96 protein-coding genes, 3 tRNA genes and 2 pseudogenes are annotated in these 114769 nt (G+C 69.4%); 74 read left to right on the top strand and 27 right to left on the bottom strand.

The window, feature by feature from the left end; translation table 11 throughout:
• The 16 genes from AAD496_RS13310 to AAD496_RS13235 all read left to right on the top strand — a co-directional run.
• Positions 1-940: rhamnan synthesis F family protein (locus AAD496_RS13310; RefSeq protein ID WP_349829299.1), on the top strand; the 940-nt coding region annotated here is incomplete at its 5' end.
• Positions 937-4317 (top strand): glycosyltransferase, encoded by a 3381-nt coding sequence (locus AAD496_RS13305; RefSeq protein WP_349829298.1) that lies wholly within the window; start codon positions 937-939, stop codon positions 4315-4317. The genes AAD496_RS13310 and AAD496_RS13305, both read left to right, overlap by 4 nt.
• Positions 4314-5321 (top strand): glycosyltransferase family 61 protein, encoded by a 1008-nt coding sequence (locus tag AAD496_RS13300; RefSeq protein ID WP_349829297.1) that lies wholly within the window; start codon positions 4314-4316, stop codon positions 5319-5321. Before AAD496_RS13305 ends, AAD496_RS13300 begins: the two co-directional genes overlap by 4 nt.
• Before the next feature lie 254 nt (positions 5322-5575).
• The gene (locus AAD496_RS13295) at positions 5576-5824 is read left to right on the top strand and encodes a hypothetical protein (RefSeq protein WP_349829296.1); all 249 of its coding nucleotides are present in this window, start codon (positions 5576-5578) and stop codon (positions 5822-5824) included.
• On the top strand, positions 5811-7106 hold the full coding sequence (locus tag AAD496_RS13290) for a glycosyltransferase family 2 protein (RefSeq protein ID WP_349829295.1): 1296 nt from the start codon (positions 5811-5813) through the stop codon (positions 7104-7106). The genes AAD496_RS13295 and AAD496_RS13290 overlap by 14 nt, the downstream gene beginning before the upstream one ends.
• The gene (locus tag AAD496_RS13285; protein WP_349829294.1) at positions 7103-7717 is read left to right on the top strand and encodes a hypothetical protein; all 615 of its coding nucleotides are present in this window, start codon (positions 7103-7105) and stop codon (positions 7715-7717) included. Before AAD496_RS13290 ends, AAD496_RS13285 begins: the two co-directional genes overlap by 4 nt.
• An 8-nt stretch (positions 7718-7725) precedes the next feature.
• Positions 7726-8205 (top strand): hypothetical protein, encoded by a 480-nt coding sequence (locus AAD496_RS13280; RefSeq protein WP_349829293.1) that lies wholly within the window; start codon positions 7726-7728, stop codon positions 8203-8205.
• A gap of 5 nt (positions 8206-8210) precedes the next feature.
• The gene (locus AAD496_RS13275; RefSeq protein WP_349829304.1) at positions 8211-9992 is read left to right on the top strand and encodes a glycosyltransferase family 2 protein; all 1782 of its coding nucleotides are present in this window, start codon (positions 8211-8213) and stop codon (positions 9990-9992) included.
• Complete coding sequence (locus AAD496_RS13270; RefSeq protein ID WP_349829292.1) at positions 9989-10558, top strand: hypothetical protein; 570 nt, start codon at positions 9989-9991, stop codon at positions 10556-10558. The genes AAD496_RS13275 and AAD496_RS13270 overlap by 4 nt, the downstream gene beginning before the upstream one ends.
• Complete coding sequence (locus AAD496_RS13265) at positions 10555-11868, top strand: UDP-glucose dehydrogenase family protein (protein ID WP_349829291.1); 1314 nt, start codon at positions 10555-10557, stop codon at positions 11866-11868. Before AAD496_RS13270 ends, AAD496_RS13265 begins: the two co-directional genes overlap by 4 nt.
• Entirely contained in the window at positions 11868-12497 is a 630-nt protein-coding gene (locus AAD496_RS13260; protein ID WP_349829290.1) for a sulfotransferase family 2 domain-containing protein, read from the top strand. Before AAD496_RS13265 ends, AAD496_RS13260 begins: the two co-directional genes overlap by 1 nt.
• Before the next feature lie 383 nt (positions 12498-12880).
• A complete protein-coding gene (locus AAD496_RS13255; protein ID WP_349829289.1) occupies positions 12881-13876 on the top strand; it encodes a hypothetical protein in 996 nt (331 codons plus the stop codon).
• 164 nt (positions 13877-14040) lie between these two features.
• Positions 14041-14943, top strand: a complete 903-nt coding sequence (locus tag AAD496_RS13250) for a hypothetical protein (RefSeq protein WP_349829288.1) — start codon at positions 14041-14043, stop codon at positions 14941-14943.
• A gap of 81 nt (positions 14944-15024) precedes the next feature.
• On the top strand, positions 15025-16155 hold the full coding sequence (locus AAD496_RS13245; protein WP_349829287.1) for a mannose-1-phosphate guanylyltransferase: 1131 nt from the start codon (positions 15025-15027) through the stop codon (positions 16153-16155).
• A gap of 31 nt (positions 16156-16186) precedes the next feature.
• A complete protein-coding gene (locus AAD496_RS13240) occupies positions 16187-17626 on the top strand; it encodes a phosphomannomutase/phosphoglucomutase (protein ID WP_349829286.1) in 1440 nt (479 codons plus the stop codon).
• 56 nt (positions 17627-17682) lie between these two features.
• A complete protein-coding gene (locus AAD496_RS13235; RefSeq protein ID WP_349829285.1) occupies positions 17683-19446 on the top strand; it encodes a hypothetical protein in 1764 nt (587 codons plus the stop codon).
• 17 nt (positions 19447-19463) lie between these two features.
• Here the strand turns inward: AAD496_RS13235 and AAD496_RS13230 are convergent, their stop codons facing one another.
• On the bottom strand, positions 19464-20963 hold the full coding sequence (locus AAD496_RS13230; RefSeq protein ID WP_349829284.1) for an RAD23 family protein: 1500 nt from the start codon (positions 20961-20963) through the stop codon (positions 19464-19466).
• Positions 20964-21356: 393 nt separating this feature from the next.
• On the opposite strand from AAD496_RS13230, the gene AAD496_RS13225 reads away from it, so the two are divergent.
• The 6 genes from AAD496_RS13225 (at position 21357) to AAD496_RS13200 (ending at position 26596) form a co-directional block, all read left to right on the top strand.
• Positions 21357-21935 (top strand): polymer-forming cytoskeletal protein, encoded by a 579-nt coding sequence (locus AAD496_RS13225; protein ID WP_349829283.1) that lies wholly within the window; start codon positions 21357-21359, stop codon positions 21933-21935.
• Between the two features lie 473 nt (positions 21936-22408).
• Positions 22409-23917, top strand: coding sequence for a hypothetical protein (locus tag AAD496_RS13220; protein ID WP_349829282.1), 1509 nt, complete (start codon positions 22409-22411; stop codon positions 23915-23917).
• Between the two features lie 25 nt (positions 23918-23942).
• Complete coding sequence (locus tag AAD496_RS13215; protein WP_349829281.1) at positions 23943-25184, top strand: hypothetical protein; 1242 nt, start codon at positions 23943-23945, stop codon at positions 25182-25184.
• Positions 25171-25488 carry a hypothetical protein gene (locus AAD496_RS13210; RefSeq protein WP_349829279.1) on the top strand — a complete coding sequence of 106 codons (318 nt, stop codon included), beginning with the start codon at positions 25171-25173 and terminating at the stop codon, positions 25486-25488. Before AAD496_RS13215 ends, AAD496_RS13210 begins: the two co-directional genes overlap by 14 nt.
• On the top strand, positions 25481-25684 hold the full coding sequence (locus tag AAD496_RS13205; RefSeq protein ID WP_349829278.1) for a hypothetical protein: 204 nt from the start codon (positions 25481-25483) through the stop codon (positions 25682-25684). Before AAD496_RS13210 ends, AAD496_RS13205 begins: the two co-directional genes overlap by 8 nt.
• A 456-nt stretch (positions 25685-26140) precedes the next feature.
• Entirely contained in the window at positions 26141-26596 is a 456-nt protein-coding gene (locus tag AAD496_RS13200; protein ID WP_349829276.1) for an RrF2 family transcriptional regulator, read from the top strand.
• A 29-nt stretch (positions 26597-26625) separates the two neighbouring features.
• Here the strand turns inward: AAD496_RS13200 and AAD496_RS13195 are convergent, their stop codons facing one another.
• From AAD496_RS13195 to AAD496_RS13185, 3 genes are all read right to left on the bottom strand, one after another.
• Positions 26626-27717, bottom strand: a complete 1092-nt coding sequence (locus tag AAD496_RS13195) for a Fic family protein (protein WP_349829275.1) — start codon at positions 27715-27717, stop codon at positions 26626-26628.
• 311 nt (positions 27718-28028) lie between these two features.
• Positions 28029-28556 (bottom strand): PIN domain-containing protein, encoded by a 528-nt coding sequence (locus tag AAD496_RS13190; protein WP_349829274.1) that lies wholly within the window; start codon positions 28554-28556, stop codon positions 28029-28031.
• Positions 28557-28569: 13 nt separating this feature from the next.
• Entirely contained in the window at positions 28570-29697 is a 1128-nt protein-coding gene (locus AAD496_RS13185) for a helix-turn-helix domain-containing protein (protein WP_349829273.1), read from the bottom strand.
• Positions 29698-29848: 151 nt separating this feature from the next.
• Between AAD496_RS13185 and AAD496_RS13180 the strand changes: the two genes are divergently transcribed.
• The 7 genes from AAD496_RS13180 (at position 29849) to AAD496_RS13150 (ending at position 36363) form a co-directional block, all read left to right on the top strand.
• Entirely contained in the window at positions 29849-30532 is a 684-nt protein-coding gene (locus AAD496_RS13180) for a GyrI-like domain-containing protein (protein ID WP_349829272.1), read from the top strand.
• A 41-nt stretch (positions 30533-30573) separates the two neighbouring features.
• Positions 30574-30825 (top strand): type II toxin-antitoxin system Phd/YefM family antitoxin, encoded by a 252-nt coding sequence (locus AAD496_RS13175; protein ID WP_349829270.1) that lies wholly within the window; start codon positions 30574-30576, stop codon positions 30823-30825.
• A gap of 108 nt (positions 30826-30933) precedes the next feature.
• Positions 30934-32160, top strand: coding sequence for a glycosyltransferase family 2 protein (locus tag AAD496_RS13170; RefSeq protein ID WP_349829268.1), 1227 nt, complete (start codon positions 30934-30936; stop codon positions 32158-32160).
• Between the two features lies 1 nt (position 32161).
• On the top strand, positions 32162-33178 hold the full coding sequence (gene galE, locus AAD496_RS13165; RefSeq protein ID WP_349829267.1) for a UDP-glucose 4-epimerase GalE: 1017 nt from the start codon (positions 32162-32164) through the stop codon (positions 33176-33178).
• Entirely contained in the window at positions 33175-34374 is a 1200-nt protein-coding gene (locus AAD496_RS13160; RefSeq protein WP_349829266.1) for a PI-PLC domain-containing protein, read from the top strand. The genes galE and AAD496_RS13160 overlap by 4 nt, the downstream gene beginning before the upstream one ends.
• A gap of 66 nt (positions 34375-34440) precedes the next feature.
• Positions 34441-34908: a DUF3151 domain-containing protein gene (locus AAD496_RS13155; protein ID WP_349829264.1), complete on the top strand. Its 468-nt coding sequence runs from the start codon at positions 34441-34443 to the stop codon at positions 34906-34908.
• Between the two features lie 168 nt (positions 34909-35076).
• The gene (locus AAD496_RS13150; RefSeq protein ID WP_349829263.1) at positions 35077-36363 is read left to right on the top strand and encodes an adenylosuccinate synthase; all 1287 of its coding nucleotides are present in this window, start codon (positions 35077-35079) and stop codon (positions 36361-36363) included.
• Positions 36364-36448: 85 nt separating this feature from the next.
• On the opposite strand, the gene AAD496_RS13145 is transcribed toward AAD496_RS13150, so the two are convergent.
• Positions 36449-37861, bottom strand: a complete 1413-nt coding sequence (locus tag AAD496_RS13145; RefSeq protein ID WP_349829261.1) for an O-acetylhomoserine aminocarboxypropyltransferase/cysteine synthase family protein — start codon at positions 37859-37861, stop codon at positions 36449-36451.
• A gap of 136 nt (positions 37862-37997) precedes the next feature.
• On the opposite strand from AAD496_RS13145, the gene AAD496_RS13140 reads away from it, so the two are divergent.
• From AAD496_RS13140 to trhO, 7 genes are all read left to right on the top strand, one after another.
• The gene (locus tag AAD496_RS13140; protein ID WP_349829260.1) at positions 37998-40358 is read left to right on the top strand and encodes a S9 family peptidase; all 2361 of its coding nucleotides are present in this window, start codon (positions 37998-38000) and stop codon (positions 40356-40358) included.
• A gap of 9 nt (positions 40359-40367) precedes the next feature.
• Positions 40368-41048: a suppressor of fused domain protein gene (locus AAD496_RS13135; protein ID WP_349829259.1), complete on the top strand. Its 681-nt coding sequence runs from the start codon at positions 40368-40370 to the stop codon at positions 41046-41048.
• A gap of 432 nt (positions 41049-41480) precedes the next feature.
• Positions 41481-42737 carry a cobalamin-independent methionine synthase II family protein gene (locus AAD496_RS13130; RefSeq protein WP_349829258.1) on the top strand — a complete coding sequence of 419 codons (1257 nt, stop codon included), beginning with the start codon at positions 41481-41483 and terminating at the stop codon, positions 42735-42737.
• Between the two features lie 262 nt (positions 42738-42999).
• Positions 43000-43656: a hypothetical protein gene (locus AAD496_RS13125; RefSeq protein ID WP_349829257.1), complete on the top strand. Its 657-nt coding sequence runs from the start codon at positions 43000-43002 to the stop codon at positions 43654-43656.
• Positions 43657-43905: 249 nt separating this feature from the next.
• Positions 43906-44874 carry a hypothetical protein gene (locus AAD496_RS13120; RefSeq protein WP_349829256.1) on the top strand — a complete coding sequence of 323 codons (969 nt, stop codon included), beginning with the start codon at positions 43906-43908 and terminating at the stop codon, positions 44872-44874.
• Between the two features lie 95 nt (positions 44875-44969).
• A complete protein-coding gene (gene purL, locus AAD496_RS13115) occupies positions 44970-47297 on the top strand; it encodes a phosphoribosylformylglycinamidine synthase subunit PurL (RefSeq protein ID WP_349829255.1) in 2328 nt (775 codons plus the stop codon).
• 244 nt (positions 47298-47541) lie between these two features.
• Positions 47542-48432, top strand: coding sequence for an oxygen-dependent tRNA uridine(34) hydroxylase TrhO (gene trhO / locus AAD496_RS13110; RefSeq protein WP_349829253.1), 891 nt, complete (start codon positions 47542-47544; stop codon positions 48430-48432).
• A gap of 24 nt (positions 48433-48456) precedes the next feature.
• Here the strand turns inward: trhO and AAD496_RS13105 are convergent, their stop codons facing one another.
• Positions 48457-48801 carry a helix-turn-helix domain-containing protein gene (locus AAD496_RS13105; protein WP_349829252.1) on the bottom strand — a complete coding sequence of 115 codons (345 nt, stop codon included), beginning with the start codon at positions 48799-48801 and terminating at the stop codon, positions 48457-48459.
• A gap of 142 nt (positions 48802-48943) precedes the next feature.
• On the opposite strand from AAD496_RS13105, the gene AAD496_RS13100 reads away from it, so the two are divergent.
• The 20 genes from AAD496_RS13100 (at position 48944) to AAD496_RS13005 (ending at position 73811) form a co-directional block, all read left to right on the top strand.
• Entirely contained in the window at positions 48944-49126 is a 183-nt protein-coding gene (locus tag AAD496_RS13100) for a hypothetical protein (protein WP_349829251.1), read from the top strand.
• Between the two features lies 1 nt (position 49127).
• Positions 49128-49844: a hypothetical protein gene (locus tag AAD496_RS13095; protein ID WP_349829250.1), complete on the top strand. Its 717-nt coding sequence runs from the start codon at positions 49128-49130 to the stop codon at positions 49842-49844.
• Between the two features lie 53 nt (positions 49845-49897).
• Positions 49898-52012 (top strand): S9 family peptidase, encoded by a 2115-nt coding sequence (locus AAD496_RS13090; RefSeq protein ID WP_349829248.1) that lies wholly within the window; start codon positions 49898-49900, stop codon positions 52010-52012.
• A 113-nt stretch (positions 52013-52125) separates the two neighbouring features.
• Positions 52126-53373 (top strand): MFS transporter, encoded by a 1248-nt coding sequence (locus tag AAD496_RS13085; RefSeq protein ID WP_349829247.1) that lies wholly within the window; start codon positions 52126-52128, stop codon positions 53371-53373.
• 191 nt (positions 53374-53564) lie between these two features.
• Entirely contained in the window at positions 53565-54407 is an 843-nt protein-coding gene (locus tag AAD496_RS13080) for an SAF domain-containing protein (protein WP_349829246.1), read from the top strand.
• Positions 54404-55705: a CpaE/TadZ family protein gene (locus tag AAD496_RS13075; protein ID WP_349829245.1), complete on the top strand. Its 1302-nt coding sequence runs from the start codon at positions 54404-54406 to the stop codon at positions 55703-55705. The genes AAD496_RS13080 and AAD496_RS13075 overlap by 4 nt, the downstream gene beginning before the upstream one ends.
• Entirely contained in the window at positions 55702-57006 is a 1305-nt protein-coding gene (locus tag AAD496_RS13070) for a TadA family conjugal transfer-associated ATPase (RefSeq protein WP_349829243.1), read from the top strand. The genes AAD496_RS13075 and AAD496_RS13070 overlap by 4 nt, the downstream gene beginning before the upstream one ends.
• 1 nt (position 57007) lies before the next feature.
• On the top strand, positions 57008-58153 hold the full coding sequence (locus AAD496_RS13065; protein WP_349829241.1) for a type II secretion system F family protein: 1146 nt from the start codon (positions 57008-57010) through the stop codon (positions 58151-58153).
• Between the two features lie 4 nt (positions 58154-58157).
• Positions 58158-59090: a type II secretion system F family protein gene (locus tag AAD496_RS13060; protein ID WP_349829240.1), complete on the top strand. Its 933-nt coding sequence runs from the start codon at positions 58158-58160 to the stop codon at positions 59088-59090.
• Positions 59091-59231: 141 nt separating this feature from the next.
• Entirely contained in the window at positions 59232-60239 is a 1008-nt protein-coding gene (locus AAD496_RS13055; RefSeq protein WP_349829238.1) for a glycosyltransferase family 2 protein, read from the top strand.
• 5 nt (positions 60240-60244) lie between these two features.
• Positions 60245-61606 carry a polysialyltransferase family glycosyltransferase gene (locus AAD496_RS13050; protein WP_349829237.1) on the top strand — a complete coding sequence of 454 codons (1362 nt, stop codon included), beginning with the start codon at positions 60245-60247 and terminating at the stop codon, positions 61604-61606.
• A 184-nt stretch (positions 61607-61790) separates the two neighbouring features.
• On the top strand, positions 61791-62027 hold the full coding sequence (locus tag AAD496_RS13045) for a hypothetical protein (RefSeq protein ID WP_349829236.1): 237 nt from the start codon (positions 61791-61793) through the stop codon (positions 62025-62027).
• 21 nt (positions 62028-62048) lie between these two features.
• Positions 62049-62513 (top strand): TadE/TadG family type IV pilus assembly protein, encoded by a 465-nt coding sequence (locus AAD496_RS13040; RefSeq protein WP_349829235.1) that lies wholly within the window; start codon positions 62049-62051, stop codon positions 62511-62513.
• Positions 62514-62554: 41 nt separating this feature from the next.
• Positions 62555-62938 carry a TadE/TadG family type IV pilus assembly protein gene (locus AAD496_RS13035; RefSeq protein WP_349829233.1) on the top strand — a complete coding sequence of 128 codons (384 nt, stop codon included), beginning with the start codon at positions 62555-62557 and terminating at the stop codon, positions 62936-62938.
• The gene (locus tag AAD496_RS13030; RefSeq protein WP_349829232.1) at positions 62935-63462 is read left to right on the top strand and encodes a pilus assembly protein TadG-related protein; all 528 of its coding nucleotides are present in this window, start codon (positions 62935-62937) and stop codon (positions 63460-63462) included. The genes AAD496_RS13035 and AAD496_RS13030 overlap by 4 nt, the downstream gene beginning before the upstream one ends.
• Positions 63463-63745: 283 nt before the next feature.
• Positions 63746-64513, top strand: coding sequence for a hypothetical protein (locus AAD496_RS13025; RefSeq protein WP_349829230.1), 768 nt, complete (start codon positions 63746-63748; stop codon positions 64511-64513).
• Positions 64510-65637 carry a hypothetical protein gene (locus AAD496_RS13020; RefSeq protein ID WP_349829229.1) on the top strand — a complete coding sequence of 376 codons (1128 nt, stop codon included), beginning with the start codon at positions 64510-64512 and terminating at the stop codon, positions 65635-65637. The genes AAD496_RS13025 and AAD496_RS13020 overlap by 4 nt, the downstream gene beginning before the upstream one ends.
• 50 nt (positions 65638-65687) lie before the next feature.
• Entirely contained in the window at positions 65688-68705 is a 3018-nt protein-coding gene (locus AAD496_RS13015; protein ID WP_349829228.1) for a LysM peptidoglycan-binding domain-containing protein, read from the top strand.
• 14 nt (positions 68706-68719) lie between these two features.
• Complete coding sequence (locus AAD496_RS13010) at positions 68720-73333, top strand: FtsK/SpoIIIE domain-containing protein (protein ID WP_349829303.1); 4614 nt, start codon at positions 68720-68722, stop codon at positions 73331-73333.
• A gap of 163 nt (positions 73334-73496) precedes the next feature.
• Positions 73497-73811 (top strand): hypothetical protein, encoded by a 315-nt coding sequence (locus AAD496_RS13005; protein ID WP_349829227.1) that lies wholly within the window; start codon positions 73497-73499, stop codon positions 73809-73811.
• 107 nt (positions 73812-73918) lie between these two features.
• Here the strand turns inward: AAD496_RS13005 and AAD496_RS13000 are convergent, their stop codons facing one another.
• The 5 genes from AAD496_RS13000 to purD all read right to left on the bottom strand — a co-directional run bounded on the left by AAD496_RS13000 (position 73919) and on the right by purD (position 78648).
• Positions 73919-75082, bottom strand: coding sequence for a DUF6882 domain-containing protein (locus tag AAD496_RS13000; protein WP_349829226.1), 1164 nt, complete (start codon positions 75080-75082; stop codon positions 73919-73921).
• Between the two features lie 120 nt (positions 75083-75202).
• The gene (purQ, locus tag AAD496_RS12995; protein WP_349829302.1) at positions 75203-75940 is read right to left on the bottom strand and encodes a phosphoribosylformylglycinamidine synthase subunit PurQ; all 738 of its coding nucleotides are present in this window, start codon (positions 75938-75940) and stop codon (positions 75203-75205) included.
• A gap of 14 nt (positions 75941-75954) precedes the next feature.
• Complete coding sequence (purS, locus tag AAD496_RS12990; RefSeq protein WP_349829225.1) at positions 75955-76245, bottom strand: phosphoribosylformylglycinamidine synthase subunit PurS; 291 nt, start codon at positions 76243-76245, stop codon at positions 75955-75957.
• Between the two features lie 125 nt (positions 76246-76370).
• Positions 76371-77291 (bottom strand): phosphoribosylaminoimidazolesuccinocarboxamide synthase, encoded by a 921-nt coding sequence (locus tag AAD496_RS12985; protein ID WP_349829223.1) that lies wholly within the window; start codon positions 77289-77291, stop codon positions 76371-76373.
• A gap of 1 nt (position 77292) precedes the next feature.
• Positions 77293-78648: a phosphoribosylamine--glycine ligase gene (gene purD / locus AAD496_RS12980; protein ID WP_349829222.1), complete on the bottom strand. Its 1356-nt coding sequence runs from the start codon at positions 78646-78648 to the stop codon at positions 77293-77295.
• Between the two features lie 170 nt (positions 78649-78818).
• Here purD and argG point away from each other — a divergent pair, with 170 nt between their 5' ends.
• From argG to purM, 6 genes are all read left to right on the top strand, one after another.
• Positions 78819-80249, top strand: coding sequence for an argininosuccinate synthase (gene argG, locus AAD496_RS12975; RefSeq protein ID WP_349829221.1), 1431 nt, complete (start codon positions 78819-78821; stop codon positions 80247-80249).
• Between the two features lie 114 nt (positions 80250-80363).
• Positions 80364-81440 (top strand): asparaginase, encoded by a 1077-nt coding sequence (locus AAD496_RS12970; RefSeq protein ID WP_349829219.1) that lies wholly within the window; start codon positions 80364-80366, stop codon positions 81438-81440.
• Between the two features lie 138 nt (positions 81441-81578).
• Positions 81579-81953 (top strand): sterol carrier family protein, encoded by a 375-nt coding sequence (locus AAD496_RS12965; RefSeq protein ID WP_349829218.1) that lies wholly within the window; start codon positions 81579-81581, stop codon positions 81951-81953.
• A gap of 107 nt (positions 81954-82060) precedes the next feature.
• On the top strand, positions 82061-82576 hold the full coding sequence (locus tag AAD496_RS12960) for a hypothetical protein (protein WP_349829217.1): 516 nt from the start codon (positions 82061-82063) through the stop codon (positions 82574-82576).
• Positions 82577-82653: 77 nt separating this feature from the next.
• Positions 82654-84144 (top strand): amidophosphoribosyltransferase, encoded by a 1491-nt coding sequence (purF, locus tag AAD496_RS12955; protein ID WP_349829216.1) that lies wholly within the window; start codon positions 82654-82656, stop codon positions 84142-84144.
• Between the two features lie 3 nt (positions 84145-84147).
• Positions 84148-85281: a phosphoribosylformylglycinamidine cyclo-ligase gene (purM, locus tag AAD496_RS12950; RefSeq protein WP_433913771.1), complete on the top strand. Its 1134-nt coding sequence runs from the start codon at positions 84148-84150 to the stop codon at positions 85279-85281.
• Positions 85282-85546: 265 nt separating this feature from the next.
• Here the strand turns inward: purM and AAD496_RS12945 are convergent, their stop codons facing one another.
• Positions 85547-85771: a DUF3073 domain-containing protein gene (locus AAD496_RS12945; protein ID WP_349829215.1), complete on the bottom strand. Its 225-nt coding sequence runs from the start codon at positions 85769-85771 to the stop codon at positions 85547-85549.
• Between the two features lie 340 nt (positions 85772-86111).
• On the opposite strand from AAD496_RS12945, the gene AAD496_RS12940 reads away from it, so the two are divergent.
• Both AAD496_RS12940 and AAD496_RS12935 read left to right on the top strand, forming a co-directional pair.
• Entirely contained in the window at positions 86112-86930 is an 819-nt protein-coding gene (locus AAD496_RS12940) for a DUF8083 family protein (protein ID WP_349829214.1), read from the top strand.
• Positions 86931-86940: 10 nt separating this feature from the next.
• Positions 86941-87555: a YigZ family protein gene (locus tag AAD496_RS12935; protein WP_349829213.1), complete on the top strand. Its 615-nt coding sequence runs from the start codon at positions 86941-86943 to the stop codon at positions 87553-87555.
• 19 nt (positions 87556-87574) lie between these two features.
• Here AAD496_RS12935 and ybaK read toward each other — a convergent pair whose 3' ends face one another.
• Positions 87575-88078, bottom strand: a complete 504-nt coding sequence (gene ybaK / locus AAD496_RS12930; protein ID WP_349829212.1) for a Cys-tRNA(Pro) deacylase — start codon at positions 88076-88078, stop codon at positions 87575-87577.
• Positions 88079-88402: 324 nt separating this feature from the next.
• On the bottom strand, positions 88403-88753 hold the full coding sequence (locus tag AAD496_RS12925) for a metallopeptidase family protein (protein ID WP_349829211.1): 351 nt from the start codon (positions 88751-88753) through the stop codon (positions 88403-88405).
• A gap of 172 nt (positions 88754-88925) precedes the next feature.
• Here AAD496_RS12925 and AAD496_RS12920 point away from each other — a divergent pair.
• The 3 genes from AAD496_RS12920 to AAD496_RS12910 all read left to right on the top strand — a co-directional run bounded on the left by AAD496_RS12920 (position 88926) and on the right by AAD496_RS12910 (position 89272).
• A tRNA-Glu gene (locus AAD496_RS12920) sits at positions 88926-88998 on the top strand.
• A gap of 48 nt (positions 88999-89046) precedes the next feature.
• Positions 89047-89120, top strand: a tRNA-Asp gene (locus tag AAD496_RS12915).
• Positions 89121-89196: 76 nt separating this feature from the next.
• Positions 89197-89272: transfer RNA gene (locus tag AAD496_RS12910), tRNA-Phe, on the top strand.
• A gap of 283 nt (positions 89273-89555) precedes the next feature.
• Here AAD496_RS12910 and AAD496_RS12905 read toward each other — a convergent pair.
• The gene (locus tag AAD496_RS12905) at positions 89556-90899 is read right to left on the bottom strand and encodes a LamG domain-containing protein (protein WP_349829210.1); all 1344 of its coding nucleotides are present in this window, start codon (positions 90897-90899) and stop codon (positions 89556-89558) included.
• Between the two features lie 200 nt (positions 90900-91099).
• Here AAD496_RS12905 and AAD496_RS12900 point away from each other — a divergent pair, with 200 nt between their 5' ends.
• Complete coding sequence (locus AAD496_RS12900; RefSeq protein WP_349829209.1) at positions 91100-92095, top strand: EamA family transporter; 996 nt, start codon at positions 91100-91102, stop codon at positions 92093-92095.
• A 137-nt stretch (positions 92096-92232) separates the two neighbouring features.
• Positions 92233-93213: an LLM class flavin-dependent oxidoreductase gene (locus AAD496_RS12895; RefSeq protein WP_349829208.1), complete on the top strand. Its 981-nt coding sequence runs from the start codon at positions 92233-92235 to the stop codon at positions 93211-93213.
• Between the two features lie 82 nt (positions 93214-93295).
• Here the strand turns inward: AAD496_RS12895 and AAD496_RS12890 are convergent, their stop codons facing one another.
• Complete coding sequence (locus AAD496_RS12890; RefSeq protein WP_349829207.1) at positions 93296-95398, bottom strand: bifunctional metallophosphatase/5'-nucleotidase; 2103 nt, start codon at positions 95396-95398, stop codon at positions 93296-93298.
• A 139-nt stretch (positions 95399-95537) separates the two neighbouring features.
• Here AAD496_RS12890 and AAD496_RS12885 point away from each other — a divergent pair, with 139 nt between their 5' ends.
• Positions 95538-96896, top strand: coding sequence for an aspartate aminotransferase family protein (locus tag AAD496_RS12885; protein ID WP_349829206.1), 1359 nt, complete (start codon positions 95538-95540; stop codon positions 96894-96896).
• Between the two features lie 103 nt (positions 96897-96999).
• Here AAD496_RS12885 and AAD496_RS12880 read toward each other — a convergent pair whose 3' ends face one another.
• The 6 genes from AAD496_RS12880 to AAD496_RS12855 all read right to left on the bottom strand — a co-directional run bounded on the left by AAD496_RS12880 (position 97000) and on the right by AAD496_RS12855 (position 103838).
• On the bottom strand, positions 97000-98715 hold the full coding sequence (locus AAD496_RS12880) for a thiamine pyrophosphate-dependent enzyme (RefSeq protein ID WP_349829205.1): 1716 nt from the start codon (positions 98713-98715) through the stop codon (positions 97000-97002).
• Positions 98716-98880: 165 nt separating this feature from the next.
• Entirely contained in the window at positions 98881-99657 is a 777-nt protein-coding gene (locus AAD496_RS12875; RefSeq protein ID WP_349829204.1) for an amino acid ABC transporter ATP-binding protein, read from the bottom strand.
• 5 nt (positions 99658-99662) lie between these two features.
• A complete protein-coding gene (locus tag AAD496_RS12870; RefSeq protein ID WP_349829203.1) occupies positions 99663-100457 on the bottom strand; it encodes an amino acid ABC transporter permease in 795 nt (264 codons plus the stop codon).
• 122 nt (positions 100458-100579) lie between these two features.
• Positions 100580-101398: an ABC transporter substrate-binding protein gene (locus tag AAD496_RS12865; protein WP_349829202.1), complete on the bottom strand. Its 819-nt coding sequence runs from the start codon at positions 101396-101398 to the stop codon at positions 100580-100582.
• Positions 101399-101598: 200 nt separating this feature from the next.
• A complete protein-coding gene (locus tag AAD496_RS12860) occupies positions 101599-102393 on the bottom strand; it encodes a transporter substrate-binding domain-containing protein (RefSeq protein ID WP_349829201.1) in 795 nt (264 codons plus the stop codon).
• Between the two features lie 167 nt (positions 102394-102560).
• Positions 102561-103838 (bottom strand): MFS transporter, encoded by a 1278-nt coding sequence (locus tag AAD496_RS12855; RefSeq protein WP_349829200.1) that lies wholly within the window; start codon positions 103836-103838, stop codon positions 102561-102563.
• Positions 103839-104135: 297 nt separating this feature from the next.
• Between AAD496_RS12855 and AAD496_RS12850 the strand changes: the two are divergent.
• A pseudogene (locus tag AAD496_RS12850) lies at positions 104136-104561 on the top strand (hypothetical protein); the annotation flags it as partial.
• Between the two features lie 152 nt (positions 104562-104713).
• On the opposite strand, the gene AAD496_RS12845 reads toward AAD496_RS12850, so the two are convergent.
• The 5 genes and pseudogenes from AAD496_RS12845 to AAD496_RS12825 form a co-directional block, all read right to left on the bottom strand.
• Positions 104714-105409, bottom strand: coding sequence for a GntR family transcriptional regulator (locus AAD496_RS12845; protein ID WP_349829199.1), 696 nt, complete (start codon positions 105407-105409; stop codon positions 104714-104716).
• Positions 105410-105498: 89 nt separating this feature from the next.
• A complete protein-coding gene (locus AAD496_RS12840) occupies positions 105499-107394 on the bottom strand; it encodes an acetyl/propionyl/methylcrotonyl-CoA carboxylase subunit alpha (protein ID WP_349829300.1) in 1896 nt (631 codons plus the stop codon).
• 96 nt (positions 107395-107490) lie between these two features.
• Positions 107491-109305, bottom strand: a pseudogene (locus AAD496_RS12835) (5-oxoprolinase subunit B/C family protein); the annotation flags it as partial.
• The gene (locus tag AAD496_RS12830) at positions 109302-110066 is read right to left on the bottom strand and encodes a LamB/YcsF family protein (RefSeq protein WP_349829198.1); all 765 of its coding nucleotides are present in this window, start codon (positions 110064-110066) and stop codon (positions 109302-109304) included. The gene AAD496_RS12830 and the pseudogene AAD496_RS12835, both read right to left, overlap by 4 nt.
• Positions 110067-110242: 176 nt before the next feature.
• Positions 110243-110788, bottom strand: a complete 546-nt coding sequence (locus tag AAD496_RS12825) for an HAD domain-containing protein (RefSeq protein ID WP_349829197.1) — start codon at positions 110786-110788, stop codon at positions 110243-110245.
• A 407-nt stretch (positions 110789-111195) separates the two neighbouring features.
• Here AAD496_RS12825 and AAD496_RS12820 point away from each other — a divergent pair, with 407 nt between their 5' ends.
• From AAD496_RS12820 to AAD496_RS12810, 3 genes are all read left to right on the top strand, one after another.
• Positions 111196-111585, top strand: a complete 390-nt coding sequence (locus AAD496_RS12820; RefSeq protein WP_349829196.1) for a helix-turn-helix domain-containing protein — start codon at positions 111196-111198, stop codon at positions 111583-111585.
• Positions 111586-111938: 353 nt separating this feature from the next.
• A complete protein-coding gene (locus AAD496_RS12815) occupies positions 111939-113375 on the top strand; it encodes an MFS transporter (protein WP_349829195.1) in 1437 nt (478 codons plus the stop codon).
• 717 nt (positions 113376-114092) lie between these two features.
• Positions 114093-114716 (top strand): hypothetical protein, encoded by a 624-nt coding sequence (locus AAD496_RS12810; protein WP_349829194.1) that lies wholly within the window; start codon positions 114093-114095, stop codon positions 114714-114716.
• Positions 114717-114769: the final 53 nt, after the last annotated feature.

Below are 114769 nucleotides of genomic sequence, written 5' to 3'. Positions count from 1 at the left end.
CTCCGGCCTCGTAGACGAGGACATGGATCTCCTGCCTCACGGCGTCGAGTTCGTGACCCGGCCCAACTTCGGCTACGACTTCTACAGTTACAAGTGGGGACTCGACCTGGTGCCCGACTACCCGGACTACGACCGAGTCGTCGTGTCGAACGACAGCTTCGTGGGCCCCTCGGTCCCGTTGCACCAGATCACGGAAAGCCGGCGTGCCCATGAGGTCGACCTCATGGGGATGACGCACTCGTTCAGTTACGGCGGACATGTGCAGAGCTTCTTCTTCACCGCCAAACAAGAGCTCACACGGTCGCGGGGATTCCGGAACTTCTGGAAGTACATGGAGCCGGTGTCGGATCGTACTCGCGTGATCCACGAGTACGAGATCGGCCTGTCCCGTGCAGTCGAGAACGCAGGGTTCAGTATCGGCGGCTACTTCGTCCCAACGGACACGGAGCTCGCCTTGGCCCGGAGTCGCTTCCGGCACTATGCGGACGTCCGGCCTCACGTGAAGGAACCGGACAAGTACATGTCCGAGGTGCTCGAATGGGACGGCGACCGGACGTTGAACTTCAATCCGGCCTGCGCCTTGGCCGACCGGTTCCTGGTCGACGACAGGCTCCCGCTCCTCAAGTTCGACACACTGCGGTACGACCCGTACGAACTCGGGGCCGAACGACTCCTGTCGACAGCAGAAGCGACGCGGCCCGACCTGTTGGAGGGCGTCCGGGACTTCCTCACCGCGACCAAACCGAAGTACCCGTTCCGGCCGGGGGAGAACAACATCGTGGTGTCCGAACGCTCGCTCCGTGCCTCCGGGCTGGGATACTGCCTGGATCCAGCATTCGCCGGACGTGAAATCGGACTTTCTCCAGAGACCACGCACGTGGCAGAGACACCATCACGACCGGCGACCGCACGACAGAACGCAACAGGAGACACCCAGTGAAGTCGAAGAAAGCCCTGCTGATCACGGGGTGCGCTCTCGTGCTCCTCGTCCTCCTGGTCGTGGCGGCTTTCACCTTCGACTACGACGTGGCCGTCTGGGTGGTCCTCGGGATTCTGCAGTTGGGCGTCATCATCCTCTTGCTGGACACCCGGAGAACTCTGAGTTCCCGCCTGTACGCGGTCTCCCGGAAACTCGAACGGAAGATCGGGGCGAAGGGCTCAACCGGTTCTGCCACTGCAATGGGAACTGGGAAATCTTCCGCCCTCGCCGGCGGTTCCGAGAAGGTTCAGGCAGGATCCGGACGGCAGAGTGCCCCGGCTGTGATGGTCCGGGAAGCCGACGTTCGAGCGATCCTCCGCTCACGCATCCTCGACCTGGAGTGGTACGAGGCGGTGACCGGCCGCGAGTTCCCCGACGCCCGGAGCGCCGTCGAACACTATCTGGCAGAGGGACGCGTGGCCGGTCGGACACTGCATCCCTTGTTCGACCCCGACTGGGTAGCCGTGAACTGGTCGACTGCGAACATCGACCCGCTGCTGAAGTACGTGCGAAACGAGTACTCCACGTGGTCCAAACCCACATCGGCCCTGTTCGACCCCGACCTCGTCGAGCCGGCCCTTCCGGAGAACGAATCGGGTCCGCTCGCGTCCTTCCTTCTCAATCGGGGCAACGACGCGCCGCTGCCCTATGAGTCCGCCACGATGGGGATCGCCGAAGGTCTCACCTACAACCAGGTGCGGCCGGCCTATCTCGAGCTCGCCGTGCGTTGGGCCGAACGCGCTCGCACCCTGGCACCCTCCCGGGGCGAGGAGACTCCGCCGTCAGTGGATCCGGCGCTCGAACAGACCTTGGCAGAGTTCGACACTTCCTCCGAACGGCCGCAGGTGAGTATCGTCCTGCCGACCTGGAACCGAGCCGGAACGCTCCGCGCGGCCATCGACTCCGTTCGCGCACAGTCCTACGAGAACTGGCAACTCGTGGTGGCCGATGACGGATCCATCGACGACACGGAACACATCCTCGCAGCGGAAACCGCGCGCGACGACCGGATCCAGTACCTCAAACTGGACCACCGGGGAGTCAGCGCGGCCCGGAACTCCGCGCTCGACGCGGCGACGGGCGAGTACATCGCTTTTCTCGACTCGGACAAGGTCTGGGACCCGGAGTTCCTCCGGACGATGATCGGTCACCTGACCGTCACCGGTGTCGACGCCGCGTACTCGATGGTCGCCGTCGATTTCGAGGGCTCGACGGTCTACCGGAGCGTGCCGGCCACCCACGAGACCCTTCTCGCCAGCAACTCGATCGACCAGACGGCGATCGTCTCGAAGAAGAGTGTGCTCGACGAGATCGGTGGATTCGACGAACACCTTCGGCGAGCGGTCGACTACGACCTGGTCCTCAACCTGTCCGGACGCACTGAACTCGTCCAGGTTCCCTTCGTCGGCGTCCGGTACTCGGAAGACGATCAGGACCCCAATCGGATCAGTGAATCCCAGTCGGTGGCGTGGAACTACCATGTGCGGGACAAGCACCTGTGGAATGCACACACCCCACGGGAGATCGTTCCCGGGCGTGTCACCGTCATCGTCGACGGTGTCGAATCAGCACGCGAAGCAGGTGACGTCATCCACGATGTCGTCACACATGCCGGTGACGCCGACATCGAGGTGATCCTCGTGGCGGCCTCCGACGACCGGCGAGCCGCACGCTCCTTGGTCCCGGCCACCTTCGGAACTGTGCCGGTCCGGGTCGTCCCGGCTCCGGCCGGAGGTTCCCGGCCCCTGTACCTCAATCAAGCGATCCGTGCCGCCCAGGGTGAATACCTGGTCCTCCAGTCCGCGGGACACCGGTGGGAGACGGGAGACCTGACCGGGCTCATCTCCCGACTGGATGACACCGGAGCCGCCGCAGTCCACCCGCTCGTGCTCGACGGGACCCGTCTCATCCACGACGCCGGGGCAATCTACTCGGACCACACCCCCGACCCGGTTCCCTTCCTCCGGGGACTGCACCCGGATTCGCCCGACTGGACCACCGACCACGGTCCCGTTCCCGGCGCACCCTTCCCTCTCGTCGTACGCACGGAGGAGGTCCTGGCCCTTCGTGGCTTCACCACGAAGCTCAAGGACCTGTGGGCCGACATCGATCTCTCGCAGAAGATCGCTCGATCAACCGCCAAGCCGGTGGTCCTCGATCACTCGGTGCGAGCGACCCTGATGAAGACCGGGTCGTTCTCGCGCAAACCCGAGCGAGAAGCCGATGTCCACATGTACCGCGAGCTGTGGGAGACACCCCCGGCCGGCACCTCGACAGCGTTCGACCTGGCCCGAGTCGACGCTGTGTTCGAAGGGGCGTCGTCCGTCTCCGCACCGGCGGAGCCGTCCCGGTGGACCACCGCGCGATGGACGTTCCGGACCCTGGAATCCGTGCAGGAAAACCTGCCGCAGCTCCGGTGGGCCCTCAAGACCGCGGCCCCGGCGAACGACAACGCCGCGTCGTGGGGAGACTGGCACTTCGGGCAGTCTTTGGCTGCTGCCCTCCGACGTCTGGGGCAACACGCCGTCGTCGAGTACGGGCCGAATGCCGGAAGGGACTCGGCCCACTTGGACGACGTCGTCCTCACACTCCGCGGCCTGGACCGGGTCCCGCTGCCGACGGCGACGACCAATCTCATGTGGGTGATCAGCCACCCGGACGAGGTCAGCGCACGTGAGATGGCCGCGTACGACCAGGTGTACGCCGCCAGTACGTCGTGGCCGGACATCGTTCGGTCGCAGTGGGGCATCGACGTCACTCCCATGCTCCAGTGCACGGACCCCGAGCGGTTCTACATCGACGATCCCGTCGAGGAAGTCCGCCACAAGCTCCTGATGGTCGGCAACTCGCGCAAGCAGTATCGTCCCGCGGCCTGGCACACCGCCAAGGCCGGTCTGCCCGTGACCGTCTACGGGAAGGACTGGGAAGGACTGGTGCCGGACTCCGCGATCGCAGGAGAGTACGTGCCGAACGAAACCCTGCGGCGGTACTACCGGGGCGCCACGTGGGCGCTCAACGACCACTGGGCCGACATGCGGGAGCACGGTTTCATCTCCAACCGGATCTTCGACATCCTGGCGTCCGGTGGACGCCTGCTCACCGATGACGTCACCGGGATCGACGGTCTGTTCCCCGCCGATGTCCTGCCGCACGGTCCAGCCGTGTTCCGGTCTCCGGCGGACCTCCTCCTGCTCGCAGAAGCAGGGCCGGAGCGGTACTACGACGAGGCCACGCTCGGCGCGGTGTCCGCCCACGTGCGTGAGTCCCACAGCTTCGACGCCCGAGCCCGGGTCCTCGTCGAGGACGCGCTGCGTCTGCGAGGGGCCACCGTCGGATGACCGGCGAACCGGAGAAGGACCTCGAAGCGGGCGAGGTCCGGTGGGAGGCCGCCGCGGTACCCGAGCTTTTGGACGTCCCCGCACGGTCGGTGGGCGTCCCACAAGCGGTCCTGTCCGCCACCCACATCTCCGTGCAGGGCAAACGCCACCGGATCCGCGGTGCCGTCTACAACCCGGACGGCGCTCTGCGACCGATTTCCCAACGGCTCGGGGGCAAAGGCGGTGACCTCGTGCTCACCGACGACCCGGGGAAGGTCGACACGGAGAAGGTCACCGCGGAACGGCTCCCGGGAACCTGGTTGTACGGCGGTCACTGGATGCCCCACTTCGGGCATTTCATCACCGAGACGGTCACGAACCTGTGGCCGGAACCGATCCCGGTGGACGGCCTGGTGTTCCACCGGTTCGTGGGACCTCAGCGCGTGTCGGCGTGGCAGCGGGAATTCATCCGGCGTGCCGGCTGGGGCGCGGCGCGGATCGAGATCGTCGACGACTGGCGGACGGTCGACCACCTGATCATCCCGTCGCGACCGGTCGTCCTCAATGCCGTCGTCGGGCCGGAAGCCGTGGACACCTGGAACCGGATGATGCCGGGCCGTCACGTCCACGGTCGCCCGGTCTACCTGTCGCGCTCCCGACTGGAGGAGGACTCCCGACGCACGTCGACCGACCATCTCCTCGACGAGGAGATGGAAGCTCGCGGGTTCGACGTCGTGCACCCGCAAGAACTCGACGTGACCACGCAGATGGCCGTCGCGGCGCAGGCGCCACTCCTGGTCGGCCTGGCAGGCTCCGCACTTCATCTCTCGGCATTCGCACATCCCGGGGCACGCACCATCGAGATCGGTGATCGGCGCTCACCTCGGACGCCGATCCGTATGCAACGCGCCATCGACGCGGCCTTCTCGCGGGAAACCGCCTTCGTGCCGCTGCGTTTGGACCGGGACGACCGGGACGTGTCCTGGACGATGGCCCGGATCGACGAGTTACTGGCGTCGCTATGACACGCCTCGGGTCACTGCTCCGCTCCGTCGGCCGGCGGTTGAGCGGCGGACGGCCAGAGCGTCGTAGGCGGGTGGCACCGGGCGGGGAGTTCGGCAATCTCGGTGGCCGGGCCGTTCGGGTCTACCGACTCGATGTCCCTGGGGGACGACGATTGGTCGGCCTGCGTGTGTCCGGGGCGACGAGGACGAAGGACTTCGCTGTTGTCCCTCCTGCCGGTCGGAGCGATGAGTTCACCGGGATGGAGTGGTCTGCGGTGTTGCAGAACCGGTACGCGTATCTGGGTGGGGACATCGACCGTGTCGTGATCGGAGCGGTGGGCGGCCCGGCGGGTGCGAATGACACGTGGACTGACCGGCAGGTGGTGTTCGGCCTCGTCGCCTGGGCCGAAGGAGCCGCGGCGCGGTTCCCGGATTCCCTGATCGGGGAGGTCGAGCGCGTCGACCACCTGCCCGGTCGGACTCATCGAGTACGCGAACTGGTGGTGGGCGATGTCGCTGGGTGAACCCCGGGTCTCCGTCGTCATCGCCACCCGGAACCGGGCCGATCTCCTGGAGGAGAGTCTGGAATCGGTGGTCCACCAGACGTGGGGCGACCTCGAGATCGTCGTCGTCGACGACGGGTCGACCGACGGGACCGCGCAGCTGGTCCGGAACCACCCCGATCCGCGGGTCCGCTATGTGCGATCGCGGGGGAGAGGGATCTCCGCGGCACGGAACACCGGGTCTGCCGAGGCACGGGGTGAGTGGATCGCCGTGCACGACGATGACGACATCATGCTCCCGGACCGATTGGCCCGCCAGATGGAGAAGGTCGGACCCGGCGTCGACTTCATCCATGCGGCATATGTCGATTTCGACGACAAGACAGGCGAGATGCGCCTGCACCCCGGGCGTGAACTCACGTACGGCACCGCGCTGCCCACGGGTTACGCGCCCGGCCACTCGACCTGGTTGGTGAGGGCCCGACTGATGCGCTCCTTCGGCTATGACGAGGGGTTGGAGAGCGCGGTCGACAACAACCTCGCCCTACGCATGCTGCGGTCCGGTGTGCGCTTCCGTCACAGCGGAAACATCTGCGTGCTCCGCCGGGTGCACGGCGGAGCCATCACGCAGACGGGTTACCGAGGGCAGAAGTACGTGGCGGGGCTCGACCGGGACTTCCTCCGACACGGGTTCACCGATGACCACGTCAGGTCCCTGTGGGAACGGGACCGTGATCTCTGGGGCCTCCGAGCGGAACAGCGGTGGGAGAGTCGGTGCGCGGTGTTCCTTCCGGACCGCCTGATCCATCGGTCCGGTGTGGTCGCCGCGGCGCCGGACGACGAGGGTGTCGTGCTGCTGCAGGACGCACGCAGCATGGACCGGAGCGAGATCCTGAGTGCTGCCGTGGCGAGGGCCGGGCTCGACGGCGTCACGGCGCATCTGCGGTCCGAGTGTGCCCTGGCAGACCACGACCTGCCGGACGGACCGGACGTCGTCGAACTGCTCCGAGACCACTTGATCGACACGATCGAGGCGACCCCGCCCGGAATTGAACTCCCGCCGTTCGCGGTCGTCTGCGTCGGTGCGGGACCGGACGACGGGGATGCGTTCTCCGCATCTTCACGATCGTCATCGGTACTGCACTCCGTGGCGGCGAAGGACCTGGAAGGTCGGTACGCGCAGGGCTGGGTCCGTTCGTGCACGAACCTCGACGATGCGTTGGAATACTCGGTACACCGTCAGCACGAGGGCGTGGTCACCACGCTCCTGTCCGTCGAACCCACAACCGGAGGTGTGTCTTGACACCGCGCTTCATCCTCAGCGACATGCCACCGGGCCGGGCCCGCCTCACCTGGGCGACTGCCGAGGGCACCGGTGACGCACCGGACCTGCTGCTCGACCTGGCGCCGGTGGCTACGGACGAGCAGTCCGTGCAGGGAGCCGTGGAACTGCTGGCCGGCCGGGACCTGGGTCCTGTCGGGATCGAGGGGTACCCGGTCGAGGCGGGGACCGCTGTGGAGGACGAGCTCGGCCGAGCGACGCGACTGGACGTGGAGTTCGGGACGGATCTGGGGGAGAACACACCGGCGCGGGAGTGCACGCGGCTGGTGTTGGTCCGCGACGATCGGTTCGCCGGGGCCCTGAAGGGTGTGAAGGAAGTGGTGTGCTCCTCGAACGCATGGCTCCATGCGGAAGACATGGGCCGAGCCCCCGTGGCCGCTGCAGTCGGCCTGCTCTTCGCACGTGACCTCCGTGCGGCGTCGTTGTCGGTGCCGGACCCGGACTCGGACGAGGACCGTAACCGGATCCGTGCGGTCGTGGCACGCGCAGGACTGGACGTCAGCTTCGTGACAGAACCGGGTAGAACAGAACTGAACTGTGGGGAATCGAGCACTGGGATGTCGGAAAGGTGATGGGTCCGATGACCTGGAGTGGATTCAGTGTGGCGGCGGTTCAGGACTTCACGGTCCCGGGCACGGTCTCGACCGTCCGGATCGGGCTGGTCACCGCTGCCGCTGTGGATGACCGAGAGCTCATCATCATTCTGCGGGAGGGCCCTGAGCACACGAAGGGACCACAGGGCACCGGACCGACGGAGTCCGCGGGCGCCTCGGGAGCGGGGACCGGCCGTCGACCGGACGGATTCGAGTGGTCCGACTACCTGGACGCTCCCTTCGTCTACGTCCACGGACTCGACGAGGGCGAGGAGTTCGTGACGCCCGAACTCGTGGGTCCCCAGCGAAACGCCGACGCCGCGCGGCCATGGAACCTCCGGGTGGACGTCCGCCGGTGGCCGACCATGGGCCGCGACATCGGATCCCGCGTGCGTGCCGTCTTCGTCGAGTACCGGTCCCGGTACGGACCGCTCGTACGACTGCCGGGGACGGAGGTACCGACGTGACGGACATGTCCGTGGTCATCGGCTTCCGCAACTGGGACCTCACGCGCTTGGAACTGTGCGTCAGGTCCGTCGACCGGTCGTTCGGCGACCTCGACGGCGAGGTCATCGTGGTCGACTACGGATCGGACGATCCGGGCCCCGTGTCCGAGGTGGCGACACGAACGGGTGCCCAGCTGGTACGGGTGGAGAGTGCGGACGCACCGGTCTGGTCCCGTTCCCGGGCGCTCAACGCAGGCTTTGCCGCGTCACGCGGAGACCTGCTCGTGAGCACGGATGCCGACATGGTGTTCTCCCCCCGTGCGATGCACGAGATCCACACCTGGTGGAGAGCCAGTGAACCCGCGGCTCTGTTCCTCCAGTGCCGCGATCTACCTGCCGGCCCGACGCCCGAGGATCTACTGAGGTCACCGATCGATTGGGTCGACCTGGAGCGGACCAGCACGCTGCGCCCTCGCTGGGGCATGGGCGGGATGATGGCGATCAGTCGTGAGGGATTCGGGCGGATCCGCGGATTCGACGAGCGGATGCACACCTACGGGCGGGAGGACATCGATTTCGCCCGACGGGCACAACGCGCTGGATTCCGCACCGTGTGGATCACGGATCCTGAGGTACGGATGTACCACGTGTGGCACGCTCCGGCGACCGGTGGTGCCGAGGTCACCCCGGAGACACGGACCGCGATCGATCGCAACACCCGATTCGCGGACCACGACGCCACCTGGGCGAGGAACCCGCAGGTGTGGAGGCATCGCCTGCCCGATGCGCCGCCGTTGCTGACGGCTGCCGTCGTCATCGGTGACGGGACTGCCGGGGACCGGTACCTCGCGGCGCACTCCCGTGCATGCCTGGAACTGCAGGCCGTCGAGATCGACCGCTCGGAGCTGGTCTCCCCGGAGGCCCTCCTGGAGTGGGCGGCCAGCGGGATCCCGAGTGTCTTCACCCTGGTGGCCCCGGCCGGTTCGACGATTCCCCCCGGTGAGGTCGCAGCAGTCCTCGAACGGTTCGACGGCGCGACTGCGGCGGTACTCGGCACCGTCGGCGCTGGCGGCACCGCTGGTTCGGAGGACGGTCGGTCGGCCCTATCGGATCCCGCGGACCACGGAGAGTTCCTGGTGGTCAGATCGGAGGCACTCCGCGTGGTGCTCACCGGTCCCGACCGGACCGTGATCGGGGACCTGGGATCAGTGGTCGAAGCACTGGAGTCGGCGTCGTTCTCCGTGGTCAGGTATCCACTGGCCGCGGGGCACCTGGTCCCGCTCCTGCGTGTGGGAGGTCCGGGATTGCACGAGGTCCAGGTCGACAGTCTCCCGGCAGCCGTCCGCGGATTGGGGTTGGACGCCACGTGGTCCACGGCTTCGATCCGACTCGGACGGTCGACGCACCACGAGATCACGGTGCTGCACGGCGTGACGGTGACGGACCTGGTGCGGTTGCAGGACGCCGGTATGGCCTGGTCGGTCAATTGCGCAGCACCGCACCGGCACGTGCCGCCGGCCGAGTGGCCGGTGATCGCGGCGCGGGTGGTCCTGGACGGGGATGATTCGGTGGAACGGGTGCTCATCGCGGAGGTGCCCGCGGAGTCGGCCGTCCGGGCCGTGCGACGTCGCCTCATGTCCCTCCGAGCCGGGTCTGGCTCGGCCATTCGTGCTGCTTATCGCCACCAGGGCGTCAAGCAGACGGTCGAACTGGTGCCGGTCCACGACGGCGGCGAAGTGGCGTCCGGTACAGCGGCTGAGGTGGACGGGCGGCGTGTGCTCATGGTCGTGGAGAGGAACTCGAGATGAAGATCGAGTATCAGCACGACGAGGGAGACCTCGTGCTCCGTGCCGAGCCGGAGGACTACGACGGCTGGCCGCCGGCGCAGACGTTCCGGGTGTCGGGAGGGGAGCGCGCCTCGGCGGATGTCCTCGCCGTGGCTGCGTACCTGGTCTTCGGGCGGTACACGAGCGGGGCGTTCGTCCTCCCGTGCAGGATCCGTGTCGAACTGGCCGAAGCGATCGAGGCCGATGCCCACCCCGTGCGTGTCCGCCCGTATCCGGTGAGCCTGACACCCACGGCGTTCCCGCACGACTCCCGGCGGACGGTGGGGGTCGCGGAACCCCCGGAGTCGAACGCCCGGGTGTTCTCTGAATTCGCCCGGAGAGAGTTCTCACTTCGCCCTCATGTGGCAGCGGCACTGTTGTCCGGGCAGACATTCGCCACCGGTACGGTGGTGGTCGACGCGGGCCCCACCAGCGGTGGCGTCCCCGACGTCGCAGAACGACGCGCAATCGAGTCCTTGCTGGCGGCAGTGGGACTCTCGTTCGAACTCGTGGACAACGAGCTCATGGAGGAACAGAGGGAACCGTGAAGATTTCGGTCATCGGATGTGGGTACCTGGGGGCCGTCCATGCGGCGGCGATGGCCAAGCTCGGCCACGAGGTGGTCGGCATCGACGTCGACGAGCAGAAGATCGACGCACTGCAGGATGCGCGGGCGCCGTTCTTCGAGCCCGGTCTGACCGAGCTCCTGGCGGACGCCCAGCGGTCCGGAACACTCGCCTTCACGACCGACTATTCCGCAGCGGCGGATGCCGACGTGCACTTCCTGTGCGTCGGTACTCCGCAGAAGAAGGGGGAGTACGCCGCCGATCTGCGCTACGTGCACGCCGCCTTCGCCGACGTGGCGCGTGTGATGAAGCCCGGATCGATCCTCGTGGGGAAGTCGACGGTCCCGGTGGGCACGGCAGCCGACCTGGCCGATCGCCTGCAGGACGTGCAGCCGGAGGCCCATGTGGCCTGGAACCCGGAGTTCCTGCGCGAGGGGCATGCCGTGCAGGACACGTTGGCGCCGGACCGTCTGGTGTACGGCGTCCCGGATGGTGAAGCCGGGGAAATGGCCACCCGGATGCTCGACGAGGTGTATGCCGAGATCCTGGCGACAGGCACCCCGCGTCTCGTCATGGGATACGCGACCGCCGAACTGGTGAAGACCTCCGCGAACTCGTTCCTCGCGACGAAGATCAGTTTCATCAACGCGATCTCCGAGATCTGCGAAGCCACCGGCGCGGACGTCAAGGAACTGGCGGACGCGATCGGCCTGGACGACCGGATCGGGCGGAAGTTCCTCAATGCCGGTGTCGGATTCGGCGGCGGGTGCCTGCCGAAGGACATCCGGGCATTCATGGCCCGGGCCGGCGAGCTCGGTGCGGACGAGGCCCTCACGTTCCTTCGCGAGGTCGACAGCATCAACATGCGGCGCCGGAACCGGGCGGTCGAGGTCGCCCGCCAAGTCCTCGATGGGACCCTCCTGGGGAAGAAGATCACGGTGCTCGGTGCGGCATTCAAGCCGGACTCCGACGATGTGCGGGATTCTCCTGCACTGTCCGTCGCCCAGCAGTTGCAGCTCCAAGGGGCAGTCGTCACCGTGACTGACCCGGAGGCGTGCGAAAACGCGCAGAAGCGATTCCCCGAACTCACCTACGAACCGCAGGCGACCGCTGCAATCGAGGGCGCGGACCTCCTGGTCCTGCTCACCGAGTGGAAGGCCTACCGGGAAGCGGACCCCCGTGATTGGGCCGCGAAGGTGTCCGAACCGCGGATCCTCGACGGCCGCAACGTCCTCGACCTGGACACCTGGCGCGAGGCCGGTTGGGTCGTCAAGGCGCTGGGCCGCCCCTGATGCCGGTCTTCAGCAAGGGTGACTTCCACGCCCTGTTCATTCACGTGCCCAAGACAGGCGGGTCCTCGATCGAGAACCTGTTCGAGACGGCCGGCTACGACGTGAGTTTCCTGCGACGGGAGCCGCTCAACGTCCGGGCGAAGATCAATCATCTCCGGCGGTGCTCGCCGCAGCACATGCACGCGGAACTCCTCGACCAGACCTTCCGGCTCCGTGCTTTCGACGTGGTCTTCATGTTCGTCCGCGAACCGATCGACCGGTTCCGGTCGGAATACGCCTTCAACTCGCGGAAGTCGTTCGATCCGTCGAGCGCGGCCGTCGACCGCTGGGCGAACGAGAAGTTCCGGAACTACCGGGAGAACCCGTTCGCCGCGGACAACCACCTGCGCCCGCAATCCGAGTTCTACGTCCCCGGTGCCGAGGTCTTCCGCTACGAGGACGGGCTGGAGGCGGGACTCCGGGATCTCAACGACCGGTACGAGCTGGGATTGCCGACCGCAGTGCCGCACGAGAACTCCTCGACACGGGAGTCGGTGGGATCGTCGAGTGCGGCGGTGGAGATCTCCGCGGGCCTGGAGCGCAGGCTCCGGACCCTTTATGCATCGGACTTCGCCCAGTTCGGTTACTGACCAGTTCGGTTACTGACGGGGCCGTGACGGTGTGAGGGGCACCGTCGTGGGTGCGCCTCGGCCGGAGGGACGGGTTTAGTAGGATCTGGAGGGCCTGTGCCCACCCCCGGTCCGAAGTGGAGATCCCTCCTGTGCCGCCCAGTCCCTCCGCCCGTGAGCTCGTGATCGCCGGCCCTTCCCACGCCGTCCACTACAAGAGGGCGATCGAGCTCGGTCTCATCCCTGGTCCACGACGGAAGATCCGGTTCGTGGCCGCCGGCGGAGTGAACTTGTATCACCGGTTGTTCCACAACAGGGCGTTCATGCGAGGTGCCAAAGAGTGCATATTCCTGGTGCCGGACTTCCGTATCGGCAACAGGGTGCTGGAAGAACCGGAGCACCCGATGGCGCATTCTGCGATTCGTAAACACTTGATCAACGAGGACAACGACCGGGAGATGTTCCGCCGGGCGATGACCAAACTCCATGAGGTCAGGCAGGCGAACCCGGAGGGTCGGTTCCTGTTCTGGAGTCTCGCCGTTCGTGAGTGGACCAACCAGGACGCCGGGCGGTATGTGGGCCCCGAGGGCTACCGACACCCGATCTGGAACCTCGCCGAGGTCGAAGACGAATTCGGGGAGTCCGTGATCCCCCTCGGCGACGTGGTTACCCACCCACTCGCCCGCTTGTTGGGCAAGGACTCCCAGTTACACCCGACCGACGTCGGATACGACCTGTTGACGCGTATCTTCGACGCCCCGGATGTGCCCGTGCGCGAACACCTCGATGCCGTGGAGAGGGAACACACCGTGCCGGTCTTGGAATTTCCGCGACCGACACTGATCACCGGGTCGAGCGGGTGGGTGCAGACCGTCGAGGCGTACGTGAAGCGCGGGCTCGTGCGGCTGGGTGACGGGGTGTCGGTGACGGACGAGTTCTCGAAGACCCGACCGCGGAGTGCCACGGGGCAGGAGCTCATCTGGATCTCGCGAGCGAACAAGAACAGTGCGCGGGAAGGCGGGGAGGGAATTCGTCTGGAAGCCGGATTCATCAGGGCGATGTCGAACCGCGGTTACACACCACGGGTGTTCGTGTGGGACGGGCGGGCCTATCGCTTCTTCCGACCCGGGCACAAGTTCGAGCCACACGACTCACGTCATCCTCTCCGATTGGAAGCGGCACTGCAGCACGAAGTGGACGATGTCGCGACGGTCCTCACGAACCCGAGCTTCCCTGCGGAGGACCGTCCGCTCGTGCAGCCTCGCGATGTGGAACCCGACTCCGCGGTGCGTGGAGTGATGCCGACCATCCGCGGTATCGAACGCCTGGTCACCCTACTGGGAGGATCCGTGCGGTGGGAGCGCTTGGCCCAGCCGGCGCCGGTCGCCTCCCGCGGTTGAAGAAGCAACACGGTTCATGGGGCACTGCGCTTGCTGGGGCACAGTGGTTCATGAGAACCGGATGAGAAGGCACTCATCGTTCTCCTGATTTCCCACGCATAGCATCGGTCGAAACTTCGTGCGCTCCCCGGTGTGCACGGTGATAGAGAGATCGGTGCCACCACATGTCCACCCGAGTCCCCAAGCCGTTCCGCGGGCTCCTGCCCAGCGGCTCCGGCAGTGTCGAGGTACTCAAGGTGACCACCGTGGCCCTGGACGGAACGCGCCGCGACCACGTCGAGAAGGTCGTGAAATCGACCAGTGCGGAGCATGCGTTCTGGACCCGGGGTACCGGTTCCGATCTCGTCCGGGAGGGGGACAGGTACACGGTCGTCGCGCCCACCCGGATCCGTGACGGTGGGGCGGAGACGACCCTGGAGTTCCCGTACTTCGAGGAGTTCGCGGGTGATCTCCGGCAGCGGGAGCGGACCTTCGACGACCGTCTGCTCGACACCGTCCGTGCCGTGGCCGAATTCAACGGGCGTAATCGTGTGGCGGACTGCCAGGTCTCCGCGTCCTGGCCGCCGGTCCGTACCCCTGAGATCGACGAGATCGCGTCCACCTTCCGGGTGTCGGACCAGGCTGCACGTGGTTTGCGTGGACGATGGGACGGGAGCCTGGACAACTGGACCCGCGTGCGGTCGTTCCTGGACGGGGCTCCGGTGGTCGTCACACACAACGACCTCCACTTCCACAACGTGGTCCACCGCGGCGAGACCACGGTCCTCGCCGACCTGGGCATCGCGGACGCCTCTCCGGCGGGAGCGGAACTCCACACGGTTCTCCGGCACCTGCGCGTGCGCAAGGCCGGGCATGGTGCCGTCGATGACATGTTCCGGGAGTACACCGCCGTGATCCGACAGTTCATTCCGGACGTGGACGAGGTGCAGGTGCGCGCGGCGGCCGAGGTGAAGTACTTCTCGCGGTTCACCAACCTCGGACTGGCGAGCGGACGCAGCCGGTTCGCGTTCGAGAGTTCGCTCGTGGGGATCAAACGCGCTGCTGATCTGGTCGCTTCACGACCGTGATGCGTGGTCCGCGACTGTGATCACAGCCGGCGGTGGGCCCGCTTCCCACGGTCTGCGCGCCCGGCAGGATACCGTCGGTTCATGGCTTCCAGCGTTCACGTGGGTTCGATCCCGGACTTCTATGCCGTCGTGCCCGCCGGCGGGATCGGATCACGGCTGTGGCCGGTGTCCCGCGCGGACACGCCCAAGTTCCTCCATGACCTCACCGGCTCCGGCAGGACGCTTCTACAGGCGACCGTCGACCGACTCGAACCCCTGGCGGGCGCCGCCGGGATCGCCGTCGTCACCGGGGACCATCACGTCGCGGCCGTCCGGGAACAGGTTCCGGACGTCACTGCGGACATGGTGTTGGCCGAACCCTCACCCAAAGAGTCGATGGCCGCGATCGGTCTGGCCGCTGCAGTGCTGCAGAAGCGCCACGGCGATGTGGTCATCGGATCCTTCGCCGCGGACCAGATCATCACCGGGACCCGTGCATTCGAGCAGGCCGTTCACGAGTCCGTGGCCGTCGCCCGTGCCGGATACATCGCGACCATCGGGATCGCGGCCTCCCGTCCGTCGACGGCTTTCGGGTACATCCGGTCGAACGGTCACCTGGGCGTCGAGGGTGCCCCGAATGCACTCCACGCGGTGGCGTTCACCGAAAAGCCCGACGCGGCGACCGCACAGTCCTATCTGGCGACCGGGGAGTACCGGTGGAATGCCGGCATCTTCGTGAGCCGCACGGGCGTTCTCCTCGACCACCTGGCTGAGCAGTGTCCGGAACTGGCAGCCGGACTCGATCGGATCGCGCAGGTCTGGGACACCGCCGAGAAGGACTCCGTGCTCGCCGAGACCTGGCCCGGCCTGCAGAAGATCGCCATCGACCACGCCGTGGCCGAACCCGTGGCAGAGGCCGGGGGAGTCGCGGTGGTCCCCGGCACCTTCGGATGGGACGACGTGGGCGACTTCAACTCGCTGGCAGGTCTGCTGAGCGCCGTGGGCGAGACCGGCGACAAGGTGGTCGGCAACGAGGAGCAGGTGGTCCGGATGGACACCGGTGGCAATGTCGTGTTCCCGAGCGGCAAACGCCTCATCACACTCCTGGGTGTCAACGACCTGGTCGTCGTCGACACCCCCGGCGCGCTCATGGTCACCACCCGGTCCCGGGCCCAGCAGGTGAAGAACCTGGTCGAACGGTTGGGCAAGGACGGCCACACTGAGGTCCTGTGAGCGTCCGACCCCGTAGTCTTGGTCGATAGCCATGGACTTCACGACTCTCATCAAGGCCTACGACGTGCGCGGGGTCGTCCCCGACCCGTTCTCGGAGGCGGTGGCCCGCGCGATCGGCACCGCTTTCGCCCAGTGCGTCGTCCTCCCCGACCACACCGGCGATGACCACCCGAGCGTGGTCGTCGGACGCGACATGCGCGCGACCGGCCCCATGCTCGTCGCTGCGTTCGCCGCCGGCCTGCGCGACTGCGGGGTCGATGTCCTGGACATGGGACTCACGAGCACCGACGGCCTGTACTTCGCATCCGGGTCCCGACAGGCGCATGGGGCGATGTTCACCGCCTCGCACAATCCCGCCGAGTACAACGGCATCAAACTGTGCCGTCCCGGTGCTCGGCCAGTGGGGTCCGAGACCGGGCTCGCGGAAATCCGTGCTGCCGCCGAGCAGATCCTCACGGACGGGGTCGGTACCCGCGCGACGTCCGTGGAACGTCACGGCGAGCTGCACGCGGTCGACCTCATGCCGGAATACGCCCAGTGCCTGCGCACGCTCGTGGATCTGAGCGGGATCCGGCGGTTGAAGGTCGTCGTCGACGCAGGATCGGGGATGGCCGGACACACCGTGCCGCGAGTACTCGGCGATGCCGCCGGATTGTCGGCACTGCCCTTGGACATCGTGCCGTTGTACTTCGAGCTCGACGGGTCGTTCCCGTTCCACGAGGCCAACCCACTCGATCCCAAGAACCTGGTCGACCTGCAGAACGCCGTCCGGGAGCACGAGGCGGATCTGGGACTCGCGTTCGACGGCGACGCGGACCGCTGCTTCGTCGTCGACGAGTCCGGAGCCGTCGTGTCACCGTCGGCGATCACCGCACTCGTGGGCATGCGCGAGATCCGTTCGGAGAAGGCCGCGGGAAGGCCGACACCGGCGATCATCGTCAACCACCTGACCTCACGGGCGGTGCCCGCCGCACTGGAGACCGCCGGTGCACGCACCGTGCGAACACGGGTGGGGCACTCGTACATCAAACCGGTCATGGCCGACGAGGACGCGGTGTTCGGGGGGGAGCACTCCGCGCACTACTACTTCCGGGACTTCTGGTTCGCCGATTCCGGGATGCTCGCGGCTCTCCACGTCATGGCGGAATTGGGAGGACAGGAACGCCCACTGAGCGAGTTGGCGGCACGGTACTCGCCGTACGTGGCGTCCGGAGAGATCAATCGGCGGGTTCCTGACGCACCGACCGTCGTGGCCGCGGTCGTCGAGCATTTCCAGGAGTCCGGTCCTGTCGACGTCGAACGGTTCGACGGAGTGACGGTGTCGAGCTGGGGCGAGGGCACTCGCGGGTGGTGGTTCAACCTGCGATCCTCGAATACAGAACCCTTGCTGCGACTCAATGTCGAAGCAATCGATGATGCGACCATGGCCGAGGTCCGTGACCGAGTGCTCGAGATCATCGACCGGACCTGACACCTTCCGCTGTCCCAATGATTGCCGGACACCCGTAGCCGGCCGAGAGGAGACCCGTGACCCTGCCGACACGAGTGCGTCCGTCGCGTCCGCGGCATGGTCTGCGTGCGGTTCTCGCGGGTGTGCTCTGCCTGGGACTCGTGGCCGGGTGCACGAGCGGGGACGGCGACAGCACCCGTACGACCGATCCGTCGAGCTCTACTCCGACGGAGGGGCAGGGTCCGTCCGCGACAGGCGCACCGGGGGAGGGCGCCTCGGGAGCGGGGAATGGATCGGAGAGCACTTTCCGGGGTTCCGCCTCGCGGGTGGCGCCGTACTTCATGCAGGACTTCGGGCAGAAGGACGTCGACTCGACTCCGGCCGTGGTGAAGGTGGAACCGGCAGGGGACGGTTCCGGCCCCGTCATGGAACGCGACATGGTGGGACTGTCCTTCGAGTCGGAGGACATCACCGACCATCGGTGGGGACCCGATCAGGGAAACCTGGACGAGATGCTCCTGGCGCTGGGATCGCCGGGGCTGCGGTTCGGAGGGAACTCGCTCGATCGGCGGGTGTTCTGGACGTCCTCCGGGGAGAACGCCCCTGACGGGTACGACACCGTCATCACGCCAGAGGACCTGCGTCGCATCGGTGCGATGGCCAGGAGAGTCGGTTCAGACGTAACGCTCGGGATCCCGCTGGGGATGAACGACCCGGAACGTGGCGCGGACATGGTGGCACACGCGGTCGACGCGATCGGGAATCGACTGGTCGGGGTGTCGATCGGCAACGAACCGAACGGGTTCACCGCGGACGAACGCGAGGGTCTGCAGATCCGCGGGGACTGGTGGGACACGGGGGCCTATCAACGGCAGTTGCGTGCGTACGTCGACGCGATCGAGAAGAAGGTCGACGGGGAGGTCCCGATCATCGGCCCGGGTGCCTACGACGGGACGTGGATGTCGGCGTTCCTCGATGCCGATCTTCCCGGGACGACCGCGCTGACGCAGCACTGGTACGCGACCTACGACTGCGATTCCTCCGAGGTCCCCGGGCGGGGCCCGGAACCGGAGAACCTGCTGTCCGACCTGGTGCACCGCTCTGCCGCGAACCAGTTGGGGATCGGGAAGGAGAAGGCCGACGCCGCCGGTCTGCCGTTGTGGGTGGAGGAGACCGGGTCGACGAGTTGCGTGGGCGACACCGCCTCGTCGAGGACCCACGCGACAGCGCTCTGGACGGTCGACTACGTGCTCCACGCGACGGAGATGGGTGTGGAGCGGATGAACATGCATTCGATGCTCGGACCCTGCGAGGGGGGTACCGCTATGTCCGTCGTGTGTTCGGTCGGGGGCCGGACGGAGGAGTCCGGCGCGTGGGGAGGATCCGGAGAAGTCCTTCCGAGCGTCAACTACCACGGTCTGCACCTGGCGTCCTTGAGCGTGGGCGGTCGGATGTCCGAGGTGGACGTCCGGGACGGGGGTGTGGCAGGTGGCGGCACCATCCGGGCGTATGCCGTGAAGAAGGGCAACAGTTACACCGTGACGCTCGTGAACACGGGCGACCTGACCGAGACCGGCGGGAAACGCGTACGGATCGAGGTACCCAAGGGGTTCACCGCAGTCCGCGCTGCACAGGTGGCCGGGCCGGCGAACGACGCGGTCGAGAAGACCACCTACCAGAACCTCATCACGGTCGAAGCCGGCCGGAAGGGTTCCGGAATTGTGGCCGTCGAGGACGGGAAGCTCGTGGCGAACCTGGCGGCCGGCACGGCGACGGCCTTCGTCTTCACCCCGACAGGTGACGGGAAACCGAAGCCGAAGCCGGTGTCGACGGCGGGGTGAGTGGGGACTCGACCTCGTCAGCGCCGAGCTCGGCGGTAGAAGGCGGAAACCAACGCCCCAACTCCGATGAGCACAAGGAACACGCCGGTGATGATGATCGGGCGGACAGTTGACCCGGTGTCCGGAAGTGACGCCACGTCATCACTCGAGTCCTCCGGAGCACCACCCGACGACGTCGTTGTGGACGCATGGCCTTCCGCAGGGGCCGTGGTGGCCTCGGACGGAGCACTCTCAGAGACGCTCGGCGTATTCGCGGGGGCCGCCGTCGACGAGGCGGTGGTGGGGATGTCCGGCTCGGCCGTATCGGTCGGAGTCGGAGCCGCGGTCGGAGCGACACCGGAAGCGGCAACGGATGCCAGCGTGACTTCCTCGGAACCGGAACACATGATGTTCGCGAAGGTCCACGAGGAGTCGAATGTGACAACCGGGGTTCCGTCCTCGGTGTTCGCGAACCTGCCGGTGACGAGGACGTCACCCACGTAAGTGGAGTACTCGAACCTGGATCGTGTTTCGAAATAGCCGTCGTCCGACACGATCGCGGCGTCGAAATCCGACGGTGCGATGTCCTGTCCTCCGACCGGTCCCTGGAGACCGCAATAGGACTCGATGCTCATCTCGGCGACGGTCAGGACGCCGTTCTGTACGGAGAAGTCGTCGACGGCCACGAATGAGAACGTGTATTCCGGGACGTCATAGTCGCCGTCGAACGCGGGGGTCACCCCCTCTTCCGGTGGTGCCGGTGTTCCCGACTGGCGCTCGGCCGTGAATTCGACGACCTCGCTCAGACACCAGGACGAGAAGCCGGAGAACGGCGGGCCTGGCGTCGGATAGTCGACGGTGAGACCACCGGGGGTTGCGGACAGCGATCCGTCGTCGTTCACGGTCAGCGTGGCGCCGTCGACACTGGCTGCACCTCGACGTTCATAGTCGGAACCCGGGCAATACCGATCGACCGTTGCATAGAGGTCGGCGACCCCGTCGGTCACCGTGATCTCTACCGGTTCGCCGGCCGAGGTTTCTCCGACATAGGTGCCGTCGGCGGGCACGAACGTCGGATCCTGCGTCGCGGATTCCTGTGGCTCCTCCGACAGCTCGGCAGTCACCTGAAGGTCTCCCGAAGTGCACGTCCCCTGTTCGTTCGTGATCGACAACGAGGAGTCAGGGTCGGCACTCAAGGCCCCGTCGTCGGAAACACGGCCGTGCAGCGTGAACTCTCCGAAAAGACCTACGGTGAAAGTGCCGTCAGTCGCGACAGCTGTGTTACCGCTGCCATTTTCCGACGCGCTCGTCGAGATGATCGCTCGGTACGTCGTGTCGGGCCGGAAGTCGCACGTCACATCGGCTCGCGTGTCGATCCAGGTTACGAGCCCATCCGCCACCGTGAGCGAGAACGGGAAGCCCTGGGACGTCGTGCCCACGTAGGTCCCGTCGAACGACTGGCCCGCCGTGGTTGCCTCGGCCGGCTGAGGCGTCGTTGCGAGGACTCCTGCGAGGAGGAGAGCGATAGTGGTGGACACGACGAGTCTGCGAACGAGCATTCCGGTCCTTGTACGAGAAGAGAGTGGCTGGACGGAGCTTACCTGGGCGACAGATGGGTCACGAGACTCGGGGAGTGATCGATACGTAGTCGTGATCAATCTGCCTGCAGTGGAGGAACGCGGACCGCGGCTCGAGTAGGACACGGGACGTGGGAATCCATGTGAATTCTGCGTCGCTGAATCGGTGCCTGATCAGGCTTCATGAGACGGATGAGAGGTCTGCCAGGGGCGCCTCACGAGTCCTGTGCGACATTTCTGCCAGGGGCCCACCGGATCCGTCAGGTGACCCGCCCCCTGCTCCACCCGACCAAGTGGGCCGTAGGAGAACCGCTCCATCGGACACGGGTACCGCACAGGAACCGAGGAGTCATCATGAAGATCCGTACCGCGCTCGCAGGCGTCGCAGTCGCCGCGCTCGCCCTCTCACTCACACCCGCCATCGCTCACGCCGATGTGAACCGCACCGGCAATTACACCGTCCCCGCAGGCCGGACGATCGACGACGACCTCACCGTCCGTAATGGCAACGTCGTCATCCGTGGTGTCGTCAAAGGCAATGTCAAACAGGTTGGCAGCGGCAACGTCATCGTCGAACGTCGAGGCAAGGTCGAAGGCAACATCGAAGAATACGGGAGCGGAAGTGTGGTCGTTCGCGGCTACGGCTACGTGGCCGGAAACATCGAGGAGCACTACAGGGGCAACGTCAACGTGAAGGACAACGCGGACGTCGACGGCAACATCGACGAGCGCAGCGTTGGCAACGTGCTCATCAGCGCCACGGTCGACGGGAATGTCGAGGAGTACGACAGTGGCCACATGTACCTCTACCACCGGGCCCGGATCGACGGCGACGCCATCGAGCGTCACGCTGGCCATGTGTACCGGTACTCGGGCGCCCGTGTCGAGGGCGACATCCGCGAGTGGGGTAGCGGTCGGCTGATCCGACGCTGAATCCGCGATCCGGCTTCAGGGTAGAAGCCACCCCTCGGCCACCTGTCGGCGCATCCCTGTAGAACCCCGCCGTCGCGGTGTACTGCGCTCGTCATGGCGAGTGCAGGGCGCCTCGGCGGCGGGGTTCTGCCTGTCGGTTCGAGAGGTGGCGCGGAGGCGGCACCGGTGGAGGGGACTCTAGGATCGTGCATCGAGGTGACCGTCCGCCCGCACCTCTCGTGCCCGCCGTTGCTCCGGACCGTTCCACGGCATCCGGACCTGCCCCGAGGAGGCCCATGCATCGTTCGTCACCCCATCGGTCCGTAGCTCCCGCGGCATTCGCGATCCTTGCTCTGACGGTGTCCGGATGCACGGTTGACGACCCCTCGGAGAGCACCCCGACCTCGGCGGCGTCCAGCGACGCAGCGACCGCCGCGGATGGACCCTTCACCCAGGACTTCCACGGTGCTCCGACCGATGGAGAACCTGTCGACGTGACGGTGGCCTCCGACGCCTCGGCAGTTACCCCCGAGGCGTCGGAAGCCGACGATCCGGAGGTGATGGAACCGTCCCTCGTCGGACTGTCGTTCGAGGCGACCGATCTCGCCGATCCACGGTGGGACCCGGAAGCCGGTGACCTCGACGAGGTCCTGGGCGAGCTGGGATCGCCGGGCCTCCGGTTCGGTGGTAACGCCCTGGACCGGAGGGTGTTCTGGACGTCCGAGGGCGAAGAAGCCCCGGACACCTCGTACACCGTCGTCACCCCAGACGACCTGGAGCGGGTCGCACGGATGGCCGAGGACCTGGGCTCCGAGGTGACACTTGGGATCCCGCTGGGCGATTTCGATCCGGAACGTGGTGCGGACATGGCCGCACACGCCGTCGAGGCATTCGGAGACCGACTGATCGGTCTCTCGATCGGGAACGAGCCGAACGGCTACACCGAGGACCACCGCGAGGGACTGCGGATCCGTGACGATTCCTGGGACGAGTCGAAGTACGTCACGCAGGTGACGGACTACGTCGAGGCGATCGAGGCCGCGGTCGAACCCGAGGACGATGTCCCGATCGTCGGCCCCGGAGCGTTCGACGGTGCCTGGATGGATGCGTTCCTGGACGCGGACCTGCCGGGGACGGTCGCGCTCACCCAACACTGGTACGCGACCTACGACTGTGAGGCCACCGAGATTCCCGGACGTGGACCGGAGCCGGAGAACCTGGTCGACCCCGTCGTGCACGACGCGGCGACTAATCTGCTGGGCGTCGGACTCGGCAAGGCGGAGGACGCTGACCTGCCCCTGTGGGTGGAGGAGAGCGGGTCGACCTCCTGTATCGGGGACACTGCTGCATCCCGGACACATGCGACTGCCTTGTGGACCGTCGACTACGTCCTGCACGCAGCGGAGATGGGCGTGTCTCGACTGGGCATGCATTCGATGCTCGGCTCCTGCGAATCCGGTGCCGACATGTCGGTGGTCTGTTCGGACGAGTCCGATTCCGTCGAGGGCCGGGTGAATCATCACGCGCTGCGATTGGCGGCAGCGAGTGTCGGTGGGGAGTTCCTCGAGACGTCCGTGTGGGACGGGGCGGAACACGCAGCGGCGGAGAACGCGACGCCTCAGATGACGGGCTTCGGCGGGATGTACGCCTATGCGGTCCGGGGTGCCGACCGGGTACCGGACGACGCACTCACCGTCACAGTCGTGAACATGAACGACTCGGAGGAAGCGGGCGGGAGCCGCACGACGATCGACGTCCCCGAAGGGTACGTAGCGCAGGAGGCGGCCCAGGTCGCCGGGCCGTCGATCGAGGCGGTGGAGGAGACCGAGTACACGGACTTCGGGTGGCTGAAGGGCGCCTCGGCGTCGGAAGGTTCCACGGCGGGGGGAAGCAGCGGGACCGACTCTTCTCACGAGAGTGGGGTCGTGTCGAACGTCGACGGAGAACTGGTGATCGACCTGGCGGCGGCGACCGCGACGACGATCGTGTTCGAGCGGGAGTGAGGCGTGTCGGTGCGATGATGGCCTGTTGGCACGAATCGGTACCGGAACCCTCTCGAAGGTCGCCGTCGTCGACCTCGACTCCGTCGAACAGATGCGAGCATGGCTGACCTACGGCCCGACGCCTGCGCTCGCGCGGTTCGTGGCGATGGTACGGACCGCGCTCCTGGTCGGCGACCGTGTGGTCGTCGACCGGAACCAGGTGCTCGACGGGATCTGCTTCCTCGCACTGGGGCCCGAGGGCCTGCGGCGGTTCCTCGGGTTGTCCGGGAGAGGCCGTTTGCCGTTGTCCATCGCCGTGCAGCCGCCCGATGGGATGACGCCCGCGGACGCGGACCGCGCGGGTGTGGGGCCCGGGGACGACAGGACGGTGGATCACCAACTCGGTCAGGTGCAGCGGCCGGGGTTCGCCTCGTCCGCGGTGTTCGCCGTGGCGAAACGTGTGGAACTCCGAGGCGACGACACGAGGTCCGGGCCTGTGGCACGGGTCCTCGACGGGGCGCAGTATGCGGACTTCGACCTGCTCTACGGCCCTGCGGCACGGCTCCACGGCTGGGACAGCGACGATCCGATGTGGCCGTACGCCTCCGCCTTCGACTCCGCATCGGCCGACATCGAGGCAGCCCGGGCGGCATGGGCCGAAGAGATCCGAACCGGTGCGGTCGATGCCGCGTGGTGGCCCGACCTGCCGGAGATGGACGAATCCTTCTGGACGCGTGGACGGATGAAGAATCTGGGACCGCGGGCCACTGCGGTCGTCGAAGACCTCCGGACCTGGTCCCTGGACCCGTCCCACCGCGGGACCGCGAATCGCCGGGGCACCGTGCTCGGGTGGGTGGCAGAGCGGGTGCGGGGTGCCCATGGCGCGGATGAGAACTCCGCCGGGACCGACGTGCACCGACTCGACCCGCGTGACGGGCGGATGGCTCTGAAGTGGTGGTCCCTGCTCTACGAGGACGCTCTCCAGGAGGCCGGGGGCTGCTCTCGGATCGCCTTCTGGAACACCGTCCGGCGGGACGGCGACGACGACCAGGACACCGCGCCGGAGACCGACGCGGATGAAGCCGCGGCCGAGCGCGCGTGGGGCCTGCGCAAGGAGCGTCCGGGGCCTGTGGCAGCGGGTGCTCGCAGGCCGGTCACGGCGGCGGGCAGGTGCACGCGGCGAACTGCGGGTCGAGGGATCGACGGTCGACGCGATGCGCGAGATCGACCACGACGACTACCGGAAACTCCGGACACACCCGATCGTCCGTGCGGTGAACGTCGATGAACACCCGACACCGCGCGACTGGTTCGACGTGGCGCTCCTGGTCAACGATGCTCGGGCGGAGGTCCGGACCTGGGGAGAACGGGTGCAGGGCGCGTGGATCAGGTTCGCGGTCCTGTTCGGCCTGGCCGTGGTGCTCGGTCTCAAGGACACGCCCTGGTTGCCGAACCACATCCTGTTCGTGATCCTGTGGCCCGTTCTCGCGTTCTTCGCCGCGTTCCCCTACGGCGTCGTCGGAGGCCTGGTCCGGTCACGGGGTGGAGCGATGACGTCGACGATCCGGATCTCAGGAGCGGGCCATGGGTGAGCGTCACGGCGAACAGTCGGAACCGGTGTGGCGGGCAGAGGGATTCGAGCTCGCGGTCGAGCAGGACACCGCCGTCGACCACGAGTACTACCGCGTGCGGAGCGCCGGCGGGCGACCGGGTGCCGTGGTGGTCGCCGTCCACCGGGGTCGGGTCCTCCTGGTCGAGCAGTACCGGCCGCCGGAGCGGTCACTCTGACGACCGGCCTGGCTGACATCGATCAGCTAGCAGGATCTTCGAGCAGCCACTCGATGACCTTGCGAACCAATACAGTCAGCAGGATGCGGGTCCCTTCCTTAGTCAGGGTGAGGGCCCGCTTCTTGCGTTTCCGCACTGGTTCGGGATTCCGCGTTGGCGGACGGGCCAGGGGCGACTGCGAGCTTGGTGTCGTTCGACGGGGCAGATGTCTCGTCGTCGTGCGTGACTGCGAAGCTCATGTCCTGTGAATCGACGTCTTGCTCGTAGTCCCGCCTCGCCCTGGGTTGTGCGGGCCGGCTGTGCGGGGTGAGGGCTCCGGTGGGTGCCGTGAGCCCGGGGTTCGGGGTGTGGGGAGGATGGGGCGCCTCGGCGGCGAGGGAGTGCGGGAGGGCCTGAGGTGTCCGGATCGTGGCGGGGCATTCCCGGATTCCCGGTGGGAAACGGGAGAATGGGGGTGTGAAGATCTCCGCCCGCGCCGATTACGCCGTCCGAGCCGCCGTCGAACTCGCCTCCCACCCCGGGGAGCCCGCGAAGGCCAAGGAGTTGGCCGAGGTGCAGGAAGTGCCGCACCGATTCCTCGAAGGGATTCTCAACGACCTGCGGCGGACCGGGATCGTCACGAGTCGGCGCGGCGGGAACGGCGGCTACCAGTTGGCGAAGGAACCCGAGGACGTGTCCGTGGCGGACGTGGTGCGGGCGGTCGAGGGGCCGCTGGTGTTCGTGCGGGACTCGCGGCCCTCGGAGCTGGAGTACCCGGGGACAGCGGGGCCCCTGCTGGACGTGTGGGTGGCGTTGCGGGCGGCCGTGCGGTCGGTGCTCGACGAGACGAGCCTGGCCGACGTGGTCAACGAGGAGCTGCCGGCGTCCGTGGCGCGGTTGGCGGACAGCGAAGGGGCCTGGGAGAACCCGTGAGGGTGGGTGGGGGCGCCTCGGGAGCGGGATCAGCGGACTGAAGTGTCCTGAAGGAGCGTGTGGAAGGCCTCGTTGCGGAAGGCTGCGGTGCGGCCGGTGCGGTGTTCTGTCAGAACCCCGGCGTGGACCAGCGCCCGCAGTCGTTTCGTGGCGGTGGGGCGGGAGACGCCGCAGCGTTCGCGGACGTCATTGATCCGGCAGTAGGGGTTCTCGAAGAGGAGGTCGATGAGGTCCGCGTCGGTCCCGAGACGCGAATCGTCGCGGATGACGGCGCGGACGGACTCCCGGCAGGATTCGATGGCGTCGATGGTGCGCATGGTCGAATCGGCGGATGCTCGGACACCGTCCAGCATGAAGAGGATCCAGTCCTCCCATGCCTGTTCAGCGGTCACCGCCTGGAGCTTCCGGTAGTAGTCCACCTTCCTCTCGATGATGTAGCGCGAGAGGTAGAGCACCGGGTGTACGAGCAGTCCCTCGGCGACGAGAAGCAGGACGTTGAGGATGCGCCCGGTTCGGCCGTTACCGTCGGCGAAGGGGTGGATCGCTTCGAACTGGTAGTGCGCGATCGCCATGACGATCAGCGGATCGATCCCTGCGGACTCGTGGACGAAGGATTCCCAATTGCGCAGCAGTGCCCGGATCCTCGTCAGGTTTTCCGGAGGGGTGTAGATGCGTGAGTCGGTGGTGGGATTACCGATGTACGTGCCCGGCATCGACCGGAGCGACGCGTGGACCGCGCGGATCTCGGAACAGACCTCGATGGCTGTGTTGGTCGAGACCGGACGGGTCCGGATCGATTCGATGCCGGCGAACAGCGCGGTGCGGTACCGCAGCGTCTCCTTGGTGTCCGAGCTGGCAGAACCGCCGCCGTCGTGGGCGTAACGGAAGAGGTCGTCGGTGGTGGTGACGATGTTCTCGATCTCGGAGCTCGCCTGTGCCTCGAGGAGGGAGATCGAGTTGATGAGCACTTCCGGATTGGGGATCCGGCGGGACGCCTGGTCGAGTGCGGCCAACGCGGCTCGGGCGTTGGCGGTGGCGCGGAGGACTTCCTTGGTCTCGAACTCGGCCACAGGAGGGAGCTCGGGGAGGTCGTCGTACGGCGTGTCCGGATCCCAGGTCATGGATCAAGAATACGAGGGTGCGTGATCGACGTGTAAAAAATCTGGCGGAATCTTTACACGTCGCGCAGACGTGTCAAGAACTTTTACATGTCCGGGGTTGGGGTGGTGCCGGAGGGGTGGCTCCGGGCCGAGGTGAGATGTCGGGTTCGGTGTGAGATGTCGTGTGCGCACACGACATCTCACGTCGGATCCAGCATCTCACGACGTGGTCGCTTTTGCGGACGGAGAGTGCGCGGGTGATGGGGAGGGAGGGGCGCCTCGGGAGCGGGGTCCGGGGTCCCTGTGGTCTGGTGGGAGCGGCGGACTCCCCTCTACCTGGGCAGTAGACCTTCGGTGTACGCCCAGGCGAACAAGCTCTCCCCGGAATCGACCGGGAGGTACATGTCGGTGGCGAGCAGGTCATCGACCATCTGTTCGGCGGCCGTCCGATCGTGGTCGAAGGTCGTCGCGTAGGCCTCGATGACGAGCCACAGCGTGTCGTGGTGAGGAACGCCATGAACCTTCGCCTGCGCAATGGCCTGGCGGTCGTCCAAGAGTGCGGTGAGACCACGGTGTTCGGCGCAGGCGATTACGGCGCACTCCCCCAAGTTCTTGAGTGAGCTGCCCCCGAGCTCGGCTTTCACCTGGAGTTGTGTAAGGACTTCCTCGTCGGAGAGCGCGGTGAGAGTCAACCAGGGAAGGGCGGACGGGTCAGGAATACCGGTGTGGAGCTCTCGACCACGTTGGATCTCGTCGTGCACGTCGGTCGGAATGACGACGATCTCGCCGGGTGCCAGGTCTCGGAGTGTATCGAGATGTTCTGCGCGGGCGATATGCGTGAACACGCTCGTGTCGATCACCCAAGTGGTCGGGTCATTCATGACCCGGGCTTCCGAGGTTGTGCCCGGCGAAGGAGGCCCGGAAATCATCGAGCGTGAGGGGACTCCTGTCGGGCAGGTCCTGCTCGGTGAGGATTCCGCGGAGCAATTGCAAGGTCCGGTCCGCGGTGAGCTTCGATTCTGTGTACCCCCGCATGCAGGCGGACGTGAAGCCCGGGGAGAGGTATCCCGGTTCAAGTTCATCGGGCCAAGTGAGTTCGAGGCGGAGGAAGTCGCCGGAGCGCGGTTCGTGCTCGACAAGACGGTCGCGCTCGGCGTGATCGATGAGGCCGAGGTTCCGGAGCTGCGAGAGCGCTGCGGTCCAACTGAGCCGGTAGGTCGCGCTGACGACGATCGCGCGGTCGCGGATGGTCCAGTCCTTGTGCGCGTTCCACTCCCGGACGACTCCGGAACGGGGCGCCAGGAAGTGGATGGCGAACGAATTGATCATCCGCTCGGTCTGAAAGGTCGCTCCCGTGTCGTAGGCATCACCAAACACCCAGTGCCCCAGCTCGTGAGCCAGAGTCATTCGGCGGCGTCCGGACGCGGCATCGCCGTTGATCACGGCAGCGCCGGTCGAGCCGTGGGTCGACTCGATCTCGACGCAACCACCGTCCGGTCCTTGTGCCCCCAAAGGTACCGAATAGGTGTAGAGGCCGAACCGTTCACAGGTCCGACCGAGATCGGTGATCGGTGTGGCGCCGAGCCCAGCGTCCGTCCGAAGGCCTGCCGCGACAAGTTCGACTCCCTCGTGCGAGTCGGGAAGGCTTCTCGATGTGTCGCGGGCGAACGGGACGATCAGGCCCAGCTCCTGGAGTGAGCGGAGGTCTGCGGCGAACTCGTCGAGCTCGAGGTCGAGTTGGTGGGTCGACTCGTGCCGAGTCTCCGGCGATGAACGCCTGCTGACGGCGGCCGGCACCGTGGGGCGGACGAAGTACGTGAGCGGTCTGTCGAGCGCCTGGGCGATCTCGACGAGCTCCGGAACCTTGAGGTTCCGCTTGCCCTGTTCGAGGGTGATGATGGCCGAGCGATCAAGACCGACGGCATCAGCCAGACCCTGTTGGGTCATGTCCACAGCGGTGCGGGCTTCTGTGATGCGGCGACCGAGCTCGACCTTGTCCATGTGTTGGATTTTCCCACATCGGCGTGGGCCCGGCCAGGGTGGGGTGCGGACGGGGAGTACGCGAGTGATGGAGAGGGTGGGGCGCCTCGGGAGCGGGGTCCGGGGTCCCTGTGGTCTGGTGGGAGCGGCCCGGCGGCGGGAGACTGGGGGCATGGCCCACGCGAAGGTCGACCTGAAGAAGGAGCTCGACGAGTACGCGGCGCCCAAGGGTTTGTTCCGCGAGGTCGTCGTGCCGGTGCGGCACTACCTCATGATCGACGGGCGTGGGGATCCGAACACCTCGCCGGCGTTCGACTCCGCGCTGCAGGTGCTGTACCCACTCGCGTACGCGCTGAAGTTCCACAGCAAGAAGGAACTCGGCCGGGACTACGTGGTGCCGCCGCTGGAGGGGCTGTGGTGGGCCGACGACATGGACGCCTTCACGTCCGGACGGGACAAGTCGTGCTGGGACTGGACGCTCATGCTGCTCGTGCCCGACTGGCTCGGTGCGGCGGAGGTCGCGGTGGCGCGGGACGTGGTGGCGCGGAAGGCGGGTCCGGCGGCTGCGGGGGCGGGTGTCTCTATGGGGGAGGGCGCCTCGGCGGAGGAGTGCGTCTCTGCGGGACCGGCGGAGGTGCGGTTCGAGGAGCTCGACGAGGGCTTGTGTGTGCAGACGCTGCACGTGGGGTCCTTCGACGCGGAGGGTCCGGTGCTGGAGCGGATGCACCACGAGTACATCCCGGACCACGACCTCGAGATGACCGGCACTCATCACGAGGTGTACTTCAGCGACACCCGGCGGACGGCCCCGGAGAAACTACGGACCCTGCTGCGGCAGCCGGTGCGGAGGGTGTGAGGGGTGGCACCATGGATACGTGCCAATAGGGAGGCGGATCCATGATGATCAGCGCGAGAGAAGCCCGTTCGCACTTGTTCGCTCTCATCGAGAAGGTCACTGACGAACGCGTGACGATCGAGATCGAGTCGACTGCGGGGAACGTGGTCCTCATGCCTGCGGACGAGTATGCGGCCTGGCAGGAAGCGGCGCATCTGTTCCGGTCGCCGGCCAATGCGCGGCGCCTGCTCGGCTCGTACGATCGCGCTCGGTCCGGTGAGTTCGAGGAGTGCGAACTCGACCGCAGGATCTGACGCGGTGGTCGACCTCAGTGCGGGGCACTTACGACTACCAGCTATGCCGACTTTCCGACGTGGGGCTGCTCAGGGTTCCCTCATCCGGGCTGTGGAACAATCGGGGGCGTGCCCAAGACACCCCCGCGTGAACCCCGCCTGACCCCGGAATCCCTGCCCCAACTGGGACGACGTCCCGGCGTCAGCTACGTCATGCCCGTGCTCAACGAGGCCGACCACGTCGAGGCCGCCGTCGCCACCGTCCTCGCGCAGGACTACGCCGGGGACAAGGAGATCGTCCTGGCACTCGGCCCCTCGACGGACGGCACCACGCGGATCGTGCAGCGGATGGCTGATGCGGATCCGCGCATCGAATACGTCGACAACCCCACCGGCACCACGCCTGCCGGCCTCAACCTCGCGATCGCCCGGACGCGACACCCGGTGATCATCCGCGTCGACGCGCACTCCGAGCTCACCCCCGACTACACCGCCGTCGGTGTCCGGGTCCTCCGCGAGATGGAAGCGGCCAACCTGGGCGGCCTCATGCGCGCCCGCGGCCGCACCGCCTTCCAGAAGGCCGTCGCCCGCGCCTACATGTCCCCGCTCGGCCTGGGCGGCCCCGCCTACCACTCCGGCGACGAGGCCCAGGAATCCGAATCCGCCTACCTCGGCGTCTTCCGGCGCGAGGTGTTCGACGAGCTCGGCGGCTTCGACGAATCCCTGCGCCGCGGCCAGGACTGGGAACTCAACCTGCGTATCCGCGAAGCCGGCGGCCTCGTCTGGTTCGACCCCCGCCTGGAGGTCACCTACTGGCCGCGTTCCACGTGGAAACAGCTGGTCCAGCAGTTCCACGCCACCGGTCGCTGGCGGGCGGAGATCGTCCGCCGCCACGGTTCGCGCAACTCCCTGCGCTACTTCGCCCCACCCGTCCTCATCCTCGGTATGGCCGCCGCGGTCGTCGAACTGGTCCTCCAGCTCACCGGCGTGACGGGACGCTGGCCCAAGGTCCTGCGCCGCTTCACCTCGCTCGTCCACGTGCCGAGCATCGCCTACCTGGCCCTCATCGGCCGCGAGGCACTGCGGGCGAAGGACTGCGGGTTCCGTGAACGCGCCTGGTTCAAGATCATCCTGCCCTCCATGCACATCTCCTGGGGCCTCGGGTTCCTGCGTGGCCTGGTGACGGGCGCACGCGGCCAGGTGGACCCCAGCCGGGGCGGCGGACTGCTGGCGGAAGGGCCGGGAGTGCAGGGCGCCTCGGGTGCGGAGGTCGGGGTCGACGGCACGGTGGACGGCGGCGTGGACGCCGTCGGCACGGCGGGCGCAGACGAAGGAAAGACGGAAGGGAACGACTGACATGGCTGTTCTGGTCACCGGCGGAGCCGGGTACATCGGGTCGCACGTGGTGCGGCTGCTGCAGGACCGCGGCGAGGACGTGGTCGTCGTCGACGACATGTCGTCGGGCATCCGCGAGCGCGCGGGGAACGCCACCGTCCTCGAACTCGACCTCGCCGGCGGGGACGACGTGGACGTGACCGCCAAGCTCGCGGCGTGCATGTTGCGGAACGAGGTCACCTCGGTCGTCCACTTCGCCGCGAAGAAGCAGGTGGGGGAGTCCGTCGACCGACCGCTCTGGTACTACCAGAACAACGTGACGGGACTGCGCCACGTCATCGGCGCCATGCAGGACGCCGGTGTCCAGGAGATCGTCTTCTCCTCGTCCGCCGCGACCTACGGGATGCCCGACGCGGACATCATCCCAGAGACCTACCCCTGCCAGCCGATCAACCCCTACGGCCAGACCAAGCTCGTGGGTGAGTGGATGATCGACAACGCCGTCCGCCGCGGCAGCATGCGCGCGATCAAGCTCCGGTACTTCAACGTCGCCGGTGCCGGCTGGGACGACCTGCGGGATCCCGCCGTGATGAACCTCGTGCCGATCGTCTACGACCGCCTGAAGTCCGGTGAGAAGCCGGTCGTCTTCGGCGACGACTACGACACCCCGGACGGCACGTGCATCCGCGACTACGTGCACGTGAAGGACCTGGCCGACGCGCACCTGGTCGCACTCGACCACCTGGCCGCCGGACACGGACGCGCCGGGGAGGGCAAGGACCTGGGCGCCGGCGATCACGGATCGCCCGTGTTCAACGTGGGCACCGGCAACGGTTCGTCGGTCAAGGAGGTCATCGACGCGATCTCGCGCGTGATCGGCCACGAGGTCGAGTACGTGATCGGCGACCGCCGGGCCGGGGATCCGCCACGCCTGGTCGCCGATGTCGGTGCCATCGCCGAACACCTGGGGTGGACGGCCACGCACGACCTCGACGACATGGCCCGCACCGCCTGCCCGCCGGAGCTGCTGCCCCGGTGAACCGCAAGAAGAACACTGCGCGGGGCGCACGACGTTCCGGGAACCCGGCCAAGCGGGCGGCTGCCGGGACGGCTGCAGAACAGGCTGCAGGGAAGGCTGCCGAGGCGTACTCCCCCTCGGACGCCCGCGACTCGTCGTCGGCCCGCCCGTCGCTGGGCGCGGCCGTGACCGGGAAGATCGAACGCAACGAGGACGCCCCGCGCACCAAGGCGCCGCTGCTGGTGGCCGGCGTCGCGCTCCTGGCCGTCGCCGGTGTGGTCGTGTGGAACATCGCCCGCCCGGGCGCGGTCCTCACGATCGACGACCTGGAGACCCCGGCGGTCGGCGCGCTCCACGCAGGTTCGGCGTTGTACCCCGAGAACTCGCGGGACGCCGTCGACCAGGTCGTGAAGTTCGGCTACCTGCCGGCCGTCGACCTCGCACTCCTGTCCGACGGCACGCCGGTGCTCGCCGACGAGGAGACCGCCCCGGCGGCGCTGGGTCTCGATGGTCCGGTGTCCTCTTGGACCCTCGACGCCTTCACCTCCGCCGAGATCGCCCCGCCGGGCGCAGGCGCCGCGGTTCCGCCGGAGTCGTCCGGTGATGATTCCGACGCCGACGCCGCCGACGCCGCCGGTGCCGACGCCTCCGAGGCGAGCGGCTGGTCGCGCCCCGGCACCCCGATGACCTGGGAGGACGCGCTCGACCGCTACGGCGACATGACCGTGTTCATGCCCGCGGTCGACTCCGCCGAGGAGGCCCGGGCCGTCGTCGCCACCGTCGAAGGCGCCACCGTCGACGGGGCGACCGGTGCAGGAGACACAGACGGGTCCGCGGACGGCGAACGCCCCGCCCGGCCCGACGGGATCATCCTGCGCTCCGCCGACCTCGACGTCCTGCGGATCGGCGTCGACGCCGGACTCACGACCCTCTACGAGGGGGACCTCACCGGGCTCGACCCGTCCGCCCTGAGCGAGGCGGGAGTGCAGATGGTGGCCGTGGGGGAGGGCGCCTCGGGAGCGGGGGACTCGACCTCCGAGGGCGGTGCCGACGGCGCGGCCGTCGATCTCGATGCGTGGCTCGGCTCCGACCTGCGGGTCTGGGCCACGGGGGTCGCCGACGAGCAGGCGCTCGCCGAGCTGGCCGCGGCCGGGGTGTACGGTGCCCTGGCGGACAACCCCTTCGCCGTGCAGCCCTCGTCCGTGAAGGACGATTGAGCGTCGTCCGTGGAGGGCGACCGATCCGTGAAGGACGACCGAGTACCGAACACAGAGGAGACACCCATGAGCCAGCCGATCGGCAATCCCGCGCACATCGGGAACCTGAACGCGGGCCAGCTGGGCCCCCAGCCCACCTTCCTGCCCGAGGACCACCCCGACGTCGAGGCGCGCGCCCGCATGGAGGCCGGCGAGGAGGCGCTCGACGTCGTCCGCGACCTGCCCGCCAGCTGCCTGGCCTGGGCCGTCCTCGCTGACGAGGCGTTCACCGAGGGGCGCCAGGTCGAGTCCTACGCTTTCGCCCGCGTCGGCTACCACCGGGGCCTCGACGCCCTGCGCGGTGCCGGCTGGCGAGGCGCCGGCCCGATCCCCTACTCCCACGTCGTCAACCGTGGGTTCCTGCGCTCGCTCTACGCGCTCGGCCGTGCCGCCGCCTCCATCAACGAGGCGGAGGAGGCGCAGCGCGTGGAGAAGTTCCTGCGCGAGTCCGACCCCGACGCGATCGAGGCGATCCCTGCCGAACCCGCGGTGTGACCCTCGCGCGTTGAGGGGCGCGGTGCGGTGCGCGCTGAGGGGCGGCGCGGATCCTGGACGCGCTCCACGGTGTGGGGTTCGAGAAGTGTGTCGGAGGCTCCCAGTAGACTGACGCAGCAAGGCCCGCAGGTCCGGGCTGCCCGAAAATGCGCAAAGGTGAGTGCAAGCATGCCAGCAATCGTGGTCGTCGGCGCCCAGTGGGGCGACGAGGGTAAGGGGAAGACGACCGACATCCTCGGCACCCGCGTGGACTACGTCGTCAAGCCCAACGGTGGCAACAACGCCGGCCACACGGTCGTCGTCGGCGGCGAGAAGTACGAGCTCAAGCTGCTGCCCGCCGGGATCCTCTCGCCCTCGGTCGTCCCCGTCATCGGCAACGGTGTGGTGGTGAACCTCGAGGCGCTGTTCGAGGAGATCGAGATGTTGGAGTCGCGGGGCGCCTCGACGGCGAACCTCAAGATCTCCGCGAACGCGCACATCGTGGCGCCCTACCACCAGACGATCGACAAGGTGACCGAGCGGTTCCTGGGCAAGCGCGCGATCGGTACGACCGGGCGTGGTATCGGTCCCGCCTACATGGACAAGACCGGGCGGCTGGGTCTGCGCGTGCAGGACATCTTCGACGAGTCGATCCTGCGTCAGAAGATCGAGGGTTCGCTGCGGCAGAAGAACGAGCTGCTGGTGAAGGTGTACAACCGGCGTGCGGTCGAGGTCGACGAGGTGGTCGAGGGCATCCTGTCCTACGCGGACCGCCTGCGTCCGATGGTCACCGACACCTCCCTGTTGCTCAACCAGGCGCTCGACGACGACAAGGTCGTGGTGATGGAGGGCGGTCAGGCGACCATGCTCGACGTCGACCACGGGACCTACCCGTTCGTCACCTCCTCGAACCCGTCTGCCGGTGGCGCGGTCGTGGGCTCCGGTATCGGACCCACGCGCATCAACCGGGTGGTCGGCATCGTCAAGGCGTACACGACGCGGGTGGGCGCGGGTCCGTTCCCCACGGAGCTGTTCGACGAGATGGGCATCCACCTGCAGAAGACCGGTGGCGAGTACGGCGTCAACACCGGCCGGCCGCGCCGCTGCGGCTGGTACGACGCGGTCATCGCCCGGTACGCGGCACGGGTCAACGGATTCACCGACTACGTGCTCACCAAGCTCGACGTCCTCTCCGGCCTCGACGAGATCCCGGTCTGCGTGGGCTACGAGGTCGACGGCACCTTCATGGACGAGATGCCGGTGTCCCAGTCGGACTTCCACCACGCCAAGCCGGTGTACGAGACCTTCCCCGGCTGGCAGGAGGACATCACGGGTGCCCGCGAGTTCTCGGACCTGCCGCAGACCGCGCAGGACTACGTGCTGGCGCTGGAGAAGCTGAGCGGTTGCCGCATGTCCGTCATCGGCGTCGGCCCCGACCGCGAGCAGTCGATCGTGCGTCACGACCTGGTGGACTGAACTCCGGGTCGCTGAGATCGAGAGGGCACATATCCGCGGATCCGAGCGCGGGATCGACGGATATGTGCCCTCTCGGTGTGTCGGATCAGGCCGCGGCCCGAGCGGACGCGTCCAGTGCTTCCCGCACCTTCGTGAAGGCCTGGTCGAGATCCGCCACGAGGTCCGGGACGTCCTCCAGGCCGATGGACAGGCGCAGGGTCGTGAAGGAGATCCGCCCCGCCTCGCGCTCGGCCGGGGTGAGCCGGCAGTGGGTCATCGTCGCCGGGTGGACGATGAGTGACCTGGCGTCTCCGATGTTCGCCACGAGCCCGAACACCTGCAGGGAATCGACGAAGGTGCCGATCGCATCGAACAGGCGTTCGGCCGTGTCACCGTCGAGGTCGTAGACGGGCTCTTCGAAGCCGGGCAGCGCGAGGTCGACGGAGAACACCGCGCCGATCCCCTGCGGGAAGTCGCGGTCCGCCACTGCGTGGTCGGGGTGCGATTCCAGACCGGGGTGGTGGACCCGCGCCACGAGGGGATGGTCCTCCAACCAGGCCGCCACCCGGAGCGCGGACTCGGTCACCCGCTGCATCCGCAGGCTCAGCGTGTCCAGACCGTTCAGGATCTCGAAGGCGTTGAAGGGGGAGAGCGACGGTCCCAGGTCGTGCACCACCTTCGAGCGCGCGAGCACGAGGAACGGCGACTTTCCGTCCGGGCGCGGGGTCCGCGGTGCAGGCAGGGCGAAGGCATCGGCGAAGACGATCCCGCCGTAGCGCTCGTACTCGCGCGTGAACACCGGCCACTTGTGCGGCTCGACGCTCGGATCGAAGGTGCCACCGTCGACCACCACACCGGCCATCGACGTGCCGTGTCCACCCATGAACTTCGTCGCCGAGTGCACCACGAAGTCCGCCCCGTGCTCGAAGGGCCGGAACAGCACCGGCGTGGCCACGGTGTTGTCGACGACGACCGGGATCCCGTGGGCGTGCGCCAGGTCGGCTATCGCGCGCAGGTCCGGCAGGGTCGCGATCGGATTGCCCACCGACTCCAGGAACACGACGCGGGTCTCCGGTCGGATCGCCGCCTCCCACGCCGCGAGGTCGAGCGGGTCGACGAGCGTGCACTCGATCCCGAGGTCCGCGAAGGTGTCACCGAGCAGGTCCGAGGTCCCGCCGTACAGTTTGTTCGAGGCGACGACGTGGTCGCCGTTCCCCAGGAGTGCCAGCAGCGCCGTCGCCACCGCCGCCTGCCCGGACCCGACCGCGAGTGCCCCGACACCGCCCTCCAAGTCGTTCACCCGCTTCTCCAGCACCGCCTGCGTGGGCGTGCCGTTGCGCGAGTAGAGGTTCCCCGAGCCCCGCAGCGCGAACAGCTCCCGCGCCTGGTGGAAGCTGTCGAACTGGTAGGCCGTCGTCTGGTAGATCGGCACCGCCACGGAGTTCTGCGGCGTTCCGGGAACGTACCCCGTGTGGACCTGGCGGGTGGCGAGTCCCGGGGAGGGTGAAGAGGGAGTCATGCGGCCATCGTGACCGGGAACGTTGTTCTGGGGAAATCATTGTGACGACATGTGAATGTCGTGGTCGTCATGTGAAATCGCGTGACGCGTTCATGGCGGAAGAAGTACGTCCGAGGCGCCCGCTAGGGTGGCCCGCATGACGGAAATCCCCACGGCACCCGTGCACGCCCGCAAGCCCCAGGACCGTGTGTTCCACGGTGACACCTTCTCGGATCCCTACGAGTGGATGCGCCAGAAGGAGAACCCGGAGCTGATCGCCGGGCTGGAGGCGGAGAACACCTACGTCGAGGCCCGCACCGCGCACCTGGAGGGGCTGCGGGAGACGGTGTTCGGTGAGATCAAGTCGCGCGTCAAGGAGACGGACATGTCCGTGCCGGGGCGCCGTGGCGACCACTGGTACTTCGCACGGACCGTCGAGGGCAAGGACTACGCCATCCACTGCCGTGTCCCCGTGGCGGACCCGGAGGACTGGACGCCACCGGTGGTCGAGGACGGGCAGACCCTCCCGGGGGAAGCGGTCGTCTTCGACCAGAACGTCGAGGCCGAGGGCAAGGAGTTCTTCTCGCTCGGCAGCCTGTCCTACAGCAGTGACGGATCGCGCCTGTTGTGGGGTCTCGACGAGGCCGGGGACGAGCGCTACACCCTGCGGATCCGTGACCTCGCGACGGGAGAGGACCTGGCCGACGAGGTCCCGGGCACCGCGGCCGGCGCGTTCTTCGACGTGAGCGGGCAGTACGTGTACTACGCGACGGTCGACGACGCCTGGCGCCCACACAAGGTGTGGCGGCACGCGGTGGGGACGGACGCCTCCGAGGACGTCGTCGTCTTCCACGAGCCGGACGAGCGGTACTGGCTGGGCATGGGGCTCACCCGGTCCAAGCGGTACCTCATGCTCGCGGTGGGCTCGAAGATCAGCAGCGCGTACTGGTACATCGACACGGCCGAACCGGAGTCGACCCCGGTGGCCGTGTGGCCACTCGTCGAAGGGGTCGAGTACTCCGTCGAACACGCCGTCGTGCCGGACGCGGAGGGCCACGAGGAGGACCGGTTCCTCATCGTGCACAACAGGGACCGGGAGGACTTCGACGTCGTGGACGTGCCCGTGTCCGCACCCGCCGACGAGTCGCAGTGGCGGCCGGTGCTGGTCGGTGGTGACGGTGGTGCTGGTGATGCGACCGGTGGTGCCGGGACCGCGGGGAAGCGGATCGAGGACCTCCAGGCCTTCCGTGACCACCTGGTGCTCAGTTACCGCGAGGGCGGGTTCGCGCGGGTCGGTGTCATCGGGATCCGCGGGACCGGGGAGTCCGAAGGTGCTGCGGGCGAGGGGTCGGCGGGCACGGGTGGCGTGCGATCGCCGTACCTGCCACTCGTCGAGGTGACCGCGGACGAACCGATCGGCACCACGAGCGCCACCGCCAACCCGGAGTGGACGCAGCCCCGCGTGCGCATGGTCTACGCCTCCTATGTGACCCCACCGACGGTCTTCGAGTACGACGTGCGCACCGGCGAGAGGATCGTGCTCAAGGAGCAGGAGGTCCTCGGCGGGGTCGACCTCTCCGCCTACGCGCAGGGACTCCAGTGGGCCACCGCCGCCGACGGCACCCGGATCCCCGTCACCCTCGTGTGGCGGAAGGACGCGGTGGCCGGGGACCCGGCGGGCGCCTCGGGAGCGGAGAGCGCCTCGGGAGCGGACGGGGACGGTGTCGGGGAACCGGCGGTGAACCCGACCCTGCTGTACGGCTACGGGTCGTACGAGGCGAGCATGGACCCGTACTTCTCGGTGGCACGGCTGTCGCTGCTGGACCGCGGGGTCGTGTGGGCGGTCGCGCACGTGCGTGGCGGCGGTGAGATGGGACGCGCCTGGTACGACAGCGGCAAGACGCTCACCAAGAAGAACACCTTCACGGACTTCGTCGCGGTCGCCGATCACCTCATCGCGACCGGTCAGGCGGAACCGGAGCGGATGGTCGCCCTCGGTGGGTCCGCCGGTGGCATGCTCATGGGTGTGGTCGCGAACATCGCGCCGGACCGGTTCTCCGGGATCTGCGCGCAGGTGCCCTTCGTCGACTCGCTCACCTCCATGCTCATGCCCGAGCTGCCGCTCACCGTCATCGAGTGGGACGAGTGGGGCGATCCGTTCCACGACCCCGAGGTCTACGAGTACATGAAGTCGTACTCGCCCTACGAGAACGTGAGCGAGGGGATCGACTACCCACAGATCCTCGCGATCACCTCGCTCAACGACACCCGCGTCCTCTACGTGGAGCCCGCCAAATGGGTGGCGCGCCTGCGGGACGTCGGAGCCGACGCGATGATGAAGATCGAGATGGTCGCCGGTCACGGGGGCAAGTCCGGGCGGTACAACGCCTGGAAGGACACGGCCTTCGAATGGGCCTGGATCCTCGAGCGCCTGGGGCTGGCGGGCGACACCACGGGTTCGGCCGAGGGATCGGGCGCGGGTGTCGGTGCGGACGCCGCGGGTTCCGCAGGGGAGTGACCACCGACCGTGCCACACCTCTCGTCACCCGACGGGCGGCCGGGTGGTGAACCGGTCGCCCCGCGCTCCCGCCGGACCGCCAAGCATCTGGTCTCCCACATCGGGGGTCGGCCGCGCGTCGACCGGTACTACCGGCAGTTCGTCGGCAGCACGGAGCACGTCGACGTCCTGAGCCTGTTCGAACCCACCGGACTCGACGACGTCGACCCCGGTGAGACGGCCGTGGCGACGCTCGGACTCGCCGCGCTGCCCACCGGGCGGGTCTCGGCGACCGGGGTGCCGCTGCGCGTCGAACTCCTGAGCCCGGGACGGCGGCTCCGCTCTGAGGGTGCCGCGACGGAGGACCCGGGCACGTTGATCCTCACGTGCACGGCCTTCGCAGCCGCCGATCTGGGGCGGGTGGTCGAACCGGGCCAGGCCTATGTCGACGCGCTCGCCACCGGGAGGGTCGCGGACCGGCACACGGCGGAACCCGACCATGTGCGCCACGTGTACCTCACCTCGCCGTTCGGATTCGAGCGGGTCCCGGCGCACGTGGAGGACGACATCCGCATCACCTGGCTCACCCCCGTGGCGATCACCGACGCGGAGCTGCAGTACCTGCGCGACCACGGCGAGGACGCCCTCGAAGAAGCGCTCGACCGCGCGGCCGTCGACACCCTCGACCTCCGCCGCGGTTCGGTCGTGTGACGCCCGGTCGCTCCGGCCGACGAACCGGCTTCCGGCGCGTAGTCCCAACGACAGGCGCGTGCCCGGGATGCCCGGTGTGAGATCACGGGGTTTGTCGCAGATACCGGGAAACAAAACCCGGGATCTGTGACAAAGTCCGTGATCTCGGCGGTCGGGCCCGTACAGACAGCACGACGGCGGCCCGGTCGGGAGGGTGGGGCGCCTCGGCGGCGTGGCCGTGGAACACGGGTGGTTCACGTGGCGAAGGATGACGACACGTGAAGACTTCGTGACGGCACACACATGCGTGGCCGGGAATCCGTGGTGAGATGGAGGGACCGACGCCACGGACCGCAGCGGAAGCCTCCCCACGTCCGTCATTGACCGTCGTGACCATCGCAGCCGCACCGGGTGGACCCCGTTCGCCGCCCGGGTCACAGGAGGACACCTCGTATGACGACCCCCATCCGTACCTCGCACGCCGGATCCCTGCCCCGTACCCCCGCACTCATCGCCGCCAACCGGGCCCGCCTCGACACGAGTGTCGGGACGATCGCCGAGACCGAGGACGCCGCGGCTCCCACCGACGCGACCGGAGAAGAGACCGCCGGTGACTTCGACTCGCTGCTCACCGAGAGCGTCGTCGACATCCTCCAGCGCCAGAAGGACCTGGGGATCACCGAACCGAACGACGGCGAGTACGGTCACGCGATGGCCGCCGAGTTCGACTACGGCGCCTGGTGGCACTACGTCTTCGCCCGGACCGGTGGTCTGGAGATCAACGACAAGGGTCTGTGGGAACTGCCCGAGCAGCTGAGCGAACCGGGGAAGATCCGGCTCAACAGCTTCGCGGGGCGCCGTGACCGTGCGCTGTTCCCCGGCGCCTACTCGGACCCGCACGCGGGCACGGACACCGGCCACCAGCCGGGCTTCCCGGTCGCCACCGGCCCGATCTCCTACACCGGGACCGAGCAGGTGCAGCGCGACATCCGTAATGCGCTCGCCGGAGCCGAGGCCGCCGGGTACGACACGTCCCGCGTCTACCTCAACGCGCTCTCGCCGGCCTCCGGTGCGCGGATCGAGAACCGCCACTACGACTCCTACGAGGAGTTCGTGTGGGCCTGGGCCGACGTCCTGCGCGAGGAGTACCTGGCGATCACCGAGGCCGGCCTCACCCTGCAGATCGACGACCCCTCGCTCGCGGAGAACTGGGACCAGATCGCGCCGGAGCCCACCTTCGAGGACTACCGGAACTTCACCCAGCTCAGCGTCGACGCGCTCAACCATGCACTGCGCGGCATCGACCCGCAGCAGGTGCGCGTCCACACGTGCTGGGGCTCCTGGCACGGCCCGCACGTCACGGACCTGCCGTTCCGGGAGATCGTCGAGACCGTGCTCGGCATCGAAGCCGCCGGCATCACCTTCGAGGCGGCGAACGTCCGGCACGAACACGAGTGGCGGATCTGGGAGGACGTGAAGCTCCCGGAGGGCAAGTACATCGTCCCGGGCGTCGTGTCCCACGCGACCAATGTCGTCGAGCACCCCGAGCTCGTGGCCGACCGGATCGAGCGGTTCGGCCGGCTGGTGGGCCCGGAGAACGTGGTCGCCTCGACCGACTGCGGTCTGGGCGGTCGCGTCCACCCGGAGATCGCCGTCGCCAAGCTCCAGTCGCTCACGCAGGGCGCGGAGCTCGCCGCCAAGCGGTTCTGAGGGGCACCGCCCCCGGCACCCCACCGCCCCGATATCGTTCACGACCCCCGATATGTGCCGACATATCCAGGGTCGCGAACGATATCGGGGCGGTTCGCCTCCTCGGGGCCCGGCCGCGTGAGGCATACGGTGGAATCGTCCCCGATCCGCGACGAAGGAGTTGCGTTCCATGGTGTCGATGCCACCTCCCCCTGGTGCGCCCCTTCCCGGCGCGCCTCCCGGATCGGTTTCCCACGCGGTACCTCGGTCCACGGTGCCGAACGTGGCGGCGACTGCCGCGGCCGGCGGGGGAGTGGGGCGCTGGCTCTACGTCGGCGGGATCGGACTGACCCTCCTCCTGTGGATCCTCGTGTCCCTCGTCGACGCGATCGCACTGTCGGTGCCGACGGGCCTCGACGCCACCCTCTTCCAGATCACCAGCGCGTCCTACGAGGTGGCGCAGCTTCTGGGATGGACGCTCGCCCTCGTCGGCGCCGCGGTGACCCGGCGAGGGTCGGCTCCCTCTCGGGTGGCGGGCGCGTGCATCGTCGGGGTCGGGGTCCTGCTCACGGTCATGTGGATGTTCGTCATGCGTGACGAGGGCGCATTCGTCCACGACTGGAACTTCCGTCTGCGCGTGCTGCTCATGAACACCTCCGTCCTCGTCCCGCTGTTCGTCGGATGGCAGGTGGCGAACCGCCGCCCCTGGTGGATGTCGTTGGTCGCGGGCTTCACCGGGCTCCTGGTCACCGGTCTCCTGCTCGGGTGTTCGAAGATGGTCGGGCTCGTGTCCGGTCCGCTGTGGTCGATGGACCACGGTCTCGCAACGACCGCGTACTACCTGTTGCACTTCACCGGGTACTCGATCCTCGAAGCCCTCGTCGTGACGGCGGCCGTGATCGGCCTGCACTTCCTCGCCCGCGTGCCCGACCGTCGGTGAGGGCGCCCGGGGCTCGGCGCGTCCAGTGTGGAAGGAATGGCGGATTCCCAGTCGTGACGGTGAGACGCCTTTCCTTCCACACTGGACGTGCGCTCGCGCGTGCGTGCGTGTGAGGGGGCGATGTCGCGGGATCGGAACACGGTCCGACACCTGTGCACCACGCACCTGAGTATCATCGCTGCGACAGTCCGTGTCCGGCGCATCCTCCCTGGTGAGGGTCCTGGGAACACCTCGGGAGAAGGAACTTCGATGGCCCCCACGCAGCCCGATCACCACGACCGGTTCGCACCACCCGGGCCACACTCCGCCGCTGAGGCGCCCCACCCCCGGTCACCCCACGCACCGTCTCCTGCCCCGCAGTATTCCCAGTCGCAGTATTCCCAGTCGCAGTACTCGCCGGCACCCACGCCGGCACCGCAGCCACAGGGTGTCGGCGTGGGGGCCGGGAGGGGAGGGCGCCTCGGCGGCGGGGCGATGATGACGTCCCGTCTGCTCTACCTGCTCGGTCTGCTGGTGCCGGCGCTCGCCGCCTTCCTCTCCGCGGTGGTGCGGGGGATCCAGTTCACGCAGGACGGGCCCGGTGCGGTGGGCATGGGGATGGTGATCCTGACCGTCGGCTTCTCGATCCTGGGGACGGTGGCGCTCGTCGTCGCGATGCTCCTGACACCGCGGGGGACGTGGGCGACGCGGATCCCGGCGGCGGTCGCGGTCGTGATCGCGCTCGCGGTCGAGATGGTGTGGTCCACGGTGATCATCCCGGCGATCGTGTCGTCGTCGTCGGGTTCGGTCGGGACGGTCGGACTGGTCCTGGCGATCGGGGGCGCCTTCGCCACGGCGTTCGTTCTGGCGCTCGTGCTCGCGGCGTGGCAGTACGCGAACGCCCGCCCGTGGTGGATGTGGGTGTCCGCGGCCGGTGCGGCGGTCGTTTTTGCGCTCGTGTACGCGGGGCTCTCGGGACTGCTGGGTGTGATGGCCGGTGCGGTGCCCGGCTCCGGCGGCTTCGTGTTCCACACGGTGGGTCTGCAGGTGGTCGACCTCGTCCTGCTCGTGCTCGTGGTGGTGGGGATGTCCTTGCTCGCGCGGCGGGCGGACGCGGGGGCGTTGGCAACGGGGGCCGGGAGGAGCGGCACCGGTGTCACCGACGGCGCGGCCTCCGGTGGCTCGACGAACGGCCGTGTGCCGCCACCGCTGGCACCGCCGGTGTCCCCGCAGGGGTGAGCGCACGCCGTCTGCGCACCCTCCGGTGATTTCGGTGTCCGTCGACCCCGGTAGAATCGCCACGGACGTTCACGCGAAAGGACCGCACAGGGATCATGACGAGCAGCGACCAGTCCGCGACGAAGACGGTCAAGGAGACCGTCGAGTACGCAGCCGCCCACCCGGAAGTCGAGCAGCCGTACGCGGATCTCGGGCTCAAGGCCAACGAGTACGAGGACATCAAGACGATCCTCGGCCGCCGTCCCACCTCGGCGGAGCTGGCCATGTACTCCGTCATGTGGTCGGAGCACTGCTCCTACAAGTCCTCCAAGGTGCACCTGCGCAAATTCGGTGACAAGGTCACCGAGGACATGAAGAAGAACCTCCTCGTGGGCATCGGCGAGAACGCCGGTGTCGTCGACATCGGGGAGGGCTGGGCCGTCACCTTCAAGGTCGAGTCCCACAACCACCCCTCCTACGTCGAGCCCTACCAGGGCGCGGCCACGGGTGTCGGCGGCATCGTCCGCGACATCATCTCCATGGGTGCCCGCCCGGTCGCCGTCATGGACCAGCTGCGCTTCGGCGCCATCGACCACCCGGACACCCAGCGCGTCGTCCACGGCGTCGTCTCCGGTGTCGGCGGCTACGGCAACTGCCTGGGTCTGCCCAACATCGGCGGCGAGGTCGTCTTCGACTCCACCTACCAGGCGAACCCCCTGGTCAACGCCCTGGCCGTGGGAGTGATGCGGCACGAGGACATCCGCCTGGCCAATGCGAGTGGCGTGGGCAACAAGGTCGTCCTCTTCGGCGCGCGTACCGGTGGCGACGGGATCGGTGGCGCCTCGATCCTCGCCTCGGAGTCCTTCGACGACACCAAGCCCTCCAAGCGGCCGGCCGTCCAGGTGGGCGACCCCTTCGCGGAGAAGATCCTCATCGAGTGCTGCCTCGAGCTCTTCGGCGCGGAGGTCGTCGAGGGCATCCAGGACCTCGGTGCCGCCGGCATCAGCTGTGCGACCTCCGAGCTCGCCTCGAACGGTGAGGGCGGCATGCACATCGCCCTCGACGACGTCCTCCTGCGCGATCCCTCCCTCACCCCGGAGGAGATCCTCATGTCCGAGTCGCAGGAACGCATGATGGCCGTCGTGACCCCGGAGAAGCTCGACCAGTTCCTCGAGATCACGCGCAAGTGGGACGTCGAGACGAGCGTGCTCGGCGAGGTCAACGACTCCGGTCGCCTCACCATCGAGTGGCACGGCGACGTGATCGTCGACGTCCCGCCGCGGTCCGTCGCCCACGACGGCCCGGTCTACGAGCGCCCCTACACCGAACCCTCCTGGACCGCCTCCACCCGTGAGGACACGGTCGAGGCCGCCGGTCTCGCGAAGCCTGCCACCGACGCCGAACTGCGGTCCACCGTCCTCGACCTCGTCGGTTCGCCCAACCTCGCCTCGAAGGAGTGGGTGACCAACCAGTACGACCGGTACGTGCAGGGCAACACGGCGCTCGCCTTCCCCGACGACGCCGGTGTCATCCGCGTCGACGAGGAGTCGGGCCTGGGAATCGCGATCTCCACGGACGCGAACGGCCGGTACACGTACCTCGATCCGGCCCGGGGCGCCTCGTTGGCTCTCGCGGAGGCCTACCGCAACGTCGCGACCTCCGGCGCCCGCCCCATGGCCGTCACCGACTGCCTGAACTTCGGCTCGCCCGAGGACCCGGAGATCATGTGGCAGTTCGCGCAGGCCGTCGAGGGCCTGGCGGACGCCTGCCAGGAGATGGGCGTGCCCGTCACCGGCGGCAACGTCTCCCTGTACAACCAGACGGGTGACGGCGCCATCCACCCGACCCCGGTCGTCGGTGTGCTCGGCGTGTTCGACGACGTCCTGCGCCGCACCCCCTCGGGCTGGAAGGACTCCGGGCAGACCATCTACCTGCTCGGCACCACCGGCGCGGAGCTCGACGGTTCCGCTTGGGCCGACGTCGCCCACCGCCACCTGGGCGGCGTGCCCCCGGAGTTCAAGCCGGCGGCCGAGAAGGAACTGGCCGACATCCTCATCAACGCCTCACGCGACGGCATGATCGACGCCGCGCACGACCTCTCCGAGGGCGGCCTGTCCCAGGCTCTCGCCGAGGCGTCCCTGCGCCACGGCACCGGCGCGCGGATCTGGCTCGACGAGATCATGGAGCGCGACGGGGTCGACCTGTTCACCGCACTGTTCTCGGAGTCCACGGCCCGCGCGATCGTCGCCGTGCCGCGCACCGAGGAGGTCCGCTTCACCGACATGTGCACGGCGCGCGGCTTCCCGTTCGCCCGCATCGGCATGACCGACGCCGAGGGTGACGCGCTGGAGTACGTCGACCACTTCACGCTGCCGCTCGCCGAGCTCCGTGAGGCCCACGAGGGCACGTTGCCGAAGTACTTCGGCCCCGTCGTCGGCGGCTGAGCGGCTGGGGCTGCGGCCGATCGGCTGCGGACGACCTGGCGTGAGATCACGGGTTTTGTCGCAGTTGCCGGGGAACGGTCCTCGGCATCTGCGACAAAACCCGTGATGACCGGCTGAGGCCTTCCCCCGCACCCGAGGCGCCCTGAGCTTCCGATGGGAAGCAGGGCGCCTCGGCGTCGGGAGGGGTGTGAGACCGCACTCATGCCGGGGACCCGGGGGAGTGCGGCCACTAGAATCGTGGGTCATGGCCGTCCACAAGATCGTTCTGTTCTACGTCTTCACCCCGCTGTCCGACCCCGAGGCGGTCAAACTGTGGCAGCTCGCGCTCGCCGAGCGGTGGAACCTCAAGGGGCGGGTGATCGTCTCGGAGCACGGCATCAACGCGACGGTCGGCGGGGAGATCGGCGACGTCAAGCAGTACGTGCGGTCCACCCGCGGGTACGCGCCGTTCAAGGACGCCGACATCAAGTGGTCCAACGGCACCGGCGACGACTTCCCGCGCCTGTCGGTCAAGGTCCGCCCGGAGCTCGTCACCTTCCACGCACCTGCGGAGATCACGGTGACGGAGGACGGCGTGCAGGGCGGCGGGGAGCACCTGAAGCCCGGGGCGCTGCACAAGCTCGTGGAGGAACGCGGCGACGAGGTGGTCTTCTTCGACGGCCGCAATGCGATGGAAGCCGAGATCGGGCGGTTCCGGGACGCGATCGTGCCGCAGACGGACACGACGCGTGACTTCCTCGACGAGTTGGAGTCCGGCAAGTACGACAATCTCAAGGACCGCCCGGTCGTCACGTACTGCACGGGCGGGATCCGGTGCGAGGTGCTCAGCGTCCTCATGAAGAACCGCGGGTTCCAGGAGGTCTACCAGCTCGACGGCGGGATCGTCCGGTACGCCGAGACCTACGGCGCGAAGGGGCTGTGGGACGGGTCGCTCTACGTGTTCGACAAGCGCATGCACGTGGAGTACGGCGAGGGCGTGCAGTCCCTGGGCACCTGTGTGGAGTGCGACGCGCACACCCCGCTCTTCGTCAACTGCGCGAACGAGGCGTGCCGCAAGCAGTTCCTCCGCTGCGAAGCGTGCACGGAGTCCGGCGCCCACCCCCACTGCGGGGAATGCGTGCCCGCGACGGTCTGAGCAGCGCCGGGGCTGGGGTGAGGATCATGCGACCTGGAGACGTTGGTCGCCATCGACGTACTCCAATGCGAGGCTTCCCCCGACGGCCTCGAGATAGCCGCGGATCGTTCCGACCTTGGAGTTGTCGAGATCTCCGTGTTCGATCTTGGAGACCTGCCGCTGGGAGACGCCGATCCGATCCGCCAGTTCCTGTTGCGTGAAGCCGGCCTGTTCGCGAAGCTCCCGGAGTCGGTACGCGCGCACCTCGGACAACATGCGGTCCACGTGCTGTTCGACACGGGACTCGTCGACCGGGCGTTCCTTCAAGAACTCGTCCATGGACTTGGACATCCGTTTCACTCCTCGGTCATCGCCACGTCGACGTCCCACATGTCACGGGTGTAGAACCTGCGGGTACTGAATACAACGGAGTGTTCCCGGGGCGGGACGGGGTGGCTCGGACTCGGTCAGGAATCGTGTCGGTGCCCAGGAGTAACTTGTATCCTGTCGACACCCGAGGAAGGGACACACCATGACTCCCGTGACAGCGACCGTACTCACCCGGGCAGAAGCAATCGCGCGTCGTGCCGAGCTCGAGAGGGCGATGGGCAACAAGGATGAGTTCCTCCGGCGCGCTGAGCTCTACCTGCTCGATGCGGATGAACTGGACATATACGACGAATGGGACGGGCTGAACTACCTGTTGGGCGAGTGACATGTCCTCGCTCAAGGAACAAGCAGCACAGTTCGCGACGGCGCTCACGAAGACCGTGAGCGCCGTCGCGCGTGATTTCGAGCCGTTCACAGCAGACGTTGTGGAAGGCGGGCACAGAGCTCTGATCAAACAGGCCAGGATCCCGTTGACCGTCGATGACAGGGTCATTCTGGTCCTTGCGATCGAGTACCGCTGTTGTATGGACCGTACTGATGAGTTCATGGCCATCGAGAAGTCCAGCTTCGCGGTGTTCCCTGGTGGAAAGAAGAAGCGGGAACCGTTGTTCCGGTATGACTACCTCAGGGAGCCCGACAACGTCCCGGCGGCGCATGTCCAGATCCATGCGCATCGAGACGCCTTCACCGCGACGATGGTCCGTTCAGGGAAAACCTCGAAACGCGCGGCCCGGCGTGCAGCCGACGACGGGGTGCCTCGTCTTGCCGAACTTCACTTTCCGCTCGGCGGACATCGGTTCCGACTCTGCCTCGAAGATGTGCTCCACATGTTGATCGAAGAGTTCGGCATCGACAGGGGTGACGATGCATTCAATCGGCTGAACGAGGGCCGATTGGAATGGCGACGAACGCAGACCAGAGCCGCTGTTCGCGATGATCCTGAGTCCGCGGTCGCCGTCCTGCGAGCGATGGGATACGACGTGTCGTTCCCCGACGGGAAGACCGAACCCGAGGTCCGACGTGATCGCCTGATCGCGCGATGAGGTGAACGCCCGGGGTGGGAAGTGTGTCCGAGGGCACCCATAGGATGCCTTCCATGACCAAGGAATCCCCTCAGAACCCCAGCTCCGACGGCACGAACGGCGCGAACGGCGACAACGGCACGGATGCCGACGCCACACCGACGCCGGTCACCACGCTCCTCGACGCCACCCGTTTCGGCGGGCTCGCGGCCTCCCGTTCCGGTGGGCCCCTCTACGCGACGGCCCAGATGCTCGACGCGAAGGGCACCGCCTACGTCAACCGTCTCGTCGAGATCGGCGAGGACTCCGTCCAGGAGCTCACCCGCGGCAAGGCCTCCGTCGGGGGTGTGACCGTCGGCGCCGACGGTACTCTCGTCTTCACCTCGGCCCGCCCGGGCGATGACGGCGAGGACGCCACCGACGCCGCCCTCTGGACCCTCCCGACCCGCGGTGAGGCCCGCCGGATCGCCACGCGGACGGGTGGCTTCGGCCGGGTCGAACTCGCCGGTGCCCACTCCGAGGTCCTCGTCGCCGAGGTCGGCGTCCACACCGCCGCCACCGACGAGGAGTCCCACACCGAACTCGCGCAGGAGCGCAAGGACTCCAAGGTGAGCGCGATCCTCCACACCGGATTCCCCGTCCGCCGCTGGGACCACGACCTCGGGCCCGCGCGCCAGACCCTCGCCGTGGCCCGCGCGGAGGCCGGCACACGCGTGGTCGACCTCGCCGAGGACGACCTCGCCGAGGACGACCTGCAGTTCTCCCACGTGCCCATGCCCACCGGACGTCTGATCGGGTGGTCCGTCGCACCCGACGGCACCTTCGCGCTCGTCACCGTCGAGATCCCCATCGCCGAGGACCTCGAGGCCAGCCCGGTCTGGCGCGTCGACCTCACCGCGGCCGCCGCCGCTCCGGTCCTCCTCATCGACGCGGACGCCGAGTACGGCTACTCCGCCGGCGACATCAGCCCCGACGGCACGCGTGTGCTCGTCGACCGCCACCGCGCCTGGACCCCGGAGACCTCCCTGCGGGCGGACCTCTTCCTCCTCGATCTCGGCGGAGATACCGGTGCCGCCGCCCTGCAGCCGGTCTGGCCGGAGGGGGACTTCTGGTACTCCGCGACCTGGCTCGACGACTCCACCCTCGTCGCCACCTCCGACGACACCGGCCGTGGCTCGGTGTGGACCGGCGCCCCGACGGATGCCGCACCCACCCGCCTGGCCGGTGGGCCGGAGCAGAAGTTCGCCTTCAGCGGGCTGGTGGTGAGCGGTGGTCGGGTGTTCGCGAGCGCCTCGGCGGTGGACGTGCCACCCTTCCCGGTGGAGATCTCCCCGGCCGATGGCGACGTCTCGCCCCTGGCGAACCCCGGCACGGATCTCGCGGCACCCGGAGTGCTCCGCGAGGTCGTCGCCGAGGGTGAGGACGGCACCCGCGTCCGCGCGTGGCTGCGTGTGCCCGAGGGCGACGGACCCCACCCGCTGCTCGTCATGGTCCATGGCGGGCCGTGGGGTTCGTGGAACTCGTGGACGTACCGGTGGAACCCCAACCCCTTCGTCGCCGCCGGGTACGCCGTGCTGCTGCCGGATCCGGCGATCTCCACCGGCTACGGCCAGGCGATGATCGACCGCGGTCAGCAGGAACTGGGCGGGGCACCCTTCACCGACCTCATGGCGCTCGTCGACGCGACGGTCGCCCAGCCCTTCATCGACGAGGACCGCACCGCACTCGCCGGTGGATCCTACGGTGGCTACATGGCGAACTGGGTGGCCGGACACACCGGTGCGCGGTTCCGCACGATCGTCACCCACGCCTCGCTGTGGAACGTCACCTCGATGGGACGGACCACCGACAACAGCTCGTGGGACCAGGCCATGCGCCTGCAGGCACCGGAGTACTCGCCACACCACTACGCGGACCGGATCGAGGTGCCGCTGCTCGTCATCCACGGGGACAAGGACTACCGCGTGCCGATCGGCCAGGGGCAGGAACTCTGGTACGACCTGCTCACCCGCTCCGCCACGCCGCTCGGTGAGGACGGGCGGACGCAGCACGCGTTCCTCTACTACCCCGACGAGGGCCACTGGATCCTCGGCCGCGGGAACGCCCAGGTCTGGTACGAGACGGTGCTCGGCTGGCTCGACACCCACGTCCACGGCACCGACTGGGACCGCCCGGCGACGCTCGGGTGAACGAACGGTCTGCCACCCCCGCGGGGTCGTCCGGTGGGCGGTCCCCGTGGGACGGGGGATCGCGGCGGGTGGGGACATCCCGGCCGGACGGGGGTTCCCGGAAGGACGGGGTGATGGTCACGATCCTGTGGCCGGTGCTCGTCCCGTCGATCCTCTTCGCCTCCGGGGCCGGCGCGGTCGTCCCCGTCATCGTCCTCGCCGCGCTCGAGGTGGGTGCCAGTCCCGCGTTCGCCGCCGCGATCGTCGCGATCCGGGGTGCCGTCTCCCTGTGCTTCACGGTGCCGGCCGGAGCGCTCATCGACCGGGTCGGTGACACCCGTGCGATGTACGGGGCGACGGCGGCGTCGATCGGTGCGTTCGGCATCGTCGTGCTCGGACTCGCCTGGGATTCTCCGGCCTCGCTCGTGCTCTACGTCGTGGGGCTCGTGCTGTTCGCCCCGATCGCCGACGTGTGGAACCTCGCCCGGCAGGCCGTCGTCGCCGATTCCCTGCCGACCGCGCAGGTGGGCCGGGCGATGACGGCGCTCGGCGGCACCATGCGCGCCGGGACCCTCGTTGGCCCGATCATCGGCGCGGGCCTCATGCTCGTGCTGCCCATCTGGTCGGTCTTCGTCTTCGCCTGCCTGGCCGGGTTCGCCGCCGTCGGGGTGCTCACGCTGCCGGCCGCCCGGACCCTCGACACCCGACGGGAGGAATCCCGGTCGGCGACGGGACGAGCGGGATCCCGGTCGGCGACAGCGGGTGCCGGCGGGAAGCGGCGGGCCCGGCTCGACGTGCGGTGGAACGCGGTGGCGCTCGCCGGGGTGTCGATCGCGACGCTCGCGGTGGCCCGCGCCATCCAGCCGGTGGCCGTGCAGCTGTGGGGCGTCGAGGTGGACCTCCACGAATCGACGATCTCGCTGCTCATCGCCCTCGGCGCGGCCCTCGAACTGTGCCTCATGGCGCCGGGCGCGCGGGTGAAGGACCAGTTGGGTCGCGTGCCCTCCCTGTTCACGTGCCTGGCGGTGTTCGCGCTCGGGTTCGGGCTCATGGTCGCGTGGCCCGGGGTCCTGGGCCTCGTCGTCGCGGTCGGCGTCATGGCCGTGGGCAACGGCATGGGCGCCGGGATCAACATGACGATCGGTGCGGACCTCAGCCCTGCGGTCGGGCGCGCGCGGTTCCTGGGCATCTGGGCGCTGTACAGCACCGGCGGCCGGCTGGGTGGTCCCGCGGTGTTCTCGCTCGTGCTCGGAATCGTGTCGTTGTCCGGCAGTGTGCTCGTGACCGGGGCGCTCGCCGGGTTCGGCGCCGTGTGGATCCTCCTGTGGTCCCGCCGGATCGGACTGCCCGGCCGCATGATCCTCCGCGAGCAGGAGCCTTAGGGCTCGATGCCGACGCGCTATGTGGTGTGGCCTCGTTATTTGATGAAATAGCGAGGCCACACCACATAGCGCGTCGGTATTCCGGTGAGAAGCCGGTCAGCACCCGCACCCCACCCGCACCGCGCCACGTCACGGACTTGCGACATCCTGTTCCACCGTGTGAGGGGGTTCGCACCCGTACAGTGGGGCACATGGCTGAACGAACCCAGGGCACCGGTGTGCCCGCGTCCGTCGCGAACAAGGCGAAGCTCCCCTCCGCGGGCCGCGACCGGCGCCCCCTCATGGCTGCGCTCGCCGTCCTCCTCATTCTCGCGGGCGCGGTGCTCGCCGGGGTGCTCGTCATGGTGGCGGGCAACCGGACGGAGGTCCTCGTCGCGGCCTCCGACATCCGCCCCGGTCAGGAGCTCACCGCCGACGATTTCGCGATCGCCTCGGTGAACACCGACTCCGACGCCGTCATCCCGCGCAACAGCCTGGAGCACTACATCGGCGCCCAGGCGATCGCCTACGTGCCGGCCGGTGCCTTCGCCAGCCCCGCGATGTTCGTCGACGGCTCCGCGATCCCCGCCGACGGCGAGATAGTCGGCATGGTCCTGAGCCCCAGCCAGTTGCCGACCGGGGGAGTGGAACCCGGCGACGTCATCCGCATCTACTCCGGCGCCACCGACGACCTCTCGGGTCTGTCCGGCGAGGTCCTCGTCGAGTCCGCCCGCGTCGTCGACGTCTCCGCGGAGGGAGGCGTCGTCAACGCCAGCGTGCTCGTCTCCGACGGCGAGGCGACCGAGCTCGTCCCGCGCGCCGCCGCCGGCCAGGTGGCCGTCTCGCAGCTGGCCCCGACCACCCCCGTGGACACGGACTTCGTAGACGGCACCGATCCCGCCGAGGCGCCCTCCACCGACGACACCACCGACGGCACCGACCCGGCCGAGGACACCGAACCCGCCGAGGACACCACCGGCCAGGACTCCTCCGACGAGAGCGGTGACGACGCAGACGGCGCCACCGACGACACCTCCACGGAGGACGAGGAATGACCTTCATCGGGTTCGCCTCCGCCAAGGGTGCCCCGGGTGTCACCACCCTGTCCCTGCTCTCCGCGGCCCTGTGGCCGCGCACCTGCGTGCTCGCTGACGCGGACGTGGCCGGCGGCGACATCGCCTACCAGATGCCTCTCGAGGACGGCCGGGCCGTGAGCACCGACCGCGGCCTCATGTCCCTCATGCCCCTGGCCCGCAAACACCTGGACCCGGGCATGGTCCCCGAGCACACGCAGCGCCTGATGGGCGGCACCGAGCTGCTGGCCGGCATGCCCGAACCCGAACAGGCCCGCGCCGTCGAGAACCTGTGGCCGGCCGTCGGTACCGCCTTCTCCGGTCTCACCAGCCACGACGTCCTGGCGGACCTGGGCGCGCTCACCCCTGCCTCGCCGCACCTGGGACTCGCCCGCGAGGCGGACGCCCTCGTCTTCGTCCTCCGCCCCCGCCCGGCCCAGGTGCTGCAGACCCGTGCCCGCCTGCTCAAACTGCGCGACCTGCTGCCCGGCGCCACCCCGCGGTTCGGGGTCGTCGTCGTGGCACCGCACCGCGAGGCCCGCGACGCGCAGAACGCCGCCGCGATGCTCGGTGAGGACGTCCTGCGCTTCACCGACTACCTGGGCCACCTGGCGCTCGACCCGGTGGGCGCGAGCATGTTCGACGGAAAGATCCTCAACCGTCCCGAGCGGACGCTCCTGGTCCGCAGCGGCGTCCCCGTCATCGAGCAGGTCGCCGCGCTCGGCGGGGTCCGCCTCGACCCGGGCGCAGTGGCCGCCGCCCTCGGCACCCCCGTGAAACCCACGCGCCGCTCCCGCCGCGGCAAGAAAGGTGCCCCGGACACCCCCGCTGCCGAGGCGCCCTCCGCCGTGCCCGACTCCACCCCACCCCGGAACCCCACCGCGGACACCCCCGCACCCGGCACCCCCGCCCCGGGCACTCCCGGCCCTCCGGCGGCAACACCCGCCTCACCCGCACCCTCGCAGGCGCCGCCTGCTCCCGCTGCCCCGCCCCAGAGGCCACCCGCGCCGGTGCGGGGGACCGCACCCGGACCCGACCCGGCTCCCGGGACCCCACCCCAGGGCCCGACCTCGCCCCAGGGCCCGACCCCACCCCAGGGACCGAACCCGCCCCAGGGCCCGACCCCACCCCAGGGACCGAACCCACAGCAGGGACCCCCGGCACCACCCGGGAACCCACCCGCCGCACGGCCGGACCCGACCCCGGACCCCACCCCGGACACCGACCCCGACACACCCACCCGGCCGCTGACCCGCCGTGACCTCAGGGGGCGTCGATGATCGAGAACCAGAACGAACTCGTCCGCCGTCTGCGCGGCCGGGTCGCCGAACGCCTCAACCACCAGCGCCGGTCCGACGAGGTCGCCGGTCGCGCCGCGATGACCCCGGAGGACGAGCGCCAGTACGCCCGCTCGCTCATCGTCCAGGTCCTCGAGGACCACGCGCGTGAGGAGATCAGCTCCGGTCGGACCCCGCTCGACCCGGAGGCCGAGGCGGACATCGCCAACGCGATCCACGCCGCGCTCTTCGGCGTCGGTCGGCTGCAGCCGCTGTTGGAGAACCCGGACGTCGAGAACATCGACATCAACGGCCACGACCAGGTGTTCGTGGGCTATGCCGACGGGTCCGAGCAGAAGCACGCGCCGGTCGCGGAGTCCGACGACGAACTCATCGAGCTCGTCCAGATCCTCGCCTCGAACGTCGGTCTGTCCTCGCGTCCCTTCGACGCGGCGAACCCGCAGCTCGACCTCCGCCTGCCCGACGGCTCCCGCATGTCCGCGGTCATGGGGGTGACGGCCCGGCCCGCCCTGTCCATCCGTCGCTCACGCCTGGGCAAGGTGTTCCTGCCGGATCTCGTCGCCACCGGCACGATGACCCCGGACGTCGCCCAGTTCCTCCGGGCGGCCGTGTTCGCACGCAAGAACATCATGATCGCCGGCGCCACGAACGCCGGGAAGACGACCATGTTGAGGGCGCTCGCCAATGTCATCGAACCACGCGAGCGTCTCATCACGGTGGAACGCTCCATGGAGCTCGGCCTCGACCAGTTCGACGAGCTCCACCCCAATGTCGTCGCCTTCGAGGAGCGTCTGCCGAACTCCGAGGGCGTCGGCGGGGTCTCGATGGCCGAACTCGTCCGCCGCTCCCTGCGCATGAACCCCTCGCGCGTCATCGTCGGTGAGGTCCTCGGCGACGAGATCGTCACGATGCTCAACGCCATGAGCCAGGGCAACGACGGCTCCCTGTCGACCATCCACGCCAACTCCTCGCTGGAGGTCTTCAACCGCATCGCCACCTACGCGTTGCAGGCCCAGGAGAACCTGCCGACCGAGGCGACCCACATGCTCATCGCCGGCTCCATCAACTTCGTCGTCTTCATGCGTCGCAAGGAGTTCCCCGACGGCACCACCCGCCGTGTCGTCGAGTCGATCCGCGAGGTCACCGGCATCGACGGCCGGGTCCTGTCCTCCGAGGTCTTCGCACCGGGCCCCGACGGGATGGCCGCCGCGCACGCCCCGATCTCCGCGGCCGACGACCTGGCCCGCCACGGCTACGAACCGGCCGTCCACGGGCGGTGGTGACATGCTGCCCGGACTCACCGGCATCGGCTGGCAACTGCCCGCCGCCCTCGGCGTCGGCGCCCTCCTGGGCGGTGGGATCTTCCTCCTCATCGCCGTCCTCGCCGGCTGGCCCCTGGGCCCCGCCCGAGGCGCCCCGACCCGCCGCACCGCGCGCCGCTCGGGCCACCGCACCCTCGCCTCCCGCCTGCTGTGGGGCCTCGGCGGTCTCCTCGCCGTCCTCCTCCTCACCCGCTGGGTCGTCCCCGCGGTCCTCGCCGGCCTCATCGCCGCGTTCTGGGACCGGATCGTGGGCGGTCAGAAGCAGGAGAAGGTCGCGATCATGCGGCTGGAGGCGCTCGCCACGTGGACGGAGTCCCTGCGCGACACGATCGCCGGCGCCGTCGGCCTCGAACAGGCGATCCCGGCCTCCGTGTCCGCCACCCCGCCGGTCATCCGCCCGCAGCTCAACCTGCTCGTCGACCGCCTGCGTGTGCGCGAACCCCTGCCCGAGGCCCTCGGTCGGTTCGCCGACGACCTCGACGACCCGAGCGCGGACATGATCGTCTCCGCCCTCGTCCTCAACGCCCGTCTGCGCGGTCCCGGCCTGCGTGACGTCCTCACCGCGCTCGCCCGGTCCACCCGCGCCGAACTCGACATGCGCCGCCGCATCGACGCCTCCCGCGCGGGCATCCGCCGCTCGGTGCAGATCGTCATGTTCATCATCCTCGGCGTCATGGGCGGCCTGGCGATCTTCAACCGCTCCTACGTCGAGCCCTACTCGACCTTCCTCGGTCAGATCGTCCTCGTGATCGTCGCCGCCTTCATCCTCGGCGGCCTCGCCTGGCTGCGGAAGCTCGGCGAACCCGAACCCCGCGAACGCTTCCTCGTCCGCGGGGCGGGCGACACCGAGGGCCCCGGGACCGAGGGCGCGGCGACCGACCGCACGAGTGGTGGCCGGGGTCAGGGCACCTCGGCCGCGGACCTGCCCACGAGCGCCGCCGAGGCGCCCTCCACCTCCCTGCCCACCACCGGGGGCACCTCCCGGGGTGGGGACGACCGTGGTGGTCGCGGGACCGCCGGCGACCGGGGGACCCGGGCGAAGTCGGCGCGGGGCACCACGGGACGGCGATCGCGGCCCGGGCTGTTCGGCCGGAAGAGGAGGAGGTGACGGCATGGTCCTCGTGTGGACGATGATCGGCGGTGCCGTGCTGGGACTCGGCGTGTTCGTGCTGGTACGCACCTTCCACCACCCGAAGCCGGGGGTGGCGACGCTCGTGGCCCGGATCGACCACGGGCACAAGTCGATGCGCACCTCCGTCATCACGGACATGGAGGCGGCGACCGACCGGGCCCAGGGCTGGTCCGAGACGCTGTTCGCCCGGACCTCGGACCAGTTGGCGACCTTCGCGGCCGAGCGCGGGTGGAACCTGCGGTTCGTGTCCGCGGACCTCCAGGTGATGTCGCGTTCGCTCGGCGGGTTCCTGGCCTCCACCGTGTTCTCCGGGCTCGCGATGTTCCTGCTGGGGCCCGTGGCCTGGGGGATCGCGACGATGTTCGGCGCGCAATTGTCCGGGGCGGTGCCCCTGCTCGCGGCCCTCGTGCTCGGGGCGCTGGGCGTGTGCATCCCGTACCTGTCGCTCAAGCAGGAGGCGGCCAAGCGGCGCAAGGAGTTCCGCAAGGTCGTCGGGATCTTCCTCGACCTCGTGGCCATGAACCTGTCCGGCGGCCGTGGTCTGCCGGAGGCGCTGCTCGCGGCGGCCTCGGTGAGCGAGCAGTGGGCCCTCGTGCGGATCCGGCAGGCACTCGCGAACGCACGCCTGCTCGGCATCAGCCCGTGGGAGGGACTCGGGGAGCTCGGCGAGGCGATCGGCGTCGAGGAGCTCACGGACCTCGCCGGCGCACTCGGGCTGGCGGCGAACGACGGGGCGAAGATCCGCACCTCGCTCGCGGCGCGCGCGGACACCCTGCGGACCAAGGAACTCTCCGAGGTCGAGGGCAAGGAGGGCGAACGGTCGCAGTCGATGCTCGTCGCCCAGTTGTTGCTCTCCGGCGGGTTCCTGCTGTTCCTCGCCTTCCCCGCCGTCGGGCAGCTCATGTCCCTGTGATCGGGCCGCTCATGTCCCTGTGATGGGTCGGCCTGTGAGGGGTCGACTAAGCTGATCGGCGGTGCAGGCCCGGTCCGATCGAACGTGTGTCGAACCCGTGTCGAACCCGTAGGTCGGTCGCAGAGAAGAACAGGAGATCCCTTGCCGTCACGTCCCTCGGTGAGCGTCGTCGTCGCGGCGATGAACGTCGAACCGCACATCGGCATCGGACTCCAGAGCCTCCGCCGCCAGGGGATCGACCCGGACGATCTCGAGGTGATCGTCGTCGACGACGGCTCGACGGACCGGACGGGCGACGTCATCGACGAGATGGTCCGGCTGATCCCGCGGGCGACCGTCATCCACAACGGGACGAACTTCGGTGTCTCCCACACGCGGAACCAGGGCCTCGAACGGGCGACCGGCCGCTACATCACCTTCCTCGACGGGGACGACTGGTACGCGCCCGGCCACCTGGCGCACATGCGGCGGGTGCTCGACACGGTGGACGTCGACTTCGTGAAGTCGGATTTCGTGGAGGTCCGGGGGCGTGCGCGCACCCTCGTCCGGATGCCCGTGGGCCGTCGTGACGTCCCGCTCGACCCCCGCGACCACATCCTCCCGGACCACGGATCGACGATGATCGACTTCCCACACTGCTGGTCGGGCATGTACCGGTCGGAGATGGCCGAGGCCGGACTGCTGGAGTTCGACTCGGGCCTGGCGACCGCCGAGGACCGCCCGTGGATCTGGCGGATGTTCTACCGGACCCGCGCCATGGCGGTGACGAGTGGTCCGGGCGTCATGTACCGACGGAACATCGGGACCTCGCTCACCCAGGTCCTCGACGACCGCCAGATGGACTTCTGCCCGGCCTTCGACCAGGTGATCACCCTCCTGGAGAACGAGGACGTCGACCCCGACATCTGGGGGAAGCTCGCCCGCAACTGGTTGGCGGTCCTCGCCCACCAGGTCAAACGCAGTCACAAGGCCGACGCGGACTACCGGGCGCGCCTCACCGAGCGGGCGCGGGCCACCTCCCGGCGGATACCCGAGCAATACCTGCAGCGGGGCCTGGAGAAGTTCGGCAAGCAACGCGCCAGTTTCGTCCACGAGGTGCTCGGGGACTTCATGACCTCCCACCACTTCCGGCACGTGAAGAAACGGTGAGCACGATGACGACACCCACCTTCACCTCCGCCACGCTCTACCAGGTGGCCACCTTCTTCCAGGCCATGAGCCTCGCCTCGGTCCTCGACGCCGAGCCCGCCGCCGAGGGCCACGCACGGATCCTGCTCGTCACCAACTCCGGCGAGTACCCGGAGATCACCCCGTCGGTGGCCGAGATCCCCGGTTTCGCGGCCCTGGAATCGACCTTCGACCGGGTCATCGACTTCAACGCGACGATCTGGCCGCACCACCCGCGCGCCTATTACGTCGACGACACGCAGGCCCCCTTCACCGAGGCGGCCTTCCGGTCCCTGTGGGGTCTCGACGGTGTCGAGGTCTCCCTGTGCCTCGCGTGGACGCCCACGCTGCCCCCGGGTTTCACGCTCGCTCGCGTCTTCGCCGACTCCCCGATCTCCGTCCACTTCGACGGGCTCATGAGCTTCGGTCCTCTGCCGGGCAACCTCCCGGAGGAGTTCCTCGACCGGTTCACCGGCGTCACCTACCTCGACATCGTGCCCGGGGTCCGGCCCACCCTGCTGCCCTCCGAGGACCTCCACCACCACGTCCATCCCGTCGGTGCCCTGCGCGCCGTCGTCGAGAAGGTCGCCGCCGAGGTGCCGGCGGAGGAGTTCGCGGCCGTCCCGGAGTCCGGTGCCGCGCTCCTCGTGGGGCAGTACGTGGCGAACCTGGGCCTCATCTCCCACGCCGACGAGATCGCCATGCACGTCGCGATGGCCGAGCGAGCGGCGGCGATCGGCGCGCGCAGCGTCGTCTTCAAACCGCACCCCAGTTCTCCCATGGGTCTGGTCGGCGAGGTCGAGGCGGCCGCACGGACGAACGGTCTCGACTTCCACCTCCTCGACACCGCCGTCCCCGTCGAGGTGTTCCTCGCCCGGGTCACCCCCACTGCGGTGATCAGCTGCTACTCGACCGCGCTCACGACGGCCGACCGGGTCTTCGGCGTGCCCGTCGAGGCGGTGTGGACCGACCGTGTCCTCGAGGCGCTCGCCCCCTACGAGAACAGCAACCGGATCCCGCTCACCCTCATCGATCTGCAGTACGGGCAGGGCGCCTCGGCGGCGGAGGACGGCGTGCATGCGGAGGTCACGGACGCCGAACGCGGGGATCTCGTCACGGCGATCGCCTACTGCATGCAGCCGATCCTGTGTCGGGCGCACCGGGAGACGGCCGAGGCGTTCCTCGCCGCGCACTACCCGCGCTTCGCCCGGTACTTCAAGCGGCGGCGGCTCACGCGCCTCGACCTGCCCGGCCGACTCCCGCCGAAGGCACCGGCGCCGATTCGGAAGGTGGGACTCCTGCGGCGGGTCGCGCGGCGGGTGCGGCGGGTGTCGCGCCGGCGGCGCTGAGCCCCTCCGGAGTTGTCGAGGTGGTTCCACGGTGGTTCCGGGGTGGTGCCGCGTTCCTCAAGCGGCCTTGAGGAACGGGGAAGTGTGATCGGACGGGAACAATCCTGGACGACCGGCCCGCGATCGGGCGTTACAGTGGACTGCGGACCGATTTCTCTCTCCCACACCCTGTGAGGCATCTGACATGAAGCTCCTCCTCGACGATCTCGCGCTGTGGCGCAGGAATGCCGGCCGGCGTCGTAGCCGTGGTGACCGGGGCGCCTCGGCGATCGAGTGGGTCATCATCACCGCGGTGCTCGTCGTCGCGGTCTCCGTCATCGGCGGCGTCATCACGACCGTCGTGAACAACCAGGCGGACAAGCTGGAACAGTGCGCCTCGACCGCCGGTGGCGGTGAGGAGTGCGTCGGGACTCCTTCCTGACGCTCGTCTCCTGACCTCCCCATGACCGGATCCGTGCGCCCGAGTGCCCGACTCCGCGGTCGACCCCTGCGGCGTCGGGACCGCGGGAACCGGCCGGACCGCGGAGCGACGGCGATCGAACTGGCGATCGCGGGTCCGGTCCTCGTCATCCTCATCTTCTTCTGCATCCAGGGCGGGCTCTTCTACTACGGGAAGACGATCGCGGTGCAGTCCGCGCGCGAGGGTCTCTCGCAGATCCGGCTCTTCCAGGACGAGGCCGCCTACACCGCAGGCAAGGACGGCGTGCTCGCGTACACGGAATCCTTCGCCGCGCAGACCGGTAGTGCGGGTCTCCTGGCGCCCGAGGCGACCGCCACCTATCGCGAGGGCGACGGCACCGTGACGGTCCGGGTGACCGGTTCCGTCATCACCCTCGTGCCGGGGCTCGACCTCACGGCCTCGGCCGAGGCGACCGGCCAGATCGAACGTTTCGAGGCCGAACGATGAAATCCGGGAGAAATGTTCTCCGTCGTGCGGACCGGGGCTCGATGACCGTCGAGATGGCGATCATCGTGCCCATGATCTTCCTCGTGCTCGGCATCGTCTTCGCCTACGGCCGGGTGGCCTGGGTGAACGCGAACTTCGAGTCGGGTGTGCGGGACGCGGCCCGGGCCGCCACGCAGGCCGACAGCGGCCAGAAGGCGAACGCCGCGGCGCGCGAGACGCTCGAACAGTCCGCCGCGCTCGCCTCCCAGGGGTGCGCGGACACCCTCGTCGTCAACCGGGAGGGCAGTTTCGAGCACGGGTCCTACGTGACGATCATCGCCTCGTGCCGGTATCCGATGGAGGACATCTTCGGGATCCTGCCCGGCGACATCCGCGTCGAGTCGTCCTTCACCTCCCCGCTCGACACGAACAAGGAGCTGTCGTGAGGCGCGGGACGGGATGTCGTGCCGGCCGGTTCGCGGTCGGTCGGTTCGCCGGTCGGCCTGGCGGACGCCGGGACCGGGGTGCGATCTCGCCGATCGTCCCGATCCTCTCGATCGTCATCCTGCTGCTCGGCGGACTCGTCATCGACGCCGGTCGGCAGCTCGATCTCCGCGCCCGGGCCATCGCCTATGCACAGGAGGCGGCCCGCGCCGGTGCCGCGCAGATCGACCTGCGGCAGCCGGGTCTCGTGCTCCGCCCCATGAAGGTGCGACAGGAGGTCGAGAACTACTGCGGCGTCGTGATGTCGACGGACACCTCGATCGACGACTGCCGGTTCACCGGGATCTCCGACGACCCGGCCGATGACACGGACGAACAGGTGGTCGTCTCGGTCGAGGTCGAGATGTCCGTCGGTGCCAGCCTGTTGAGGATGATCGGCGTCACTGAGTTGGCCGCCTCCGGTACCGGTAGCGCCCGCCCCTACCAGGGTGTCCGCGAAGCCGGCGACGACCCCGCCCCGAGTTGACGCGCTATGTGGTGTGGCGGCGCTGTGTGCCCGAATAGTGCGGCCGCGCCAGATAGTGCGTCGGCATCGGGTGTTGCCGGACTGGCACCTGTGATCCGGTGCGTGAACTGTTCGGTGTCCGTGGGCGCACGTATGCTGTGGCGTGGCTGTGATCACCTGTCGTACCGGAACACCTGATCGCAACCGACCTTGTCGTGAATAGTCCAGTCCTCGGCCGGCCGGCATCCGGACCGGAAGGCCGCCGAACCGAAGAACCCCGAAACCCCGATTGGAATCCCACCCCGTGACCACGCGCATCACCTGGTCCTCGCGACCGCGGCGTCGCCTCGGCCCCGTCCTCGCCCGGACGGTGCCGGTCTCCGTGGTGCTCGCGTGCGGACTCGTGCTCGGTGGATGCGGGACCGGCGGTGCGGACGACGTCGTCCCCGCCGGGTCCCAGGCCGGGGCCGAGGGGCAGGGCAATGCGCCCCAGACCGAGCCCGCGGAGGAGACCGAGGGGCAGGGCGCCTCGGCGGCGGAATCCGCGCCGGAGGACTCCGGTGACGAGGACAGCGCCGACGACGACAGTGGTGACGAGGACCGGTCGAACGGTGGCGTCGTGGAGCTCGGCTCCGGCGGCACCGAGACCGGGACGTGGACGGGCGCGGAAGCCGACTCCCGTCCGGAGGCGGACCTGGCCCGCTCCTTCTACTCCGCCCTCGCACGCGCGGCGAACGACGGCGACTTCGGCGGAGACCTGGCCGAGCTGTCGACGAGCGCACGCCAGGACCTCAACGAGTCCTCGGTCGCGGACATCGACGGTGAGTTCATCGGTCCCATCCCCTTCGTCGCCACCCAGGTGGACCGATACTCCGACGGTGCGCTCGTGCTCGGGTGCACGACCTCGACCGGGATCGTCCGGGAGGACGGGGGAGACGTCGAGGGATCGGTCCGGCCGGAACCCGTCCGGTTCGATCTGGTGGAGGAATCCGGCTCGCTCCGGGTCGACGGGCTCGAGGAGACCGGGATGACGGACTGTGGCGGCGTGGACCTGGAGGTGACCGAGTGGTGACGAATCGGACGACCCACGCGACCGTGGCACGGCGCATCCTCGCCGCCGTTCTCGCGGTCCTCCTCGCATTCCTCGGAACGGCGGCGCTGCCCGACACCCCGGCCGTGGCGGCCCCCGGGACCGGTTCCGGTTCGGGGAACTCCCCGCAGCCGGAGGACAACTCTGGTGGGAGTTCGACCCACGGGGATTTCGGTGGGAACGGCCCCTGTGGGTTCTGGGCCAACGGCTACGGCTACGGATACCACTGCAACACCGGCTCCGGGAGTGGTGGCAACGAGCCGCCGACCGTCCAGGAGATCCTGGGCACCGAGGAGAAGTGGTTCACGGACCTCAAACCCGAGTTCCCCGAGTGCTGGTTCGCGGGCGAGGCCGACACGATCAAACGCGTGGACGGTGCCGACGACCGGAAGGCCTACTACGAGGTCTGCCTGCACAACTACGACTCGATCGACATGTCGGAGAAGCCGGCCCGCGACCTCAACTTCATCACCTCGGTCTTCCTCGAGGGCGAGGAACCCGGCGACATGAAGTTCCTACCGGAGGACCCACCCGAGTACCACGACCTCGTCGAGGTCGCCGCCGACGACCGCGCCTACCCCTCGGTCGAGCTCCTGCACAATCCCGTCGACTCCGCCCGGGTGGGCCAGAACGTCGTGTTCTACGCGAACCCGGTGGGGACGACGACCGACAACGGGCACATCGTCGGCCCGACCGTCGAGACCGGGCCCGTGGGACTCGGTCGGTACGAGATGCGCTCCCGTCTGGAGAGCCTGGACGTGTTCCCGGAGTCCTGGGACCCGAACTACTCGAAGGACCACCCCTACACCGGGTGCCGGGGCGCGCGCATCAACCCCTCGACGGAGGAGATGGAGATGGCGATCCGCGGCGAGGACGTGGGGTCGAACCCGCTCACCTGCGTGCACATGTACGAGAAGACCTCGCTCGGACAGGGCGCGGACTTCTACAACGTCGTCTACTTCCCCACCTGGGTCGTCGAGGTCCGGGACACATGGTCCTCCGACCCGACCTGGGAGGAGTTCCACCGCGCCACCTTCGAGAAGCACACCCGCATGGCCGTCCGGGAGGTCCAGACCGTGGTCGTCCCGTCCGTCCAGACCTCCTGACCCCGCACGCCCGACCCCGCAAGCCCCACCACCTTCGAGGAGCCCCCGACGTGTCGTACACCCCCTCCACCCGTCTCCCCGGTCAGGGCACCGAGTCCCCGCGTGCGCGCCGGGGTGACATCGTCCGGGGGATCGCCGCGATCGTGGGCGTGCTGGCGCTCCTCGTCGGTCTGCCGCTGACCCTCGTGCTCGTCGTCGGTAATCCCTTCGCCGGGTGGAACGGGCTCGACGCCCTCACCAGCGGACTCACCGCCGGCATGGTCTTCGACGTGTTCGTCGTCGTCCTGTGGCTCGCGTGGTTCTACTTCACGGTGAGCGTCGTCGTCGAGCTCTTCCGCTGGTTCCACAACAAACGGGTCTACGGCACGGGCCTGGGCCCCGGAGAGGGCGGCCCGCTCGCCCGCCGGATGGTCGCCTCGATCATGCTCCTGTTCTCCGCCGCGACCTTCGCCCCGAGCTTCGGCACCCTCCTGGAACCCGGCGCGGAGCAGGCCACCGTCGCCGCGGAGATGGAACGCGAGGAGGCGATGGTCGAGTACATGGACCACCACATCGAGCAGCAGCGCACCGCGGTGGGCAGCGCCGAGGTGGGGGACCGCGTGGACGACGGCCGGGTCGTCACCTATGTCGTGCAGTCCCCGGAGGGCCGCCACTACGACACCTTGTGGGACATCGCCGAGCGCTACCTGGGCGACGGCATGCGCTACAAGGAGATCTTCGAACTCAACCGCGATCGCGTGCAGGCCGACGGCACGTCCCTGCGCGACGCGGACCTCATCTACCCCGGCTGGACCCTCCGCCTGCCCGCCGACGCCGCGGGCCCCGGACTCCAGGTGCACACCCCGGCCTCCGTCCCGGGTGCCGCAGGAGATACCGCTCCCGAGGCGCCCTCGGCCCCCGGCGACACCGACGCGGGTGCCGCGTCCGGCGGGGGCGCGGCCGGCGGCGGCGCCGGGACCGCTGGTGGTGCAGGGGGTGCCGGCTCGGGTGGCTCCGGCTCCACGGAGGGCGCCACCGGTGGATCGACCGGGGACGGGACCGGGTTGCTGGGGACCGGCGATCCGGAGACGGTCGTGCAGGCGGACCTGGCGGGCGCCTCGGCGGCGGATCCCGCGGCGGCACTGCTCGACGTCGACGCGAAGACGGCACAGGACGTCCGGCACGCACTGGGCGGGGGCCTGCTCGCCGCCGGCCTGCTGCTGGCGATCGGCGCCCGGCGCGGCCCGCACGGCGAGGTCGCCGACGACCGGATCCTCCGCTTGGCGGAGAACGGCCGGCTGGCCCTCGACCTCGACCGCGCCCTGCGGTACCTGGCCCTCGGATGCCGCGAGTCCGCCACCCCGCTGCCCGAGGTCACGATGATCATGGCCGGTGAGGCGAACATCGTCCTCCACCACACCTCGGGCACCGGTCCCACGCCACCCTGGCCGTGGCGGCAGGTCGAGGACGGCTCCGCGTGGATCGTCGACCAAGCGGACATCCCGGAGGAACGGATCGACACCCCGGCGCCCTACCCGGCGCTCGTGAACGTCGCGACGACCCGGGGGTACGAGATCCTCGTCGACCTCGAGGCGGCACCGGGGCTCGTCTCCGTCGGGGGCGACGACGCCCTGGCCCGTGAGGTCCTCATGTCGATGGCCGTCGAACTCACGACGAACGTGTGGTCGGACGGGATCGACGTCGACCTCGTCGGGTTCGGATCCGACCTGTCCGTCCTCGCACCCACCCGGGTGCGGGAGTCGACCTCGCTCATGGACGTGCTCGACGACGTGGCCGGAGGGCTCGACTCGACCGACTCCCTGCTCGCCGACCTCGGCGTCGACGGGGTGCTCGCCGGGCGGACCGCGCAGCCGGTCGGGGCCGACGCCTCCGTCGATCCCGGTGCCGGCGTGCGGATCCGCCCCCGGATCGTCTTCACCTCCGGAGCACCCGACGCCGAGGAGGCCGCCCGCATCCGCGAACTCGTCGGTGCGGCCCGTGTGCCGCTGGCGGTCGTGTCGCTCGGCCACACCCCGGCCTCCCGGTGGAAGTTCGTCGTGACGCCGGCCGGTGACCTGTCCCTGGAGGTCTTCGGTCTGCAGGGCACGGCCCGGCGGATCACCCTCGACCAGCTCGACCAGGTGTCCCTCCTCTTCCGCTCGGCCGACGCCGCCCGGCAGAAGGCCGCGGAGGAGATGGCCGGGGTCGACCCGGAACGGGTGGCCGCGCGGGTCCTCTCGCACGTGGTGACCTACGAGGACGACCCGACCGACCGCACCGAGCCCTCGGCCGAGCGCCTGTCCGTCGTGGCCCCCGAGACCCTGCGTTCGGCGCTCGCGCGTTCGGAGGAGGCCGCGGTCCGGTTGCTCGGCCAGGTGGAGGTGACCGGCCCCGGCCCGGTGCCCGACGACCAGAAGGACGTGCTCACCGAGCTCGTCGTCGCCGTGGCCCTCCATCGCGAGGGCGTGCACCCCGCGGTCCTCAAGTCCCTCGTGTGGCCACGCGGGGTGTCCGAGGACGTCTTCGACACCGCGCTCGTCCAGGCCCGGCAGTGGCTGGGACACTCCCCGGCCGGGGAGGACCGCCTGCGCATCCGCGAGGACGGCCGGTGGGAGCTCCACGACGTCGAGAACGAATGGGCGCTCCTGCTCGACGTCGCCCACTCCGCCTTCGGGATCCCGGAGGAGAACCAGCTGTTCGAGCTGCTGCTCGACCGGGCCCGCGGCGAGGTGCTCTCCGCCCCGGACACCGGCTCCTACGCGTGGGTGGCCTTCCACCAGGCCCGCCGCGACGCCCGGGTGCTCGTCACGACGATCGCCCTCCAGGCCGCGCAGAAGGCCGCGGGCACCGGTGACGTCGACGGAGCGCTGTGGTTCCTCGACCGGGGTGTCACCGCGGTGCCGACCGCCGAGACGATGTGGCGTGAGCTCCTGCGCCTCACGCACGACCACCGGCCGGACGACGTCACCCGCGTTGCGCGGCGCATGATGCGCACGCTCACCCTCTTCGGCGTCGAACGGCGGGAGGCGCAGACCGACGCCCTCGTCGCGCAGATCGCGCCGTCCGTGTCCGCCCGCCTCAGCGCCTGAGAGCGCACGTGTCGATGCGACTGTTGCTCACCGTCGTCGGGCCCGATTCCGTCCCCCACGACCTGGCGGTCGACTGCGAGGAGGGGACGACGCTCGCCCAGGTCCTGCCCGTCCTCGGCGAGGCCGCCGGGGTCCCGATCGAACCCGGGCACCCCGCCTCGCGCCTGTTCCTCGGGTCGACCCCGCTCGACCTCACACGTCCCGTCGAGGACTCCCCGGTGCGCAACGGGGCCGTCGTCGGGCTGGGACGCCCCGTCCCGGACCTCGGCACCGAACCCGGCGGGACGCTGGAACTGCGGATCACTTCGGGCGCGGGGGCCGGCACCGTCCACCGACTGACGGTCGGGTCCTGGACGATCGGCGCCGACCCGCTGGACACGGTGCGGCTCGACGACCCGTGGATCACCTCGACCGCGGTGCAGGTGGACGTGCGTGGGGACGGTGCGGTCGTCGTGACACCGGCCGACGAGTACGTGGGCGTCACCCGACCGGCGCCCTACCGCAGGCGCCCGCTCGACGGGCCGATCCTCATCCCGGTGCCGCCGACCAAGACCTACGGCACCGGGCGTAAGGCGAAGAAGGAGCGGAAACAGGACCAGCGGATCGGGCTGGAGTCCGTCCACACGGAGGTCGAACCGGACGCGCCGGTGCCGCTGCTGCACGTCGCGCGGGTGCCGCTGACCGCCGCCCGGTTCCTGGAACCCGGGGCGGCACTGGCCGTCGGGGACACCCTGCTCGAACTCACTTACGTCGCCCCGCCCGACGCGCAGCTCACACCCACACCGCACGCGGTCGAACTCGACTACAACCGGCCGCCGCGTCTGCTCCCGCCGGAGAGGCCCACCCAGTTCTCGTACCCGAAGGAACCGGCCAAGCCGCAGCGCTACACGTTCCCGTGGCCCATGATCGTCGCCCCGGTCGTCATGGGTCTGGCCATGTTCCTCATCTTCGACCGCTGGTACATGCTCCTGTTCGTCGTGCTCTCCCCGCTCATGGCGATCTTCAACATGGTGCAGAACCGGACGACGAGTGCCCGGCGGTACCGGGACCAGCTCGCGGAGTTCCGCAGACGCCGACGGAAGGTCCAGGAGGACGCCTTCCGCGCGCTGTTGGAGGAGAGCAGCGCCCGGCGGCACGACCACATGGACCCCGCGCAGGTGCACCTCACCGCGCTCGGACCCCGGGCCCGGCTGTGGGAACGCCGACCCACGGACCCGGACTGGCTGCACCTGCGGGTCGGGACGACCGACGCGCTCAGTGAGATCACCATCAAGGACCCCGCGCGCGAGGTGCACGAGTCCGATCTCGTGTGGACCGCCCCGGACGTCCCCGTCGTCGTCGAACTCCCCGAGTACGGGGTCGTCGGACTGGCCGGACCGGGACCGGCCCGCCGGGCGCTCGCCGCGTGGCTGCTCGGGCAGACGGCCGTGCTCCACTCCCCGGGCGAGGTGGAGATCCGGGTGGCCGCCGACCGGGCCACGGACTCCGACTGGAACTGGGTCCGGTGGTTGCCGCACGTGCGCGCGGGCGAGGACGAGGACGGCCTGGCGCTCGTCGGAACCGACGAGGACAGCCTGTACCGGTTGTTCGGCGCGCTCGGATCCCTCGTGTCCGCCCGCGTCGAGGAGGCCGGCGGGGCCGGTGGGTTCGGCGGCGGGATCGGGTCCGGTGGGTCCCGTGGCCCCGGGTTCTCCCCGGTCGTCGTGTTCGTCGAGGACGCCGCCCGCCTGCGCCTGCTGCCCGGTGCGGTCTCCCTGCTGCGCTCGGGGCCCGCGGTCGGGGTGTACTTCGTGTGCATGGACGACGACGTCCGTCGGCTGCCGGAGGAGTGCCGGGCCGTCGTGAGCACCGACGGGCGGTCGACGACCCTGGAACGCACCGGCCGGGAGTCCGTCGACTCCATCCGGCCCGATCTCGTGGGGCCCGCCTGGTGCGAACGGGTGGCCCGGGCGCTCGCCCCGATCCGCGACGTGAGCGTCGAGGGGGAAGGCGGGGCGATCCCGTCGAGTTCCCGCCTGCTCGACGTCCTCCACCTCGATCCGCCCGCGCCCGGCGGGATCGCCGGCCGGTGGGCGATGGCACCCCGGACGACCCGGGCCGTCATCGGCGAGGCGGCGGACGGTCCCTTCGGCCTCGACATCTCCCGGGACGGGCCGCACGGCCTGGTCGCCGGCACCACCGGCTCCGGTAAGTCGGAGCTGCTCCAGTCGATCATCGCCTCGCTCGCGGTGGGCAACCGGCCCGACGAGTTCACCTTCGTCCTCATCGACTACAAGGGTGGCGCGGCCTTCAAGGACTGCGCCCACCTGCCCCACACCGTCGGCATGGTCACCGACCTCGACGGGCACCTCACCACGCGGGCGCTCGCCAGCCTGGGCGCCGAGCTGCGGCGGCGTGAGCACCTGCTGAACGACGCCGGGGCCAAGGACATCGAGGAGTACACGGCACAGCGGGACGCCGGGAGGAACCCGACGGACGAACCGATGGCCCGCCTGCTCATCGTCATCGACGAGTTCGCCGCCCTCGTGGCGGAGCTGCCGGACTTCGTCACCGGTCTCGTCGACATCGCCCGCCGGGGTCGGTCCCTCGGTGTGCACCTCATCCTCGCGACCCAGCGACCCAGCGGTGTCGTGAGCGCGGAGATCCGCTCGAACACGAACCTGCGGATCGCCCTGCGGGTCACCGACACCGGCGACAGCTCCGACGTCATCGACTCGCACCTGGCCGCCCAGATCCCCAAGTCGCTGCCCGGGCGGGCCTATGTGCGCTCCGGGGCCGGTGCCCTCGTACAGATGCAGTCGGCCCGTGTGGGTGGACGCCCCGTCGACGTCGACCGGGCCCCGGCGGTGTCCGCGACCGCCCTGCACTGGACGACGCTCGCCCGTCCGGCCGAGCAGGCCGCTGAGGTGGAGGAGGACGTCACGATCCCCACCGACCTCGCCTCGCTCGTGGGCGCACTCCGGGAGGCCTCCGACGGGATCGAACCACCACCGACCCCCTGGTTGCCGCCGCTGCCCGACCTCGTGGCGATCGACGAGGTGTACGCCCGGTTCGACCGGGAGGAGATCCGGCGGACGCTCAGGATCCCCTTCGGCATGGTCGATCTGCCGCACGCGCAGAGCCGCGAGGTCCTCACCTACGACCTCGCGAAGGACGCGAACACCGCCTTCGTCTCCCAGCCCCGGATGGGACGGTCCTCGGTGCTGCGCACGGTGGCCGGCGTGATCGCCGACTCCCTGTCCGTCCGCGACGTCCACATCCACGCCGTCGACTGCGGCAACAACGCCATGCTGCCCCTGCAGTCCCTGCCGCACGTCGGATCGGTCGTCACCCGTGACCAGCCCGACCGGCTGTCCCGGCTCACCGCCAAGTTCCGCTCCGAGCTCACCCGCCGTCAGGAACTGCTCGCCGTCCAGGGGTACGCGGACATCGAGGAACAGCGGAAGGCCGTGCCCGCGGACGAACGCCTGCCCTACGTGGTCGTCCTCCTCGACCGCTGGGAGGGGTTCCAGGCGGCCTTCGGTAGCCTCGACTCCGGTGCCCTGCTCGACGCCTGGACGCTGCTGTTCCAGGAAGCCGCCTCCGTCGGATTCCGGTTCCTCGTCTCCAGCGACCGGAGCATCCAGGGCGGCCGGACCGGCATGCTCTTCGAGGACCGGTACATCATGAACACCGGTGATCCGGGCGACTACCGGGCCGCCGGCATGAACGCCAAGCAGGTGCCCACCCACGTGCCGCCGGGCCGGGCCTTCCGGACGGGCGGCAACGCGGAGGAGATCCAGTTCGCGCTGCTGAGCCCCGACCCCGAGGGCACCGCCCAGGTCCGCGAGATCCAGCGGATCGGCCGCGCGGCGTCCGCCCGCGAGGACGGGCTGCCCGGTAAGTTCCGGCCCTTCCGGGTCGACCAGCTCCCGGGGCGGATCCGCTACGCCGAGGCGCTCGAACTCGGCACCGATGTGGCCGGCACCCCGGCTGCCGCGGACCCCTCGGTGTTCCCGGTGGCCGTGGGCGGCGACATGCTCGCCTTCGCCACGCTCAGCGCGGTCGAGGACGGTCCGACCTTCATGGTGCTCGGCCCCCGCAAGAGCGGTCGGTCGAACACCCTCCAGGTCATGCTCGCCCACCTGCGGGAACACGGGTACCGGATCCTCTACGTGCTGCCGCGGACCTCGCCCCTGGCCGCCTACGCCGACGACCCGTCGACCTTCGCGGTGCTGAGCCCGGACATGGACAAGACGGAGGGCAAGCCGGTCTTCGAGGAGTTCGCGGAGCTCACGAAGGACCGGGCCAACCGGACGGCTCTCGTCATCGACGACATGGAACTGCTGGGCAACGACGGCTGGATCGTCGAGGGGGTCGACGCCCAGACCAAGGTCGTCCGCGACTCCGAGAGCTTCGTCGTCGGCGCCGGGACGACCTCCGAGGTCGGGTCCTCCTTCCGCGGTCCGGCCGTGGCGCTGAAGAAGTCCCGGTCCGGCATCCTCCTCAATCCCGAGGCGCCCGGCGACGGCGACATCTTCGGCACCCGCCTGCCCCGGTCCATCGGTGCCGGCGGTGGCAACAAGGGGCGTGCCGTCGTGTTCCGGGCCGGGCAGTGGAGCCCCGGTCAGGTGCCGCAGTTCGAGTGACGGTTCGGCGGATGTGTCGGATCCGGAACACATGTGTCCGGCCGGGAATGCCCGAGTTTCCCGGCATGTCATCTTGGTGTGATCGGATGGTCCTCGGTGCCCCGGGGAAGCCGGGACGGTCCCGGGCACGCAGACCCTCGTACTTCTCGTGAAAGGATCCGACATGACCGTCGGCGCAGAGCTCGTCACCCTCAGCAACCTCTACGACACGTTCAACAACAACGCCCAGCAGGCCCAGACGGTGAAGTCGGCCGTCGCCACGGCGCTGGAGAACTCCGTGTGGACCGGTAACTTCTCCGATCAGTTCCGCGAGGACTGGATGACCTACCAGAAGAACCTCAACACCCTGTCGGACGCGCTCACCGACGCCGCGCGCAACGTCGCGATCAACCACAACAACATCGCGGCCGCGACGGGCGAGGAGGACCACCTCAACGAGTCGCCGTCCTACTCCCCGGAGCCGGACTACGCCGCCTGAGGCACCCGAGCTCCTACTCAGGAGCCGAGAGGGCACATATCGTCGGATTCCTGACTCGGATCCGACGATATGTGCCCTCTCGGCTTCGGAAGCTCCAGGGGAGTGGCTCAGCGGCCGAACAGGCGCTTGAGGAAGCCCTTCTTCTTCGGCTTGTCGTCGCCGTCCTTCGTGTCCTCGGCCTTCGTCGGCGCGGGCGGCGTCGGTTCGGGGCGCGGCTCCGGAGTCGGCGCTTCCGCCGCGGGTTCCGGCCGGGGCGTGACGGGTGCGGTCTCCGCTGCGGGCGCCTCGGCGGCAGGCTCCGGGTGCTCGACCGCGGGTTCCGGCTGCGGGGCGGGCGCCTCGGCGGCGGGCTCCGGCTCTCGAGTGGGCACTTCCTCCTGTCGAGTGGGCGCCTCTTCCACCGACACCTCGAAGGGGACGAAGGGCTCCGGCGTGGCCGGGAGGCCTTCCACGAGATCCTCGTACTGCGCGATGACGGTGGGGGAGCCCGGCAACTGCATCGCGGCGTTCACCACGCGGTTCTGCGCGTCGAAGGTGAGGTCCGCGGAGCCGTCGGAGGCGAGGATCCGCACCTTCGACGCACCCTCCTCACCCTCGTCGAGCTCGATGTCGACGACGGGGAACCGGCGCAGGCGCCCGTAGTGGAAGACCGCCGCACGGTGGTCGGAGACCGCCGTGAGCTGGATGCCCATCGCGATCGAGCGGACGAGCGTCTGGATGGTCGGGGTGCCGAGCAGCGTGCCGGGACCCTGGACGAGCAGCCAGGCCGTCGTGCCGCCACCGGCCGGGGCCGGGTAGTGCGTCCACAGGTTCGTGGCGACCTTGGCGGCGAGCACCAGGCGCAGGCACTCGTCCTCGTCGACGGTGAGCTCCGCCGTCGTGAGCTCGGCGATGCCGTGCTCCTGCCCCAGGTCACGGGTGCGCTCGGAACCGGCGACGACCGGGGCGGGGAACTCGCTGATGTTGTCCCAGCCCCAGCGCCAGGTCCCGCGGGTGCGACCGCGACCGCCCCTGCCACCGGCGGAGCCCGCGGCGAACCCGCCACCGGTTCCACCCTCGACGACCTGGCTCGCCACGAAGTGCGGCCGCGTGACGAGGGGGCTCACCCCCTCGTGCTCGACCTGGAAGGTGAGCGTGGGACGGTCACCGAAGTCGACGTCCCAGCGGGGTGGGTTGCCGTCCTCGTCGGCGATCACCGCACCGAAGGCGGACTGCGCCTCGGTGGACAGGAAGACGGCCTGGTCGACGAGGTCCTGGAGGGTCTGACTCATGCCTCCCAGCCTACCCGGGCCCCGGTCTGGACGACCGTGCCCCGCCACCTCGGGAGGTGACGGGGCACGGGGTGTGGGGCGCCTCGGCGGGCGCCGGGCCCGTTCAGGCCGGCAGGTGGTTCAGGCCAGGAGAGACGTGAGGACGGAGACGAAGATGCCCTGTCCGTCCAGGCCGGTGCGCAGACCCGAGGCGGTGTCGGGGCCGAAGCCCGCCTCGACGGCGTGCTCGGGGTGGGGCATGAGGCCCACGACGTTGCCCATCGGGTTCGTGATGCCCGCGATGTCGCGGCGCGACCCGTTGGGGTTGACGCCGACGTAGCGGAAGACGACGCGGCCGGACTCCTCCAGCTCGTCGAGCACGTACTCGTCGGCCATGTAGCCGCCCTCGCCGTTCTTCAGCGGGATGAGGATCTCCTCGTCCTGCTCGAAGGCGTTCGTCCAGGCGGTGCGGGTGTTCTCCACGCGCAGCACCTGGTCACGGCACACGAACTGCTGGTGGTCGTTGCGGATGAGGCCGCCGGGAAGCAGGTGCGCCTCGCACAGGACCTGGAAGCCGTTGCAGATGCCGAGGACCGGCATGCCGCCGTTGGCCGCGTCGATGACGGCGTCCATGATCGGGGCGAACCGGGCGATGGCGCCCGCGCGCAAATAGTCCCCGTAGCTGAAGCCACCGGGCAGGACCACGGCGTCGACACCGGACAGGTCCGCGTCCGCGTGCCACAGGTTGACCGCCTGGGCACCGGACAGGCGCACGGCACGCGCGGCGTCACGGTCGTCGAGGGTGCCGGGGAAGGTGACGACGCCGACCTTGAGGGCGTCGGCGCCGGGCACGATCTCCTCGGCCTGCGGGGCACCGATGAGCTGCGTGGCGGTCACCGGGCCACCTCGGCGGCGTTCGCGGTGACCTTCCCGGACCCGTCCTCGACACGGACGGCGACGACGTCCTCGATGACGGGGTTGGACAGGAGGGTGGTGGCGGCCTCACGGACCTGCTCGAGGAGGGCCTCGGTGGCCTCGCCCTCGACCTCGATCTCGAAGCGCTTGCCCTGACGCACGCTCGTCAGATCGGTGAATCCGAGCCGGGTGAGGCCCGATCCGATCGCCTTCCCCTGGGGGTCCAGGATCTCCGGCTTGGGCATGACCTCCACGACGACACGTGCCATGTTGTTCAGGTTTCCCTTCAAGTGGTGAGAACGCTCGGCAGAGAGTCTACCGGAGCACGTGAGCCCGCTCCCGGGGTGCCCCGCAGGGCGCCGCGGGAGCGGGCTCCGAGTGCCCAGTGGACGGTTCAGGCGAACGGGAACGGGGTCCCGGTGATGCGTTCGAAGGCCTCGACGTAGCGGGCGCGGGTCCTCTCGACGATCTCGGCCGGGAGTTCCGGCGGGGTCGCGTCGGAGGCCTTGTCCCAGCCGGAGTCCGGGCCGGTGAGCCAGTCGCGCACGAACTGCTTGTCGAAGCTCGCCTGGGCACGGCCGGGTGCGTAGTCGCCGGCGTCCCAGAAGCGCGAGGAATCGGGGGTGAGGACCTCGTCGGCGAGCACGATGGTCCCGTCGGCGTCGCGGCCGAACTCGAACTTCGTGTCGGCGAGCACGATGCCGCGCTCCCGGGCGATCTGCTCGGCGCGCGTGTAGATCTCCAGGGTGAGGTCCCGCAGGCGCGCGGCGTCCTCGGCCCCCAGGATCTCGCTCGCCCGGGCGAAGTCGATGTTCTCGTCGTGGTCGCCGAGCTCCGCCTTCGTCGCCGGGGTGAAGATCGCGGGCTCGATGCGGTCGGACTCGTCCATGCCCGCGGGCAGGGTGTTGCCGCAGACCGCGCCGGTCGCCCGGTAGTCGGCCAGGCCCGAGCCGGTGAGGTAGCCACGAGCCACGCACTCGACGGGGAACATGGTGAGCGGTTTGCAGATCATGCCGCGGCCGGCGACGGCGGTGGGCACCTCGGCGTCGGGGATCACGTGGTTGCCCACGAGGTCGCTCAGCTGGTCGAACCACCACATGCTCAGGCCCGTGAGGACCGCGCCCTTGTCCGGGATGCCGGGGGAGAGCACGTGGTCGTAGGCGGAGACCCGGTCGGAGGCGACCATGAGGATCTTCTCCGCGTCGGCCATGCCGGTCGCGCCCTCGGGTACGTAGATGTCGCGGACCTTGCCGGAGTAGACGTGGGTCCAGCCCGGGAGGTCGTAATCCGGGGCGGGGATCGTGGGGGTCGGCATGTCAGGCGTCCTCTCCTGCTGCCGAGGCGCCCGTTGCGTCGGCCCCGGTCGCGGCGCCGGCGTACCCGGCGGGCACGGTGACCCGGCCCTCGGCGGCGGCCAGGGCGATGTCGGTGCGGTGCTGAACGCCCGGCCAGTCGATGAGGTCGACGGCCTCGTAGGCCTTCGCCCGTGCCTGATCGAGGCTCGCGCCGCGTGCGACGACGGAGAGCACACGCCCGCCTGCGGTGAGGATCTGGCCGGCCTCCGCGGAGTCCTCCGCGCCCGTCGAGGTGCCCGCGTGGAGCACCTGGATGCCGTCGAGGGCGGCCGCCTCCTCGAGCCCGGCGATCGGGTCGCCCTTGCGCGGGGTCTCGGGATAGTTCTCGGCGGCGAGGACGACCGTGACGGCGTGGTCGTCCAACCACCGCAGCGGCTCGATCTCGGCCAGGCGGCCCTCGGCGGCGGCGAGCATCACCTGGGCGAGCGGCGATTCCAGGCGGGCGAGGACCGACTGGGTCTCCGGGTCGCCGAACCGGACGTTGAACTCGACGACCTGCAGGCCGTGGGAGGTGAGGGCCAGGCCGCAGTAGAGCAGCCCGGAGAACGGGGTGCCGCGGCGGGCCATCTCGTCGACGACCGGCTGGGCGACGCGGGCGACGATGTCCTCGACCATGCCGTCGGGCGCCCAGGGCAGGGGCGAGTAGGCGCCCATGCCGCCGGTGTTCGGGCCCTCGTCGTCGTCGAAGATCCGCTTGAAGTCCTGGGCGGGCTCCAGCGGGACGGCGGTCGTGCCGTCACACAGGACGAAGAGGCTGACCTCGGGGCCGTCGAGGTAGGACTCGATGACGACCCGGTCGGAGACGGACAGGCAGGATTCGGCGTGGGCGAGAGCGGTGGCGCGGTCCTCGGTCACGACGACGCCCTTGCCGGCGGCCAGTCCGTCGGCCTTGACGACGTAGGGGGCGCCGAAGCGGTCGAGGGCGGCGGCCGCGTCCTCCGGGGTGGTGGCCGCGACGGCGGTTGCGGTCGGGACACCGGCGGCCTCCATGACCTCCTTGGCGAAGGCCTTGGAGCCCTCGAGCTCCGCTGCGGCCTTCGAGGGGCCGAAGACCGGGAAGCTCGCCTCGCGCAGGGCGTCGGAGACACCGGCGACGAGCGGGGCCTCCGGGCCGACGACGACGAGGTCGACGTCGAGTTCCTCGGCGAGTGCCGTGACGGCGGCGGGATCCGTGGCGTCGACCGGCCGGGTCTCACACTCCAGGCCGATGCCGGGGTTGCCGGGGGCGGCGATGACCGCCTCGACCCGGGGATCACGGGAAAGAGCAGCGACGAGGGCGTGTTCGCGGGCGCCCGGCCCGATGACGAGTACCTTCACGCGCCCCAGGATAGTGGGAGGGCCCACGTCCGCGGACCGCTGGGGAGTGCGCGGGGGAGTCGGGAGGACGGGGCGCCTCGACAGCGGGGGATGTGATCTTGGCATGATTATTCATTGATGTGCATGAAATATCTGGACGTGAGGCCGTCCTTGCGGGTAGATTCCCCCTCGTGTCCAAAGTATTGAGCTCCCTGCCCGTCGGTGAACGTGTCGGCATCGCTTTCTCCGGAGGTCTCGACACCTCCGTCGCGGTCGCCTGGATGCGTGAGAACGGCGCCATTCCCTGCACCTACACGGCCGACATCGGCCAGTACGACGAACCGGACATCGAGTCCGTGCCCGGCCGCGCCGGCCAGTACGGTTCCGAGCTGTCCCGCCTCGTCGACGCGAAGACCGCCCTCGTGGAGGAAGGCTTCGTCGCGCTCCAGTGCGGCGCCTTCCACATCCGCTCCGGCGGCAAGACCTACTTCAACACGACGCCCATCGGCCGTGCCGTCACCGGCACGCTCCTGGTGCGCGCCATGAAGGAGGACGGCGTCGACATCTGGGGCGACGGCTCCACCTACAAGGGCAACGACATCGAGCGGTTCTACCGCTACGGCCTCATGGCCAACCCGAACCTGCGGATCTACAAGCCCTGGCTCGACTCGACCTTCGTGTCCGAGCTCGGCGGCCGCCAGGAGATGAGCGAGTGGCTCACCGCACGCGGATTCCCGTACCGCGACTCCGCGGAGAAGGCCTACTCGACGGACGCGAACATCTGGGGCGCGACCCACGAGGCGAAGAAGCTCGAGGACCTCGACGTGGGCCTCGACCTCGTCGAGCCGATCATGGGTGTCCCCGCCTGGCGTGAGGACGTCGAGGTGCCCACCGAGGAGGTGTCCGTCCGGTTCGAGGCCGGCCGCCCTGTCGCGATCAACGGCGTCGAGTACTCCGACCCGGTGGCGCTCGTCTACGAGGCGAACGCGATCGGTGGCCGTCACGGCCTGGGCGTGTCCGACCAGATCGAGAACCGGATCATCGAGGCGAAGTCCCGCGGCATCTACGAGGCCCCGGGCATGGCGCTCCTCCACATCACGTACGAGCGGCTGCTCAACGCGATCCACAACGAGGACACCGTCGCGAACTACCACGAGGAGGGCCGTCGCCTGGGCCGCCTCATGTACGAGGGCCGCTGGCTCGACCCGCAGTCGCTCATGCTGCGCGAGTCGCTGGTGCGGTGGGTCGCCTCGGCGGTCACAGGTGAGGTCACGCTGCGGCTGCGTCGCGGCGACGACTACACGATCCTCGACACCACCGGCCCGAACCTCAGCTACGCGGCCGAGAAGCTGTCCATGGAGCGTGTGGTCAACGCCGCCTTCGGTCCGGACGACCGGATCGGCCAGCTCACCATGCGCAACCTCGACATCGCGGACTCCCGTGAGCGGCTGGAGCAGTACTTCGGCAAGGGCCTCATCGGTGGTGCCACCGGTGAGCTCGTCGGTGAGCTGCAGGTCGGCGAGGCGGAGAAGATTCGCGGCGGCGAGGCCGAGCTCGACGAGGAGGGTCGCAAGCGCGATCTGAGCGGCGAGTACGCCGCCTTCGACACCGGCACGGACTGAGGTCCACGCACGGCGCGTCATCGAGGTGGCACGTATGGTCGGATCTCTTCCTTGGATCCGACCATACGTGCCACCTCGATCGTGTTCCGGGGGTCCGGTCCTAGGCTGGAGGGTATGAGTTCCCTCGACATCCCCTCCCTCGAATCCCTTCCCACGACGGCGACCGGGACCGCGTCCGCCGAGATCGCCGTGATCGAACGCTCCGGCTTCGTCGAGTCGCGTCATCTGGGCTCGGCCGTCGTCCTCGACCCGACCGGGGCGCCTCTCGTGCGGGTCGGCGCGCCCGAGGTGCCCGTCTACTCCCGCTCCTGTCTCAAGCCGCTCCAGGCGCTCGCCTGTCTTGACGCGGGGGCGCCGCTCACCGGAGAGGCGGCGGTGCTCGCGAGTGCCTCGCACAAGTCGGAGGCCGGGCACGTGGCCGCCGTCCGGGGGATCCTCGACGCGGCCGGGCTCGACGCCTCGGCGCTGAAGTGCCCCGCGGTGCTGCCGGCCGACCGGGCCTTCCGCGAGGAGGTCGTCGCGCGGGCCGAGGTCGAGGGTACGGAGGCATCAGCGGGTGCGCCCGCGGGTGCCTCGCCCCTGTACTTCAACTGTTCCGGCAAGCACGCGGCCTTCCTGTCGGCCTGCGTGGCGAACGGCTGGGACACGGACGACTACCTCGACCCGGACTCCCCGCTGCAGCAGCACGTGGCGCGGGTGGTGGAGCGGTACACCGGTGCACCCTCCGACCACGTGGGCGTCGACGGGTGCGGCGCCCCCGTCCACGCGATGCCGCTCGACCGGCTGGCCCGGGGCGTGCAGGCGGTGGCGACCGGGGTGACGGAGAACGCGGCACTCCTGCGCGACGCGATCCTCGCGCACCCCTGGGCGATCGAGGGGCACGGGCGGCCGAACTCGGTGGCGATCGAGGAACTCGGCATCGTCGCGAAGTTCGGTGCCGAGGGCGTCATGGTGATGGCGACACCGGCCGGGTGGTCCGTGGCCGTCAAGTGCCTTGACGGGTCGAACCGGGCGACGACGATGGTCGCCCTCCACCTGCTCGCGGGCTCCGGTGCCCTCGACGCCGAGGCGGTCGCCCCGGTGCTGGAGCGCCTGGACGTCCCGGTGACCGGCGGTACGGACGCCGCGGGCGCGACGGCGATCGTCGGCCGCATGCTCCCCGGCGCCGGAGTCGTGGCCGCCCTCCGCTGAGTGTGGTGAGCACAGCGAGCGATTGAGAGCGGTGAGTGCGAGGTCGGTGGCGGATCCGAGGAGTGCATCTGCCATTCAGCTCGCTCTCGACGGGTGGTGAGGCGCGGCGGAGCTGATTGCCGGGCTACGATGCCGGGCATGGCTGTACGACGCAGGATCGACCCCGCCGACGGACGCGCGGCGGTGGAGCGCTGGGGCTCGGCGCGCACCTCGGGAGCCGCACCGGTGGACCGCCGGACCGTGGCGACGGCCGTGCGCTTCTCCCTGGAGGAACTGGCCGAGCGGCACGAGGGGAACTCCGTCGAGGTGCGCGTCCCGCCCTTCGGCGTCACCCAGTGCATCGAAGGGCCGCGGCACACGCGCGGGACCCCGCCCAATGTCATCGAGACCGACCCCGAGACGTGGCTGCGGATCGTCACCGGTGACCTTGCCTTCGCGACCGCCGTGGCCGAGGCGCGCGTGACCGCCTCCGGCACCCGCGCCGACCTGAGCGCGCAGACACCGCTCTTCTGATCCGGGTCCGGGGCCGCGCAGGTCACGGATTCCTGGGACCGGGCCGGGTGGGCCGCCGATTAGAATGGCCGGGCACGTTCTCAGTACTGCCGGACCCGGAAGGACGCATGGCACACACAACCCGGAGGACCGTCGAGGTCTCCGTGCGCAGCAGCCCCAAGTACTCGGTCTTCGTGGGCCTGGGTATCGTCCTCGGATTGCTCGTGGCGCTCGCCGTCTGGGGCCTCACCGCCCTCGGCGTCGTCGAGCCCGACCTCACGGATCCCTCGGCCGCGCAGTCCTACGCCTCGGGTTCCTCGCTGTGGCTGCTCATGGTGCTCTCCGCGGTGTTCTTCGGGTTCGTGGGCGCAATCGTCGCCCTCGTGCTCGACCGCCGCAGCGTCAAGCGGGCCCGCACCTACGAGGTGCCCGCCGAGTACCGCGAGTATCGGGTCGTCCAGCCCGACCCCGAGGACGAGGTGCAGGTCGTGAAGGCCGTGCCGGTGCAGGACGCGGACGGTGCAGCCGAGGAGGACGCGGCAGAGGACGACACGGGTGGTGTCGAGGGGCAGGGCGCCTCGGCGGCGGACCCGGAGGACGGCACGGACTCGCAGGGCGGCTCGGACGGCCGTTCCACTGTCTGACTCTGACCCCAACACCGGTGTGTGACCCGTCATACACCGGCCGTTCGCCCCGCGTTTCCTGTGGAACAATGAGGCGTGTGGCACGCGCGGATGGTCTACTGACTCACGAAATCGAACCCGGCGACAAGAAACCGCAGGACGAATGCGGTGTCTTCGGCATCTGGGCCCAGGGCGAGGACGTCGCCAAACTCACCTACTTCGGGCTCTACGCCCTGCAGCACCGCGGGCAGGAGTCCGCCGGTATCGCGACCAGCAACGGTGAGCAGATCCTCGTCTACCGGGACATGGGACTCGTGTCGCAGGTCTTCGACGAGAAGGATCTGGAGACGCTGCCGGGGCACATCGCGATCGGGCACACGCGGTACTCGACGACCGGTTCGCCCATGTGGGCCAACGCCCAGCCGACGCTCGGGCCCACCCCCTGGGGCACCCTGGCGCTCGCCCACAACGGCAACCTCACGAACTTCGAGGAACTCGAGGCCATGGCGGACGAGCGCCGCCCGGCCCGGGACACCGTCGTCCGCGAGCACACGCAGAAGGAGGGGCGTACCCGCCCCTACCGCGACTCGACGAACGACACCTCACTCGTCACCGAGCTGTTCGCCTCCGGTCAGACCGGCTCGCTCACGGACGAGGCCCTCGACCTCTTCCCCAGGCTCGTGGGCGCGTTCAGTTTCGCGTTCATGGACGAGAACACCCTCTACGCCGCGCGCGACAAGCACGGCGTGCGCCCGCTGTCGCTCGGCCGGCTGGAGCACGGGTGGGTGGTCGCCTCCGAGACCGCGGCCCTCGACATCGTCGGTGCGAGCTTCGTCCGTGACGTCGAGCCCGGTGAGCTCATCGCCATCGACGAGGACGGCCTGCGCTCCTACAAGTTCGCCGATCCGGCACCCGCCCGCTGCGTGTTCGAGCACGTCTACCTGGCGCGTCCGGACTCCGTGATCGACGGTCGCCTGGTGCACGCCTCCCGTGCGGAGATGGGCCGGGTCCTCGCCCGCGAACATCCCGTCGAGGCCGACATGGTCATGGCGACGCCCGAGTCCGGAACACCTGCGGCCGTGGGCTATGCGGAGGAGTCCGGGATCCCCTTCGGCCAGGGCCTCATGAAGAACGCCTACGTGGGCCGGACCTTCATCCAGCCCTCGCAGACGCTGCGGCAGCAGGGCATCCGGCTGAAGCTCAACCCGCTCAAGGAGAACATCCGCGGCAAGCGGCTGGTCGTCGTCGACGACTCGATCGTGCGCGGCAACACCCAGCGGGCGCTCGTGAAGATGCTGCGCGAGGCCGGCGCGAAGGAGATCCACATCCGGATCTCCTCCCCGCCGGTCAAGTGGCCGTGCTTCTACGGCATCGACTTCGCCACGCGCGCGGAGCTGATCGCCAACGGGCTGACCTCCGAGGAGATCTGCACGTCGCTCGGCGCCGACTCGCTCGGATACATCTCCGTCGACGGCATGATCGAGGCGACCCGCCAGCCGGCCGCCTCCCTGTGCACCGCCTGCTTCACGGGTGAGTATCCGATCCCCGTGCCGAACGACCCTGCCCTGTCGCTCGAGAGGAGCTGCTGAGAAGTGACCGACGTGAATGGTGCCGCTGTGAATGGTGCTGCCGAGTCCGGTGCGGGCGCCGGGACGACCTATGCCGCCGCCGGTGTCGACGTCGAGGCCGGTGACAAGGCCGTCGAACTCATGAAGTCCGCGGTCTCCGCGACCCACAACCGCCACGTGTTCGGCGGGACCGGCGGGTTCGCGGGCCTGTTCGACGTGTCCTTCCTCAAGGACTACGAGCAGCCGCTGCTGGCCACCTCGACCGACGGCGTGGGCACCAAGGTGGCCATCGCCCAGGCCCTCGACATCCACGACACGATCGGGTACGACCTCGTGGGCATGGTCGTCGACGACATCGTCGTGGCCGGCGCCAAGCCGCTGTTCATGACCGACTACATCGCCTGTGGGCACGTGGTCCCCGAGCGGATCGCCGACATCGTCCGCGGTATCGCGGAGGCCTGCGCCTCGGCCGACGTCGCGCTCGTCGGAGGCGAGACCGCCGAACACCCCGGTCTGCTCGGTGAGCACGAGTACGACGTCGCCGGTGCCGCCACCGGTGTCATCGATGCGAAGAACCTGCTGGGCGCCGAGAAGGTGCGTGCCGGAGACGTCCTCGTCGCCCTGCCGTCCTCCGGTCTGCACTCCAACGGGTACTCGCTGGTGCGCCGGATCATCGCCGACGCCGGGTGGGCCCTCGACCGGGAGGTCCCCGAGTTCGGGCGCACCCTCGGCGAGGAGATCCTCACTCCGACGACGGTCTACAGCGGACCGCTGCTCGACGTGCTCGACAAGCACTCCGGCGCCGTCCACTCGATGTCTCACGTGACCGGCGGTGGCCTGTCCGCCAACGTGGCCCGCGTGCTGCCGCAGGGTGTGCTCGCCCGGATGCGCCGCTCCACGTGGACCGTGCCGAGCGTCTTCGAGGTGCTGGGTGACCTGGGCGGCGTCCCGCGCGCCGACCGCGAGCGCACGTGGAACCTGGGTGTCGGCATGGTGCTCGTCGTCGATGCGGACTCCGCGGACGCCGTGGTGGCCGACTTCGACGGTGCGTGGGTCCTCGGCGAGGTCGTCACGGACGATCGCTCGCACGCCCGTGACGAGTACTACGTCCAGGGCGCCAAGGGCGTCGACGGTGGCGCCGCGATCCTCCTGGACTGAGCCCGACGCCGCCCGAACCCCGGCACCCCGCCGCTTCTGAAGCGACCCGCCGGCGCGACTCTCCGCTGCCGAGGCGCCCCGACCTCGGGTGCCCGCCCGTCGGCTCGCAAACCGCCCCGATATCGTCTGCAACCCCCGATATGTTCTGACATATCCAGGGCCTCAGACGATATCGGGGCGGTTCGGGTCGGTGGAGGATGCCGGGGAGACGACTGCGGCCCGGACTCGTCGAGAGTCCGGGCCGCAGTCGAAGCGAGGGAGTGCGTCAACGACCGTCCTGGTCGTCGTCCTCCTCGACGTCGTAGTCGGCGTACTTGTCGGCGTACTCCGAGTAGTCGGGGTCCTCGTCATAAGGATCAACCGAAGACCCGTGATCGGAGGACTCACCGCCCAGCTCTTTCTGGAGTGCACCGAGGTCGGTGTCCGGGCTGTAGTACTTGAGCTTCCGGGCTACCTTGATCTGCTTCGCCTTCGCGCGGCCGCGACCCACAGGTGTGACCCCCTCCGTGTCGTCCCGGGGCGGGGATGAGTGGTCTGAAGTCGTTCCCTTCTCAGGGCCCCGGGTTTCGTCTTAAGTCAATCGTGCTGTGATCTTACCGTGCGTACTGGTGTGTTTCCATTCGCGCGCGGTGAACGGGGACGCGGATCACTCTCGGCGTCCCGCCATGTGGACGGGTGATTGGATGGCGGGACGGGTGCCTCGGCGGCGGTGGGAGGTGGCGGGGGCGTGAACATCCCGTGAGCATCCGGGTGCGGGAGCCCGGCCGGGCGCCCCTGAGCCGTGGGCGAACACGGGCACGGGCGCGGAACGCCCCCGTTATCCTGGGCGAATGGTCTACAGGCGGAGCTTCGAAGTCGTGTTGCGGGTGTACGAACCCCTTGTGGTGCATCCCGAGTACACGGGATTCCCGGTGAGCGACAACCGGGAGAAGATCGAGGCGCTCGTCTCCGCGGACGCGGACTCCCGACTCATCAGTCTGCCGCCGGACCCGATCGCCGATTCCTACCGCGGCACCCCCGTGTTCCTCACGGCCGAGGACGTGGGCGACGACTTCAACCGGGTGAGCCCGGTGCAGGACGACATCCGCTCCTGGCACTCATTCGACGCGCTCGAGGAGGAGCTGCCGCGCACCGACATCGACCTCGTGGTCCCGAAGGCCTCCCGGCGCCGGGCGCAGGCGCTGCGTGCCGAATGGGCCAACGAGGACCCCGACACCCGGGTGTTCGCACGGACCGGGTCCTGGGACGTCAACCCCGTCTGGTGGCTGGCCGTCGACCCGAGCGAGGACGAGGTCATCGAGTCCGAGGACACCGACGGCACCCCGCGGGTGTTCGTGCGTACGCCCGTCCTCACCGCCTCGGCGCGGGTGGACTGGGCGCACGACGTCATGAAGGAGAAGTCCAAGCTGGCCGGGGTCGTCGAGACGACCGGCGTGCTCGCGCAGTGGCTCGACGACTTCGACATGAACTCCGTCCTGGAGCTCGACCTCGGCGGGATGTCGGACGTGCTGTGGCCGGACACCGGTGCGGACCTCGTCCACCAGTGGATCGACGCGCTCGACCAGGACGACCGGGAGGCCGCGATCGCCGCCTTCCAGCAGTACACGCAGCGCTGGGAGCGGATCATGCTCTACTCGCGGTCGAGCTGAGGCCGGGCCGATGGCGTACCTGACTCCGCGCGGCGACCACACCGCGGAGATCGAGATCAAGCGATCGCGGTTCATCGCCCGCGTCGCGCACGTGGAGACCGAGGAACAGGCCCGCGCGGTCGTCGAGGAGGAGCGGTCCGCCCACCCCAAGGCCCGTCACCACTGCAGCGCCTTCGTCCTCGACCCCGATTCCCGCACGCAGCGCTCCAGCGACGACGGCGAACCCTCCGGGACCGCGGGCATCCCCATGCTCGAGGTGCTCACCGGCCACGGCCTCACCTACGCCGTCGCGGTCGTCACGCGGTACTTCGGCGGTACCCTGCTCGGGGCCGGGGGACTGGTCCGTGCCTACGGCGGTGCCGTGTCCGCGGCGCTCGACGGGATGGAGGTCGACGAGCGCGAACTCCTCGTCCCGGTGACCGTCGACCTCGACTACTCGGTGGCCGCCGGCCTCACCGTCACAGCAGAACAGCGCGGGTGGAAGGTCGTCGACAGCGAGTACGGGGCCTCGGTCGTGCACACGATCGCCGTACCCCCGGACGACGTCGAGGCGCTCGTCGCGGTCCTCGCCGACGCCTCCGCGGGTGCCGCCGAGCCTGCGATCGGGACGGCGACGTACCACTGAGGGCAGGGCGGCGTTCCAGTCAGTCGAGGGTGGCGATCTTGGCGACCTGCGCGTTGGCGAGCATGACGAGGTCGCCGGGACGGATCTCGATCTCCAGTCCACGCTTGCCGGCGGACACGTAGATGGTGTCGTGGTCCTCGGCGGAGCGGTCGACGACGACGGGCGTGGTCGAGCGTTGGCCGAAGGGGCTCACGCCACCGGTCACGTACCCGGTGCGGCGTTCGGTCTCGGCGATGCCGGCGAGTTGGGCCTTCTTGCCGCCGCGGGCCGCCGCGAGCGCCTTGAGGTCGAGCTGCCCGGTGACGGGTACGAGCGCGTTGACAGGTTCGCCGTCGACGAGGATGAAGAGGGTCTTGAAGACGCGGTGGCCGTCGACGCCCAGTTTGTCGGCCGCCTCGGAGCCGTACCGGCGCGTCGAGGGGTCGTGCTCGAAGTCGTGGACGGTGTAGTCGACTCCGGCCATGGTGAGTACCCGGAGCGCCGGCGTGGACGCCGCCTGGGTGGAACGTACTGCTACTGACACTGTGCCTCCTGCCCCGTGGGTCCCGTGGAGGGGTGGTCGGCGCGCGGCCGGCCCCTCGTGCCGTCCGTGGTCGCGCTCGGTGTCGAGGCGGCCGGCGGCCGTGGTTGTCGGTCCGAGGACGATCCACGGTCGGTGTACGGGGCGGGTATTCGTTTCCGGTGGTCGAAGTGGCCCGGCCCGTGGGTCCGGGATCGTTCACTCTTGCAGGGAACTGTAGGTGATACTCCGCTAATGGGACAAAAATCACAGGGGCCTGAGAAAGGCTGTGTGCGGCCTGGTGAGGGCTGTGGCTCGGCGGTGGTGGGTTTCGGCGGTGGTGGGAACTCAGCCCCAGCCGAGTTCGTGCAGGCGGTCGTCGTCGATGCCGTAGTGATGGGCGATCTCGTGGACGATCGTCACCATGATCTCCTCGTAGAGGTGGTCGAGGTCCTCGGCGAAGGCGACGAGGTTGTTCTTGAACAGGAAGATCGTGTCCGGCGGGACGAAGCCGAAGGAGCCGTCGCGTTCGGTGAGCGGGATACCGTCGTAGACGCCCAGGAGATCGGGTTCCTCGGGCGGGGGATCGTCGGCGACGAAGAGCGCGACGTTGTCCATGTGGTCGACGACGCCCTGGGGGAGGTTCTCCATCGCCTCGTCCACGAGGGTCTCGAAGGTCGCGTCGTCGATTGGGTCCACGGGGGACAGTGTAGGGAGGAGTGGTGCGGCATGGGCGGGCGGGGTCGGCGGTGGGTGCCATCGGACGCCGGAGCAGCCGGTGATCGAGATCACCGGTCCTCGATTTTGCGTCCCGCAGTGCGGTCGGGATAAGCTGTACGAGGTTCTGACGCCGGTGACGGCGAAAGTCCGGGCCCCCATCGTCTAGAGGCCTAGGACACCGCCCTTTCACGGCGGCGACACGGGTTCGAATCCCGTTGGGGGTACGTTCCCGCCAGTCGGGACCACAAATGAATATCACGAGCATGATATCTGGCTCCGTGGCGCAGTTGGTTAGCGCGCCGCCCTGTCACGGCGGAGGTCGCGGGTTCGAGTCCCGTCGGAGTCGCTGGATGTTCGTCCCGGTGTGACACCTCCCAGGTGTTGCCGTAGGGTCGACGTCCTGGTGAGACCACTCATCGCTCGGCTCTGTAGCTCAGTTGGTAGAGCGTTCGACTGAAAATCGAAAGGTCACCGGATCGACGCCGGTCGGAGCCACCACCGAAAGCCCCGGACTTCCACGGAAGTCCGGGGCTTCGTCGTGTTCCGGGGTGGGGAAGCCACCAGGTTCTGGAAATCTGGAGGCTGGCGCGATCAAGTGCTGGATGAATTGCGAGATCCGGCGGGCAGACCTCAGGTTCTTCAGCATCTGATCGGCGGAACCCCCGGGTGTCCAGCACCAGGTTGCCGGGACCGCTGACCGTCCAGCAGGTGATCCCCGGGGGAACCCGGGGATCACCTACGGTCACGTGGGATGTCGACCGATCAGATACCGGCCGGACCCTCAGATCTGGATCGGATCCGAGCTGAGTGTCGTCGGCAGGTGACCGTCGAGCGTGCCGGTCACTTCGACCGTGACGGTCGAGCCCTGGTGCTTGCCCGAGATCTTGAACTCCGTGCCGGTCGCGCCCTCGACGGCCTCACCGTCGACGAACCACTGGTAGGCGAGTTCGGCACCCGCGGACCACTCACCGGGTTCGACCGTGATCGTCACACCGGGGCCGAAGCCCTTCTTGTGGTCGGACACGATCGTCGGGGTCGATCCTTCGACCGCGGGATCCTCGAGGAGGCCCCAGTCCTTGCCGGCCTGGAACACCTCGTCCGCGGTGAGGGCCCGGGACCAGATGGTCATGCCGGCGTAGGACGCGGGCGGGCTCCAGAACCCGATACCGGTGGGCTCCGTGTCACCACCGATGACGATCTTCTCAGCGGCCGAACCCGCAGGTGAGGTGAGCGTCCCGCCGATCGCCTCCTGCGCGACGATCTCACCGTCGAGGTAGAAGGTCGCGGTCGTCCCGTCCCAGGAGACGGCGGCGTGGTGCCAGGTGCCGACCTCGGGAGTGACCCCACCGACGTACTGGTAACCGGAGTACTCCGTGGTGCGCATGGCAAGCGTCAGCTCGCCACTCGGCAGGATGTGCCAGGACATACCGCCGGTCTGGGTGCCCGAGCACAGGTTCTGGTTCGAGCCCGGCGCGTCCAGCTTGAACACGCACTCCCAGGTGAAGTCCTGGGCGAGGTGGCCCCACTGGTCGACGAAGGCGAAGGAAGCGGCGTCGTCGCCGTCGGTCGTGAACACCGGCGGGCCGGTCTCCGCGTCCGTCCCGTAGGTCGGTTCACCCCATTCGGTGACGGCGGCGTCCTGTGCCCGGTCGACCGGGGCTCCGTCGGCGAAGTCGACGTCGATCACGACCTCCGGTGCCGGGGGAGGCACCGGGACGTCGCCGACCTCGAAACCGATCCCGAACTTGTCCCCGGCCGGCGCGGTCGGGGTCCGCAGCGTGCCGGAGGCCGGGAGTTCGTCGACCAGTTCGCCGTCGATGTACAGCGAGAGCGTCGCACCGTCGTAGGTGGCCAGTGCGTGGTGCCAGGTATCGAGGTCGAGCGTCCGGTCGGAGTCGGCGATCGTGTACCCGCTCGCACCGGTGAGGGAGGCGTAGAAGCCCAGTTCGGTGCCCGACAACAGCGCGAACGAGGCGCCCCCGGCCTCCGTGACCGAGCACAGGTTCCCGGACGTGGCCGGGGCCTGGAGGGAGAAGACGCGCTCGAAGGCGAAGCCGCCCTCGGCGATCTCCGTCCAGGCGTGGTCGAAGGGGACGGTCACGGCGTCGTCGCCGGTCGAACGCATGGTCGGCAGCCCGAGTGCGGCGTCCTCACCGAAGAGGGGTTCGCCCCAGGTCTGTCCGGTGGCGCCTGTGACGTGCTCGGTGGTGGTCCCACCGGCGAAGTCGACGTCGAGGACCCGCGGTGAACAAGCCGTGAACCGCGGCCCCGTCCGCGGCCCGGACGTGGGTGCGGCCGCGATGGGTATGACGACAGAATGGCCCCGTGAATTCCACCCGGGCCCCCGGCGTCCTCGCCATCACGATCACCGGCGTCCTGTGGGGCACGACCGGCACCGCCGCGACCTTCGCCCCCACGGCGGGCCCGCTGGCCATCGGCGCCGCCGCGCTCGGGATCGGCGGGTTGCTCCAGGCGCTCATCGCCCTGAAGTCCCTCCGTCGCGCCCGCTCCCACCTGCGTCGACGTGCCGGGATCATCGCCCTCGGCGCGCTCGCCGTCGCGATCTACCCGCTCGCGTTCTACTCCTCCATGCACCTGGCCGGGGTGGCGGTCGGCTCCGTCGTCTCGCTCGCCTCGGCGCCGCTGGCCTCCGGGGTGCTCGACCGGTTCGTCAACGGCCGTGCGCTCAGCCGCTGGTGGATGCTCGCCGCCGGACTCGGCATGGTCGGCGGCCTGCTGCTGTGCCTGGCCGGACCCGAGGCCCACGGCCCGGGCATCTCCGCCGCGCTCGCCGCCACGTCCGGATCCGCCGCCGAGGCGCCCTCCGCGTCCCTCACCACGGCACTCGGCATCGGGCTGGGTCTCCTCGCCGGTCTCACCTACGCGACGTACTCGTGGGTGGTCCACCGCCTCATGGGGGACGGGATCCGGCGATCGGCCGCCATGGGCGCGGTGTTCGGCGGGGGAGGCCTTCTGCTGCTCCCCGTCCTCCTCGTCACGGGTGCCCCCTTGGTGGCGAGCGGGACGGCCTTCGGGGTGGCCGCGTACATGGCGCTCGTGCCCATGTTCCTCGGCTACCTGCTCTTCGGGTTCGGCCTCACCCGGGTACCGGCGAGCACGGCGACGACGATCACGCTCGTCGAGCCGGCGGTCGCCGCGGTCCTCGCGGTGGTGGTCGTCGGCGAGGTGCTCTCCGCCCTCGGCTGGGTGGGACTCGGTCTCATCGGCCTCGTGCTCCTCGTCCTCGCACTCGCCCCGACGACGGTGGAGGAGCGGACCCGGCCGCGCTGTGCGGTGCGGCCGCGCTATTCCGTCGAATAGCGCGGCCACGACACATATCGCGTCGACGGTGATTCGGGGCTCATCGTGGAATACACACTCCGGCACCACGGTTGGCCCCGGAGTACGCCCGTGATCCGGAAACCCGGCACCCTCCCGACGAAAGCAGACATCGCATCGTGACCCTCCCGCTCAGCATCCTCGACCTCGTCTCCATCCCGGAGGGCTCCACTGCCCGTGACGCCATCGAGGCGTCGATGCGGGCGGCCGAACTGGCCGACCGCCTGGGCTACACCCGCCTGTGGTTCGCCGAACACCACAACACGGAGAACCTCGCCTCGTCCGCGACCGCGCTCCTCATCGACCAGGCGGCCACGCGGACCGAGCGGATCCGGGTCGGCGCCGGCGGCGTCATGCTGCCCAACCACGCGCCGCTCATGGTCGCCGAGCAGTACGGCACGCTCGCGAACGTCCACGGCGACCGCATCGACCTGGGCCTCGGTCGCGCACCCGGGACCGACCGGATGACCGCACAGGCGCTCGCCCGGTCCTCGGCCGAACCGCAGGCCTTCGCCGGGAACATCCACGACATGCAGGGCTGGTTCGGATCCGAGGGGACCGGGCGCAGCATGCCGATCGCCTCGGCCGTCTCCGCCGGGACCGAGGTACCCATCTGGGTGCTCGGCTCGACCGTCAACGGCGCGGCGATCGCCGGCCAGTTGGGACTGCCGTTCTCGCTCGCCAGCCACTTCGCACCCGACCAGATCGACCAGGCGGTGCAGGTCTACCGCGACAGCTTCACCACCGAGTCGCCCACCGCCCGGATCGAGGAACCCCGGGTCATGGCCGGCATCAACGTGCTCGCCGCCGACACGGATGCGGCCGCCGAGCGCGAGTACACGTCCCTGCAGCAGATGTTCGCCGATGTCGCCACCGGCCGCCGCCGCAAGCTCCAGCCGCCGGTCGACCCGGGCAGCCTGCCCCTGCCGGTCAACCCGATGCTCAGCATCTCCGCCGTCGGCTCGCCGACCACGGTCGTCGACGAGATGGAGACCTTCGCCGAGCGGATCGGCGCCGACGAGCTCATCACCGTCACCTACGCCTTCGACCCGGCCGTCCGCGAACGCTCGCTGGAGCTCGTCGCCGACGCCTGGTTCTGAAGGCCCCCTTCCCACACGCGAACCGCCGCCGAAGTGCCCCGGACAGGGCACCTCGGCGGCGGTTCGCGTACGCGTGGGGAGGTCAGCCGCGGCGGCGGCTCATGACGACCGCGCCGGTCCCGGCCGCGGCGAGCAGCAGGCCGAGGCCCACGTACGCGGCGATCTCGACGCCGGTGCGGGGCAGTGCGCCGGTGTCGTCACCGGACGCGGTGTCCGTCGAGCCGGAACCGTCACCGGTGTCGTCGGTGGGCGTGGCCGTCTCCGACGGTGCGGTGGTGGGCTCGGCGGAGGGTGCCTCGGTCGCGGGGGACTCGGTGGGGACGTCCGCGGTGGGCTCGGTGGTCGGCTCCGGAGTGGTGCCCTCGTCGGTGCGGTCGAGGGTCTCCGCGGTGAGGACCCAGTTCTCGACGAAGAAGTCGGCGGGGTCGATCACCTCGTTCTCGACGGTCCAGTCGATGATCGACTCGCGGATGGGTAGCAGTTCGTTGTAGACCTCCTCGAGGTCCTCCACCGGGAAGCCGCCGCCACCCGACTGCCGGTAGTTGTTGATCGCGAGAACGAACTCGTCGTCCTCGGCGACCGGCGTGCCGTCGGCGTGACGCAGGTTCTCGATCCGCTCGCCGACCGGGCGGGAGATGTTGATGTCGTAGTCGACACCGGTGATCGCGTCGTAGTTGTAGTCGGGGATCTCGCGGCCGTCGGCCTCGATGTAGGCGTTCGTCACCGCGGTCGGATCGAAGTCCGCGCCCTCCTCGACCTGCTGGAAGTAGCGGGCGGAGAACTCGAGGTAGTCGCGCAACTGGGCGCCGGTCATCGTCACACCGGAGAGCGTGTTGTCGTAGATGTAGAGGCCGGCCATGTCGCGGACGGTCACGTCACCCTGTGGGAAGACGGCATCGCGGCTGAACGGGGAGGTCTGCGCGAGCACGGGCAGGTTTGCGTACTCGGTGTCGGCGATCCCTGCCTGGACGTTCTCGGTCATGACCATCCCGACGAAGTCCATGATCGCGGTGTCCTCGTAGCGGCTGGTCGCTCCGCTCATGGTCTCCGTCGCGGTGCCGATCCGCTGGTTCACGTAGTCGACGGTGGCCGCGTGGTGCGTGTCCAGCGTGTCGATCATCTCCGGGTCCTCGGCGACGTCACCCTGCAGGTAGTGGGGGACGACGGAGGGGACGGAGTCCGTCCAGTCGACGGTGTACTCCCCGTCGGCCACGGGGTCCGGGACGAGGGTGAGGTCGACCTCGCTCACGGACCGCGACCAGTAGTTCGGCTGGGTGATGAGCGCCTGCGACCCGTCGGCGCGGGTGACGATCTCCTCGGGTTCGTCGCGGTGGGTGTGGCCGGCGATGACGAGGTCGATGCCGGGCACCTCGGTGGCGATCGAGGTCGCGACGTTCTCGTACAGGGCAGCGGGGTCCCAGGTCTGGCTCTCCGGGTCCTTGCCGGTGTGGGACAGGGCCACGACGAGGTCCGCGCCGGCGGCTTCCAACTGCGGGACGTACTCCTGGGCGGCGACCACCGGGTCGATGAACTCGACCTCGCCCTCCAGGTGCTGCTTGTCCCAGATGCGGGACCCGGGCGTCGTGAGGCCGAGGACACCGATCTGCACGGTCTGCCCCTCGACGGTCCGCTCGATCATCGCGGTGGGCTGGGAGTAGGGCTCGCCGGTGTCGACGTCGAGGGCGTTGGCCGCGAGCACGGGGTAGTCCACCGCAGCGGTGTAGTGGTCGAGCATGTCGAGGCCGTAGTTGTACTCGTGGTTGCCGACGACCTGGGCGTCGTAGCCCATGAGGTCGCCGGCCAGCGCCATCGGGTGGTCCTCGCCCGTCTCGGTCACGGGCGAAGTCGCGGAGTAGTAGCTGGTGAGGGGGCTGCCCTGGATGAAGTCACCGTTGTCGAACAGGAGCACGGACTCCTCGCCGCGCTCGGCGCGGATGCCGTCGACGACGGTCTTCGCGCGGGACAATCCGAGTTCCTCGCCCGCGGGGTAGGGCGCGTCGGAGAAGTAGTCCCAGTTCAGCGCGTGACCGTGCACGTCGGTCGTCGCGAGGACGGAGAGGGAGAGGGAATCGGTGGGGGAGGGCGCCTCGGGAGCGGGGGTCGGCTGTGCGAGTGCGCCGGAGGTGGCGGGGAGGGTGATGACTGCGGCCGCGAGGAGCGCGGCGGGGATACGGAGTCTCATCATGGTTATCAGACTATTCCCATTCTTCGTCGAGCGTGCGTCCAGGTGGTGACGGAGGGGTGAACGGCTCGCGTGAGACAGGGCGCACACACGGCACCGTCCGCGCCTAGGATTGGTGCGCCGTCACGATCAGGAGGTACCCATGTCCGCACCCCTCGAGTTCGACCCGGAGGAGCTCGATACGATCCGCGCAGAGTCCGCCCGTGCCTACGAGCTGGACCGCGCCCACGTGTTCCACAGCTGGTCGGCCCAGAAACAGATCACGCCGATGGTGGTCTCGCGGGCACAGGGCTCCTACGTGTACGACGAGGACGGCCGCCCGTACCTGGACTTCAGCTCCCAGCTGGTGAACACGAACATCGGCCACCAACACCCGGTCGTCGTCGACGCGATCAAGTGGCAGGCGGACCTCATCACGACGATCAACCCGGCCCACGTGAACGCCGCCCGCTCGGAGGCCGCCCGCCTGGTGGTGGAGCGGACGCCCGAGGGGCTGGACCACGTCTTCTTCACGAACGGCGGGGCCGACGCGATCGAGCACGCGATCCGCATGGCCCGCCTGCACACCGGTAAGCACAAGGTGCTCTCCCGGTACCGCAGTTACCACGGTGGCACCACCCTGGCCATCAACGTCACCGGCGACCCCCGCCGCGTCCCCAACGACACCGGGGACGCCGGCACGGTCCACTTCTTCGGGCCTTTCCTCTACCGCTCGGAGTTCGACGCGAGGACCGAGGCCGAGGAGACCGCCCGCGCCCTGCGCCACCTGGAGCGCACCATCCAGTTGGAGGGACCGGACACGATCGCCGCCCTCGTGTTGGAGTCAGTGCCGGGTACGGCCGGTGTCATGGTCCCCTCGGTCGAGTACATGCAGGGCGTGCGCGAGCTGTGCACCCACTACGGGATCACGTACATCGCCGACGAGGTGATGGCCGGTTTCGGTCGGACCGGGAAGTGGTTCGCCTTCGAACACTTCGACGTGGTGCCGGACCTCATCACCTTCGCCAAGGGTGTGAACTCCGGGTACGTCCCGCTCGGTGGCGTGGTCATGAGCGATGCCGTGTACGACACCTTCGCGGACCGGCCCTACCCCGGTGGCCTCACCTACTCCGGCCACCCCTTGGCGTGCGCCGCGGCCGTCGCGACGATGACGGTCATGGCCGACGAGGGCATGGTGGAGAACGCCGCGCACCTGGGCGAGACCGTGGTCGGACCCCGTCTGCAGGCGATCGCCCAGGCGTCCCCGATCGTCGGCGAGGTCCGCGGCACCGGCCTCATGTGGGCGATCGACCTGGTGAAGGACAAGGACACCCGCGAGGAGCTCAGCCCCTACGGCGGGTCCTCACCGGAGATGAACGCGGTGGTCGGCAAGCTCAAGGCCGGGGGCATCCTGCCCTTCGTCAACTTCAACCGGCTGCACATCGTCCCGCCGCTGAACATCAGCGAGGACGAATTGAACGCCGGCCTCGACGTCTACGAGCGAGTCCTCACGGAGGGATGAGCGACGCGGGACTTCCAGTGTGGACTTCCGTGGCGTCCGAGGAGGTCCGAAACGCCACGGAGTCCACACTGGAACTTTTCCCGAGGTGCCCTCCGCTCGACGTTCACCGGGTGAAACGCACCTCGGGGTCGGTGAGGCAGTGGACGATCGCAGGGCCCTCGTACGACAGGGCCTCCTCGAAGGCCTCCCGGAAGTCCTCCGTGCGCTCGACCCGGGCGCCGAACCCGCCGCAGGCCCGGGCGAAGGCCGCGAAGTCGGGGTTCTGCAGGGCCGTGCCCGACTGCCGGCCGGGGTAGTGCTTCTGCTGGTGACCACGGATCGTGCCGTAGACGCTGTTGTCGTTCACGACGATCGTCACGTTCGCACCGTGCTGCACCGCGGTGGCGAACTCCTGCCCGTTCATCATGAAACATCCGTCCCCGGCGATCGAGAACACCGTCCGCTCGGGGAACACGAGAGCCGCCGCGACCGCGGCCGGGACGCCGTACCCCATCGAGCCGTTCCGGGGGCCGAGCGCCGAGGGGAACTCGTGCACCGGCAGGTACCGCGCCGCCCAGCCGGAGTGGTTGCCCGCCCCGTAGGTGATGATCGCGTCCGTCGGCAACAGGTCCCTCACCTGGGCGAACGCTGCGTCCATGTCGACGTACGCCGGGTCCGCGTCCGGCCTGGCACCGGGCTCCCGCCACGCGAGGAACCGCGTACGGGTCTCCGCGATCCACGGCAGGGACCCGACACCACCGACCGCCGCGGACATCTGCCCGGTGCCTTCTCCCGCTGCCGAGGCGCACTGCCCTCCGGACACCGCCTCGGCGAAGGCCTCCGTGGTCGACACGATCTGCTGGTCGATCCGTCCGTGGTGACCGAGAGCATCGGGGTCCCGGCCGATGACGATCGTCGTGTCCGGCGTGCAGCCGAGGGCGTACGAGTTCGTGGGGACGTCGGCGCGGACGCACCCGAGCCACACCTGGAGATCGGCGGAGTCGAGGACCTCGCGGGTCCCGGACCAACTGCCGAACCCGAGTGCGCCGAGGTAGTGCGGGTGCGCGTGGTCGATCCCGTCGTAGGCGCGGAAATCGGCGATGATCCCCATCCCGAGCCCGGCCGCCCAATCGGCCACCGCTGTACTCGCCCCGGGCGTCCAGGACTCACCACCGACGACGAGGACGGGGCGCTCGGCCGCGGCGACCGCTGCCTCGACCGCCTCGATCTGGGCACGCGTCGGCGCAGGTGAGGGGACCGCACGCGGTGTGACGGTGCGGCCGTCCGTCTCCACGTGTTGCGGGTCCTCGGGCAGTCCGACGATGACGGGACCGGGACGGCCGGAGACCGCGGTGTGCATCGCGTCGGCGACCACCCGCGCGGCCGAGGTGGGGTCGTCGAGGACGAGCACCTTCTTCGCCGTCGTCCCGAACCACCCTTCGAGACTGAACTCCTGGAAGGCGTGGCGACCCCGGTGCTCGGTGGGCACCAGACCGACGAAGACGACCATCGGGGTGGCGTCCTGGAAGGCATTGTGGACGCCGACCATGACGTTCGCCGCGCCCGGGCCGCGCGTCACCATGGCGATGCCGGGGCGACCGGTCATGCGCCCCTCGGCGGCGGCCATGTACCCGACCCCGCCCTCCTGGCGGCACACGACGGTGCGGATGTCGGAGTCGTGCAGCCCGTCGAGGACGTCGAGGAAGGACTCCCCGGGCACGCAGTAGACGCGTTCGACCCCGTGGCGGGCGAGCTGACGGACGACCAGGTGCCCCGCGGAGCACGGATCGGGGGTGGAGGGCGCCTCGGGAGCGGAGGACTGTGATGTGGGGGAGGTCATGCCCCGGAGTCTAGGCACGGAACGCGCGGCGAGGGCAAGACGGACGCGCTGTGTGGTGTGGCCGCGCTATTTCATCAAATAGCGCGGCCACACCACACAGCGCGTCCAGAACCGGCGTCGGTGCTTCAGAAGCGGTGGGGTGCCGGGGTTCGGGCGGCGTCGGACTCAGTCGATCCCGCCGGGGTTGAGCACCCGCTGGAGGAAGGTCCGCGTGCGCTCGTGCTGCGGTGCGCCGATGACCTCGGCCGGATCGCCCTGCTCGACGACCACGCCACCGTCCATGAAGACGACCTTGTCGGCGACCTCGCGGGCGAAGCCCATCTCGTGGGTCACGACGATCATCGTCATGCCCTCGTCGGCGAGGTTGCGCATGACGTCGAGCACCTCGCCCACGGTCTCCGGGTCGAGCGCGGAGGTCGGCTCGTCGAACAGCATGAGGCTCGGCTGCATCGACAGCGAGCGGGCGATCGCCACGCGCTGCTGCTGACCGCCGGAGAGCTGGTCCGGGTAGCGGTCCGCGAAGGACTTCATGCCCACCTTGTCGAGGGCGTCGAGGGCGATCCGCTCGGCCTCGGCCTTCGGCTTCTTCAGCACCTTGATCTGCGCGGCGGTGCAGTTGCCGAGCACGGACATGTGGGGGAACAGGTTGAACTGCTGGAAGACCATGCCCACGTGGCGGCGCATGACGTCGAGGTCGACGTCCGGGTCGGTCGCCTCGAACCCGCCGACCTCGATCGTGCCGGCGTTCGCGGTCTCCAGGACGTTGATGCACCGCAGCAGCGTCGACTTGCCCGAACCCGAGGGCCCGATGAGGCAGACGACCTGGCCGGGGTCCACGCGCATGTCGATGCCCTTGAGCACCTCGACCTTGCCGTAGGACTTGTGGAGGTCGGTGATCGTCGCACCCGAGGAGTCGACGACCAGCTCCGTGTTCTCGCTCATGTCACTCACTTCCGGCTCCGCGTGTTGCTGCGCTTCTCGAAGGTCCGGGCCAGCCAGCCCAGGGGCAGGGTGATGACCAGGTAGCAGGCACCGGCGACGACGAGTGGCGTCAGCCCGGCCGCCGGCTCCGTGATCGCCTCACGACCCCACTTGGTGAGCTCGTACTGCGCGGCGGTGACACCGAGCAGGTAGACGAGTGAGGAGTCCTTGGTCAGCAGGATGATCTCGTTGGTCAGAGGCGGCAGGATGATCCGGAAGGCCTGCGGCACGACGACGGTCATCATGGCCCGCGTGTGGCTCATGCCCAGCGACCGGGCCGCCTCGTACTGACCCTTCGGGACGGCCTGGAGGCCGGCGCGCAGGGTCTCGGCGATGTAGGCGGACTCGACGATGCCGAGCGCCAACATGACCGTCACGAGGGTGCCGAAGTGCACGCCGAAGGCCAGCGGGATTCCGAACCCGAGCGCGATGAAGACGAGCAGCGCGGGGATCCCGCGGAAGAACTCGATGTAGACCGTCGCGATCCACCGGTAGGGCGCGACCGAGCTGATCTTCATGAGCGCGAGCACGACACCGAGGAAGAGTCCCAGCACGAAGCCGAGCGCCGTGTAGACGAGCGTGTTCTTCAGTGCCGTGAGGATGACGCCGGGGAACTGGTCGGCGATCACCTGCGGATCGAAGAAGACGCGGAAGATGGTGCCCCAGTCGGCGACGAGGGCGATGACGAGAACCGCCACGCCGAGGATCCCGTACTGGATCCCGCGCGACAGTTTCGCCCGTTGGCGCATGGTCAGTGCCATGGAACGTACTCCTGGTGGATGGTTGCGTGTTCCCGCGCCCGAGGCGCCCTGCCCGCAGGGCGATCACCTGCGGTGATCTGCCCGGGGGAAGGGCACCTCGGGGGCGGAGTGGTGGGAGGAGATCAGCCCTCGAGGGAGAAGGCCTCGATCTCCTCGTCGGAGATCCGCGCGGCGTCCGCGACGTCGCCGAACCACTCGTCGACGAGCGAGTCGTACTCCCCGGACTCGCGGAGGCCCGACATGGTCGACTCGATGCTGTCCATGAGCTCGGTGTTACCGAGCTTCACGGCGGCACCGAGGACCTCGCCGGTCTCGAAGTCCTCGACGAGCTGGAGCTCGTCGTTGGCCTGGGTGGACGAGTAGATGGTCGAGACGTTCGCGATCGCGGCGTCGACCTGGCCGGAGCCGATGGCCTGGTTGAGCAGGCCGACGTCCTCGAACTGGACGGGGACGGTGCCGGCCTCCTCGGCGTAGGCCTCGCCGGTGGTGGCCTGCTGGACGCCGACCTCGACACCCTCGAGCTCGTCGATCGAGGAGATCCCGCTGGACTTCGTGGCCATGAGGGCCAGGTTGTCCTTGAGGTAGGGCTTCGAGAAGTCCATCTTCGTCGCGCGCTCCGGCGTGATGGCCATGCCGGAGAAGACGAAGTCGCACTGGCCGGACTCGAGGGCGGTGCCGGACTGGATCGCCTCGAAGGGGGTCGTGATGACCTCCAGCTCGAGGTCCAGGTCGGTGGCGACGGCGGTGGCGAGGTCGATGTCGAAGCCGACGTTCTCCCCGTCCTCGACGTACTCGAAGGGCTCGTAGGGGATGTCCGAGCACATGGTGAGCTTGCCGGCGGTGACGTAGCCGCCTTCCTCACCGGATCCGGACGAGTTGCAGGCGGTGAGGGTGAGCAGGCCTGCCGCGGCGATCGCGGCGAGGGAGAGAGAACGCTTCATGAGAGGAGTCAGCCCTTCAGGGGTACGGCGTGGCGGGAGGATCCCGCCGAGTTGACGCGAGGAGAAAGGTTACCTGCGTCACAACGGCGTGATCCAACCGTGGCCGCTGCGGGCGTGTAAAAGGTACGTGACGTCCGCGGCGGTTCAGGAACCGTCACATGGTCAGACCCTGCGGTTGGGGTGCCGGGGCGCGGGCGGCGTCAGACGCGAGCGGCGTCGGCGACCTCGCCGAACCACTCGTCGACGAGCGCGTCGTAGTCGCCGGACTCCTGGAGGGCCGCGAAGGTCTCCTCCCAGGCGGTCATGAGCTCGGTGTTGCCCTGCTCGACGGCGGCGCCGATCTGCTCGCCGGTCTCCAGGTCGGCGGCCATCATGAGGCCCTCGTTCGCGGCGACGGAGGTCGCGACGATCGAGACGTTGGCGATGACGGCCTCGGTCTGGCCGGTGAGCACCGACTGGACCTGGAGGGCGGCGTCCTCGAACTGGACGACGGTCGCGCCGTTGTCGGTGGCGAGGTCCTCACCGGTCGTGCCCTGCTGGGCGCCGACGTTCAGGCCCGCGATGTCCTCGAGACCGGCGATGTCGGAGCCCTCGGCGGTGAGCAGCGCGAGGTTGTCGTTGAGGTAGGGCGCCGAGAAGTCCATCTTCGAGGCGCGCTCGTCCGTGATCGCCATACCGGCGAGCACGATGTCGCACTGGCCGGAGGTGAGTGCCACGCCGGACTCCAGGGTGTCGAAGCTGACGGAGACGGCCTCGTACTCGACGCCCATGTGCTCGGCGAGTGCCTTCCCGAGGTCGATGTCGAAGCCGACGAACTCGTCGCCCTCGGCCACCTCGAAGGGCTCGTAGGGGGCGTTCATGCAGTGCACGAGCTTCCCCTCGGTGTTCAGCGGGCCCGCGGCCGCTTCGGTCTCGCCGGAGCCACCGCAGGCGGCCAGGGCGAGTGCGGAGCCGGCAGCGAGCGTCGAGAGGGCGATCTTGGTGAAGGTGGTCATGGTTCCCCGTTCCGGTGCGGTCGGTGGGGCATCGACCGGATCATCCGCTCGTCCACCCCAGTACATACCTATGCAACGGTACGGGGGTGAATGAATAAATATCCAACTTCGTGGTTGGAATCACGTGGTCCTCTCGAAACACCGTCCGCAGGGTGGACGGGCGGGGTTCACACCTCGACGACGGTGCGGGCCCGCCGGCGGGTGGCGCGGCGGGAGAGGAGCTGCGCGAGGCCGAGCACGAGGACGCCGGCGACGGTGAGGCCCATGCCGGCGAGGGCCGGCGCGCGGTACCCGAGCCCGGCGGTGACGACGAGGCCGCCGAGGAACGCCCCGAAGGCGTTGGCGAGGTTGAACGCGGCGTGGTTCATGGCCGCGCTCATGGAGGGGGCGTCCGGGGTCTCGCGCAGTAGGCGGGCCTGGAGGGCCGTGGTGAACATGGACGAGCCGATGCCGATGGTGCCCACGCACAGGATCGCGACCCAGGTGACCTGGGTGAACAGTCCGAACACGAGGAGGACGACGCCCATGATGATGACGCCGGCGAACGCGGAACGGTCGACCGAGCGGTCCACTGCGGGACCGGCGACGAGGGAGCCGACGGTGATGCCGACGCCGAACAGCGCGAGGATCCACGGCATGACGCCGAGCGGGACGCCGGTGATCTCCGTGAGGGTCGGCGTGATGTACGTGTAGAGGGCGAACATGCCGCCGAAGCCGACGGAACCTGCCAGGAGTGGCAGCCACACCTGGGTGCGGCCGAGGGTCCGGAACTCGCCGACTACGCTCGACGGAGTGTGCGGCACGTGGCGCGGGATGCAGGCGAAGAGCGCACTGAAGGACAGGACGCCGAGGAGCGCGACGAGCCCGTAGACCGTCCGCCACCCGAGTCCGTTGCCCAGCGCCGTGGCCGCCGGGACGCCGACGATGTTCGCGACGGTGAGCCCGAGCATCACCCGGGCCATGGCGGTGCCGCGGCGGTTCGGGGCGACGAGGCGGGCCGCGACGACCGCGCCGAGACCCAGGAACCCGCCGTGCGGCAGGCCGGACACGAAGCGGGCGGCGAGCAGGGTCGACATCGAGGGGGCGACCATGGACAGGAGGTTGCCGCCGATGAACACCGCCATGAGCACGAGCATGAGCGTGCGGCGGTTCCACCGGGAGGTGAACATCGCGATGAGGGGCGCGCCGACGACGACGCCGATCGCATAGGCGGAGACGGCGTGGCCGGCCTCGGGGACGGTGGTGCCCAGGCCCTCGGCGATGAGCGGTAGCACGCCCATCGACGCGAACTCCGTGACGCCGATCCCGAACGAGCCCGTCGCGAGCGCGAGGATCGCGAAGGCGGCGACGCGGCGGGGGACGGGCGCCTCGGCGGTGTCCGTGGGTGTCGTCACCTGGGCCGGCGCTGGGGCCGTCGGGTGCTCGGGCGGGCGGGACGAGGGCATACGTCTCCTGGGGGAATCGTCGTCGAGGGGTGCACGGTGGGGCCCGCCGGTGTTCGGCGCTCGCTGGTGATCGATCGACACGGACCGTGCCCGTCCAGGCTACGCGCGAGTGCCTGCCGTGCACACCGTCCCGGACCGGGGGAGTCACATGACATCCCACACGTGCCCCGGGTATTGCCCGCGTCCTCCCGGTCCCGTTAGGTTGTTCAACAATTTGCGCCCACGTGGTCCCGCAGCGGCCCCACGACCCACGGGCGCTTTCTTCTTTCTCCCGTTCCCCCTGCGAAAGTCACCGTCATGCCCGACGACACTCCTGTGCGCCCAGGCGCCACCGACACCTCCGGGGACTCGCCCGGCGTGGAGCCCGCCGACCGGTCCGTGACGGATCGGGTGAAGGCCGGGGCCGGGCGGTCTGCGATCCTCGGCGCGATGTTCCTCATGGCCACGAGCTCCGTGGACCCCGGCTTCATCACGCAGACCACGGTCTTCACCGTCCAGCTCGGTGCCGCCTTCGTGCTCGCGATCGTCGTGTCCGTGGTCGTCGACATCTGTATCCAGCTCGACGTGTGGCGGGTGATCGGTGTGACCGGCCTGCGCGCGAACGAACTGGGCAACCGTGTCCTGCCGGGGATCGGCTGGGTGCTCGCCGCCCTCGTGTTCATCGGTGGCGTCGTCTTCAACATCGGGAACATCGGTGGGACGGGGCTGGGCCTCAACGCACTCTTCGCCTGAGCCGGCCGAGCTTCCTCGGGATTGCGAGGTCGATGTCGTTCGACGGGTCATTTGTCTCGTAGTCCTGCGTGACTGCGAGACAAATGACCCGTCGAACGACGTTTTGGTCGTAGGCGCGGGTCGGCCCCGTCGGCTCCGGCGACTCAGTCGGGCAGGAGCGTGAGGAGTTCCGCGCGGGCGCGATGGAGATAGTCACGCATGCGCTCGGCCGCCGCGGCGCGCTCGCCCGCTTCGAGGAGGTCGACGATCGCGGCATTGCGCTCGACATAGGGCTCGTGGAACCCGGTGGACACCGCGGCCGCCCGGTGGAAGGCCAGTCGCATGAGCGCGAGTGCCCGTCCGGCGACGGCGTCGACGTACGCGGACCCGGCCGCCGCGACGATGGTGCGGTGGAACTCCTGGTTCGCCTCGGCGAGGGACGGAACCGTGGAGCCCGCCACCGTGTCGGCCTCGGCGCCGTCGGGGGCGAGGGAGTGCCCCGAGGACGGGGAGGACGTGCCCGGTCGACGGTTGTCGGCACGGTCACGGGCGGCGCGGGCCGCGTCGACGCAGGTGCGGAGGGCCGGGACGTCGAGATCGGGCGCCCAGAGGAGAGCCGCGGGTTCGAGCAGGGTCCGCAGGCGGAACACTTCGTCGATGAGGGCGCGGCCCGGCGAGGCGACGAACACCCCGCGGTGCGGAACCCGGTCGACGAGTCCGTCACCGTCGAGGGCGGCGAATACCTCCCGCAGCGTGTTCCGGGAGACCTGCAGGTCCGCCGCGAGCCCCACCTCGCCCAGTTTCTCGCCAGGGCCCAGCGCGCCCGAAGCGATCCGCTCCCGGATCACCCGTTCGGCCACGCTCGCTGCCGAGTCGCCCGGCGACGTCCCGACATCCGTCGACCTTTCCGGTGTGCTTCCGGGTGGGACAGGACTCGTCGCGGCGGTCATCACCGGGTCGCTTCCGGGTCGTCCACGGGTTCGACGACCGCGAGGGTCGTGCCGAGTTCGACCGTGTCCCCCGGGGACAGATCGGCACGCCGGACACGCCCCGCGATCTCCGTGGTGACGGGCGATTCCATCTTCATCGCCTCGATGACGGCCACCGTGTCACCGGCCGACACGGTCGCTCCGTCCTCGACGGCCCAGGACACGAGCGACCCCGCGTAGGGGCTCGTGACGGTGTTCCCGTCGCGACGGGCACCGGACGCCCGGCCACCTGTTCCGGATGCTCCACCGGCCGTGCCCGCTGCCAGCGCCGACACGAATTCCGGGGGCAGACCGAGTTCGTGGCGCTCGCCGTCGATCTCGATCGTGAACGTCGCACGCCCCGAGTCGCCGGTGCCGACCCCGTGGTCGGCACGCCGCGCCCGCTCGGCCAACTCCTCCACGGCGTCCGCGAAGTCCGTCTCGATCCAGCGCGTGTGCACCCGGAACCGGGAACCCTGTTCCCCTGCTCCCGGTTCCCCGTCTCCCGGGGCACCCGCGGCGGGGGAGTGCCCGGGGGAGGACGCCTCGGCGGCGGTGGTGCCCCGGGCGGCTGTGAAGTCGGGGTGGTCGACGAGGGCGCGGTGGAAGGGCAGGACGGTCGCCACGCCTTCGATGACGGTCTCGGCGAGGGCGTCGCGGGCGCGGGCCAGCGCCTGCTCGCGGGTCGCACCCCACACGATGAGCTTGGCCATGAGCGAGTCGTAGAAGCCGGGCACCGTGCCGCCGCTGGTGACACCGGTGTCGGTGCGCAGGCCGGGGCCGGTGGGCGCCTCGAAGCGGGTGACGGTGCCGGGGGAGGGGACGAAGCCGCGGGCGACGTCCTCGGCGTTGAGGCGGAACTCGAGGGCGTGGCCGGTGGCCGGGACCATGCCGGTGTCGGGGTCGACGGGGAGGTCCAGCCGCTCACCGGCGGCGATCCGGAACTGCCAGGCGACGATGTCGACGCCGGTGGTCGCCTCGGTGACGGGGTGTTCGACCTGGACGCGGGTGTTGACCTCGAGGAAGGAGACCGTGCCGTCCTCGGCCACGAGGAACTCGACCGTGCCGGCGCCCACGTAGTCCGCCGCGGCGACGACCTCGCGGGCGCCGCGGACCACGGCCGCCCGCTGGTCGGGGGTGAGGAAGGGGGCGGGCGCCTCCTCGACGAGCTTCTGGTTGCGCCGTTGCAGGGAGCAGTCCCGCAGGCCGAGGACGACGACCTGGCCGTGGGTGTCGGCGAGGACCTGCGCCTCGACGTGGCGGGGGCGGTCGAGGAACTTCTCGACGAAACACTCGCCCCGCCCGAAGGCCGCCTGCGACTCCCGGACCGCGGAGGTGAACGCGTCCTCGACGTCCTCCATGCGCCGGGCCACCCGCATGCCGCGCCCACCACCCCCGAAGGCGGCCTTCACCGCGATCGGCAGGCCGTGTTCGGTGGCGAAGTCACGGGCGTCCTCCCAGCCGGTGACGGGGCCGTCGGAGCCGGGAGCGAGCGGTGCGCCGACCGACCGGGCGATCTCGCGGGCGGCCACCTTGTCGCCGAGCACGTCGATCGTCTCCGGATCGGGCCCGATCCACGTGAGCCCGGCCGCGCGGACGGCCCGGGCGAAGTCCGCGTTCTCCGCGAGGAACCCGTAACCGGGGTGGACGGCGTCCGCTCCCGCGCGGGCCGCCACGTCCAACAGCGCCGGGACGTTCATGTACGTGTCCGCCGCCGAGGTGCCCTGTAGTCGGAACGCACGGTCCGCGACCCGGGTGTGGAGGGCGTCGGCATCGGCGTCCGAGTACACCGCGACCGAGGTGATCCCCGCGTCACGGGCCGCGCGCGCGATGCGGACGGCGATCTCGCCGCGATTGGCGATGAGGACGGTGGTCATGGGGGACTCTCCTCGGGGTGTGGGGCGGGACGTGGGGTACGGAGCGTGTGCGGGGGTGGCAGTGTCGGTCGGGGGAGCGTCCCACGTGAAGGTGAGGGTGTCGCCGGGTGCGAGCCCGGCGGCGGCGTCGACCTCGGAGGCGACGAGCGTCGCGATGACGGGATAGCCACCGGTGACGGGGTGGTCACGGAGGAACAGGACCGGTTCACCCCCGGGCGGGACCTGGAGACAGCCGGCCACCATCCCCTCGCTCGCGAGTTCGACTCCCTCGTACCCGTCAGCGCGGCGGAGAGGTGCCGCCTGATCGACTGTGCGCAGATCGGCGTCTGCGGGGGACTCGGACGCCGATCCGCGCACACTCGATGAGTCGGATGCGCCCTCCTGGGGCGTGGGGCCCTGAGGTGAGAGGCGGAGTGCGGTGCGGTTCGAGGCGGGGGAGACACGCCAGGTCGTCGCGCAGAGTCGATCGAGTTCCCCGGGGGCGAACCAGTCGTCCCGCGGTCCCGGCACGATCCGGAGGCGGGCGGTGGACCCTGCCGCGGAGGCGCGGGAATCAGGTGCTGAGGAATCGCGGGTTCCGCCGGCGGACTCCGCTGAGTCTCCAGCACATGATGTGGCGGGATCAGCGATCGCGACCACTTCGCCGGGTGGGCGTCCGACGCGGAGTTCCTGACCGGCCCTGAGCGGGTCGGGGCCGAGGCCGGAGAGGACATCGGTGGCGGCCGATCCGAGACTCCGACATGCCTCGACCCCACCGCGGACGGCCACGTACACCCGTGCACCGGCGGTGGTCCGGCCGATCGACAACCGGGATCCGGCGGGCACGACGAACGGGGTGCCCCCCAGGACCGGGGCCTCGTCGAGGTGCAGTTCGGCGCTCGCCCCCGTGACGGCGAGGACCAGGTCGTCGACGGCCCGGACGACCAGGCCCCCGAGCGGGTTCTCCAGGACGGCGGCACCCGCCGGATTGCCGACGAGTGCGTTCGCCCGGCGGGCGGCGGACCGGTCGGCCGCGCCTCCGGGGCTCACCCCCATGTCGCCGGCCCCGGCGCGGCCCAGGTCCTGGACGAGGGTCTGCAATCCGGTCGCCTCGATACGGAAACCGGGGCGTGCGGGGGTGCCGGAACGGTCGCTGTCGTGGGCGTCGGGCCCCGGAGGTTCTGTGGAACCCGTGGCGGGTATTCCCGTGTCCCGTTCCTCCGGGTTCCGGCCCTCGGCATGAGACGACGTGGTGTGGGGAGTGGAGGGCGCCTCGGCGGAGTCGGCGCGGGTCCGGAGCGATTCCCGCACGGCGCGGTAGCGGACCCGGTCGCCGGGTGCCAGGAGTGCGGGCTCGGAGCGGGACTCGTCCCACATCGCCACGTCGGTGCGCCCGATCAACTGCCACCCGCCAGGAGAGGCCAGCGGGTAGACGGCGGAGAATCCGCCGGCCAGGGCCACGGACCCGGCGGGCACCGCGGTGCGGGGCGTGGCGCGCCGCGGCGTGTCCCAGGTGAGAACGGGGTCGACGGGGCTGCAGTAGGCGAACCCGGGTGCGAACCCGCCGAAGGCCGCGACCCACACCTGCTCCTGGTGGCGGGCGACGAGCGCCGGGGCAGACATGTTGTAGTGGGCGGCGAGGTCCGCGAGATCCTCCCCGTCGTAGACGACCGGGATCTCGACCTCTTTCCCCGCCGCCGAGGCGCCCGCGGACACAGGACGGCGCCGCACCTCGTCCAGCACCTCCGCCAGGCGACGGGGGCCGTCAGCCGTCACGAGGACGGTGCGGGCGGCCGCGACCAGGTCGACGACCCCGGCAGGCCTGCGTGCGCCGAGGTCGGCGTGCCAGGCCATGACGGCCTCGAGGTCGTCGAACTCCAGGAGGGCGGCACGGTCCCCGACGGGTCGGACGCCGCGGAGGGGGAGGGTCATGCGAACGCCTCGATACGGATACCCGCCTCGGTGAGGGCCGCGCGGACCTCGCAGGCCATCGCGACGGCGCCGGGGCTGTCGCCGTGGATGCAGATCGAGGAGGTGTCGAGGTGGACGACGGACCCGTCGCGGGCGAGGACCGTGCCCTCGGTGGCCATGCGGACCACGCGGTCGCGGACGGCGGCGGGATCGGTGACGACGGCCCCCGGTGAGCGGCGGGAGGCAAGCGTGCCGTCGGGTTCGTAGGCGCGGTCGGCGAAGGCCTCGCGGACGACGGGCAGGCCGGCATCCTGCGCGAACCGCGCGGCGACGGCGCCCGGGAGAAGGAGGAGCGGGAGATCGGGGGAGAAGGCACGGACCCCCTCGACGACGGCGCGGGCGTGGGCCTCGTGGTGGACGATCGTGTTGTAGAGCGCGCCGTGTGGCTTCACGTAGCGCACCCGGGTACCGGCCGCGCGGGCCAGCGCATCGACGGCGCCGACCTGGTAGAGGACCTCGTCGGCGAGTTCGGCCGGGTCGTAGTCGACGAACCGGCGGCCGAAACCCACCCTGTCCTGGTAGGCGGGGTGGGCGCCGACGGTGACGCCGCGTGCGGCTGCGGCGCGGAGGGTCCGGGCGATGCCGTGGGGGTCTCCGGCGTGGAACCCGCAGGCGACGTTCGCCGAGGAGACGAGGTCGAGCATCGCGGCGTCGTCACCGACGGACACGCCCCCGAAGGACTCCCCGAGATCGGAGTTGAGGTCGATGGTGGGGGTGGGCACGGGGGATCTCCTCGTCGAGACTCACGGGTGGGACGGTGTACGCGGGTGGGACGGCGCACGGTCGAAAGATTGTTCAACAATCCTACTCCTCGACGTGATCTGTGCAACCCCTGCCGGGCGGCGTCCTACTCAGCCCTGAGCAGCGGTGGGGTGCCGGGGATCGGGCGGCGATGAACTCAGCCCAGGAAGGCGCGGATCTCGTCGAGATGGGCGGCGGTGAGGCACTCACGGGCCCAAGGGGCGAGGATGAGAGTGGAGGTGTCGGGGCCGGCCTCGGCGGAGACCTCGGCGGCGAGGGCGGCCCGGGTCTCCGGGTCCTTGGAGTGGTGGTCGTCGATCCACAGGATCCGGTCAGGGATGGTGTCGTCCGCGGCCGCGCTCGTCAGGTGGGCGCTCACCGCCGCGCGTTTGCGCTCCATGATCTGCGGGGAGTTCGAGTAGTCGATCGGCACCTCGGGCAGGGTCAGCCAGAGAACTTCCGGGAGGCCGAGAGTGCGGAAGAGTGCGGGTGCGTCGTGTTCCCAGGTGCTCACGGTCGTGACGGTGGTGTCGGGGTGGGAGAGCCGTGCGCCGAGGTCGGCGATCACCCCGTCGTCCCAGGACACCGGGACGAACCTTCCGTCGGCCACGCGGACGTCCGCCGACCGACGGCCTGGTGGGAGGGGCGGGGTCGGCTCCATCACGAGGACGCCGTCGATGTCGAGGAACACATGGGTACGCATCCGTTCAGGATGACCCGGAACCGGGGTGACGGGAAGGCCGGGCCCGCGTGGCGAGACCAGGCGCACGGGCCGGCCCGTGGGATCTCCGCAGGCCCTGTCGGAACCGGCCACGACCTGGCATGCTGAGCAGGCCGGGCCGTCGGTGGGAGATCACCCCTCGTATCATCCCCTACCGATGGTTCCGGGGTGTGTTCCGCGGTGAAGTGGACACGCCCGGGCGCGTGGTGAACGGTTCCCGATGTAGGTGATTTCACAGGGCGGAGCAGGCTCACCGGCGGTAATATCTCTCAAGTGATTACCCATATGTAATTATCTTTCCGGTGGAAAGCAGTTGAACCGGACGTACACCACGACCGACCATCCCCGGCGGCCGTCCACCGCAGTCCTCGACCCACAGGTGACAACCCATGCAGACAGACGCACCCGTTCTCATGAACTCCGCGACCTTCCGTGCGACCCGCGAATTCCTCGGCCTCTCAGACAGCTGGCTGGCCGATCATCTCGGCGTCTCCCCGCGTACCGTGCGCAAGTGGGGGACCGGCGAGTCGCCCGTGCCCGTCTCGGTGTCCGAGGAGCTCACGGTCCTCGCCGACCGCACGTCCGAGGTCGTCGAGCGCTACACCCGGCAATTCGCCGACAACGAGGAGCGCTGGCCGATGACGATCCCGCGCAACGCCGACCAGGTCCACCAGTGGCACCACGATCCCGGCATGCCGGTCGACTGGTGGCGCAACCTCGCCGCCCGCGTGTGCGAGCGTGTGCCCGGCCTGTGGCTCGACTGGCCCGAGGCCCGCTGACCGAATCGCCGCCCGCGCCCCGGCACCCCACCGCTGAGCCCGACGCCGCCCGCGCCCCGGCACCCCACTGCTGAGTCCATCGCTGACCCTGCCGGCGGCCTCGCCGCCCGGATCGCAGCCCTCCCCTTCCCGCTCCCGAGGCGCCTGCCGAGTGCGCGTCACATGTGCACTCCGCAGGCGCCTCGTTGGCGTCGTGGTGCGGCCCGACGGGCCGTCTTGAGCTGATGAGGGGGCTGTGGCGCAGGCCGGGCCCTTTTCCCACTATGTGGACCGATGTTCACTTCGTGAGACGTCGGCGTACTGTCGTGCCTCGTCCATTCCGCGCCACTCACGCTTCCTCGAGGTACACATCCATGTCCGTGACGAACGACCAGGCCTCTGCGGAGGTCACGACGACCGGCGACAGCGCCAAGGTCGCCGCCGCCCGCAAGGCGAACACCCCGGGGCGTGTCCTCACCGCCTCGATGGTCGGAACGACGATCGAGTTCTTCGACTTCTACGCCTACGCGACGGCATCCTCGCTCGTCTTCCCGGCGCTCTTCTTCCCCAACCAGACGTCGACCACGCAGTTGCTCGCGTCCTTCGCGGTCTTCGGTGTCGCCTTCGTCGCCCGGCCGCTCGGCTCGGTGCTGTTCGGGCACTTCGGTGACCGGATCGGACGGAAGAAGACGCTCGTCGCCTCGCTGCTCATCATGGGCCTGGCCACCGTCCTCATCGGTGTGCTGCCGACGGCACATGCGCCCGGCTGGTTGATCCTCGCGCCACTGTTCCTCGTGATCCTGCGGTTCGCCCAGGGGCTCGGTCTCGGTGGCGAGTGGTCGGGTGCGGCGCTCCTGGCCACCGAGAACGCGCCGAAGGGCAAGCGTGCGCTGTTCGGCATCTTCCCGCAGCTCGGTGCGCCGGCCGGCTTCATCGGCGCGAACCTCGTGTTCCTCGCGATCGCCGCCCTGGTCTCCGAGGAGGCGTTCCTGAGCTGGGGTTGGCGTGTGCCGTTCCTGCTCTCCGCGCTGCTCGTGGCCGTCGGTCTGTACGTCCGGTTCCAGCTCATGGAGACCCCGGCCTTTCAGAAGGCCGAGGAGGCCCAGAAGGTCGCCAAGGCGCCACTCGGTCAGGTGTTCCGGACCAGCTGGTGGCCGCTGATCCTCGGCACCATGGCGATGGTCGGCACCTACGTCGTCTTCTACTTCATGACCTCGTTCACCCTCACCTGGGGTTCGTCCCCGGCGACGGTCGAGCAGGCCGCTGCGGCCGCCGCGGCTGCCGGGAACTCCTTCGATCCGACCGGTTTCGTGCCGGGTCTGGGGTACGAGAAGACCGAGTTCCTCACCTACCTCATCATCGGCGAGCTCGCCTTCGCCGCGGCGATCTTCGCCTCCGGGTTCCTCACCGACCGGTTCGGCCGCAAGAGGATCCTGCTCATCGGCACGGCCCTGTCGATCGTCTACGGGCTCGTCGCCCAGCCTCTGTTCACCGCCGGGACGGCAGGGGTCGTCGTCGCGCTCGTCGTCGGTTTCGCCTTCGTCGGCCTCACCTTCGGCCCGATGGCCGCCTTCCTGCCCGAACTCTTCCCGGTCAACGTCCGCTACACGGGTTCGGCGATCGCCTACAACATGGGCTCGGTCATCGGCGCGGGCCCCGCGCCCTTCGTGCTCATCGCCCTGTGGCAGAACGAGGGCGGGTCGATCTGGTCCGTCGGTGTCTACGTCGCCCTCGCCTCCGCCGTCTGCGCCGTCTTCATCGCGCTGTGCCGCGAGACGAAGGACGCCGACTACGAGAACGAGATCGCCTGACGGTCTCCCCACCGTCGACCGGGCGCTTCCTGCTGTCGAGCGGGCGCTCCCTGCCGTCGACTGGGCAGTAGATCCCGCCGCCGAGGTGCCCTGCACGTGACATGCCACGTGCAGGGCACCTCGGCGGCGGTTCTGTGTCGGGCAGTGCCCAGTGGGCGGGAGGGAGCGCCCACTCGATGGGAGGAACTGCCCAGTGGACGGCTCTGGTCGCTTCTGTCGTTCCACATGACGGTTTGCGCGCGTGGTGCGGGTCGCGCGGCGTGACGGTACCCACCACTCGTCGTCACGTGTTCTTGGTCACAGGCGAGTGCGCGCGGGCCTTGTTACTCGCGAGTAAGTCTTTCCGGTCTGTGGAATGCGGATGAATGGAGGGTGAGCCGATGTTGTCCTCGGGGCATCGGACGGAGGTGCGGGAACTGCGGCTTCGCCTGTCCTGACCTGCATAAATGCCACATTCTGCGGCCGAGGCCGGCGCCCCGGGGCGGACGCGGAGCGCGCGGGGTGTGAGTGGGGGTGGGGCGCCTCGCCGGCGGGAGGGCGGATCCTTCGGATTTGGAAGGGTTGCCCGCGATATGGGCTGTGAGCAAGGCGATGCCTGTTCCGGGTCCCATTTCGGCCGAACCAGTCGTAACGTCGATTTCACACGACGGAAACTTTCGACCGCGGTCCGGCCGCGCTCGGGTCCCGTGAGGGGACAGGACGGGGAGAGGGAGCGAGATGGCTGTTCTGGTGGCGGTGCTCGGTGTTCTGGCAGGTCTGCTGGTCATCACGTGGCTGGGGAACCGGTTCGTGCGGCAGCTGGCGGAGCGGTCCGCGCAGGCGCCCTCCGGCGTCCGGAACCGTGACCGCGGGAGCGTGACGATCGGCGGTAGCGCGGGACCCGACGCCGTGGTCGCGACGGTCGGGGCACCTGCGCCGGTCCGTTTCACCGGTCGGTCGTGGCACTATGCGACGGACGTCGACCCCGACCTGTTCCGCACCCAGATCCACCGGTTCATCCTCGGGGAGGACGAGCACTTCGACGGACTCGAGATCATCGAGGAGACCGAGCAGCACATCCGCTACGGACTGCTCGGGCGGCCGCGCAGCACATTCTCCCGTGCGCTCGGGAAGCTCACCGGCCATCTGCCGCGCTACGACTGGGAGGCCGTCGTCGTCATGCCTGACGAGCGGAACCATCGCGTCGTCTTCGGGTTCACCGACTGGCACATGGACGAGGGCAAGGAGCGCGGGCAGTACGCCATGCGCAAGATCAAGTACCGCGTCGACGCGACCGTCCGTGCCTGCGATCCGGCCGCCTTCGTCACCGAGAAGGACGCGACGCCGATCCTCTGGATGTGACACCGCGCGGAACGTGAGTTGCAGGAAACGGTGTGAGATGTCGTGTGCGCACA

The organism is Brevibacterium litoralis (assembly GCF_040212315.1).
GTDB classification, from domain to species: Bacteria; Actinomycetota; Actinomycetes; order Actinomycetales; family Brevibacteriaceae; genus Brevibacterium; species Brevibacterium litoralis.
The sequence above is the reverse complement of the archived record's forward strand: the minus strand, read 5'-3'. Positions and strand labels throughout refer to the sequence as shown.

Excerpts from the sequence above, each read along its gene's own strand:
- AAD496_RS13180 (WP_349829272.1), top strand. The coding sequence starts at position 29,849 with ATGGCCCACGCGAAGGTCGACCTGAAGAAGGAGCTCGACGAGTACGCG.
- AAD496_RS13075 (WP_349829245.1), top strand. The coding sequence starts at position 54,404 with ATGACCTTCATCGGGTTCGCCTCCGCCAAGGGTGCCCCGGGTGTCACC.
- AAD496_RS13010 (WP_349829303.1), top strand. The coding sequence starts at position 68,720 with ATGCGACTGTTGCTCACCGTCGTCGGGCCCGATTCCGTCCCCCACGAC.
- AAD496_RS13060 (WP_349829240.1), top strand. The coding sequence starts at position 58,158 with ATGGTCCTCGTGTGGACGATGATCGGCGGTGCCGTGCTGGGACTCGGC.
- AAD496_RS12855 (WP_349829200.1), bottom strand. The coding sequence starts at position 103,838 with ATGCCCTCGTCCCGCCCGCCCGAGCACCCGACGGCCCCAGCGCCGGCC.
- AAD496_RS12880 (WP_349829205.1), bottom strand. The coding sequence starts at position 98,715 with ATGACCTCCCCCACATCACAGTCCTCCGCTCCCGAGGCGCCCTCCACC.
- AAD496_RS12905 (WP_349829210.1), bottom strand. The coding sequence starts at position 90,899 with ATGCGTTCGACCGGCGACGACGCCGTGACCGTCCCCTTCGACCACGCC.
- AAD496_RS12885 (WP_349829206.1), top strand. The coding sequence starts at position 95,538 with ATGTCCGCACCCCTCGAGTTCGACCCGGAGGAGCTCGATACGATCCGC.
- AAD496_RS12865 (WP_349829202.1), bottom strand. The coding sequence starts at position 101,398 with ATGAAGCGTTCTCTCTCCCTCGCCGCGATCGCCGCGGCAGGCCTGCTC.
- AAD496_RS13300 (WP_349829297.1), top strand. The coding sequence starts at position 4,314 with ATGACCGGCGAACCGGAGAAGGACCTCGAAGCGGGCGAGGTCCGGTGG.
- AAD496_RS12860 (WP_349829201.1), bottom strand. The coding sequence starts at position 102,393 with ATGACCACCTTCACCAAGATCGCCCTCTCGACGCTCGCTGCCGGCTCC.
- AAD496_RS13290 (WP_349829295.1), top strand. The coding sequence starts at position 5,811 with ATGTCGCTGGGTGAACCCCGGGTCTCCGTCGTCATCGCCACCCGGAAC.
- AAD496_RS13245 (WP_349829287.1), top strand. The coding sequence starts at position 15,025 with ATGGCTTCCAGCGTTCACGTGGGTTCGATCCCGGACTTCTATGCCGTC.
- AAD496_RS13195 (WP_349829275.1), bottom strand. The coding sequence starts at position 27,717 with ATGACCTGGGATCCGGACACGCCGTACGACGACCTCCCCGAGCTCCCT.
- AAD496_RS12890 (WP_349829207.1), bottom strand. The coding sequence starts at position 95,398 with ATGATGAGACTCCGTATCCCCGCCGCGCTCCTCGCGGCCGCAGTCATC.
- AAD496_RS13045 (WP_349829236.1), top strand. The coding sequence starts at position 61,791 with ATGAAGCTCCTCCTCGACGATCTCGCGCTGTGGCGCAGGAATGCCGGC.
- AAD496_RS13095 (WP_349829250.1), top strand. The coding sequence starts at position 49,128 with ATGTCCTCGCTCAAGGAACAAGCAGCACAGTTCGCGACGGCGCTCACG.
- AAD496_RS13280 (WP_349829293.1), top strand. The coding sequence starts at position 7,726 with ATGACCTGGAGTGGATTCAGTGTGGCGGCGGTTCAGGACTTCACGGTC.
- AAD496_RS12960 (WP_349829217.1), top strand. The coding sequence starts at position 82,061 with ATGGCACACACAACCCGGAGGACCGTCGAGGTCTCCGTGCGCAGCAGC.
- AAD496_RS13260 (WP_349829290.1), top strand. The coding sequence starts at position 11,868 with ATGCCGGTCTTCAGCAAGGGTGACTTCCACGCCCTGTTCATTCACGTG.
- AAD496_RS12965 (WP_349829218.1), top strand. The coding sequence starts at position 81,579 with ATGGCTGTACGACGCAGGATCGACCCCGCCGACGGACGCGCGGCGGTG.
- AAD496_RS13065 (WP_349829241.1), top strand. The coding sequence starts at position 57,008 with ATGCTGCCCGGACTCACCGGCATCGGCTGGCAACTGCCCGCCGCCCTC.
- purS (WP_349829225.1), bottom strand. The coding sequence starts at position 76,245 with ATGGCACGTGTCGTCGTGGAGGTCATGCCCAAGCCGGAGATCCTGGAC.
- AAD496_RS13140 (WP_349829260.1), top strand. The coding sequence starts at position 37,998 with ATGACGGAAATCCCCACGGCACCCGTGCACGCCCGCAAGCCCCAGGAC.
- AAD496_RS13100 (WP_349829251.1), top strand. The coding sequence starts at position 48,944 with ATGACTCCCGTGACAGCGACCGTACTCACCCGGGCAGAAGCAATCGCG.
- AAD496_RS13185 (WP_349829273.1), bottom strand. The coding sequence starts at position 29,697 with ATGGACAAGGTCGAGCTCGGTCGCCGCATCACAGAAGCCCGCACCGCT.
- AAD496_RS12970 (WP_349829219.1), top strand. The coding sequence starts at position 80,364 with ATGAGTTCCCTCGACATCCCCTCCCTCGAATCCCTTCCCACGACGGCG.
- AAD496_RS13270 (WP_349829292.1), top strand. The coding sequence starts at position 9,989 with ATGAAGATCGAGTATCAGCACGACGAGGGAGACCTCGTGCTCCGTGCC.
- AAD496_RS12840 (WP_349829300.1), bottom strand. The coding sequence starts at position 107,394 with ATGACCACCGTCCTCATCGCCAATCGCGGCGAGATCGCCGTCCGCATC.
- AAD496_RS13205 (WP_349829278.1), top strand. The coding sequence starts at position 25,481 with ATGGGTGAGCGTCACGGCGAACAGTCGGAACCGGTGTGGCGGGCAGAG.
- purL (WP_349829255.1), top strand. The coding sequence starts at position 44,970 with ATGACGAGCAGCGACCAGTCCGCGACGAAGACGGTCAAGGAGACCGTC.
- AAD496_RS13090 (WP_349829248.1), top strand. The coding sequence starts at position 49,898 with ATGACCAAGGAATCCCCTCAGAACCCCAGCTCCGACGGCACGAACGGC.
- AAD496_RS13040 (WP_349829235.1), top strand. The coding sequence starts at position 62,049 with ATGACCGGATCCGTGCGCCCGAGTGCCCGACTCCGCGGTCGACCCCTG.
- AAD496_RS12820 (WP_349829196.1), top strand. The coding sequence starts at position 111,196 with ATGCAGACAGACGCACCCGTTCTCATGAACTCCGCGACCTTCCGTGCG.
- AAD496_RS12870 (WP_349829203.1), bottom strand. The coding sequence starts at position 100,457 with ATGGCACTGACCATGCGCCAACGGGCGAAACTGTCGCGCGGGATCCAG.
- AAD496_RS12935 (WP_349829213.1), top strand. The coding sequence starts at position 86,941 with ATGGCGTACCTGACTCCGCGCGGCGACCACACCGCGGAGATCGAGATC.
- AAD496_RS12825 (WP_349829197.1), bottom strand. The coding sequence starts at position 110,788 with ATGCGTACCCATGTGTTCCTCGACATCGACGGCGTCCTCGTGATGGAG.
- AAD496_RS12815 (WP_349829195.1), top strand. The coding sequence starts at position 111,939 with ATGTCCGTGACGAACGACCAGGCCTCTGCGGAGGTCACGACGACCGGC.
- AAD496_RS13120 (WP_349829256.1), top strand. The coding sequence starts at position 43,906 with ATGGCCCCCACGCAGCCCGATCACCACGACCGGTTCGCACCACCCGGG.
- AAD496_RS13035 (WP_349829233.1), top strand. The coding sequence starts at position 62,555 with ATGACCGTCGAGATGGCGATCATCGTGCCCATGATCTTCCTCGTGCTC.
- AAD496_RS13225 (WP_349829283.1), top strand. The coding sequence starts at position 21,357 with ATGAAGATCCGTACCGCGCTCGCAGGCGTCGCAGTCGCCGCGCTCGCC.
- AAD496_RS12875 (WP_349829204.1), bottom strand. The coding sequence starts at position 99,657 with ATGAGCGAGAACACGGAGCTGGTCGTCGACTCCTCGGGTGCGACGATC.
- AAD496_RS13050 (WP_349829237.1), top strand. The coding sequence starts at position 60,245 with ATGACGACACCCACCTTCACCTCCGCCACGCTCTACCAGGTGGCCACC.
- AAD496_RS13080 (WP_349829246.1), top strand. The coding sequence starts at position 53,565 with ATGGCTGAACGAACCCAGGGCACCGGTGTGCCCGCGTCCGTCGCGAAC.
- AAD496_RS13145 (WP_349829261.1), bottom strand. The coding sequence starts at position 37,861 with ATGACTCCCTCTTCACCCTCCCCGGGACTCGCCACCCGCCAGGTCCAC.
- AAD496_RS13240 (WP_349829286.1), top strand. The coding sequence starts at position 16,187 with ATGGACTTCACGACTCTCATCAAGGCCTACGACGTGCGCGGGGTCGTC.
- AAD496_RS13255 (WP_349829289.1), top strand. The coding sequence starts at position 12,881 with ATGGCGCATTCTGCGATTCGTAAACACTTGATCAACGAGGACAACGAC.
- AAD496_RS13130 (WP_349829258.1), top strand. The coding sequence starts at position 41,481 with ATGACGACCCCCATCCGTACCTCGCACGCCGGATCCCTGCCCCGTACC.
- AAD496_RS13275 (WP_349829304.1), top strand. The coding sequence starts at position 8,211 with ATGTCCGTGGTCATCGGCTTCCGCAACTGGGACCTCACGCGCTTGGAA.
- AAD496_RS13070 (WP_349829243.1), top strand. The coding sequence starts at position 55,702 with ATGATCGAGAACCAGAACGAACTCGTCCGCCGTCTGCGCGGCCGGGTC.
- AAD496_RS13150 (WP_349829263.1), top strand. The coding sequence starts at position 35,077 with ATGCCAGCAATCGTGGTCGTCGGCGCCCAGTGGGGCGACGAGGGTAAG.
- AAD496_RS12985 (WP_349829223.1), bottom strand. The coding sequence starts at position 77,291 with ATGCCGACCCCCACGATCCCCGCCCCGGATTACGACCTCCCGGGCTGG.
- AAD496_RS13005 (WP_349829227.1), top strand. The coding sequence starts at position 73,497 with ATGACCGTCGGCGCAGAGCTCGTCACCCTCAGCAACCTCTACGACACG.
- AAD496_RS12940 (WP_349829214.1), top strand. The coding sequence starts at position 86,112 with ATGGTCTACAGGCGGAGCTTCGAAGTCGTGTTGCGGGTGTACGAACCC.
- galE (WP_349829267.1), top strand. The coding sequence starts at position 32,162 with ATGGCTGTTCTGGTCACCGGCGGAGCCGGGTACATCGGGTCGCACGTG.
- AAD496_RS13175 (WP_349829270.1), top strand. The coding sequence starts at position 30,574 with ATGATGATCAGCGCGAGAGAAGCCCGTTCGCACTTGTTCGCTCTCATC.
- AAD496_RS13085 (WP_349829247.1), top strand. The coding sequence starts at position 52,126 with ATGGTCACGATCCTGTGGCCGGTGCTCGTCCCGTCGATCCTCTTCGCC.
- AAD496_RS13250 (WP_349829288.1), top strand. The coding sequence starts at position 14,041 with ATGTCCACCCGAGTCCCCAAGCCGTTCCGCGGGCTCCTGCCCAGCGGC.
- AAD496_RS13155 (WP_349829264.1), top strand. The coding sequence starts at position 34,441 with ATGAGCCAGCCGATCGGCAATCCCGCGCACATCGGGAACCTGAACGCG.
- trhO (WP_349829253.1), top strand. The coding sequence starts at position 47,542 with ATGGCCGTCCACAAGATCGTTCTGTTCTACGTCTTCACCCCGCTGTCC.
- AAD496_RS13000 (WP_349829226.1), bottom strand. The coding sequence starts at position 75,082 with ATGAGTCAGACCCTCCAGGACCTCGTCGACCAGGCCGTCTTCCTGTCC.
- AAD496_RS12810 (WP_349829194.1), top strand. The coding sequence starts at position 114,093 with ATGGCTGTTCTGGTGGCGGTGCTCGGTGTTCTGGCAGGTCTGCTGGTC.